General features: G+C 71.5%; 80 protein-coding genes, 1 tRNA gene and 2 pseudogenes. 44 read left to right on the top strand and 39 right to left on the bottom strand.

Annotation, left to right across the window (positions count from 1 at the left end; translation table 11 throughout):
* Nucleotides 1–147: 147 nt before the first annotated feature.
* Nucleotides 148–2,196, bottom strand: a complete 2,049-nt coding sequence (locus ALMP_RS03650; protein WP_264924578.1) for a bifunctional glycosyltransferase 87/phosphatase PAP2 family protein — start codon at nt 2,194–2,196, stop codon at nt 148–150.
* A gap of 410 nt (nt 2,197–2,606) precedes the next feature.
* Here ALMP_RS03650 and ALMP_RS03655 point away from each other — a divergent pair, with 410 nt between their 5' ends.
* Together ALMP_RS03655 and ALMP_RS03660 are read left to right on the top strand one after the other, a co-directional pair.
* Complete coding sequence (locus ALMP_RS03655) at nt 2,607–3,698, top strand: DUF2330 domain-containing protein (protein ID WP_264924674.1); 1,092 nt, start codon at nt 2,607–2,609, stop codon at nt 3,696–3,698.
* A gap of 160 nt (nt 3,699–3,858) precedes the next feature.
* Nucleotides 3,859–4,530: an O-methyltransferase gene (locus ALMP_RS03660; RefSeq protein ID WP_264924579.1), complete on the top strand. Its 672-nt coding sequence runs from the start codon at nt 3,859–3,861 to the stop codon at nt 4,528–4,530.
* Nucleotides 4,531–4,650: 120 nt separating this feature from the next.
* On the opposite strand, the gene ALMP_RS03665 is transcribed toward ALMP_RS03660, so the two are convergent.
* Nucleotides 4,651–5,043 carry a hypothetical protein gene (locus ALMP_RS03665; RefSeq protein WP_264924581.1) on the bottom strand — a complete coding sequence of 131 codons (393 nt, stop codon included), beginning with the start codon at nt 5,041–5,043 and terminating at the stop codon, nt 4,651–4,653.
* Between the two features lie 113 nt (nt 5,044–5,156).
* Here ALMP_RS03665 and ALMP_RS03670 point away from each other — a divergent pair, with 113 nt between their 5' ends.
* Complete coding sequence (locus tag ALMP_RS03670; protein ID WP_264924582.1) at nt 5,157–5,576, top strand: DUF1992 domain-containing protein; 420 nt, start codon at nt 5,157–5,159, stop codon at nt 5,574–5,576.
* Nucleotides 5,577–5,625: 49 nt separating this feature from the next.
* On the opposite strand, the gene ALMP_RS03675 is transcribed toward ALMP_RS03670, so the two are convergent.
* Entirely contained in the window at nt 5,626–6,153 is a 528-nt protein-coding gene (locus ALMP_RS03675; RefSeq protein ID WP_264924583.1) for a hypothetical protein, read from the bottom strand.
* Nucleotides 6,154–6,156: 3 nt separating this feature from the next.
* On the bottom strand, nt 6,157–6,873 hold the full coding sequence (locus tag ALMP_RS03680) for a hypothetical protein (RefSeq protein ID WP_264924584.1): 717 nt from the start codon (nt 6,871–6,873) through the stop codon (nt 6,157–6,159).
* A gap of 78 nt (nt 6,874–6,951) precedes the next feature.
* Here ALMP_RS03680 and ALMP_RS03685 point away from each other — a divergent pair.
* Nucleotides 6,952–7,250, top strand: a pseudogene (locus tag ALMP_RS03685) (GNAT family N-acetyltransferase); the annotation flags it as partial.
* A 126-nt stretch (nt 7,251–7,376) separates the two neighbouring features.
* On the opposite strand, the gene ALMP_RS03690 reads toward ALMP_RS03685, so the two are convergent.
* Nucleotides 7,377–9,425 carry an MFS transporter gene (locus tag ALMP_RS03690; RefSeq protein ID WP_264924585.1) on the bottom strand — a complete coding sequence of 683 codons (2,049 nt, stop codon included), beginning with the start codon at nt 9,423–9,425 and terminating at the stop codon, nt 7,377–7,379.
* Nucleotides 9,426–9,595: 170 nt separating this feature from the next.
* Between ALMP_RS03690 and ALMP_RS03695 the strand changes: the two genes are divergently transcribed.
* The gene (locus ALMP_RS03695; RefSeq protein ID WP_264924586.1) at nt 9,596–10,759 is read left to right on the top strand and encodes a peptidoglycan-binding protein; all 1,164 of its coding nucleotides are present in this window, start codon (nt 9,596–9,598) and stop codon (nt 10,757–10,759) included.
* A gap of 102 nt (nt 10,760–10,861) precedes the next feature.
* Here the strand turns inward: ALMP_RS03695 and ALMP_RS03700 are convergent, their stop codons facing one another.
* Entirely contained in the window at nt 10,862–11,527 is a 666-nt protein-coding gene (locus ALMP_RS03700) for an HAD family hydrolase (RefSeq protein WP_264924587.1), read from the bottom strand.
* 259 nt (nt 11,528–11,786) lie between these two features.
* Complete coding sequence (locus ALMP_RS03705) at nt 11,787–12,368, bottom strand: TMEM165/GDT1 family protein (protein WP_264924588.1); 582 nt, start codon at nt 12,366–12,368, stop codon at nt 11,787–11,789.
* A 414-nt stretch (nt 12,369–12,782) separates the two neighbouring features.
* Between ALMP_RS03705 and ALMP_RS03710 the strand changes: the two genes are divergently transcribed.
* The 5 genes from ALMP_RS03710 to ALMP_RS03730 all read left to right on the top strand — a co-directional run bounded on the left by ALMP_RS03710 (nt 12,783) and on the right by ALMP_RS03730 (nt 18,607).
* Nucleotides 12,783–13,436 (top strand): HNH endonuclease family protein, encoded by a 654-nt coding sequence (locus ALMP_RS03710; RefSeq protein WP_264924589.1) that lies wholly within the window; start codon nt 12,783–12,785, stop codon nt 13,434–13,436.
* 76 nt (nt 13,437–13,512) lie between these two features.
* Nucleotides 13,513–15,138, top strand: coding sequence for an alkaline phosphatase D family protein (locus ALMP_RS03715; protein WP_264924590.1), 1,626 nt, complete (start codon nt 13,513–13,515; stop codon nt 15,136–15,138).
* A gap of 128 nt (nt 15,139–15,266) precedes the next feature.
* Nucleotides 15,267–17,189 (top strand): FAD/NAD(P)-binding protein, encoded by a 1,923-nt coding sequence (locus tag ALMP_RS03720; protein WP_375803422.1) that lies wholly within the window; start codon nt 15,267–15,269, stop codon nt 17,187–17,189.
* A 98-nt stretch (nt 17,190–17,287) separates the two neighbouring features.
* Nucleotides 17,288–17,743 (top strand): DoxX family protein, encoded by a 456-nt coding sequence (locus ALMP_RS03725; RefSeq protein ID WP_264924591.1) that lies wholly within the window; start codon nt 17,288–17,290, stop codon nt 17,741–17,743.
* 261 nt (nt 17,744–18,004) lie between these two features.
* Nucleotides 18,005–18,607, top strand: a complete 603-nt coding sequence (locus ALMP_RS03730) for a DedA family protein (protein ID WP_375803425.1) — start codon at nt 18,005–18,007, stop codon at nt 18,605–18,607.
* 86 nt (nt 18,608–18,693) lie between these two features.
* Here the strand turns inward: ALMP_RS03730 and ALMP_RS03735 are convergent, their stop codons facing one another.
* The gene (locus ALMP_RS03735) at nt 18,694–18,921 is read right to left on the bottom strand and encodes a DUF2277 domain-containing protein (protein WP_264924593.1); all 228 of its coding nucleotides are present in this window, start codon (nt 18,919–18,921) and stop codon (nt 18,694–18,696) included.
* A gap of 123 nt (nt 18,922–19,044) precedes the next feature.
* Between ALMP_RS03735 and ALMP_RS03740 the strand changes: the two genes are divergently transcribed.
* Nucleotides 19,045–19,944, top strand: a complete 900-nt coding sequence (locus tag ALMP_RS03740; RefSeq protein WP_264924594.1) for a ketopantoate reductase family protein — start codon at nt 19,045–19,047, stop codon at nt 19,942–19,944.
* On the opposite strand, the gene ALMP_RS03745 is transcribed toward ALMP_RS03740, so the two are convergent.
* On the bottom strand, nt 19,934–20,455 hold the full coding sequence (locus ALMP_RS03745; protein WP_264924595.1) for a GNAT family N-acetyltransferase: 522 nt from the start codon (nt 20,453–20,455) through the stop codon (nt 19,934–19,936). The two genes, ALMP_RS03740 and ALMP_RS03745, sit on opposite strands and share 11 nt — an antisense overlap.
* Nucleotides 20,456–20,717: 262 nt before the next feature.
* Here ALMP_RS03745 and ALMP_RS03750 point away from each other — a divergent pair, with 262 nt between their 5' ends.
* The 3 genes from ALMP_RS03750 to ALMP_RS03760 all read left to right on the top strand — a co-directional run bounded on the left by ALMP_RS03750 (nt 20,718) and on the right by ALMP_RS03760 (nt 23,113).
* Complete coding sequence (locus ALMP_RS03750; protein WP_264924596.1) at nt 20,718–21,566, top strand: serine hydrolase; 849 nt, start codon at nt 20,718–20,720, stop codon at nt 21,564–21,566.
* 32 nt (nt 21,567–21,598) lie between these two features.
* Nucleotides 21,599–22,519 (top strand): ADP-ribosylglycohydrolase family protein, encoded by a 921-nt coding sequence (locus ALMP_RS03755; protein WP_264924597.1) that lies wholly within the window; start codon nt 21,599–21,601, stop codon nt 22,517–22,519.
* 249 nt (nt 22,520–22,768) lie between these two features.
* The gene (locus ALMP_RS03760) at nt 22,769–23,113 is read left to right on the top strand and encodes a hypothetical protein (RefSeq protein ID WP_264924598.1); all 345 of its coding nucleotides are present in this window, start codon (nt 22,769–22,771) and stop codon (nt 23,111–23,113) included.
* A 54-nt stretch (nt 23,114–23,167) separates the two neighbouring features.
* Here the strand turns inward: ALMP_RS03760 and ALMP_RS03765 are convergent.
* Nucleotides 23,168–23,242: transfer RNA gene (locus ALMP_RS03765), tRNA-Val, on the bottom strand.
* 173 nt (nt 23,243–23,415) lie between these two features.
* Between ALMP_RS03765 and ALMP_RS03770 the strand changes: the two genes are divergently transcribed.
* On the top strand, nt 23,416–24,792 hold the full coding sequence (locus ALMP_RS03770; protein ID WP_264924600.1) for a hypothetical protein: 1,377 nt from the start codon (nt 23,416–23,418) through the stop codon (nt 24,790–24,792).
* Between the two features lie 91 nt (nt 24,793–24,883).
* Nucleotides 24,884–25,435 (top strand): DUF4383 domain-containing protein, encoded by a 552-nt coding sequence (locus ALMP_RS03775; protein WP_264924601.1) that lies wholly within the window; start codon nt 24,884–24,886, stop codon nt 25,433–25,435.
* Here ALMP_RS03775 and ALMP_RS03780 read toward each other — a convergent pair whose 3' ends face one another.
* From ALMP_RS03780 to ALMP_RS03790, 3 genes are all read right to left on the bottom strand, one after another.
* Nucleotides 25,436–26,611, bottom strand: a complete 1,176-nt coding sequence (locus ALMP_RS03780; protein WP_264924603.1) for an amidase domain-containing protein — start codon at nt 26,609–26,611, stop codon at nt 25,436–25,438.
* Between the two features lie 114 nt (nt 26,612–26,725).
* Nucleotides 26,726–28,012: a hypothetical protein gene (locus tag ALMP_RS03785; RefSeq protein ID WP_264924604.1), complete on the bottom strand. Its 1,287-nt coding sequence runs from the start codon at nt 28,010–28,012 to the stop codon at nt 26,726–26,728.
* A gap of 48 nt (nt 28,013–28,060) precedes the next feature.
* Nucleotides 28,061–30,211, bottom strand: coding sequence for a transglycosylase domain-containing protein (locus tag ALMP_RS03790; RefSeq protein WP_264924678.1), 2,151 nt, complete (start codon nt 30,209–30,211; stop codon nt 28,061–28,063).
* 290 nt (nt 30,212–30,501) lie between these two features.
* Between ALMP_RS03790 and ALMP_RS03795 the strand changes: the two genes are divergently transcribed.
* The gene (locus ALMP_RS03795; protein ID WP_264924606.1) at nt 30,502–30,723 is read left to right on the top strand and encodes a zinc ribbon domain-containing protein; all 222 of its coding nucleotides are present in this window, start codon (nt 30,502–30,504) and stop codon (nt 30,721–30,723) included.
* A gap of 84 nt (nt 30,724–30,807) precedes the next feature.
* On the opposite strand, the gene ALMP_RS03800 is transcribed toward ALMP_RS03795, so the two are convergent.
* Genes ALMP_RS03800 through ALMP_RS03810 form a run of 3 tightly spaced genes read right to left on the bottom strand, consistent with a single transcriptional unit; the run spans nt 30,808 to nt 35,268 of the window.
* Nucleotides 30,808–31,617 (bottom strand): HAD family hydrolase, encoded by an 810-nt coding sequence (locus ALMP_RS03800; protein WP_264924607.1) that lies wholly within the window; start codon nt 31,615–31,617, stop codon nt 30,808–30,810.
* Nucleotides 31,617–34,064, bottom strand: a complete 2,448-nt coding sequence (locus ALMP_RS03805) for a phosphoribosyltransferase (protein ID WP_264924608.1) — start codon at nt 34,062–34,064, stop codon at nt 31,617–31,619. The genes ALMP_RS03800 and ALMP_RS03805 overlap by 1 nt, the downstream gene beginning before the upstream one ends.
* Nucleotides 34,065–34,101: 37 nt before the next feature.
* Nucleotides 34,102–35,268: an HpcH/HpaI aldolase/citrate lyase family protein gene (locus tag ALMP_RS03810; RefSeq protein ID WP_264924609.1), complete on the bottom strand. Its 1,167-nt coding sequence runs from the start codon at nt 35,266–35,268 to the stop codon at nt 34,102–34,104.
* Between the two features lie 182 nt (nt 35,269–35,450).
* Here ALMP_RS03810 and ALMP_RS03815 point away from each other — a divergent pair, with 182 nt between their 5' ends.
* On the top strand, nt 35,451–36,203 hold the full coding sequence (locus ALMP_RS03815; protein ID WP_264924610.1) for a TerD family protein: 753 nt from the start codon (nt 35,451–35,453) through the stop codon (nt 36,201–36,203).
* Nucleotides 36,204–36,263: 60 nt separating this feature from the next.
* On the opposite strand, the gene ALMP_RS03820 is transcribed toward ALMP_RS03815, so the two are convergent.
* The 6 genes from ALMP_RS03820 to ALMP_RS03845 form a co-directional block, all read right to left on the bottom strand.
* A complete protein-coding gene (locus ALMP_RS03820; RefSeq protein ID WP_264924679.1) occupies nt 36,264–36,998 on the bottom strand; it encodes a Tellurium resistance in 735 nt (244 codons plus the stop codon).
* Between the two features lie 38 nt (nt 36,999–37,036).
* The gene (locus tag ALMP_RS03825) at nt 37,037–38,185 is read right to left on the bottom strand and encodes a DUF475 domain-containing protein (protein ID WP_264924611.1); all 1,149 of its coding nucleotides are present in this window, start codon (nt 38,183–38,185) and stop codon (nt 37,037–37,039) included.
* A 49-nt stretch (nt 38,186–38,234) separates the two neighbouring features.
* On the bottom strand, nt 38,235–38,810 hold the full coding sequence (locus ALMP_RS03830; protein ID WP_264924612.1) for a TerD family protein: 576 nt from the start codon (nt 38,808–38,810) through the stop codon (nt 38,235–38,237).
* 95 nt (nt 38,811–38,905) lie between these two features.
* Nucleotides 38,906–39,481 carry a calcium homeostasis/redox stress adaptation protein gene (locus tag ALMP_RS03835; protein WP_264924613.1) on the bottom strand — a complete coding sequence of 192 codons (576 nt, stop codon included), beginning with the start codon at nt 39,479–39,481 and terminating at the stop codon, nt 38,906–38,908.
* 157 nt (nt 39,482–39,638) lie between these two features.
* Nucleotides 39,639–40,097 (bottom strand): peroxiredoxin, encoded by a 459-nt coding sequence (locus tag ALMP_RS03840; RefSeq protein WP_264924615.1) that lies wholly within the window; start codon nt 40,095–40,097, stop codon nt 39,639–39,641.
* A 138-nt stretch (nt 40,098–40,235) separates the two neighbouring features.
* A complete protein-coding gene (locus ALMP_RS03845; protein ID WP_264924616.1) occupies nt 40,236–40,673 on the bottom strand; it encodes a DUF3052 domain-containing protein in 438 nt (145 codons plus the stop codon).
* A gap of 362 nt (nt 40,674–41,035) precedes the next feature.
* Here ALMP_RS03845 and aceE point away from each other — a divergent pair, with 362 nt between their 5' ends.
* A complete protein-coding gene (gene aceE, locus ALMP_RS03850) occupies nt 41,036–43,783 on the top strand; it encodes a pyruvate dehydrogenase (acetyl-transferring), homodimeric type (protein WP_264924617.1) in 2,748 nt (915 codons plus the stop codon).
* A gap of 83 nt (nt 43,784–43,866) precedes the next feature.
* A complete protein-coding gene (locus ALMP_RS03855) occupies nt 43,867–44,658 on the top strand; it encodes a potassium channel family protein (RefSeq protein ID WP_264924618.1) in 792 nt (263 codons plus the stop codon).
* A gap of 558 nt (nt 44,659–45,216) precedes the next feature.
* Here the strand turns inward: ALMP_RS03855 and ALMP_RS03860 are convergent.
* On the bottom strand, nt 45,217–46,836 hold the full coding sequence (locus tag ALMP_RS03860; RefSeq protein ID WP_264924619.1) for an MFS transporter: 1,620 nt from the start codon (nt 46,834–46,836) through the stop codon (nt 45,217–45,219).
* A 123-nt stretch (nt 46,837–46,959) separates the two neighbouring features.
* On the opposite strand from ALMP_RS03860, the gene ALMP_RS03865 reads away from it, so the two are divergent.
* The 3 genes from ALMP_RS03865 (at nt 46,960) to ALMP_RS03875 (ending at nt 49,818) form a co-directional block, all read left to right on the top strand.
* Nucleotides 46,960–47,601, top strand: coding sequence for a TetR family transcriptional regulator (locus ALMP_RS03865; protein WP_264924621.1), 642 nt, complete (start codon nt 46,960–46,962; stop codon nt 47,599–47,601).
* 91 nt (nt 47,602–47,692) lie between these two features.
* Complete coding sequence (locus ALMP_RS03870) at nt 47,693–48,910, top strand: alpha/beta hydrolase family protein (RefSeq protein WP_264924622.1); 1,218 nt, start codon at nt 47,693–47,695, stop codon at nt 48,908–48,910.
* Nucleotides 48,911–48,975: 65 nt separating this feature from the next.
* Nucleotides 48,976–49,818, top strand: a complete 843-nt coding sequence (locus tag ALMP_RS03875) for a DUF4429 domain-containing protein (RefSeq protein WP_264924624.1) — start codon at nt 48,976–48,978, stop codon at nt 49,816–49,818.
* Here ALMP_RS03875 and ALMP_RS03880 read toward each other — a convergent pair whose 3' ends face one another.
* Together ALMP_RS03880 and ALMP_RS03885 are read right to left on the bottom strand one after the other, a co-directional pair.
* Nucleotides 49,819–50,835 (bottom strand): aldo/keto reductase, encoded by a 1,017-nt coding sequence (locus tag ALMP_RS03880; protein WP_264924626.1) that lies wholly within the window; start codon nt 50,833–50,835, stop codon nt 49,819–49,821. It abuts the gene before it with no gap.
* Nucleotides 50,832–51,290, bottom strand: coding sequence for a MerR family transcriptional regulator (locus tag ALMP_RS03885; protein ID WP_264924627.1), 459 nt, complete (start codon nt 51,288–51,290; stop codon nt 50,832–50,834). Before ALMP_RS03885 ends, ALMP_RS03880 begins: the two co-directional genes overlap by 4 nt.
* A gap of 75 nt (nt 51,291–51,365) precedes the next feature.
* On the opposite strand from ALMP_RS03885, the gene ALMP_RS03890 reads away from it, so the two are divergent.
* Together ALMP_RS03890 and ALMP_RS03895 are read left to right on the top strand one after the other, a co-directional pair.
* A complete protein-coding gene (locus tag ALMP_RS03890) occupies nt 51,366–52,202 on the top strand; it encodes a serine hydrolase (RefSeq protein WP_264924628.1) in 837 nt (278 codons plus the stop codon).
* Between the two features lie 55 nt (nt 52,203–52,257).
* Nucleotides 52,258–54,063 (top strand): serine/threonine-protein kinase, encoded by a 1,806-nt coding sequence (locus ALMP_RS03895; protein WP_264924630.1) that lies wholly within the window; start codon nt 52,258–52,260, stop codon nt 54,061–54,063.
* Nucleotides 54,064–54,070: 7 nt separating this feature from the next.
* Here the strand turns inward: ALMP_RS03895 and ALMP_RS03900 are convergent, their stop codons facing one another.
* The gene (locus ALMP_RS03900) at nt 54,071–54,727 is read right to left on the bottom strand and encodes a pirin family protein (RefSeq protein WP_264924681.1); all 657 of its coding nucleotides are present in this window, start codon (nt 54,725–54,727) and stop codon (nt 54,071–54,073) included.
* A 96-nt stretch (nt 54,728–54,823) separates the two neighbouring features.
* On the opposite strand from ALMP_RS03900, the gene fasR reads away from it, so the two are divergent.
* From fasR to fabF, 5 genes are all read left to right on the top strand, one after another.
* A complete protein-coding gene (gene fasR / locus ALMP_RS03905) occupies nt 54,824–56,029 on the top strand; it encodes a fatty acid biosynthesis transcriptional regulator FasR (RefSeq protein WP_264924631.1) in 1,206 nt (401 codons plus the stop codon).
* A gap of 89 nt (nt 56,030–56,118) precedes the next feature.
* Nucleotides 56,119–57,042, top strand: a complete 924-nt coding sequence (locus tag ALMP_RS03910) for an ACP S-malonyltransferase (RefSeq protein ID WP_264924632.1) — start codon at nt 56,119–56,121, stop codon at nt 57,040–57,042.
* A gap of 16 nt (nt 57,043–57,058) precedes the next feature.
* Nucleotides 57,059–58,060: a ketoacyl-ACP synthase III gene (locus tag ALMP_RS03915; protein WP_264924633.1), complete on the top strand. Its 1,002-nt coding sequence runs from the start codon at nt 57,059–57,061 to the stop codon at nt 58,058–58,060.
* A 116-nt stretch (nt 58,061–58,176) separates the two neighbouring features.
* Nucleotides 58,177–58,425 (top strand): acyl carrier protein, encoded by a 249-nt coding sequence (locus ALMP_RS03920; protein WP_015660680.1) that lies wholly within the window; start codon nt 58,177–58,179, stop codon nt 58,423–58,425.
* 83 nt (nt 58,426–58,508) lie between these two features.
* Nucleotides 58,509–59,780, top strand: coding sequence for a beta-ketoacyl-ACP synthase II (fabF, locus tag ALMP_RS03925; protein WP_264924640.1), 1,272 nt, complete (start codon nt 58,509–58,511; stop codon nt 59,778–59,780).
* An 85-nt stretch (nt 59,781–59,865) separates the two neighbouring features.
* Here fabF and ALMP_RS03930 read toward each other — a convergent pair whose 3' ends face one another.
* Complete coding sequence (locus ALMP_RS03930; protein ID WP_264924642.1) at nt 59,866–60,360, bottom strand: DUF3145 domain-containing protein; 495 nt, start codon at nt 60,358–60,360, stop codon at nt 59,866–59,868.
* A 277-nt stretch (nt 60,361–60,637) separates the two neighbouring features.
* On the opposite strand from ALMP_RS03930, the gene ALMP_RS03935 reads away from it, so the two are divergent.
* Nucleotides 60,638–61,531, top strand: coding sequence for an SGNH/GDSL hydrolase family protein (locus tag ALMP_RS03935; RefSeq protein ID WP_264924643.1), 894 nt, complete (start codon nt 60,638–60,640; stop codon nt 61,529–61,531).
* A gap of 15 nt (nt 61,532–61,546) precedes the next feature.
* A complete protein-coding gene (locus ALMP_RS03940) occupies nt 61,547–62,518 on the top strand; it encodes an aldose epimerase family protein (RefSeq protein ID WP_264924644.1) in 972 nt (323 codons plus the stop codon).
* A 153-nt stretch (nt 62,519–62,671) separates the two neighbouring features.
* Here ALMP_RS03940 and ALMP_RS03945 read toward each other — a convergent pair whose 3' ends face one another.
* Complete coding sequence (locus tag ALMP_RS03945; protein WP_264924645.1) at nt 62,672–63,079, bottom strand: RidA family protein; 408 nt, start codon at nt 63,077–63,079, stop codon at nt 62,672–62,674.
* 49 nt (nt 63,080–63,128) lie between these two features.
* On the opposite strand from ALMP_RS03945, the gene ALMP_RS03950 reads away from it, so the two are divergent.
* Both ALMP_RS03950 and ALMP_RS03955 read left to right on the top strand, forming a co-directional pair.
* A complete protein-coding gene (locus ALMP_RS03950) occupies nt 63,129–64,085 on the top strand; it encodes a LysR family transcriptional regulator (protein ID WP_375803423.1) in 957 nt (318 codons plus the stop codon).
* 89 nt (nt 64,086–64,174) lie between these two features.
* Nucleotides 64,175–65,407 (top strand): pyroglutamyl peptidase, encoded by a 1,233-nt coding sequence (locus tag ALMP_RS03955; protein WP_264924647.1) that lies wholly within the window; start codon nt 64,175–64,177, stop codon nt 65,405–65,407.
* On the opposite strand, the gene ALMP_RS03960 is transcribed toward ALMP_RS03955, so the two are convergent.
* From ALMP_RS03960 to ALMP_RS03970, 3 genes are all read right to left on the bottom strand, one after another.
* The gene (locus tag ALMP_RS03960) at nt 65,390–66,538 is read right to left on the bottom strand and encodes a winged helix DNA-binding domain-containing protein (RefSeq protein ID WP_264924648.1); all 1,149 of its coding nucleotides are present in this window, start codon (nt 66,536–66,538) and stop codon (nt 65,390–65,392) included. The two genes, ALMP_RS03955 and ALMP_RS03960, sit on opposite strands and share 18 nt — an antisense overlap.
* Before the next feature lie 73 nt (nt 66,539–66,611).
* Nucleotides 66,612–67,397 (bottom strand): EI24 domain-containing protein, encoded by a 786-nt coding sequence (locus ALMP_RS03965; protein WP_264924649.1) that lies wholly within the window; start codon nt 67,395–67,397, stop codon nt 66,612–66,614.
* 47 nt (nt 67,398–67,444) lie between these two features.
* Nucleotides 67,445–67,891 carry a MarR family winged helix-turn-helix transcriptional regulator gene (locus ALMP_RS03970; RefSeq protein WP_264924651.1) on the bottom strand — a complete coding sequence of 149 codons (447 nt, stop codon included), beginning with the start codon at nt 67,889–67,891 and terminating at the stop codon, nt 67,445–67,447.
* Nucleotides 67,892–68,014: 123 nt separating this feature from the next.
* On the opposite strand from ALMP_RS03970, the gene ALMP_RS03975 reads away from it, so the two are divergent.
* Complete coding sequence (locus tag ALMP_RS03975; RefSeq protein ID WP_264924652.1) at nt 68,015–69,013, top strand: NADP-dependent oxidoreductase; 999 nt, start codon at nt 68,015–68,017, stop codon at nt 69,011–69,013.
* A 95-nt stretch (nt 69,014–69,108) separates the two neighbouring features.
* Here the strand turns inward: ALMP_RS03975 and ALMP_RS03980 are convergent, their stop codons facing one another.
* The 8 genes and pseudogenes from ALMP_RS03980 to ALMP_RS44105 form a co-directional block, all read right to left on the bottom strand.
* Nucleotides 69,109–70,257 carry a serine hydrolase domain-containing protein gene (locus ALMP_RS03980; protein ID WP_264924653.1) on the bottom strand — a complete coding sequence of 383 codons (1,149 nt, stop codon included), beginning with the start codon at nt 70,255–70,257 and terminating at the stop codon, nt 69,109–69,111.
* Between the two features lie 10 nt (nt 70,258–70,267).
* A pseudogene (locus tag ALMP_RS03985) lies at nt 70,268–72,812 on the bottom strand (M14 family zinc carboxypeptidase).
* Nucleotides 72,813–72,986: 174 nt separating this feature from the next.
* Nucleotides 72,987–74,018 (bottom strand): galactofuranose ABC transporter, permease protein YjfF, encoded by a 1,032-nt coding sequence (gene yjfF / locus ALMP_RS03990; protein WP_264924654.1) that lies wholly within the window; start codon nt 74,016–74,018, stop codon nt 72,987–72,989.
* Nucleotides 74,018–75,112: an ABC transporter permease gene (locus ALMP_RS03995; protein WP_264924655.1), complete on the bottom strand. Its 1,095-nt coding sequence runs from the start codon at nt 75,110–75,112 to the stop codon at nt 74,018–74,020. Before ALMP_RS03995 ends, yjfF begins: the two co-directional genes overlap by 1 nt.
* The gene (locus tag ALMP_RS04000) at nt 75,109–76,647 is read right to left on the bottom strand and encodes a sugar ABC transporter ATP-binding protein (RefSeq protein ID WP_264924656.1); all 1,539 of its coding nucleotides are present in this window, start codon (nt 76,645–76,647) and stop codon (nt 75,109–75,111) included. The genes ALMP_RS03995 and ALMP_RS04000 overlap by 4 nt, the downstream gene beginning before the upstream one ends.
* Nucleotides 76,648–76,747: 100 nt before the next feature.
* Nucleotides 76,748–77,752 (bottom strand): ABC transporter substrate-binding protein, encoded by a 1,005-nt coding sequence (locus ALMP_RS04005; RefSeq protein ID WP_264924657.1) that lies wholly within the window; start codon nt 77,750–77,752, stop codon nt 76,748–76,750.
* Between the two features lie 134 nt (nt 77,753–77,886).
* Nucleotides 77,887–78,933 carry a LacI family DNA-binding transcriptional regulator gene (locus ALMP_RS04010; protein WP_264924658.1) on the bottom strand — a complete coding sequence of 349 codons (1,047 nt, stop codon included), beginning with the start codon at nt 78,931–78,933 and terminating at the stop codon, nt 77,887–77,889.
* Nucleotides 78,934–79,860: 927 nt separating this feature from the next.
* Entirely contained in the window at nt 79,861–80,316 is a 456-nt protein-coding gene (locus ALMP_RS44105) for a hypothetical protein (RefSeq protein ID WP_309299426.1), read from the bottom strand.
* 21 nt (nt 80,317–80,337) lie between these two features.
* Between ALMP_RS44105 and ALMP_RS44110 the strand changes: the two genes are divergently transcribed.
* The 9 genes from ALMP_RS44110 to ALMP_RS04055 all read left to right on the top strand — a co-directional run.
* Nucleotides 80,338–80,589 (top strand): hypothetical protein, encoded by a 252-nt coding sequence (locus tag ALMP_RS44110; protein WP_309299428.1) that lies wholly within the window; start codon nt 80,338–80,340, stop codon nt 80,587–80,589.
* Nucleotides 80,590–80,923: 334 nt separating this feature from the next.
* The gene (locus ALMP_RS04020; protein ID WP_264924660.1) at nt 80,924–82,084 is read left to right on the top strand and encodes a mandelate racemase/muconate lactonizing enzyme family protein; all 1,161 of its coding nucleotides are present in this window, start codon (nt 80,924–80,926) and stop codon (nt 82,082–82,084) included.
* Entirely contained in the window at nt 82,081–83,085 is a 1,005-nt protein-coding gene (locus ALMP_RS04025) for a zinc-binding dehydrogenase (protein ID WP_264924661.1), read from the top strand. Before ALMP_RS04020 ends, ALMP_RS04025 begins: the two co-directional genes overlap by 4 nt.
* 112 nt (nt 83,086–83,197) lie before the next feature.
* Nucleotides 83,198–84,169 (top strand): hypothetical protein, encoded by a 972-nt coding sequence (locus ALMP_RS04030; RefSeq protein ID WP_264924662.1) that lies wholly within the window; start codon nt 83,198–83,200, stop codon nt 84,167–84,169.
* 148 nt (nt 84,170–84,317) lie between these two features.
* Nucleotides 84,318–85,427, top strand: coding sequence for a multiple monosaccharide ABC transporter substrate-binding protein (chvE, locus tag ALMP_RS04035; RefSeq protein WP_375803424.1), 1,110 nt, complete (start codon nt 84,318–84,320; stop codon nt 85,425–85,427).
* A 32-nt stretch (nt 85,428–85,459) separates the two neighbouring features.
* A complete protein-coding gene (gene mmsA / locus ALMP_RS04040) occupies nt 85,460–87,010 on the top strand; it encodes a multiple monosaccharide ABC transporter ATP-binding protein (RefSeq protein WP_264924664.1) in 1,551 nt (516 codons plus the stop codon).
* Nucleotides 87,007–88,251, top strand: a complete 1,245-nt coding sequence (gene mmsB, locus ALMP_RS04045) for a multiple monosaccharide ABC transporter permease (protein ID WP_264924666.1) — start codon at nt 87,007–87,009, stop codon at nt 88,249–88,251. Before mmsA ends, mmsB begins: the two co-directional genes overlap by 4 nt.
* Nucleotides 88,252–88,317: 66 nt before the next feature.
* Nucleotides 88,318–89,364, top strand: coding sequence for an aldose epimerase family protein (locus tag ALMP_RS04050; RefSeq protein WP_264924667.1), 1,047 nt, complete (start codon nt 88,318–88,320; stop codon nt 89,362–89,364).
* Nucleotides 89,365–89,528: 164 nt separating this feature from the next.
* Nucleotides 89,529–91,008: histidinol-phosphate transaminase (locus ALMP_RS04055; protein WP_264924668.1), on the top strand; the 1,480-nt coding region annotated here is incomplete at its 3' end.

A 91,008-nucleotide genomic window follows, 5' to 3' on the forward strand; every position in this document is an offset into this window, starting at 1 on the left:
CGTAACAGCTCCATGCCGAGGAGGGCGCCCGGGTACGGTGACGCACTTCCTGGGGGACGCCCGTCGCCGTGATCTGCCGCGGGCGACGGGCCCCGTCCACCAGTTCCGGCGCATCCGCCTCCAGGAACGGCTGGCCGGGCCGAGTAGTCAGCCCGGCGTCGGGTTTTTCTCCGGTACGGCGGTCTCCACGGCCACCTTCCGCACCACCGCCGACCGGGCCCGCGGCCCCTGGAGCAGGTAGGTCAGGCCGAAGCCCGCCAGCACCACCGCGGCCCCGCCCACCGCGTCCAGGATCCAGTGGTTTCCGGTGGCGACGATCGCGGAGGCGGTGAAGAGGGGGTGGAGCAGGCCGAGGGCCTTCATCCACAGCTTGGGGGCGACGATCGCGATCACCATGCCGCACCACAGGGACCAGCCGAAGTGCAGCGACGGCATCGCCGCGTACTGGTTGGTCAGCGCCGTCAGCGTGCCGTAGTCGGGCTTGGAGAAGTCCTGCACGCCGTGCACCGTGTCGATGATGCCCAGGTTCGGCATCAGGCGCGGCGGGGCCAGCGGGTAGAGCCAGAAACCGACCAGGGCCAGGAGCGTCGCGAAGCCCAGGGAGGAGCGGGCCCAGCGGTAGTCCACCGGGCGGCGCCAGTACAGGAGCGCCAGCACGGACAGCGGCACCGCGAAGTGGAACGACTTGTAGTAGAAGTCGAAGAAGTCGCGCAGCCAGTCGACGCCGACCACCCAGTGGTTGACCGCGAGCTCGATGTCGATGCGCAGGGCGCGTTCGAGGTCGAGGATCTCCTGGCCGTGGTTTTCGGCGCGGGCCCGCCCGCCCGAGATGGTGCCGCCGGTGGCCGCGAGGCGGACCTGCTGGTAGGCCGCGTACGTCACGCGGATCAGCAGCAGCTCCAGCAGCAGGTTGGGGCGGGTCAGCACGCGGCGCAGGAACGGCAGCAGCGGCACCTGCTTCCACCGGGCCGGCACCGGTGCCGCGTACTCCGTCGGGACCGGTGTGCGGTAGTACTCCGAGGTGCGGGAGAGGAAGGGCACGACGGTCGCCGCGGCCACCGCCGCGAGCAGGACGACGTTGTCACGCAGCGGGTGCAGCACCGCCATGTCCGGCAGCATCATCTTCGCCGGGAGGGTCATCACCAGGACGACGGCCACCGGCCAGACCGGGCGGTCGGAGACGCGCCTGCCGACCCGTCCGACCACCGCAAGCAGGACCCACAGCAGCTGGTGCTGCCAGGTCGTCGGGGACACGGCGATCGCCGCGCAGCCGGTGATCGCGACCGCGAGCAGGAGCTGGCCGTCGCGGGCGTAGCGCACCGCCCGGCGGACGCCGAGCACCGCGACGACCGCGCCGAGGACGAGGAACACGGCGATCTCCAGCGGGCCGGAGAGGCCGAGGCGCAGCAGGGCGCCGTGCAGGGACTGGTTGGCGAGGGCGTCCGCCTTGCCGCCGAGGCCCACGCCCGCCATGTGGTGGACCCAGTAGGTGTACGAGTCGTGCGGCATCGCCGCCCAGGCGACCAGGGTCGAGCCGGCGAAGGTCGCGCCGGTGGCGAGGGCGGCGTTGCGCCGGCCCGTGAACCACAGCAGGGGGGTGAAGAGCAGCACCGTCGGCTGGAGGGCCGCCGCGAGGCCGATCAGGGCGCCGCCCGTCTTCTGCCCCCGCACGACGAAGCAGCCGAGCAGGACGAGCAGGACCGGGATGATGCTGGTCTGGCCGAGCCATAAGGCGTTGCGGACGGGGAGGGACAGCATCAGCAGGCTGATCGCCACCGGGGCGGCCAGCAGCGAGGTGCGTCTGCTCACCGGTTGCGGCAGGGCGCGGGCGGCCACCAGGCCCAGTGCCACGACCAGCAGCAGCGTGCCGAAGATCCAGCCCCAGCCGAGGGCCTGTTCGGCCGCCCGGGTGAGGGGCTTGAGGACGAGCCCGCCGAAGGGGGTGCCCGTGAAGCGTGTGGAGTCGTAGAGGGAACCGTTGACGTGCAGGACGCCGTTCGGTCCGACCCAGGTCTCCAGGTCGGTCAGGCGCTCACCGCGCGGGGTGGCGAGGACGACGGCCACCTGCCGGACCGCGAGGACCGCCGCGACCAGCCAGAGGCCGAGGCGGGCGGCTCTCAGGCGCGCTCTGGCCGTGCCGACCGCCGTCGCTCCGAAAGGTTCCGTGGGTCGCCCGCTGTGCTCCGCATTCGCCACGCCTCGTCGGCCTCCCGCCCCGTTCGCCCACGCGTACCGTGCGTAGGGGTTTCCTCGACGAACCCTGTTGAGGCTCGCACCGCCCCCGAGAGAGACGCAGGGCACCCCGACTTCACCTGACGTCCGCTCTCCTTTTGTCCAGAAGACGATAGTGCGCCGGGACCGGGGCTGCCTCCGCGGGACGCGACATGGATCACGTCAGGACCGGAACCGGACCGGCACCGGACCGGCACCGGACCGGAACCGTTGGACCGGAACCACTGCTTCCTCCGTGCCGTCGTAGCCTCCGCAAACGATGATCGACAACGGAGGGGCTGGGAGTCATGGTCGGTTTCCCGCGACAACGGCGGACAGGGTCGGCACGGCGGGGGCCACGGACAGGTCCGGCATGGCGGGGGCGGCTGCTGACCCTGTTGTTCGCGCTGCTCGCCACCCAGCTCGGTTCGCTCGTCGCGCCGGCCTACGCCTGCGGCTGCGGGGCGCTGCTGCCCGGTGACGAGCGGCGGGTGTCGGTCGGCCGTGAGGAGTCCGTGGTGCGCTGGGACGGCACGACGGAGCAGATCGTGATGAGCCTGACGGTGAGCGGCGACGCCGACCGGGCCGCCTGGATCATGCCGGTCCCGAGCCGGGCCACGGTGAAGCTGGGCGATCCGGAGGTCTTCGAGCAGCTCGCCGAGGCCACGGCGCCCGAACACCGCGACCGTCGCTACTTGTGGCCGCAGAACGGCGACTGGCCGCTGAACATCGGGGACGGCGACACGGTGGGGGCGATGCCCGAGGACGGGGCCGGCGCCGGGGTGGGCGTGGTCGGGCGGGAGCGGCTCGGGCCGTTCGACGTGGCCCGGCTGACGGCCACCGACCCGGCCGCGCTGGACGACTGGCTGGGCGACAACGGCTTCACCTTCCCGGACCGGCTGCGCACGGCGCTCCAGCCGTATGTGGACCAGCGCTGGGAGTACGTGGCGGTACGGCTCGCCCCGGAGAGCGCCGGCACCCCGCTGCGCGGTGACCTGGAACCGCTGCATCTCACCTTCGCCAGCGACACCCTCGTCTACCCGATGCGGCTGTCGCGCCTGGCGAGCACCCCGCAGTCGCTGGGTCTGTACGTCCTGGCCGGCCACCGCATGGAACCGGTGTCCCGGATCGGCGGCGAGCGGCCCCGGGTGACGTTCGCGGGGCGGGTCGACACGACGACGGGCCCGCTGGGCGAGCTGGCGGCGGGCACGCCGTTCCTGACGGCGGTGGCGCAGGAGTTCCCGGAGCCCTCGCGGATCTCGGGGGACCACGAGCTGCGCCGGACGGCGAAGGACACCGCGTTCCGGCGGGTGGTCTACGACGACCGGATGCTCACGGTGGGCGGGATCCCGGTCTGGCTGCTGACGGTCGGGGGCGTCCTCGCGGCGCTCGCGGCGGGGGCGATCGCACTCGGTGTGCGCCGGGGGCGTGCGCGCCGGTTCCCGCTGGACCCGTCGGCGGCGGCCACCCCTGGGCCGAACGGCTGAATTCCCCCGGTGGGCGACCCGTCAGGTGAGGCCGGAGGGGAATGCCGGTGCGGTGGGTGCCGTTGACGCGGAGCAGTCAGCGTGCCCCGACCAGGCGTTCCGGGTAGGGCCTGCTGTGTCGGGTACGGATGAGACTGATGAGATACGAGAGGCTGAGCGCATGAGCGAGTCGCAGGTCTGGGACGCCGTCGACGCCTACTTCACGGCCCACCTCGCCCCGGACGACGAGGTGACCGCGGCCGCGCTGCGCGACAGCGACGCCGCCGGGCTCCCCGGGATCAACGTCACCGCGAGCCAGGGGAAGCTGCTCCAGCTGCTGGCCGAGATCCAGGGCGCCCGCGCGATCCTGGAGATCGGCACGCTCGCCGGCTACAGCACGATCTGGCTGGGCCGCGCGCTGCCGCCGGACGGCCGGCTGATCTCGCTGGAGTACGACCCCCGGCACGCGGAGGTCGCCGTGCGCAACATCGCCCGCGCGGGGCTCGACAAGCAGGTCGAGGTGCGGGTGGGCGCGGCCCTGGACTCGCTGCCGCTGCTGGCGGACGAGAACCCGCCGCCGTTCGACCTGGTCTTCATCGACGCCGACAAGGCCAACAACGCTCACTATGTGGAGTGGGCGCTGCGGCTCACGCGCGCGGGCAGCCTGATCGTCCTCGACAACGTGGTGCGGGGCGGCCGGGTGGCCGACGCCGACAGCGAGTCGGACGATGTGCGCGGCACCCGCGCCGCGCTCGAACTGATCGGTTCGCACCCCAGGTTGACGGGCACGGCGATCCAGACGGTGGGCACGAAGGGCTACGACGGGTTCGCACTGGCGCGGGTCCTGGCGTAGCCCCCTGTAGTCCTCCATAGCCCCAGGGACCCGAGGTCACGTCGGACGCGCGGTGCGGCCCCGCCCGCCCGGATCGGGCAGCGCGGGGCGTGACCCTCAGGCCCGGCCCCGCCCGCCGGATCAGGCCTCGTGGTAGAAGCCGACGTTGACGCTGCGCGGCCCGGTGCGGTCCACGACGACGATCTCGCCGGCGCCGCCCCGCGGCAGCTGCACGGTCCCGCCGTAGGCGATGGCCTGGGCGTACTCGCCGATCACCAGCCGGACCTCGGAGGAGGGGTCCGGCTGGGAGCCGCGCAGCCAGGAGACCTGCCACACGCCCTCGGGGCCGCACAGGAACTCCAGGTGGACGCGGGAGACGAACAGCCAGTCCTCGGGGGTCACGAGGCGGCACACGGACTTGTCCCGGCCCACCCGCAGCACGGCGCCCGGATCGCTCGGCGCGTCGGCCATGAGCATGCCGGCCGTGGCACCCTCTTCCGTCCCGGAGACGGTGGCCATGGTGAGTTCGAGCACGTGCGCTCCTTGTGAGGTGTCCGACGGTGGCGAGGAAAACCGTGGGCAAGTGACCTTGCTCAGCCGCCGCATAGTAAATCGCCCGGGCCCGTCCCGTCCGGCACAATGGACGCATGACCGAGCGAAAGCCACCCGGCGTTCCGTTCGAGTCCTGGGTGGACAAGCAGATCCGCGACGCGCAGGCGCGCGGTGAGTTCGATCAACTCCCGGGTGCGGGAAAGCCGTTGGCCCCGGGCACCGACACCACGTACGACGAACTGTGGTGGGTGCGGCGCAAGATGGCGCGCGAGGGGCTCTCGGTGCTCCCGCCGGCGCTCGCGCTGCGCAAGGAGGCGGAGGACGCCCTCGCGGCGGCGTACGCGGCCCCCTCCGAGCGTCTCGTCCGGAAGATCATCACGGACGTCAACGTCAAGCTCCGCGACATGATGTTCAAGCCGCCGCCCGGCCCCCCGCTGGGCATGAAGCCGTACGACGTCGAGGCGGTCGTACGGCAGTGGCGGGAGCGCCGGGCGGCGGCCGGGGAACCGCGTTAGTCGTCCGTCCGCCTCGGCACGGACGCCCGCGGTCAAAGGAGCACGTGGGTCACACGTGCAGCAGCCGCTCGGTCAGTTCGCGGTAGTCCCGCAGGGCCAGGCGGAGCTGTTCGGTGTCGGCGGAGGTGGCGGTGTCGCTCTTCGCGCCGTCCGCGAGCTGCCAGGAGCCGCGCAGGGTGCGGCGGCGGCGGTTGACGGCGTCGGTGAAGCGCGAGGCCAGCTCCTCCAGGACGTGGTCGGCCTCCTCGACGGCGTCCCGGGGGTGGTCGACGAACTCGGTGACCGCGTGCCGCATGCGTGAGGAGAGCTGGTCGGACTCCTCGTGCGGGAGCAGCGGGGCGGGTCCCTGGAGGTCCCCGGCCCGACCGGTGCCCCCGGTCCCGGTCGTCGGGGCGCCCTCGCCGGCGGCCCTGGCACCCCTGGCGTCCCTGGTCTCCTCGGCGAAGGCGGCCCGCGTCTCCGCGGTCGTCGCCGGCGCCTGCTGATCGCCCGCGGCGATCACGGGGGTGGACCGCTCCGGGGACTGGCTGCCCCGCCGTTCCTTCCCGATGCCCCCGCTCGGTGTCACGTCCCGCATCCCTCACCCCTCCTTGGTCTGGTGCCGGTTGAAGCCCCACCCCGGCAGGTGATGGCCCTGACGGTGCTGGCCGTGGCCGTGGTGGCCCTGACGGCTGCCGGTGCGACGGCCGGCCGTCGATCCGGCGGGCGCGCGGTGGCGGCCGGACTCGTGCCGGTCCTGCTCCATCAGCTCGCCGAAGAGGGCCCGGGCCTCGACCATGGCGGACCGCAGGTCCTCGGTGCCGGGCGTCCGGCCGTCCCCGGCGCCGCCGCCGGCGCCCACGCGTGCCGCGTAATGCACGTGCCGGTAGCCGTTCACATGGTGCGCGTGGTGCACGGACAGCGCGGCGACCTGCTCGTCGTACTGGGTGCCGTCCGGGTAGCCCCGGGCGCCGGCCAGCTCCGCCACCAGCCGGTCGGCCTCGGCGACCGCCTCACGGGGCGAGTCGACGAAGCGCTCCTGCGCGGCCGTCCAGCGGGCCTCGAACCGCTCGCGTTCCGCGGGCTCCAGCGGCCGCTCGTGCAGGCCGCCGTGCCGCTCCACGAGGGCGCCGAGTTCCCGCTCGGCCGCCTCGACGTCCCCGTCGTGCCGGGCCACGGACCGGTCGTACTCGGGCCCGAAGCGGCTCTTCAGGCCGCGTCCCGTGCGCGACCCTCGGGCCCGCACGGCCAAGAATGCCGCGACGGCGACGATGGCCGCCACGATCACGATCAGAGCGATGATCACGCCTGTGGACATGGTTGCCTTCCGGTGTGTCGGCCCCACGGGCCGGTTCACGGTTCGGGTTGCCCGGACCGGGCCGGGCAAACGGCGGGCGCGGCCGACCCGGGGGACGCACTGGCGCCCCCGACGGGCCGGCTGCTCGTCGCGCGGTACGACGGCGAGCCGGCCGGCACGGCGGGCGTACGACTGCCGGACACGGCGACCGCCGAGCTGAAGCGGGCCTTCCCCGCTGCCCCGGGTACGGGGCAGGAGCGGCGCGGCACTGCTCGTCGGGGCCGCGCCGCCCCTGCGCCCTCGCGCCGAGCGGCTGATCCTCGACACCCGCACCGACCTGGTCGAGGCCCGCGCCCTGTACACACGCCGGCCACACCGAGACAAAGGCGCACAACGACCACGCTGCCGACGCACCACGCGCCGGCGCCCCGCGCCCGCGGGGACCCGGGGCGGCGCGGGGCGCCGGCGGGGCACGCCGCCCGGACGGGGCCGGGGCAGTGCGCCCGGCGAGGGGCGCCCGGCCTTCAGCCGAGCCGAGCCGTCGGCCGGTCCTCGTGCGGCTGTTCGCGGGAGGAGCCGCACAGTTCGGTGGTGAGGTCCCGCACCAGCTGTACGAGGTCGGTGGGCCGGTCGGGGTCCCACCAGTCGCCGAGCAGCTCGGCGAGGGACTCCTCGCGGGCGGCGGCGAGGCGTTCCGCCACCTCGCCGCCCCGCGCGGTCAGCACGAGGTCGAGGCCCTCGCGGACGGCGAGGTGGCGTTCCTCCAGCTGGCGGCCGGCCTCCAGGATCACCGGGAGCGGGACGGGGCTGCGCTCGGCGAGCACGCCCGGCTCGACGCTGCCGTAGCGCCGGATGCGCAGCAGCATCCAGCCGGCCGCCGGGAGGAGGTCGTAGCCGGCGCGGGCGATGATCCGGCGGTAGATCTCGCGGCGGCCTTCGCGGGTGCCGAGGACGGACAGCGCCCGACACACCTCGTCGTACGACGACCGCTCCACCGGGTTGCTGGCGAGGGTCTCGGTGACGTCCGGCGCGGTGACCGAGCCGCGCAGCCGGTCCTCCCGCAGGAACCAGGCGAGCACGAAGCCGAGGACGGCGACGGGCGCGGCGTACAGGAAGACGTCCGTGATGGAGGACGCGTACGCGTGCAGGACCGGTGGGCGCAGCGCGGGCGGCAGCTCGGAGATCACGCGCGGGTCGGCCTCCAGCGCGTCGACGGAGACGCCGGCCGGCAGGTCGACGCCCCGGAAGGCGTCCGCGAGCTTGTCGCCGAGGCGGTTGGCGAAGACCGTGCCGAAGATGGCGACGCCGAAGGAGGCGCCGATGGAGCGGAAGAAGGTCGCGCCGGAGGTGGCGACGCCGAGATCCTCGTAGGAGACGGCGTTCTGCACGATGAGGACCAGGACCTGCATCACCAGGCCGAGGCCCAGGCCGAAGACGAAGAAGAACGCGCTCATCTCGCCCGTGGGGCTGTTCTCGTCCAGCTGGTGGAGCAGGAGCAGGCCGACGGCGGTGACACCGGTTCCCGCGATCGGGAAGACCTTCCAGCGGCCGGTACGGCTGACGATCTGTCCGGACACGGTCGAGGAGAGCAGCATCCCGGCCACCATCGGCAGCATGTGCACGCCCGACATGGTCGGTGAGACTCCGTGCACGACCTGGAGGAAGGTCGGCAGGTAGGTCATCGCGCCGAACATCGCGAAGCCGACGATGAAGCTGATGACGGCCGACAGGGTGAAGGTGCGGATGCGGAACAGCTTCAGCGGGAGGACGGGTTCGGCGGCCCGCCGCTCCACCGCCACGAAGGCGACGGCCAGAACGACGCCCAGCACCGCCAGCCCGACGATCTGCGGCGAGGCCCAGGCCCAGGTGGTGCCACCGAGGGAGGCCACCAGCACCAGGCAGGTCGCGACGGAGGCGATGAGGAAGGTGCCGAGGTAGTCGATGACGTGCGGGGTCGCCCGGCGCGGGATGTGCAGGGCGGTCGCGATGACGGCGAGCGCGACGACCCCGACGGGCAGGTTGACGTAGAAGACCCAGCGCCAGCTGAGGTGCTCGGTGAACAGGCCGCCCAGCAGCGGGCCGAGGACGCTGGTGGCGCCGAAGACGGCCCCGAACAGCCCTTGGTAACGGCCGCGTTCGCGCGGGGGGACGATGTCGCCGACGATCGCCATCGACAGCACCATCAGCCCGCCGCCGCCCAGGCCCTGCACGGCCCGGAAGGCGATCAGCTGGGGCATGTTCTGCGCCATTCCGCACAGCGCCGAACCGACCAGGAAGATCACGATCGCGGTCTGGAACAGCCGCTTGCGCCCGTACTGGTCGCCCAGCTTCCCCCACAGCGGTGTGGCCGCCGTCGAGGCCAGCATGTACGCCGTGACCACCCAGGACAGGTGGTCCATGCCGCCGAGGTCGCTGACGATCGTGGGCAGCGCGGTGGAGACGATCGTCTGGTCGAGGGCCGCGAGCAGCATGCCGAGCAGCAGCGCGCCGATGGAGACGAGGACGTTGCCGGAAACATGCTCCTGGCGCGGATCGCGTGGATCCTCCGTCCGGGCGTGCGCGTCCAAGGCCATGGATGCCTCCTGAGGCTCTCGTGCACCTTCCATCGTGATCGGTGTGACCCGGTATGGCCTCTTGAGTCCTCCACCGCGTGATCGGAGGTCGGCATTCCGGGGGCGGCGGTCACGCGGTTGTGTGGAAGATCTGGATAGTCTCTGGAATTCGTATGGGGAGGGGCGAACAGGTGAACGGTCCGACGGGGTGGCAGGGGCGACCGGGGCAGCACGGGCTTCCGTGCCCGGAGTGCGGGGCGCTGCGCGCGGCGGACAACACCCCCTCGTGCGCCTGCGCCCAGCGGGCGTCGGAGGCCCTGCGCGACACACGCGAGGCGGAGGCGGCAGCGGCGGGCGACTTCGATCCCCTGCGGATACGCCCCTACGTCGAACTCGGGGAAGGCGACGGGACGGCCTCGGGCGCCGCCACCGGGGAGTCACCGGTCGGGGCGGCCTCGGGCGTCACCACCGGGGAGTCACCGACGGGCGAGGCGAGGGCGTCGGCGGGCGACATGAGGTCCTCGGCGGGTGACGTGACGATGCCGCTGCCCGCGGTGCCCTCCTCCGGCCCCTCCGGCCCGCGACCGGCCCCGGGCGGCGCGGACGACCGTACGGCCGTCCTGCCCGCCGTGACCGCCCCTTTCGCCCCGTCGGCCGCCGAGCCCAACACCGCGGACCTGCGCCGGTTCGAGGCGGGCGGCGGCGGCCGGCATCCGGACCTCGGGGACGAGGCGGAGCCGCGGGGCCGCCGCAGACGCACCCTGCTGCTCGCGGCGACCGGCGCCGTCGTCGCCGTGGTGGCCGCGGCCGGGTTCGCGAGCGGGCTGTTCTCCTACGAGAAGCCGACCCGGGACACGGCGGCCCCGGAGGACGTACGGGCGGCCGTGCCGGACACCTCGCCGAGCGCGTCGTCCGCGTCACCGTCGGCGAGCCGGTCCCCCTCTCCCGCGGAGCTCAGCGCCTCGCCGTCCCCGTCCGAGAGCGAGAGCGCGTCACCGTCACCGTCGCCGTCCAGCGCGGCCCCGTCACCCTCCCGGTCGGCGGAGCCCAGCCCGAGCGCGCCGACCCCGCGCGCCACCGGCTCCCTGTCCCCGGAGAACGGCGCCGACACGATCCTGCCGGGCCCGCAGGAGACGGTCCTGCGGCGCGGAGACCGGGGGTCGGAGGTGACCGAACTCCAGTTGCGGCTGAGCCAGCTGTTCCTCTACGACGACAAGGCGGACGGCGAGTTCACGGAGGAGCTCGAGAGCGCGCTGCGCAACTACCAGTGGTCGCGGGGGATCCAGGACGACGAGCCGGGCGTGTACGGGGCGGTCACACGGGAGCGCCTGGAGTCCGAGACGAAAGAGCCGTGACACCGGGCACGGGCACAGACACGAAGGAGCCGTGACACCGGGCACGGGCGAACGGGCCCGGCACCTCAGCCGACCTGAAGCCCTTCGGCCAGCGGAAGCCTGTCAGCCGATGTGGACCCGCACCCCGCCGCCGGGGACGACCTCCACCCGCACCCCCGTCAGGTCCCGCACCGCCACGTCCGGCTGATGTGCGGCGGCCCGGGGGCCGACGCCGACGACCCTCATGCCGGCGGAGCGCCCCGCCGCGATCCCCGCCCCGGAGTCCTCGAACACGACGCAGTCCGCCGGGTCCGTGCCCAGCTCCGCCGCGCCCTTCAGGAAGCCCTCGGGGTCCGGCTTGCTCGCCCCCACCGACTCGGCGGTCACCCGCACCTCCGGCAGCGGCAACCCCGCCGCCGCCATCCGGGCCGTGGAGAGCGGTGCGTCGGCCGAGGTCACCAGGGCGTGCGGGACGCCGCGCAGCGAGGCGAGGAACTCGGGGGCGCCGGGGACCGGGACGACGCCGTCCATGTCGGCGGTCTCCTCGGCCAGCATCCGCGCGTTGTCGGCGTGGTTCTGCTCCATCGGGCGGTCGGGCAGGAGCACGGCCATCGAGGCGTAGCCCTGGCGGCCGTGGACGACCTTCATGACCTCGTCACCGTCCAGCCCGTGCCGCTCGGCCCAGCGCCGCCAGACGCGTTCCACGACGGCGTCGGAGTTCACGAGGGTGCCGTCCATGTCGAGCAGGAGGGCGCGGGCGGTCAGGACGGTGGACACGGCGGCCGGCATCGGCGACTCCCAGCACGGACGCACACGTACGGGCACACGACGGGACGAACACGTACGAGCGCGCGGATTGACGAGCACGTGGAAAGAACAAGGCGGCCCCGCCCGCCGGTCAGGGAAAACGGGCGGGAGCCACTTTGTTCCTCCACGGTACAAAACAATGCGGGCCGCGCGCCACCCTTCCCGGAAAGCGTTCACCCGCCGTTCAGCTCACTCCGGCTCTCAACCCGCCTCCGGACCCCGGGTCGGGAGGTCCGCGCGGTCACCCGGAGACCGCCTCCCACAGGCTCCACACGCCGAGGGCCAGCATCAGCAGCGCCGCGATCTGCGTGATCAGCTTCAGCGGCACCTTCTTCATCAGCGCCTTTCCGCCGACGATGCCGAGGCCGGCCACCGCCCACAGCGCGAGCACCGCGCCGAGCCCGACGGAGAGCGGGTCGTCGTAGCGGGCGGCGAGGTTCGCGGTCATGATCTGGGTCAGATCGCCGAACTCGGCGACCAGGATGAGCATGAAGCCGGCGCCGGAGACCTTCCAGAAGGACTGGTTCTCGGGCTTGCGGATCTCCTCCTCGTCCTCACCCTTCCGCATCAGGAGCACGGCCGCCCCGCCCAGGAAGAGCACGCCGGTCAGCGCGTGCACGAGCTGCTGCGGGAGCAGCGTCAGCACGCTGCCGGCCGCGACGGCGAGCGCGACGTGCAGCGCGAAGGCGGCGGCGACGCCGGCGAAGACGTAGGAGGCGCGGTAGCGGGTGCCGAGGACGAGGCCGGCGAGGGCCGTCTTGTCCGGCAGCTCGGCGAGGAAGACGACGCCGAAGACGAGCGCGGTCACGGTAAGGCTGATCAAGGGTGTCTCAATCGGTCGGGGCCGCCCCACCGAGAGTGCTGCTTTCCTTCGCGCAGGACGCCTCGGCACGGCAGCACACGTCATCCGTGCCGTACGGCACGGATGTGCACTGCTTGCCGAAGGTCTCGCTGGCCGGCCCCTGAGCGGGCCTGCCTCCGGGCGCCGGCTCGGCTGTCGCGAGGACGGGCTGAGCAGTGTGTCGACGGTCCGGCGAAGAGCTACTCCCCTTCTGCGCCGTCCATGTTACGTGACGGTCACACCGGACCCGTGAGAACCGAAAGTCAGGCCTCGCGTCTTGTTGTGTCATGTACGCGCCATTAACTTCTTACCGCGCGCACACCTCCCCGCAACGCGGCACCGCGAGCATTCCCACGCTCGCCACCGCAACGCCCCACTTCCCCAAAGGGAGCTCGCATGTCCCACACGTCGAAGTTCTACGCGCGTCGACGGGTCAGCATACTCGCGGCGCTCACCGGGCTCATGGCCTCCGTGGCACTCTTCAACTCCCCGACCGCCTCGGCCGCCCTCCCCACCCCGGTCAGCGCCACCACCGCCCGCACCTACCTCGCCTCGCTCACCGTCGCGACCGAGGACCGCACCGGCTACAACCGCGATCTCTTCCCGCACTGGATCACCCAGTCCGGCACCTGCAACACCCGCGAGGTCGTCCTCGAGCGCGACGGCACGAACGTCGTCCAGGACTCCGCCTGCGCCGCCACCAGCGGCAGCTGGTACTCCCCCTACGACGGCGCCACCTGGACCGCCGCCTCCGACGTCGACATCGACCACCTGGTGCCGCTCGCCGAGGCCTGGGACTCCGGCGCCGACAGCTGGACCACCTCCCGCCGCCAGGCCTTCGCCAACGACCTGACCCGCCCGCAGCTCATCGCCGTCACCGACAACGTCAACCAGGCCAAGGGCGACCAGGACCCCGCCACCTGGATGCCGTCCCGCACCGCCTACCGCTGCACCTACGTCCGCGCCTGGGTGCAGGTGAAGTACTACTACGGCCTCTCGGTGGACTCCGCCGAGAAGAGCGCGCTCACCAGCTACCTCGCGAGCTGCTGAACCTGAATTCCGCGCGGAATCCCCCCGCCGGCCTCCGTCGTTCCGTACGGTACGGGGCGACGGAGGAGGCGATCACGTGGTCGGACTACGGCTGGGACCCCTGCTGAGATACGCCGACGGCTCGTCCGCGACCGTCTGGATGGAGACGAGCCGTCCGTGCGTCGCCGAGGTGCGCTGCGCGGACGGCTCCGGCGGCACCACCCGCACCTTCCAGGTGGCCGGCCACCACTACGCCCTGGTCCCGGTGACCGGCCTGACGCCGGGCACGGCGACGCCGTACGAGGTGTTCCTCGACAGCACGCGCGTGTGGCCGCTGCCCGACTCCCGTTTCCCGGCCTCGGTCATCCGCACCCCGGCCGACGGCGACGGCGTGCGGGTGGCCTTCGGCTCCTGCCGGTGGGCGGCTCCCCCGGCCGACGCGCGCGACCCGGTGGGCCCCGACGCCCTGGACAGCCTGGCCACGCGCGTGGCCGCCGACCCCCGCCGCGAGGGGCCCGACGTCCTGCTGCTGCTCGGCGACCAGGTCTACGCCGACGAGGTCTCCGACGCGACCCGCGACCGTCTCGCGGCCCGCCGCGACCTCGACGATCCGCCGGGCGCGGAGGTGGCCGACTACGAGGAGTACACCTGGCTCTACTACGAGTCCTGGCTCGACCCCGCGGTGCGCTGGCTGCTGTCCACCGTGCCCACCTGCATGATCTTCGACGACCACGACGTCATCGACGACTGGAACACCTCCGCCGCCTGGCTGGCGAAGATGCGGGCCACCGACTGGTGGCGCGAGCGGGTGCTGAGCGGGCTGATGTCGTACTGGGTCCACCAGCACCTGGGCAACCTCTCCCCCGCCGAACTGGCCGCCGACCCGCTCTACACCGCCGTGCGCGAGGCCACCGACGGCACCGACGCGCTGCGGGACTTCGCCTGCCGAGCCGACGCCGACCCCGCCTCCGTGCGCTGGAGCTACCGGCGCGACTTCGGGCGGGTACGGCTGCTGATGGTGGACTCCCGGGCCGCGCGGGTGCTCCAGGAGGACACGCGCTCGATGCTCGACCCGGGCGAGGCGCACTGGCTGCGGGAGCAGGCGCTGGACGGGCCCGGATCCTACGACCACCTTCTGGTCGGCACCTCCCTGCCCTGGCTGCTGCCGCACCTGGTGCACGACGTGGAGGCGTGGAGTTCCGCCGTGTGCCGGGGCGACCGGGGCACGCGCTGGGCGCGGTTCGGTGAGCGGCTGCGGCAGACGGCGGACCTGGAGCACTGGTCGGCGTTCCCCTCCTCCTTCGCGGCGCTGGCGGACCTGTTCGCCGAGGTGGGCTCGGGCCCCGAGGCGCCGGCGACGGTCCTCGTGCTCTCCGGGGACGTGCACCACGCGTACGTGGCCGAGTCCCACTGGCCCGACGGCGGCCCCGACGCGCGCGTGTTCCAGCTCACCTGCTCGCCCGTGCACAACTCCGTCCCGCTGTCGATCCGGGTGGGCTTCCGCTTCGGCTGGAGCGCGGTGGCCCGCGCGCTCGGCCGGCGGGTGGCCCGGCACGGAGGCTGCCCGCCGCCGCCCGTGCGCTGGCGCAAGGACGGCGGCCCCTGGTTCGGCAACCAGCTCATGACGCTGACGCTGCGCGGGCGTTCGGCCCGGCTGCGGCTGGAGAAGGCACGGGCGGGCGGCGGGCTGACAACCGTGGAGGAGTCCGACTTGGCCCCCTGATGCGGGACAACTGTGGCCAGTGGGGTCCGCGTTGGCTTCTGTGGTGCCCGGAGGCATGATGAGGCGGACCGTCCGCTTCCCGTGGGCGGTTCGCTCCATCGCGCCCCACACGCCCGGGAGTCACCCCCTTGTCCTCAGTGAATGCGGAATCGGCGTCGCCTTCGGAGAGCCCACGAACGGCACCGGCCGTCGCCGTAGCCGTCGTCGGCGCGGGACCGCGCGGCACCAGCGTCCTGGAACGCCTCTGCGCCTCCGCGCCGGAACTGCTGCCGCCGGGGGTGCGGCTGACGGTCCATGTGGTCGACCCGGATCCGCCGGGGCCGGGCCGGGTGTGGCGTACGCGGCAGTCGCCGGAGCTGCTGATGAACACGGTGGCCTCGCAGGTGACGCTGTTCACCGACGACAGCGTGGACTGCGCGGGCCCGATCCGGCCCGGCCCCAGCCTGCACGAGTGGGCGGGCGGTGAGCTGGGCCCGGACGAGTACCCGACCCGCGCCCACTACGGCCGTTATCTGGAGTGGGTGTTCGCGCGCACGGTGCGCGAGGCGCCGCCCTCGGTGCGGGTGCAGACGCACACGGCCCGCGCGGTCGGGCTCGACGACGGCGCCGACGGCCGCCAGGTGCTCACCCTGGACGACGGCCGGGTCCTGTCCGGGCTGGCCGCCGTGGTGCTCGCCCAGGGCCATCTGCCGGTGGTGGCCGACCCGGAGCAACGGCGCCACGCCGCCCACGCCGAGCGGTACGGCCTGCGCCATGTCCCGCCCGCCAACCCGGCCGACGTCGACCTCTCCGCCCTCGCCCCCGGCGAACCGGTTCTGCTGCGTGGCCTGGGCCTGAACTTCTTCGACCACATGGCCCTGCTGACGACCGGTCGCGGCGGCCGCTTCCTCCCCGCCGGCGCGGGCGGTCTGCGCTATGTGCCCTCCGGGTGCGAGCCGCGCCTGTACGCGGGCTCCCGGCGCGGTGTCCCGTACCAGGCGCGCGGCGACAACGCCAAGGGGCCCTACGGCCGGCACATCCCGCTGGTGCTCACCCCGGAGGTGGTCTCCGGCTTCCGCAAGCGCGCGGACTCCGGGGACGCGCCCGACTTCCTGGCGGAGATATGGCCGTTGGTGGCGAAGGAGGTGGAGACGGTGTACTACGCGGCCCTGGTACGGCGGCCGGAGTTCGCCGAGCACTTCCTCGCCGTCCCGCACGGCGATCCCGGGGAGGCGCGGGTCCTCGACGCGTTCGGGGTGCCCGAGGCCGACCGCTGGAGCTGGGCGCGGCTCTCCCGGCCGTACGAGGGACGGGAGTTCACCGGTCCGGGACAGTGGCGCCGGTGGCTGGTGGCGTATCTGCGGCGGGACGCCGAGGAGGCCGCCCGGGGCAATGTGCGCGGCCCCCTCAAGGCGGCCCTGGACGTGCTGCGGGACCTGCGCAACGAGCTGCGGCTGGTCGTCGACCACGGCGGCCTGCCCGGCGCCTCCCGCCGGGACCACCTCGACCGCTGGTACACCCCGCTCAACGCCTTCCTGTCGATCGGTCCGCCGCGCCGGCGCATCGAGGAGCTGGCCGCGCTGATGGAGGCGGGGGTGGTGGAGGTGCTCGGTCCCCGGCTGGAGGTGCGCGCGGAGGACGGGGCCTGGCGGGCGCACTCACCGGACGTCCCCGGGTCGGCGGTGCGAGTGACCACCCTCATAGAGGCCCGGCTCCCGGAACCGGACCTGCGCCGCACCGCCGACCCGCTGCTCGCCCGGCTTATGCGGTCCGGTCAGTGCCGGCCCCACACGGTCGACGGCTACGTCACCGGAGGACTGGACGTCACTCCACGGCCTTACTATCTGATAAACCGTCAAGGAGAGTCTCACATAAGGAGATTCGCCTTCGGAGTTCCGACGGAAGGCGTCCACTGGGTGACCGCGGCAGGAGCCCGTCCAGGGGTGGATTCGGTCACGCTCTCGGACGCGGACGCGGTGGCGCGAGCCGTTCTACGTGCAACAGTGACGGAAAGGGAGAGCCAAGCGGAGGCCAAGCAGTGGCCAAAAGTTGAACTTGTAAGCATCGATTAGGCACACCTAGCGTGGGTCGCTCACTCGGTACCGCCACTTCAGCGGCCGGCCCGTCCCCGGCCGGTCCTCCGACCGACACCGAAGGAGTCACCCCCCACATGTCCGCTCGTCTCGACACTGCCCAGCCCTACGCGATCGGCTTATACCGCATCGTCGTCGGCCTGCTCTTCGCCTGCCACGGAGCCGCCTCGCTCTTCGGCGTCCTCGGCGGCGCCGTCGGCACGAACGGCGGCACCGTCGACGCCGGGACCTGGCCGGGCTGGTACGCGGCCGTGATCCAGCTGGTCTGCGGCAGCCTGGTGCTGCTCGGCCTCGGCACCCGCGCCGCCGCGTTCCTCGCCTCGGGCTCCATGGCGTACGCGTACTTCAAGGTCCACCAGCCGGAGGCGCTGTGGCCCATGGAGAACGGCGGCGAGGCCTCCGCGATGTTCTGCTGGGCCTTCCTGCTGCTGATCTTCACCGGCTCCGGCGCCCTCGGCCTGGACCGGTTGGTCGCCAAGCGCGCCACGCGCGGGCGGGAGCCCGCGGCGCAGCAGGCGACGGTCACCGCCTGACGGCACGTCATCGACGTCGGGGCGTCCTTTCCACGCGGCGTGGGAAGGACGCCTCGGCGCTTGCCGGGCGGGCGCGGTGCTCGTGGGGGCGCTCCGGTGAACGTGCTGTGCCGAACACACGAGCCCCCAGTGAATCCGCTGTCACACCCTCGGCGTACGCTGTATGGCTGTCATTGGCCGCACCTGCCGCTCCCCCGCGACACGCGGCACGCGTACGGCCGCACGGGGGAGACGACGGGGAGTTCAGCGGTGTTCGAGAACATGGGGGCGTGGGCGCTGCTATTGGGCGCCCCGTGGATCTACGCCCTGATAGCCCTGTCGGTGCTGCTCGACGTGTTCCTGCCGGTGCTGCCGAGCGGTGTGCTCGTCATCACGGCGGCGACGGCGGCGGCCGCGGGCTCGGCGACCGGCCGGGTTCCGCACGACGTGCCGGACATCCTGGCCCTGATCCTGTCCGCCGCCACCGCCTCCGTGCTCGGCGACCTGGCGGCCTACCGGCTGGCCTGGCGCGGCGGGGAGCGCCTGGACCGCGCGATATCCCGCTCCCGCCGCCTCACCACCGCGCAGGAACGTCTCGGCGGTGCGCTCGCCCAGGGTGGCGGCGCGCTGGTCGTCCTGGCCCGCTTCGCCCCCGCCGGCCGCTCGGTGGTCTCCCTCATCGCCGGTGCCGCCCACCGCCGCGCCCGCGACTTCCTGCCCTGGTCCGCCCTGGCCGGCCTGTCCTGGGCCGCCTACAGCGTCGCCCTCGGCTACTTCGGCGCCCACTGGCTGGGCACCACCTGGCTGGCGACGGGCGTGTCGGTGCTGGCGCTGTTCGGCGCGGGCGCGGGCGCGGCGTACGTGATGCGCCGCCGGCCGGCCTGACCGGGCCTTCTCCCCGACGTCGACTCCGGGCACCGGGCCGAGTCGCTCTTCCAGGTCTTTCAGGCAGCGGCTGCGGGCGCCCCCCGTTAAGCGCTTCTCGCCGTCTGTCCTCGTACCTCCAGTCCGCCCAGCAGCTCCGCGGTCGCTTCCGTGATGGCGTCCACCGCGCGGTCGAAGACCTCCCGGTTGTGCGCGGCCGGGGCCCGGAATCCGGACACCTTCCGCACGTACTGAAGGGCCGCGGCCCGGATCTCCTCCTCCGTGGCCTCCTCGGCCAGCACGGGTGGACGCAAGGTCTTGATGCTCCGGCACATGCCCCCAGTCTCACCCCGTGAGTGCCTTCGCGTCGCCCCTTTCCCCCACCCCAACCCCCCTGTCATGATCATCTCCAGGCGGCCACCACCACGGGGCCGACCGACGAGAGGAACGTGACCACCATGGCGAACGAACTCAGCGTGGCCGTGCTGGGCCCCGGCGGGGTCGGCGGGCTGCTCGCCGCGCTGCTGTCCCGTGCCGGTCACCGGGTGACCTGCCTGGCCGGCGACGACACGGCGGCGACCCTGCGCACCCGGGGCATCGAGGTCCGCAGCGGGCACTTCGGCGACTTCACGGCCGAGGTCGACGCGGACACGACCCTGCGCACGCCCGTCGACGCCGTCCTGATCACCGTCAAGCACACGGCCCTCGACGCCGCGCTGTCCCGCCTGCCCGCCGAGTCCCTGGGCGACGCCCTGCTCGTGCCGTTCCTGAACGGCGTCGAGCACCCGGCGACCCTGCGCGCCGTCCATCGCCCGGACCGGATCGCTCCGGGCGTCATCCGCGTCGAGTCGACCCGCGTCGCCCCCGGAGTGATCGAACACGCCAGCCCCTTCGCGGAGATCGACCTCACCGGCGACCAGGTCCCCCGCCCCCGCCTCGACGCGCTCGCGCAGGCGCTGACGGCCGCCGGCCCCGCCACCCGCGTCCTGCCGGACGAGACGGCCGCGCTCTGGGCGAAGATGGCCTTCCTCGCCCCCTTCGCCCTCCTCACCACCCGCTACGCCCTCCCCCTGGGCGAGGTCCGCACCCGTCACCGCGACGAGCTGGCCGCGCTGGTGGCGGAGACGGCCGCCGTCAGCCAGGCCTGCGGCGCCCCCGCCGACCCGGCGCGGGCACTGGCCCGGTACGACGCCTTCCCGCCCGCCACCAAATCCTCCATGCAGCGTGACGCCGAGGCCGGCCGGCCCCTGGAACTCGACGCGATCGGCGGGGCGTTGCTGCGCGCGGCCGAACGGCACGGTGTCCCGGTGCCGGTGGCGGCGCGCGTGGTGCGGGAGCTGGCGGACGCTACGCGCTGACCGGGGCGCGCAGGTCGACGTACCAGTCGTTGGATCTGATCCAGTGGCCCTTCGGGTACTCGAAGTCGGCCTGTCCGAGCAGGGTGAACCCGGCCTTGCGGCACACCCCGTTGGACGCGGCATGGTCCACGCCGGGGAACGCGTGCAGGGCCGGGTGGCCGCCGGCGTGCCGTACCACCTCGACGAGCGCGCGGGCGGCCCGCACGGCGAGCCCCCGGCCCTGGAACTCGGGCAGGACACCCCAGCCGGTCTCCCACACCGTGTCGCCCCGCCACTCCCGCTCCCAGTAGCCGATCGACCCGACGGTCTCCCCGCCGTCCGCGAGCACCACCCGGTACATGCGTCCGTTCTCCGGTGTGACGTACCGCCGGTGCCGCTCGACGAGTTTCTCCTCGCTCTCCGGCCCGCCGAGGTGCTCGGTCATCTCAGGGCTGTTCGTCCGCCGCAGCAGCCAGAAGTCGCCCTCCGACCAGGGCACCAGCCGCACCTGCCGCACATCTGTGAGGTCCATGCCGCCACCGTAGGACACGGGTCTGACAACGCCCCGCGCCCACGGCCCCGACGCAGCGTCAGGCCCCGGCGCGGGGCCCGACACGAGTGCCCGGCACGCGCCGCACCCCCGCCACGACCCGCCAAAGTACGATCACCACGGCACCGGGGGGTGGCGCGGAACTCCGCAGCGGCTGCGGCCGGTTGGGCGCCCGCGCTCTCCTCGACGCCGATGTCGTCTCCGTCCCGCCCGCGTGGCGCCGCCTGTTGGAGCTGCTGACCGTATGACCGGATTCCTCACCCGTCGTGTCCCCGCCTGCGTCCTGAGCGACGCGGCCGCGCCCAGCGTGCGCGACGGACACGCCGTGGACCGGTTCGTCGAGATCGGCTCGCTCACCAAGGTCGTCACCGGCACGCTGCTGACCCGCCTGGCCGCGGCCGGGGCGCTGTCCCTCGACGACCCGCTCGAACGATGGCTGCCCGACGCCCCGCCCACCGGCATCACGCTGCTGCACCTGGCCCGCCACACCTCCGGGCTGCCCCGCCTGCCACCCGGCGTCGGGCACCGGGACCCGTACGCGGCGTTCGACCGGCCGGCGCTGCACGGGCTGCTGCCCCGGCTCGACACCCTCGCCACCCGCCCGCCCGGTCAGGAGGAGGAGTACTCCAACTTCGGCTACGCCCTGCTCGGGGAGGCCCTGACCGCCGCGGGCGGCGCCGGCTACGAGGAGCTGGCCGCCGAGCACGTCCTGCGCCCGCTGAACATCACGGAGGTCACCGCCCGCCCCGACCCGGAGCGGCGTCTGACGGCCCCCGGGCTCTTCGGCCGGACCCGCAGGCCGTGGACCATGGACGGCGCGATCCTCCCCGCGGGAGGCCTGTGGGCCACCCCGCGCGCGGCCGCCGACCTCGTCGTAAGGCTCCTGGTGGAGCGCCGTTTCGGGGACCCCGCGCCGAGCTGGCAGCGGTCGGGCGTCCTGCACTGGCACAACGGCGCCACCCGCGACGCCTCCCTCTTCGGCGGGGCGACGGACGACGGCCGCTGGGTCCTGATCCACCGCCTCAACGCGCGCCCGGCGGAGACGGACCGCGCGGGCGTCGACACCCTGAAGCGGAGCCGGACCGCCCCGTGACCCTTCGCCCGCCGCCTCCCGAGGAGCCCGCCATGGCCGGCCCGCCGCACGCCCGCGCCGCCCTGGAGGGTCTCGTGCTCGGGGACGCCTTCGGGGACAGCTGGTTCACCCGGTCCGACGAGGACGCCGAGGGGCTGTGGGCGGCACGGCGGCTTCGTCCCGGGCCGTGGCCCTGGACGGACGACTCGGCCATGGCGTGCGTGCTGTTCGCGCATCTGACGGCGCACGGCGAGGTCCGGCCCGATCTCCTGGCGGGCGAGTTCGCCGCCGAGTACGCACGTGACCCGGGCCGCCAGTACGGCCCGTCCATGCACCGCGTGCTGCGCCGCATCGGCGCCGGCGAGGACTGGCGGGCGGTGACGACGGGGCAGTTCGGCGGGCAGGGCTCGCACGGCAACGGCGCCGCGATGCGGGTCGCCCCGCTGGGCGCGTGGTTCCGGGACGACCTCGCGGCGGTCGTCGCGCAGGCGCGGCTGTCCGCGCTGACCACCCACGCCCACCCGGAGGCCGTCGCGGGGGCGGTGGCCGTGGCGGTGGCCGCCGCGCTGGCGGCCCGGGGCGCGGGCCGGGAGGCGCCCGGGCGGTCCGCGTTCCTGCGGGAGGTCGCCGCGCGTGTGCCGGACGGCGACGTCCGCTCACGGCTGCTGGTCGCCGCCGGTTTCCCCGAGCGCACCTCGGTGCGGCACGCGGCGTCCGTGCTGGGCTCGGGGACGCTGATCTCGGCCGTGGACACGGTGCCGTTCGCGCTGTGGTGCGCCGCCGGGCAGCCGGACGACCTGTGCGAGGCGCTGTGGTGGACCGTCGGCGGGTGGGGCGACCGGGACACCACCTGCGCCATCGCGGGAGGCGTCGTCGCGGCCCGCACGGGCACGTCGGGCGTCCCGGACGACTGGCGCCGGGCGTGCGAGCCCGTCCCCGCGTGGAGCCGCTGGACGGCCGGACCCCGCCCTTAGCCTCGTCCGGAGGCCTCGGACGGCTCGAACCGGTCGGTGGCGGCGGGCCGCACGCGCGCGGGAGCGACACGGAGGTCACGAGGTCCGCCTCAGCGGCGCCTGCCGTACGCGCGCGGGAGGCGGGTCGAACGCAAAGGTCACGACGGCGAGCGCCGGCGGGGCCACTCCCGCACAACACCCCCTCATCCGAACACATGAACCACCCGAGGCGACTCGCCACCTAAATTCGAACAGGCGTAGCATTGCGGCGTGGCTAAGACCTATGACTTTCCCAGCGACCTGCGCGCCGGTCAGGAGGAGCTGCATCAGGTCCGGGCCGAGCTGTCGGCCCTGCTGAAGCGGCTGCCCTGGTCGGTCGAGCCGCTGGACGGTTTCAGTGACGACGGCGGCTGGCGCAAGGTGGAGCGCCCCGCCTCCCCCGGCTGGACGGCGGACGAACAGGCCGAGGTGGAGAAGCTCCGGCGACGGGAGCACGAGCTCGCGGTGTTCGTCTCCTGCCACCGCTTCTGGACGGAGGTCGCGGCGGAGGACCGGGTCGAGGCCCGTATGCGCCTCAAGCACGCCCACGAGGACCCGCGGGGCGAGGAGGAGTGACCGGCACGAGCGGCGAGAGGCCCCCGGAACTCTCCGGGGGCCTCTCGCTCCTCCTGGTGGGCGCGGACGGTTTCGAACCGCCGACATCCTGCTTGTAAGGCAGGCGCTCTACCCCTGAGCTACGCACCCAGGACGAGTCGACAGCCTACCTTGCCCGGGGGACTGCCCCGCAAACCCGTCGGCCCGCGCGGACCGGCCGCGGCGAAGTCGCCGTCAGGAATGTGAACTGACCGGCCCGTGTGTTCGTCCTTAACCGGTGGGAGAATGAACCGGCAGGGCGGATCACAGCACGGGAGAGGGATGTGACGGCGACACCAGCGCAGCCGTATTCGCCGTTGGTGCCGCGCGCACGCCTGAGCGTGCTCGGCGACACCCTCACCCTCGTCGCCCTTCCCCTCGTCGCCGTGCTGGCGCTGCCCGCCGCGTTCGCCGGCGGCGGCACCCGGCGCTGGTTCGGGGGGCGGGCGGAGAGCCAGCGGGCCGAGGCACAGGCGGCGAAGGACGCGGCGGCGGCCGCCTTCTACGAACTGGACACCGCCCAGCGGGATCTGCGCATCTCCATCGAGACGATCACGGCGGTCGACGACACCCCGGCGGCCCGGCGCGCGGTCACCGACTTCGAGGCGATCGGCCGGCGCATCGACGAGGTCAGCCACCAGTACATCGACGCGGTCGACGCCCACGACCTCGACCGCGACGACCTGGAGGCCTCGGCCGCCACGCGGGCGCGTACGGAACTGACCCGCGCCAAGGACGAGCTGGTCCGCGTCAAGCAGGAGCTGGACCGCTTCGCGGACGGTCTCGGACCGCTGCTGGGGAAGGCCGAGACCCAGCTGGCGCGGCTCGCGCCCGCCGTGGAGCGGGCCCGGCAGGCACTGCTGGCCGCGTCGAACGCGCTGGACGCGGTGCGCGACACGGGCCTGCGGGCGGACGACCTCGCGGCCCGGCTGGCGGCGCTCGCGCCGGAGCTGACCAGACTCAACCAGGGCGCGGGGCAGCACGGCGTGCCGCAGACCCTGGAGCGTGCCGAGCGGGTCTCCCGGGAGGCCGAGGCGGTCCGGGCGGAGGCCGAGCGGCTGCCGGAGCGGGCCGCCGAGATCGACCACCGGCTGGTGTCGCTGCGCACCCGGGCGCAGGCGTTGACCACCCGGGCCGGTCAGGTCGAGCCGGTGCTGAGCGAACTGCGCCGGCGGTTCACGGTGGCCTGCTGGCAGGACCTCCAGCACGTCCCCGACCAGGCCGTGGAGCACATACGGCAGGCCGAGGCGAAGCTGGCCGAGGCGCGGGACGCGCGGGACGCCCAGCGCTGGCCGGACGCCACCGCGCTGCTGTCCACGGCACGGGCCCTGCTGAACACCACCGACGAGGCCGTCTCCGCCGCCGGTGACCGCCTGACCAGGCTGAACGCGGTGCAGAAGGACCCTGGGCAGGAGATCGAGCGGACCAGGTTCGCGATCCGGGACGCCCAGCGGCTGGCCATGGCCGGCCGCAACACCCCCGATCCCCGGGACGCCCGCCCGCTGGACGACTCGGTGGCCCGCCTGGAACGCGCGATCGCCACCCTGGAACACCGCCACCCCGACTACTGGCACTTCCTGACCGAGACGGAAGCCGTCCGCCACACGGTGGCCGAGGTCGTCGCGCGGATCCGCGAGGAGCGCGGCGCGGCGGCCCACTGACGGCGCTCCCCGTTGCCCCCGGCGCGCGGCGGGCGGATATTGAGAGGTACGTACGGCCTCCGCCGGCATGTCTCACCTCTGGGAGGCGGAGATGGCGACCCACTCAGTGCGGACCGAACACCGACGGCGGATCAGGATCGACGACCACCTTCCCGTCGACCACCGCCTGAACCTGGTCTACCGGATCGGCGCCGGCCTCATGGGCGTCGGACTGCTCGTCTTCGGGATCTTCGGTGTCATCGACAAGATCGGCTTCTTCGACACCGGCGGGGACCAGGTCTGGGGCCTCAACACCAACGGCGCGCTCAGCTGGCTGTCGATCGCCGTCGGCCTGCTGCTCTTCGTCGGCATGGTGATCGGCAGGAACTTCGCGTCCACCCTGAACATGATCTTCGGCGGCCTGTTCATCCTCAGCGGGTTCCTGAACATGGCCCTGTTGGAGACCGACTACAACTTCCTGGCCTTCGAGATCCAGAACTGCATGCTCAGCTTTGTGATCGGCATCCTGCTGATGGTCTTCGGGATGTACGGCAGGGTCGGTTCGGCCCTGCCGCACGACAACCCCTACTGGCGGGCCCGCCACCCGGACCTGGCCGAGGAGCGGGACCGCGATCGTGAGCGCCGGGAGGAACTCCCGGGCTGATCAGGTGCGGTAGGCGTAGTACAGCGCGTTCGGGTACGACGCGATGATGCTCGACACCGACCTGCTGTAGGTGTTGGTGGAGTGGTACGTCAGGTACGGCACGCCCCGGCTGCGGGACGTGACGATCATGGTGTGGTCCTTCGAGCCGTCCTTGTCGAAGTCCACCTGGAGCACGTCACCGACGTCCATCTGGTAGACGTTCGCGAGGCTGGTCGTCCGCTTGGAGTTCTGGGCGAACCAGGACCACTCGTTGACCCCGATGAACGAGTGCGACTGGATGTCGGCGTTGCCGAACCACTTCGTGTAGTCGTACACGTACCCGGGGACGTGCTTCCAGCCGCCCGCCTTCAGCGCCTGGCTGACGAAGTTGGTGCAGTCGCCGCCCGCGCCCTGCCCGTTGAAGTTCGGGTAGGCCGGGTTGTAGTTGGTCCAGTACTGCTTCGCGTACGTGGCCATCGCGTTGTAGTTCAGACCGCTGGCGGTGAAGTTCTTCGCGTTGGCCGGGCCCGGGAAGGTGGTCGACGCCTTGGGCGCCGAGGGCGTGGTGCTGGTGGTCTTCCCGACCATCGGCGTGACGGACGGCTTGGCCGTCTGGTTCACCGCGAGGCCCTCGTCGGTGTCGCGGATCCCGGTGAGCTGCCAGTCGCCCGTGCGGTCGGCGGTGAACGTCAGCTCGTGCCGGGCCTGGAAGCCGGTGGTCTTCGGCTGGTCGCCGCGGGCCTTGGCGTAGGTCAGGGTCGTGGTCTCGGTGACCGCGACGACCGCCTTGCGGCCCTTCACGCTGGTGGCGTTCAGGGTGACGGTGGTGCTGCCCTTGCTGTACTTCTCGCCGAGCTGCGCGAGCCGGTCCTTGCGCTGGTCCAGGGAGGACAGGGCGGCGTCCTCACTGCGGGCCTGCTTCGAGGACAGCCGGACGTCCCCGGCGAAGCCGTCGGTCAGCGGCTTCGCACGGTCGCCCTGCCCGCCCTCGACAAGAGCGGCCGTACGGTCGGTGAAGACCGCGTCCGCCAGCCGCTGGAAGGTGGCCTTGGTCTTGGCGTCCACCGTCGGGTCGTCGACGACCGCCGCGCCGGCGCTCCAGTTGGGCAGCAGCGCCACACCGGCGACGACCGAGGTGGCTGCCGCGCCGAGTATGGTGGCGCGACGCCGCGTACGGCTCAATTTCCTTGACTTCACTGATGTTTCCCCTCTTGCCCCGGCGGAGGGATGCCGGGGTAGCGCATCTTCGCATGCCATGTGTGGCTGTTGTGAAGGGGGATGCGTTCCTGCGCCGAGGCCGTTACGGGAACGTCATTGCACGACCGTCGACCAGTCCGGCGACTGCGCCGGGTCCAGGGTCCGCAACCGCTCCAGCGTCTCCGGCTTCTGCACATCCATCCAGTCCGCGAGCTCCCTGAAGGACACGCACTTGACGTCCTTCTTGGTGCAGACGTTCTCGATGACGTGGTCCACGGCGTTCATGTAGATGCCGCCGTTCCACTGCTCGAAGTGGTTGCCGATGAACAGCGGGGCACGGCTGCCGTAGTACACCCGGTTGAAGCCCGCCATGTAGGCGTCGATGGTCTCCTGCTGCCACTGCGGGTACTTGGCCGGATCGCCGTCGGTCTCGCCGCCGGTCTGGTTGTAGAGGAAGTTGAAGTCCATGGACAGGGCCTGGATGTCACCGCCGTCGTACGGCAGTCCCTGGAGCGGGAAGTCCCACAGGCCGTCCTTCTTCGCCGGCCAGACCTGGAAGGCGCCCGGGGAGGAGGCGTCGTAGCGCCAGCCGTAGCTCTTGGCCGCCTTGATCAGGTTCGGCTGGCCCTCCAGGCAGGGCGCCCGGCCGCCGGTGACCTCCTTCTTGAAGTCGAAGGGCAGCGGGTCCATGTCGGTGTAGCCGGTGTTGGTCTTCCAGTTCTCCGCGAAGGAGTAGAACTGGTCGATCTCGCTCTTCCACTCCTCGACGCTCCAGTCGCCGCCGCCCTTCTTGCCGCAGAAGTGGCCGTTGAAGTGGGTGCCGATCTCGTGGCCCTCCTCCCACGCCTTGCCGAGCTGCTCCAGCGTGGTGCGGATGTGCTCGTCGGTGGGGAAGCTGATCGCCGAGCTGCCCTTGGGGTGCTGGGGCGGGGAGTAGAGGTCCTTCTTGCTCTTGGGCAGCAGGTAGATGCCCGTGAGGAAGAAGGTCATGTGGGCGTTGTACTTCTTCGACATCTTCCGGTAGTGCGCGAAGAGTTCGTCGTCGCCGCTCAGCGCGCCGTCCCAGGAGAAGACGACGAACTGGGGCGGCTTCTCACCCGGCTTGAGCGGAACGGGCTTGAAGGTGCCCTTCTGCGGACCGGTGTACGAGGTGGAGCCGTCCCCCAGGACCTTGACCTCGCCGTCCCACTCCGGCTCCTGCGTCGCTCTCGCCCCCGCGGCCTTCTTGCCGTCCCCCGAGGACGCGGTCGGCTCGGTGTTGTCCGTGCGGCTCAGCACCAGGTACCCCGCCATCAGGGAGGCGACGACGAGGAACGCCGCCAGGGACAGGAACCCCGGATGTGCGGCGGCGGGACGGCGCGGCTCCCGGGCCTTGCGGCGGCGGCCCGACGGTGACTTCATGTATGGCTCATTCTCGAGGGGTTGGGGACATGCGATGCCGTTCGGTGGTCAGCCGAGCGGGCTCAGGGCGCCGGACCAGATGCCGTACGGGACGCTGTCGTCGGCGGTTCCGGCGACGCCGTTCAGCGGCAGTGGTTCGAGGCTCTTGGACAGATCCATGCGGTAGACGACGACCGCCGTGGACACCGACTTGTGCGTGCCGACGTACCAGGACGCGGTGTCGTCCTCGGTTGTTCCGGCCTTGCCGGCCACCTCCGCACCGGCCGGCGCGGCCGAGGGATGGGCGGTGCGGAAGGCGTCGGTGAGCGCGGAGGTGACCTCCTCGGCCACGTCGGCACCGACCGCGCGGCGCGGGGCGGGCAGGTCCAGGGCGACCTTGGAGCCGTTGTGGGTGATGCGGCGCACCGAGTACGGCTCGGTGTGCTTGCCGGCCGCCGCGAAGGTGGAGTAGCCGCTGGCCATGCGGATGGCGCTGGGCGTGGAGCTGCCCAGGGACAGCGCGGGCACCTGGGCGCCGATGCTGGAGGGCAGCAGGCCCGCCGCCACGGCGGTGGCGCGCACCTTGGCCAGGCCGGTGTCCATGCCGAGCTGCATGAACGGCGTGTTCACCGACAGCTCCATCGCCCGGTGCAGCGAGATCGGACCGTACGACCTGTCACCGTCGTTGCTGGCGGAGACCTTCTTGCCGCTGCGGTCCCAGTACGGCCCCTCCGGGGTGGTCACCGGCACATCGTCGTCGCCGTTGTAGAGGGACTCCCCGGTGACCGGGGCCGCCTCTCCGTCACGGGTCTTGTGCACGCCGTGCTCCAGACCGGCCGCGTACACGAACGGCATGAAGGCCGACCCGGCCGGGACGGTGGTGGCGTTGGACTCGTTGTAGCCCTGCGTACGGTGGTCGGGGCCGCCGTAGACGGCGAGGATCCGTCCGTCGGCGGCCACGGAGGCGGCGCCGTAGTGGGCGGCCTTCGCGTCCTTCGGGTCGTCCTTCAGGGCCTTCTGACGGGCTTTCGTGACGGCGTCGGTGAGCTGCTCCTCACGCTTCTTGTCGAAGGTCGTGTAGATCTGGTAGCCGCCGAGGTCGAAGTCCTTGTCGGAGATCTTCGCGGCCTTCTTCGCGTACTGGGAGGCCAGTTCGACCAGGTAGTCGCTCTGCTCACCGGTGTCGTACAGCGGGTTGCTCTTGAGCGGCTCCGGGAACGTCCTGTAGGTGGCCCGTTCGGCCTTGGACAGCTTGCCGATGTCGACCATCCGGTCGAGGGTCCAGGTCCAGCGTTCCACGGCCCGGGCGCGGTTGGCGCTGTTCAGGGTCGGGTCGTACAGGCCGGCGCCCTTGAGGAGGGCGGCGAGGAAGGCGGCCTCGCTGGCGTTGAGCCGGCTGACGTCCTTGCCGTAGTAGGCCTGGGCGGCGCGCTGGATGCCGTAGGTGCCGCGGCCGAACCAGCTGGTGTTCAGGTAGCCCTCGAGGATGTCGTCCTTGCTCATCTGGTTGTCGAGCTTGAGGGCGATCATCGCCTCGGTGAACTTGCGGCGCAGCGTCTGGTTCTGGTTCAGGTAGACGTTCTTGACGTACTGCTGGGTGATGGTGGAGCCGCCCTGGGTGTCGCCCTGGCCGACGGTGCGGAACAGGGCGCGGGTGATGCCCTTGAAGGAGACGCCGGGGTCGCTGTAGAAGCTGGCGTTCTCCGCGGCGAGCACCGCCCAGCGGACGTCCTCGGGGATGTCCTTCAGCGGCATCGCCTGCCGCTGTACCCAGCCGGTGCGGGCCATGGGCGTGCCGTCCGCCCAGAAGTACACGTTGTCCTGCTGGGTGGCGTAGGTGTTGAGGTTGTCCGGGACGTCGGTGGCCGCGTAGGCGACGACGAGGAACATGGTGCTCAGGCCGAGGCCCCCCAGGACGCCGCCCAGCCACTGCCGCCAGGAGGGCACCCAGCGCCGCCAGCCGGTACGGCCGGGGCGAGGGTACTGCGGGCGCATCCGGCGGACGTACGGCGTGAGGCGTGCGAGCAGCGGGGCGAGAAAGACGGCCAGGGGCGCGAGCCGGGCGCGGAGTGAGGGCCGGGGTGCTTTGCGTCGGTTTCCCGAGGTACGGGGCTTCTCGGATATTCGATGTTCTTCCGTGCCGTCGGGTATGCCCTGTTCGGGTATCCGCAGTTGCATGGTCTCGTCCGCCCGGAATGAGGCGGGGACCTTCAACTGCATGGTGGCGTCCGGCTCCTGGGGCTCCCCCCCCTGCCCCACCTGGGTCACGATGCGTCTCCCTCCGCTCTGATGTGGTGCTCGCGCAGGCAGACGTACAGACGTACGAGGGTCTGACATGGTTGCCGTCGAAGCGGCCGCAAACCCTGAATCCCCCCGACCTCGCGGTTCATCGCGGCACCCTCAAATTACCAGCGCCCTTCGCAATTTCTCCACATAAGAATTCGACAGATGCCAACACCATCGAAACAGTGGGAGTGCCCGGCAGCGCATATGCGGATTAACCTGTCGGCATGCCTCGTTACGAGTACCGCTGCCGGACCTGCGGCGACACCTTCGAACTGAGCCGCCCCATGGCGGAGTCCTCCGCCCCCGCCGACTGCCCCGCCGGCCATGACGACACGGTGAAACTGCTGTCCACCGTGGCTGTCGGCGGCACGGCGAACGCCCCCGCACCCGCGCCCAGGTCGGGCGGGGGCGGGGGCGGCTGCTGCGGCGGAGGGTGCTGCGGCTGACGGCTCATCAGGCCGGTGGGCGGCGTCACATCGGGCGCCGCTTCCCGGCAATGCGTCCGATGTCACATCGCGTCACGTCCGGCTCTACGGCTGGCGGACGCCCTTGAGGAACTCGCGCAGGATGCGCTCACCGGCCAGGACGCCCCGCTCGGGCAGGGCGGTGACCTGCGGCGCCGTCCACGCGGCCTCGGCCAGTTCGCCGTGCCCGGGACGCCAGCCCCGGTCGCCGGCCAGCAGCAGGTCGGCGTCCAGCAGGGAGTCACCGGCCGCCAGGGTCAGCTCGGCGCCGGTGCGGCGGGCCACCTCGCGCACGGCGGCGCTCTTGGTCAGCGGCTTGGGCACGGCGTAGATCTTGCGGCCCTGCAACGACACGGTCCAGCCGCGGTTCTCCGCCCAGACCGCCAGCTCCTTCACCCACTCCTCGGGCAGCAGCTCGCGCTCCACGACCAGGTAGGCGAACAGGTCCTCGGCGATGCGCTGCTTGCGCAGCCACAGCGGGTCGGCGTAGGCCGCCAGGTGGGCCTGCACCTCCGCGAGCGGCGCGCACTCGTCGGCCAGCCGCGCGGTCACGCCCGCGTGCCAGTCCGGGTCGGACACGCCGTCGACCAGCAGATGCCCGCCGTTCGCGGTGATGGCGTACGTCGGCGCCGGGCCCGGGAGATTGATCCGCAGGTACTGCTTGCGGGTGCGGGTGGTCGTCGGCACGAACACCGCCGCGTCCCCGAGGTCGGTCAGCAGCTGCGCCGCGGTCTCCGTCATGTACGACAGGGGCCGGCTCTCGTGCACCTCCACGCACAGCAGCCTCGGCGCCCGCGCGTCCGGCATGGTCAGCGCCAGGGCCGCCGCCGAGTAGATGAGCGTACGGTCCAGGTCGCTCGCCACCAGCACCGGCATCAGACCGCCACCGCCTTGCCGTCGGCGCCGGTCGCGCCGCGCGTGTACTGAGGGTGGATCAGCCCCACACAGGTGTACGGCAGATCGCCGACCTCCTCCACCGGTACCCCTCTCTGCCCGGCGAGCAGCCGGACGTGGTCCAGGTCGGCGCCCGCCCCGGCCCGCGCCAGGATCTTCCAGGGCACCCTGCGCAGCAGCACCCGGGTGGTCTCGCCGACGCCGGGCTTGACGAGGTTCACGTCATGGATGCCGTACTCCTCGCTGATGCGCTCCACCGCTGCCCATCCTTCCCAGGTCGGCGTGCGGTCACTCGCGAGCAGCTCCTTGACGGCCGCGTCCACCGCGTCCGTGACCTCCGGGAAGCGGGCCGAGACGGCGTCCAGGAACACGCCCGAGACGTCCGCGCCGGCGAGTTCCCGGTAGAACTTCGCCCCGTGGTAGTCGTCCGGGCCGACCAGGTCGGCGCGCAGGACGGTCCGTGAGATCAGGCCCGACACCGTGGAGTTGAGGCACGCGGAGGGGATGAGGAAGTCCTCGCGGGTGCCGTAGGTGCGCACGCAGGAGCCGGGGTCGGCGAGGACCGCGATCTCCGGGTCGAAGCCGGCCGCCCCGCCCGCCGCCTCGAACTCCTCGATCGCCACGGCCAGTTCCCGGGTGATCGCGCCCTTGCCGGTCCAGCCGTCGACGAAGACGACGTCCCGCGGGTCGTGGTGCTCGGCCAGCCAGCGCAGCGCGTTGGGGTCGATGCCGCGGCCGCGCACGATGGAGACGGCGTAGTGCGCCAGGTCGAGGCCGTGCCGGTGCTCGGCCCAGCGGCGCATGAGCACGCCGACCGGGGTGCCGGCGCGGGCCAGGGAGACCAGGACGGGCCGGGGCGACCGCTCGGCGATCACGGTCTCGGTCACCACGCCCACCGCCTGCGCCAGCCGCGCCGCGGAGGCCTCCAGAGCCGTGTGGAACAGCTCCTGGTACTGCTCGCTGGGCTGGTATTCCACCGGCAGCGACTCCGCGTAGTGCGCTCCGCCGCTCTGGATGGCCTCCTCGCGCTCCTCGGTCGGCGCCTCCAGCGTCACCTCCGAGAGGTCCTGGAGCAGCCAGCCGACCTCCTGCGGGGCGTACGAGGAGAAGGCGGGGCCTCGGAGGGGCTCGGGCAGCATGGAGGGCCTTTCGGGGACGTACGGCGGCTCGGGCACGTACGACGGGACGACCGCGAGGACGACCTGCGGGGTGTGCGCGGCGAGTTGGGCGAGCAGACCGTCGGGGGCGTGCAGGGCGGGCGTGTCGGCGGTGGAGTCGACGACGGCGACGACCGCGTCGAAGCCGGCGCCCGCGACGTTGTAGGCGTAGCGCTCGCCGGGGCCGTCGGCCGGGTCGTCGTGCGCCGGGAAAACGATTCGGCTGCGTATGGCGTACCCGGGGTCGTCGACCGCGAGGACGGGCGAGCGGGTGGTGGTGGAGAAGCGCACCTCGGCGTCCGGCGCCACCTGCTCCAGCTCACGGGCGAGCCGCAGCGGCGCGTACATCAGCTCCTCGCAGCCGAGCACGAGCACCCGCCGGGCGCCCTCGGGTATCGCCTCGGCGAGGCGGGCGGCCATCGCGGGCAGCGCGGCCTCCAGCCGGTCGCGGTGCGCGGGCGTGAAGCCGTGGCGGCCGCCGTCGGGCAGGCCGCGGGGCCAGCACAGGTCGACGCGGGTGAGACGGCCGTAAGGCGGCGGAACCGGGCCGGCCGCGGACTCGTGCCGCGCGACCAGCTCCTGCCCCTTCTCCAGCACCCCCTCCGGCAGGCGTACGGTGCCCGAGGCCGCCGCCACCAGGTCCACCTTGGCGTCGATCTCCCGCGCGAACCTCTCCAGCCGGCCGGCGTCCGCCGGGGAGCGCATGTCGACCAGGGCGACGACCACGTACCGTCGGCGCGGGTACCGCTCGTGCAGATCCCGGATCGTGTTCATGACCGTGTTGCCGGTGGAGAACTCGTCGTCGACGAGGACCAGCGGGCCGTCGCCGACCAGCAGCGCCGGGTCCTCCGGCAGCAGCAGATGGGACGTGGCGTGCGAGTGCGACTCCTCGAAGCCGCCCGCCGGGGCGACGCCGACCACCGGGCGGCGGGTGGAGTGCAGATAGGGCACCGGGCCGACGCCGTCCGCGACGGAGTGGCCGAGGCCGGTGGCGGTCTCCGCGTAGCCGAGGACGACCGCGTCGGCGGCCCGCTCGCCCAGCAGCTCGCGCACCCGGCGGCCGAGGGCGAAGCCGTGGCCGTACACCACGGACGGCGACTGCGGGACGTGCTTGCCCAGCACGTGGGAGACGAGCAGGTGCGCCCGCTTGGGGTTGCGGCGCAGCGCCAGCCCCAGCAGGTCCGTCAGCCTGTCGTCGCCCACGAGCCGGACCCCGAGCCGCTCGGCGACCCAGCTCCCGGACCAGACCCCGTTGTTCACTGCGTTGTTCATGCGTCCCTATGTCGTGAGGCGATGTCGTGAGGTGGGTTCAGCCGGGAATGCCCGCGGCCAGCAGGTCGACGAAACTGACGTCCTCGTGCGCCACGCCGAAGACCTCCGCGCGCAGCATGGTCCGCTCGGCCCAGGCGCGGTGCGGCTTCACCTCGTTCATCTTGTTCGTGTACGCCGACCTCAGCACTCCCCCGCCGCCGCGCTCCGGCCGCAGGATGTCCGCCGCGTCGCTGTACTCCTCGTGACTGACGACGGACAGCGCGTGCACCGCCGGAACGTGCGAGGGGTGGATGCAGGTCTTGCCCAGCAGGCCGTTGGCGTGGTCGAGGGAGATCTCGCGCAGCAGCCCGTCCATCGCGTGCTCAATCAGCTTCTCACGCAGCTCGACGGCCTGTCCCTCCAGGAAGGGGCTGTGCCGCAGCATCGGCTTGAACATGCGCTCGGGGACCCGGAAGTACTCCCACACCGGTCCCGTCACCGTGAAGCCGCTGCCGTCGGCGCGTCCCAGCATGTTCACCACGTCCGCGATGACGGAGGCGACGATCTGGACGTCGTAGGCGGTCATGTCGGGGGCCCGGCGCAGCCCGTAGGAGGAGCAGAAGTCGGTCACGCCCAGGCGCAGCGCGAGGACCCGGCTGCGGTACTTCTCCACGGCGCGGGCGATGCCCTCCAGGGCGTCCACCCGCGACTCCCGGTACATCAGCTCGGGCGTCTCCAGCACGGGCATGCCGAACAGCCGCCGCCCGCTGGCCGCCTCGGCGCCGGCCAGCGCCTCCAGGAAGGGGATGCCGCGCTCCTCGGTGAACTTCGGGAACACGAAGCCGCTGAGCAGCCGCGCCGCCGGGCCCAGCCGCCGGACCAGGTCGGGGATCTGCTCGGGGGTGCGGACCCGGATGAACAGCAGCGGCACGTCTGCGCCCGGGCGGCCGGCCAGGTCGGTGAACTGGCGGACCAGGTTCTCCTCGCCCTGCGCCACGTCCTCGTCACCGATGGAGTCCTCCAGGCAGAGCACCATCGACACCACGCCACGCCCGGCCTGCTTCAGCACGTCCTCCGCCAGCCGGGGCCGGGTGGCCGGGCTGTAGAGGGTGGCGCCCAGGGCCGCGGAGAGCAGCCGGGCGGGAGAGTCCGCGTCGAACACGCACGGCTCCCGGTGGAAGAGGCGCTGGCGCACCTCAGGGGCGAGGTGCCCGAAATGACGCATACATTCCCCCGTGGCACAAGTGATGGCTATGGATTCGGCAAGGTGGCCGGTAATAGTACGTAGAGACCGATGTCATGGGTGCCCACCGGGCATGAACTTCAGGTAACGCGGACCGGCACAACCGCGTCGGATCCCGTGTACCCGCGTTGTCGTGAGCAGAACGGAGAGGGCAGGATGAGCGCATGACGCACGCCATGCTGAAGGGGTCGAACGTCCCGCTGAAGGCCACCACGGTGCGCGCCGTGCTGCGCTGGACACCCGGGCAGGGGGTCCCGGACGTGGATGCCTCGGCGCTGCTCCTCGGCCCCGACGGTCGTGTGCGCTCCGACGAGGACTTCGTCTTCTACAACCAGCCCCGGCACCCCTCCGGGAAGGTCTGGCGGCTCGGCAAGAAACGGGGCGCCGATGGCCTCACCGATACGATCCAGACAGACCTCACCGGTGTCGAGTCCGACGTCAGCCAGATTCTTCTGGTCGCTTCGGCGGACGGCGTCACCTTCGACCGCGTACGGTCCCTCAGCATCCTGCTGTACGACGCGGCAGCCGCCGACGGCAAACCGCTGGCCACGTTCGACATCCGTCCGGAGACGGGTGAGGAGACGGCGCTGATCTGCGGCGAGCTGTACCGGCGCGGGGAGGGCTGGAAGTTCCGCGCGCTCGGCGAGGGCTACTCCAACGGCCTCAAGGGCCTGGCGACCGACTTCGGCATCTCGGTGGACGAGTCGGAGGAGACGTCCGACTCCACGCCCAGCCGCTCCCAGCCGCTGCCCCCGGAGCAGCCGACGGGGGCCGTGCCGCAGCAGGCCCCGCCGTCCTACGGCTACCCGGCGAACCTGCCGACGTACGGTTACGGCTACCCGGACGCCCAGACCGCCGGGGCGCCGCCCCAGGAGTTCCGTCTGCCGCCGCAGGGGCCGCAGTTCATCGGCCGGTGAGGAAGAGCACGCGGGGGGCGTGAGAGGGGGACCGGGCGAGGGGCGGCGCCCCGGCGGGCGCTACCGCTCCACCTTCGACTTGTATCCCCGGCCCCACTGAAGGCCCCACCCGTACAGGCGGTCCAGCTCGCCCTGGAATCCGTACACGAACCGGACCTCGCGCCGTACCAGGATCTCGTCCTTCACGTTCTCGATCATCACCACCGCGCAGGACCGGGCCTGGGGGTGCCGCTCGTCGAGGCCTATCTCGATGCGCGGCCCGTTGCTCGGGTACAGCGTGACGATGGCGTGGGTACGGTCGAACGCCGGCGTCTGGTCGTAGATGTAGACGAACACCAGCAGCCGTTTGATGGCGTCCCGGTGGTCGAGGTTGACGTACATCGTCTCGCCGGACCCCGACCCGAACCGGTCGTCCCCGGTGAGCTTCACGTACGGCGGGGCGTTGATGTCGCCGAGCAGCCCGCCCAGCGGCTGGACGACGCCCTTGGAGCCGTCGGCCAGTTCGTACAGGCAGCCCAGGTCGAGGTCGACGTTGACCATGCTCTGGCTGTGTCCTATGACCTCCGGGGGGCGCAGCGCCTTGAAGGGGTGGCGCAGCAGGCTCTCCCGCTGGCCGCCGCTGAAGTCGGAGGTGCGCATCCGCCAGGTCAGGTTGATCCGCAGGTGCCCGTTGGCGGCGTCCTGTTTGGTGAGGGAGACCTGGCTGTGCCGTTTGGTCAGTTCGATCGAGTTGGCCGCGTTGCCCGAGTCGAAGTCGGCGGCCCGGCCGGGCCTAAGTCCGTCGAAGAAGCCCATTCCCGCCCCGCACAGAGCGTTCCTCACCGGGAAGGTGATCACACCCCGGACGAGACCTCAGTCTTCTCGTCCGATCCCTCGCCCTTTCCCTCGGCCGCCGCCAGGGCCCTGTTGCGGCGGACGGAGGACCAGAAGGACCAGGCGATCAGGGCGACGCCGATGAGGCCGGTGATGACCTCGTGGATCTCGTACTGGATGGTGACGAGGAGAAGCACGGCGAGGGCGCCGATCGCGTAGTGCGCGCCGTGCTCCAGGTAGACGTAGTCGTCGAGGGTGCCCTGGCGGACCAGGTAGACGGTGAGCGACCGGACGTACATGGCGCCGATACCGAGGCCGAGGGCCATCAGGACGATGTCGTTGGTGATGGCGAAGGCGCCGATCACGCCGTCGAAGGAGAAGGACGCGTCCAGGACCTCCAGGTAGAGGAACATGAAGAACGCGGCCTTGCCGGCCAGGACGACCGCCGACTTGGGCTTGCCCTCGCGCTTGGCCTGCTCCTCGGCCTCGTGCTCGCGCTCCTCCTCCTCTTCGAGCTTGTCCTCGAAGAAGCCGGAGAGCCCGCCCACGATCATGTAGGTGATCAGACCCGCCACACCGGAGATCAGGACCGTCTCCGCCTTGTCGGCGTGGGTGCCGCCGTGCTGGTGCGCGTGCTTGGCGAAGGTCATCGCGGAGATCATCAGCACGATCAGGGCGATGCACACCGACAGCATGTCGATCTTGCCGAGCTTGGCCAGGGGCCGCTCCAGCCAGCCGAGCCACTTGATGTCCCGGTCCTCGAAGATGAAGTCGAGGAAGATCATCAGCAGGAACATGCCACCGAAGGCGGCGATCGACGGGTGGGCGTCCGTCACCAGCTGCTGGTAGCGGTCCTTGTCGGTGAGCGCGAGGTCGACGGCCTCGATCGGGCCCATCGAGGCGCTGACCGCGACGATGACGACGGGGAAGACCAGTCGCATACCGAAGACGGCGATGAGAATGCCGATCGTGAGGAAGATCTTCTGCCAGAAGGCATTCATCTTCTTCAGGATTCCGGCGTTGACGACTGCGTTGTCGAAGGACAGCGAGATCTCGAGGACGGAGAGGATCGCCACGACACCGAAAGCGGTCCACCCCCCGTAGAAGACCGCCGCGACGAGGCCGAGCGCGGTGACCGCGAACGACCAGCCGAAGGTTTTCAGAACCACTGGCTACCCAATCCTGTATGTACGGGTCTCCCCCGCGCCGTACTCGGCTTTACGAAACGTTGACTCCGAAGTCTAGGGCGATGCCCCGCAGACCGGACGCGTACCCCTGCCCTACCGCCCTGAACTTCCATTCCCCCTGGTAGCGATAGAGTTCACCGAAGATCATCGCAGTCTCGGTGGAGGCGTCCTCACTCAGGTCGTAGCGGGCGAGTTCCTGGCCGTCGGCCTGGTTGACGACACGGATGAAGGCGTTGCTGACCTGACCGAAGGTCTGTCCGCGCTCGTCGGCCATGTGGATGGAGACGGGGAAGACGATCTTGTCGCAGTGGGCGGGGACCTTGGAGAGGTCGACCAGGAGCGACTCGTCGTCGCCGTCGCCCTCGCCGGTGAGGTTGTCGCCGGTGTGCTCCACGGAGCCGTCGGGGCTCTTGAGCTGGTTGTAGAAGACGAACCATTCGTCCCCCAGCACCCGCCCGCCGTGGCACAGCAGCGCACTGGCGTCCAGGTCGAAGGGGGCTCCGGTGGTGGAGCGCGCGTCCCAGCCGAGGCCGACCATCACCTGAGTGAGGTTCGGCGCGACCTTGGACAGGGAGACGTTTCCTCCCTTGGCGAGTGTGACGCCCATGATGCTGTCCTCCCCTGGGTCCTGCTTCTTCGGTTGTCCTGCGCGTCCGGCGCCGCCCGTAAACGGTGCGGCGCCGGACGAAATGGTCACACCTCTCAGACGTTGACGCCGAAGTCCTGCGCGATACCGCGCAGGCCCGAGGCGTACCCCTGGCCGATGGCGCGGAACTTCCACTCCACGCCGTGCCGGTAGAGCTCGCCGAAGACCATCGCGGTCTCCGTCGAGGCGTCCTCGCTGAGGTCGTAGCGGGCGATCTCGGCGCCGCCGGCCTGGTTCACGACGCGGATGAACGCGTTGCGCACCTGGCCGAAGGACTGCTGGCGGTTCTCGGCGTCGTAGATCGAGACCGGGAAGACGATCTTCTCGACGTCGGCCGGGACGCCGGCCAGGTCGACCTTGATCTGCTCGTCGTCGCCCTCGCCCTCACCGGTGAGGTTGTCACCGGTGTGCTCGACGGAGCCGTCGGGGCTCTTGAGGTTGTTGAAGAAGACGAAGTGCGCGTCGCTGGCGACCTTGCCCGCGCCGTTCAGCAGCAGCGCGCTCGCGTCCAGGTCGAAGTCGGTGCCGGTCGTGGTGCGCACGTCCCACCCCAGACCGACGATGACCGCGGTCAGGCCCGGGGCCTCCTTGGTCAGTGAAACATTGCCGCCCTTGCTGAGGCTGACTCCCACGAGTCCTCCATTGGTGTCCCGGGGCGCGCGGCCCCGTGATGCGTCGGATATCGGATCAACGAGTCGATCCTAGTGACGGGTTCCCGCCCCCCGCAGGCCCTGGAGCCGAAGAATCACAGGGTGTCGGCATCGGCTCGCCCTCGGGGGCCGGCGGACATCAGAGGGCGTCGAGCGCCTTGACGTACTCGTTCAGGTCGCGGGCGTCCGGCAGGCCGTTGACGACGGTCCAGCGCACCACGCCCTCCTTGTCGATGACGAAGGTGCCGCGCACCGCGCAGCCCTTGTCCTCGGCGAAGACGCCGTAGGCGCGGGAGACCTCGCCGTGCGGCCAGAAGTCGCTCAGCAGCGGGTACTCCAGGCCCTCCTGCTCGGCGAAGACGCGCAGGGTGTGGATGGAGTCGTTGGAGACGGCGAGCAGCTGGGTGTCGCGGTCGGAGAACTGCGGCAGGTTGTCGCGCAGCTCGCACAGCTCGCCGGTGCACACGCCGGTGAAGGCGAAGGGGTAGAACAGCAGAACGACGTTCTTGCTGCCGCGGAAGTCGGACAGCTTGACGGTGGCGCCGTGGTTGTCCTTGAGCTCGAAGTCGGGGGCCTTGTCGCCGACCTGGATCGCCATCTCCTGGATGTCCCTTCGGTGAGGCTGTTCGGGTGGGACCCACCCTACGCAGCGATCACCGCCCGGCATCGGACGGGCTGGCGACGCCAGCCCGTCCGGCGTTCGAAGGGCCGGTGCGGGCGCTCCTTCGGTACGGGGCTACTTCTTGGCCTTGGCCGCCTTGGGGGTCACCAGCCGGCTGCCGCTCCAGTCCTTGCCCACGCTGACGCTCTTGCTGGCCGACAGACCCGCCGTCGTCGCGGCTTCCGAGATGTCGCTCGGCTCCACGTACCCCGCACGGCCGGTCTTCGGCGTGAGGAGGAGGATCGAGCCGCCTTCTTCGATGTACGTGGTGGCGTCCACCAGCGCATCCGTCAGGTCGCCGTCCTCGTCGCGGAACCACAGCACCACGGCGTCGGCCACGTCGTCGTAGTCCTCGTCCACCAGGTCGCTGCCGATGACTTCCTCGATGGACTCGCGGAGCTCCTGATCGACGTCGTCGTCGTAGCCGATCTCCTGGACCACCTGCTCGGGCTGGAACCCCAGCCTGACGGCAGGGCTCGTCCGCTCCTCCGCGTGGTCCGCGGTCGCGCTCACGGGTTGCCTCCTGATCGTTTTTCGGGAATAACTCAGCCACGCGCGTGCGCGAAGCATTGGCCGTAGTCCACACGGGCGGGACCGATCGCGCAAGTACCCGGCGGTTCAGACCGCCGAAACGGTGACGATCCCGGCGGTGTCGGCGCAACTCCTGACACGGTATCCCGTCCGGCAGTGACACACATCACGGCCATCTGCCGGGTTTGCGCGTTTGGGTGCGCGCCAGGGTAGGAGATCCCATGAGTCCCTCGGGTTACCTCTCGGTAGAGATGACGTTTGCCTCCCCGAGGTACACGATGGGGAACGGTGCAGGCATACCGCAGACCCTCGAAAATACGGCCCTCTGACAGGTAAGGAACAGCGTGGCTTCCGGATCCGATCGCAACCCGATCATCATTGGCGGCCTTCCGAGTCAGGTTCCTGACTTCGACCCCGAGGAAACCCAGGAGTGGCTCGACTCCCTCGACGCCGCGATCGACGAGCGCGGCCGGGAGCGGGCCCGCTATCTCATGCTGCGCCTGATCGAGCGGGCCCGCGAGAAGCGCGTGGCCGTGCCCGAGATGCGCAGCACGGACTACGTCAACACGATCCCCACCAAGAGCGAGCCGTTCTTCCCGGGCAACGAGGAGATCGAGCGGAAGATCCTGAACGCCACCCGCTGGAACGCGGCCGTGATGGTCTCGCGCGCCCAGCGCCCGGGCATCGGCGTCGGCGGTCACATCGCCACCTTCGCCTCCTCGGCGTCGCTGTACGACGTGGGCTTCAACCACTTCTTCCGCGGCAAGGACGAGGGCGACGGCGGCGACCAGGTCTTCTTCCAGGGGCACGCCTCGCCGGGCATCTACGCGCGCGCGTTCCTGCTCGACCGGCTCGGCGAGAACAACCTGGACGCGTTCCGCCAGGAGAAGTCGAAGGCGCCGTACGGGCTGTCGTCGTACCCGCATCCGCGGCTGATGCCGGACTTCTGGGAGTTCCCGACCGTGTCGATGGGCCTCGGGCCGATCGGCGCGATCTACCAGGCGCGGATGAACCGCTACATGCACGCGCGCGGGATCGCCGACACCTCCCGCTCGCACGTGTGGGCGTTCCTCGGGGACGGCGAGATGGACGAGCCGGAGTCGCTCGGCCAGCTCACCATCGCCGCCCGTGAGGGCCTGGACAACCTGACCTTCGTCGTCAACTGCAACCTCCAGCGCCTGGACGGCCCGGTGCGCGGCAACGGCAAGGTCATCCAGGAGCTGGAGTCGGTCTTCCGGGGCGCCGGCTGGAACGTGATCAAGCTGATCTGGGACCGCACCTGGGACCCGCTGCTCGCGCAGGACCGGGACGGGATCCTGGTCAACAAGATGAACATCACGCCGGACGGCCAGTTCCAGACGTATGCCACCGAGACCGGCTCCTACATCCGCGAGCATTTCTTCGGGGACGACCAGCGGCTGCGCGCGATGGTCGAGGGCATGACCGACGACCAGATCCTGCACCTGGGGCGCGGCGGTCACGACCACCGGAAGATCTACGCGGCGTACAAGGCGGCCAAGGAGCACCAGGGCCAGCCGACGGTCATCCTCGCCAAGACGATCAAGGGCTGGACCCTGGGGCCCAACTTCGAGGGCCGCAACGCCACGCACCAGATGAAGAAGCTGACGGTCGACGACCTGAAGCGGTTCCGCGACCGGCTGCACCTGCCGATCTCCGACAAGGAGCTGGAGAGCGGGCTCCCGCCGTACTACCACCCGGGGCGGGACTCCGAGGAGATCCAGTACATGCACGACCGGCGCAAGTCGCTCGGCGGGTACGTGCCGACCCGTGTGGTGCGCGCCAAGCCGCTGCCGCTGCCGGACGACAAGACGTACGCGACCGTGAAGAAGGGCTCCGGTCAGCAGTCGATCGCCACCACCATGGCGTTCGTGCGGCTGCTGAAGGACCTCATGCGGGACAAGGAACTCGGCAAGCGGTTCGTACTGATCGCGCCGGACGAGTACCGCACCTTCGGCATGGACTCGTTCTTCCCGAGCGCGAAGATCTACAACCCGCTCGGCCAGCAGTACGAGGCGGTCGACCGGGAGCTGCTGCTCGCGTACAAGGAGTCCCCGACCGGGCAGATGCTGCACGACGGCATCTCCGAGGCCGGCTGCACGGCCTCGCTGGTCGCGGCCGGCTCGGCGTACGCCACGCACGGCGAGCCGCTCGTCCCGGTCTACGTCTTCTACTCGATGTTCGGCTTCCAGCGCACCGGCGACCAGTTCTGGCAGATGGCCGACCAGCTGGCGCGCGGCTTCGTCCTGGGGGCGACCGCCGGCCGTACGACGCTGACCGGTGAGGGCCTCCAGCACGCGGACGGCCACTCGCAGCTGCTGGCGTCCACGAACCCGGGGTGCGTCGCCTACGACCCGGCGTTCGGCTACGAGATCGCGCACATCGTGCAGGACGGTCTGCGGCGGATGTACGGCGAGACCGCCGACGGCAGGCCGGGCGAGGACGTCTTCTACTACCTCACCGTCTACAACGAGCCCATCCAGCACCCGGCCGAGCCGGAGAACGTGGACGTCGAGGGCATCCTCAAGGGCGTCTACCGGTTCAGCGAGGGCACGGCCGGGGCGATCCCGGCGCAGATCATGGCCTCCGGTGTGGCGGTGCCGTGGGCCGTCGAGGCGCAGCGGATCCTCGCCGAGGAGTGGAACGTGAAGGCCGACGTGTGGTCGGCGACCTCCTGGAACGAGCTGCGGCGCGAGGCCGTGAGCTGCGAGGAGCACAACCTGCTGCACCCGGAGGAGGAGCAGCGGGTGCCGTACGTGACGCGGAAGCTGACCGGGGCGCAGGGGCCGTTCATCGCCGTCTCCGACTGGATGCGGTCGGTGCCGGACCAGATCGCGCGCTGGGTGCCGGGCACGTACCAGTCGCTGGGCGCGGACGGGTTCGGCTTCGCGGACACCCGCGGCGCGGCCCGCCGCTTCTTCCACATCGACGCGCAGTCGATCGTGGTGGCGGTGCTGACCGAGCTGGCCAAGGAGGGCAAGGTCGACCGGTCGGCGTTGAAGCAGGCCATCGACCGCTACCAGCTGCTGGACGTCTCGGCGGCGGACCCCGGGGCGGCGGGCGGCGACGCCTAGGCGGCGCGCGGCGGTTCACCGGGGGCGGTGAGGTTCGTACCTCACCGCCCCCGACTCTGCACGAATTCTTTACGATGCGGGGCATGCAGGAGCTATCGGCCCAGACCCGTTGGGAGCGACGGACGCAGCGGCCGCTGTTGGCGCTCGCCGCAGTGTTCGCCGTCGCCTACGCCCTTCCGATCGTCGACACATCGGCCGGACGGTCGCTGACGGCCGTGTGCACCGCGGTCGAATGGGCGGTGTGGGCGGCGTTCGCCGCGGACTACGCGGTGCGGCTGGTGCTGGCGGAGGACCGACGGGAGTTCGTCCGGACGCACTGGCTGGACCTGTGCGCGGTGGTGCTGCCGCTGATCCAGCCGTTGAAGCTGCTGCGGCTGGTGTCGACGCTGCTGCTGGTGGGGCAGCGGGCGCGGATGGCCTCGCAGGTGCGGGTGACGACGTATGTCGCGGGCTCGGTCGCGGGGCTGCTGGTGTTCGGCTCGCTGGCGGTGCTGTCGGTGGAGCGGGACTCGCCGGACGGGAACATCCGCACGCTGGGTGACGCGCTGTGGTGGTCCTTCACCACGATGACGACCGTCGGGTACGGGGATCACGCGCCGACCACCGGGATGGGGCGGGTGATCGCGGTGGGGCTGATGCTCTCGGGGATCGCGCTGCTGGGTGTGGTGACCGCGAACATCGCGGCGTGGTTCATCGAGCGGTTCGAGAAGGACGACGTCGGCGAGCAGGAGCGGACGGAGGCGATCCGGGCGCTGACGGAGGAGGTCCGGGCGCTGCGGGCGGAGGTGGCGGCGCTGCGGGAGCCTGCCGGCGGGGGCGGGGTTGGTGCGGGGGTGCTTGAACGGGGGGCCGGGGTTGGCGCTGAGGGCGCTTGAACGGGGGGCCGGGTTGGTGCTGGGGGGTGGGTCGCGCGGCCCGGCGCCGGCGGGGTGCCGCCCGCGCCCACCCGTGCCGCCCCAGACGGCACGACTGCCCGCGGACTGACGGGGGCGGGGCCCCGCGGCGCGCCCACCACCGCCGCCTGCGGGCCCGTCGTGGCTGATCGCGCAGTTCCCCGCGCCCCTGGGAGCCGACGGGCGCGTGCGCGGGACTGTCGGGGGCGTGCCCGGGACTGACGGGGGGCGTGCCCGGGGCCGACGGGTGCGAGCCCGGGGACTGACGGGTGTGCCCGCGGCCGACGGGGGCCAGCCCGAGGGCCGACGGACGCATGCCCGGGGACTGACGGGGCGTGCCCGGGGACCGGCGGGGGCGTGCCGCCCGCGGGCTGATGTGAGAGGTGGTCGGCGGCGCGCTGTCCCCCTCCGGCAGCGCGCCGCAGCCCCTGGCCGCCCTCCCCTCCGGAGGGCTTGACCCACTGTGACCTGTGACACGTGCCGGAGGCGAGGGACCTTTAGCGTTGTCACCCTGATAGGGGAAACTCCGCTGAAATCGCGTCAGATGTGGCCGACCCCGGCGCCCGCCTCCGCGTTCTGACCGCGCTTGGTGAGCAGGGCGACGAGGACCGCCACCGCCGCCACGCCGGCCGCGACCAGGGACGCCAGGCTCATCCCGGAGAGGAAGGTGTCATGGGCGACGTCGGTGATCTTCGCGGCGACGGCGTCCGGGGTGCCCGGCGCGATCGGTGCCACGCCGACCTGGACCGCCTCGGAGGCCTGGTGCTCCTGGGCCGCCGTCAGCGGCGGGAGCCCCGCGTCCGTCCAGTTGCCCGCGAGGTCGCTGTCGACCTTGGAGGCCATCACGGCGCCCAGGACGGCCGTACCGAGGCTGCCGCCGATCTGCATGGCCGCCTGCTGGAGGCCGCCGGCGACACCGGAGAGCTCCATGGGGGCGTTGCCCACGATGACCTCGGTGGCGCCGACCATGACCGGCGCGAGGCCGAGGCCGAGCAGGGCGAACCAGAGGGACATGACACCGCTGCCGGTGCCCGTGTCCAGCGTGGACATGCCATACATGGCGATCGCGGTGGCCGCCATGCCGCCGGCCAGCGGCACGCGCGGGCCGACCTTGGTGATCATCGCGCCCGCGAGCGGAGAGCCGACGATCATCATGCCGGTGAGCGGCAGCAGGTGCAGACCCGCGTCGATCGGGCTCATGCCGTGCACGTTCTGGAGGTAGAACGTCACGAAGAACAGGCCGCCCATGAACGCGATGGCCATCAGCACCATCAGCACCACACCGGCGGAGAGCGGGACGGAGCGGAACAGCCCCAGCGGTATCAGCGGCTCGCTCACCTTGGTCTCCCAGAGGGAGAACAGCGCGAACAGCAGCACGGACGCGCCGATGAACGCCCACGTCTTGCCGTCGCCCCAGCCCCACTCCGGAGCCTTGATCAGCGCCCACACCAGGCAGAACATCGCACCCGAGAGCAGGACGATGCCGAGGATGTCGAAGGAGCGCGGCGCGTTCTCGGCGCGGTGGTCGAGCAGCATCACGACGCCGAGGGCGACGGCGAGGATGCCGACCGGCACGTTGATGAAGAACACCGACTGCCAGTTGACGTGCTCGACGAGGACACCGCCGAGGATCGGGCCGCCGGCGGTGGAGGCGCCGATGACCATGCCCCAGATGCCGATGGCCATGTTGAGCTTCTCGGCCGGGAAGGTCGCCCGCAGCAGGCCGAGCGCGGCCGGCATCAGCAGCGCGCCGAACAGACCCTGGAGGACACGGAACGTCACGACGAACGCGATGCTGTCGGAGAGGCCGATCGCGCCGGACGCGGCGGCGAAGCCGACGACTCCGATCAGGAAGGTCTGCCGATGGCCGAAGCGGTCACCGAGCTTGCCCGCGGTGATCAGGGAGACCGCGAGGGCGAGGAAGTAGGCGTTGGTGATCCACTGCACCTCGGCGAAGGTGGCGCCGAGGTCCTTGGCGATGGCCGGGTTGGCGATGGCCACGATGGTGCCGTCGAGGGCCACCATCATGACGCCCACGGCGACGGTGATGAGCGTGAACCACGGGTGGCCGCGCAGCCCCGTGGCCGGTGGCTGGTCCGACGGACCGGAGGGTATGGCGTCCCCCGGGCCCGTCTTGTCGATGGTGGTCTGACTAGTCATACCGCGGAGGCTAATGACAGCCACTGACAGTTGACAAACCAATTCACTAGTCGGTAACTGTCACGTCACTCGCCCCTCGCCTGAGCTGGGCGAACGGCGAAAAAACAGGGAAAGAGACTCGCCATGGAAACGGCGCCACGCACGGGGCTGCGGGAACGCAAGAAACAGCGCACCCATGACGCGCTGGTGCGGGCCGCCCTGGAACTGTTCACCTCCCAGGGGTACGAGAGCACCACCGTCGACGAGATCGCCGAGGCGGTCGACGTCTCCCAGCGCACCTTCTTCCGCTACTTCGCCGGCAAGGAGGAGGTCGCGCTCGCCCTGGCCGACATGACCGTGACGCGCTTCGTGCAGGCGGTGCGCGAGCGACCGGCCCACGAGGCCCCGATGGAGGCGCTGCGCCAGGCCGTCCTGGAGAGCTGGAACTCGCTGCACGAGATCGTCGCCTCCGTCGTGCCGGTGGAGCTGCATCTGCGCATGTACCGGGTGATCGAGTCGACGCCCGTGCTGCTCGCGGCGTATCTGCGGCGCTCGGCGGAGGTCGAGGAGGCGATCGCCCGGGTGATCGCGGAGCGCGAGGGCGTGGACGTGGACGCCGACCCGCGGCCACGGCTGGCGGTGGCCGTGTTCGGTGGGGTGATGCGGGTGACGGAACGGCAGTGGAGCACGGGCGCCGACTTCAGCGTGGAGCGCGTCCGCGCGCTGACGGCCTCCTACCTGGACCAGGTGGGACCGGCCCTGCTGGGCGACTGGCGCACGACCTGACAGCTCTCATGACCATCACACGGTCATCGAAACGTGATCCCTGTCACTCAGGCCTCGCGAGACCTTCTCGTTCTCCTAGTGTGTCCTCCCAGTGACTTCCTTCGACACCTCCCCGCAACTCAATGTGTGGCGCGCGCTCCTCGCGCTGGCCGTGGTGTTCCTGATGCTCGCGACGACCGGCTGGACCGCCGTACGCCACAACAGGGAGACCACCGCGCTCCAGGCGTCGCTGTCGGCCTGGGAGCGCGCACGCGTCGACGGGCGCCGGCTGCCCGACCCGCACGCGGCGCCCGCCCACCTCGCCCGGTTCTTCGCCTCGCTCACCGCCGCGCAGCGCACCCGGCTCGCCCACCGCTACCCGCTCGCGGTCGGCAACATGAACGGCGCCCCGGTCGAGCTGCGCTACCGCGCCAACCGGGTCGCGCTGCTCCAGCAGGTGCTGGTCGAACGCGCCCGCATGCGCGACAGCCGGCTCACGCCCGCCGGACAGCACGAGGCCGGCCGGCGCATGCACCGCTTCGAGTCGCTGAGCGACACCACCCGGCAGATCCTCGCCTTCGACCCGGAGGGCTCCGGCCGCGCCGCCGAGGTCTTCGGCGACCTCGACCGGGCCGAGCGGATCTCCGTCGTGGTGCCCGGCGTCGACACCGCGCTGCTCACCTTCCAGCGCACGAACCGCAAGTACTCCGCGCCCGTCGGCATGGCCCAGGCCCTGTACGCGGCCGAGCGCGAGGTCAGCCCCACGACGCGGACGGCCGTGATCGCCTGGGCCGACTACACCTCCCCCGCCGGTCTCGGCATCGACTCGGCCACCGCGATGCGCGCCGAGTACGGCGCCGTCCGGCTGAACGCGCTGCTGCGCGCCCTGCCCGGCAGCGCGCCGGTCTCCCTGTTCTGCCACAGCTACGGCTCGGTGCTGTGCGGGGTCGCCGCGCACGCGATGCCGGCCCGGGTGACCGACATCGCCGTGGCCGGCAGCCCCGGCATGCGGGTGGAGAAGGCCGCCCAGCTGGGCACCTCCGCCCGGGTGTGGGCGATGCGGGACGCCGACGACTGGGTGCAGGACGTGCCCTACCTGGAGGTCGGCGGTCTCGGGCACGGCGAGGACCCGGTGTCGGCGGCGTTCGGCGCGCGTGTGCTGTCCGCGCGGGAGGCCCGGGGTCACGGCGGCTACTTCGAGCCCGGCACCGACAGCCTGCGCAACTTCGCCGGTATCGGCACCGGCGCGTACCGGTCGGTGCGGTGCGCGGGAGACGATGACGTCTGCCGGGAGGGTTTGTCCGACACGACGACGGCCCAACGCGCGTAGAGAAGCAGGAATTGCGGCGCGCCCGGGGAGGCGACGAAGGAGCTCTCCCGCTTACGATGAGCCGCATGGGTGACGTACTGGCCGGATTTCATGCCGCCTGGGAGTTCGAGTCCGACTCCGTCCTCATCCGCTACGAACGGGGGTTGCGCACACCCAAGCTGCTGGCGGCGCTCGGGGAGCGCCGCATCCCCCTGGCGGCGATCGCGGGGGTGACGCTCGAACCCGGCAAGCGCGGGACCGTCGTGCTGCGTGTGGAACCACGGGCGGGCGCCGATCCGCTGATCGAGGCGGCGGCGGGACAGCTGAAGGAGCCCGCCGATCCCTACCGGCTGGTGCTGCCGGCCGAGCGGGAGGTGCTCGCCGAGTACTACGCCGACGAGCTGCGCGCCCGGCTGACCGGGCCCGGGCCGGCGGAACGGTTCCTGGTGGCCGCGCCCCCGGTGCCGCTGTCGTTCAAGGCGTACGACGCGAAGGCGTCCTTCGACGGGCGGACCGTGCACTTCCGGTGGTTCTGGACGGGGGCGTCGTCGGCGAAGTGGAAGGCCGGCGACCAGAGCTTCGCGGTGTCCGAACTGAGCGGGGTGGAGTGGCGGTCGCCGGAGGTGTTCGAGGGGTATCTGCGGCTGCTGCGCGGCGAGAGCGCGCCGGCGCAGGCGGACCATGATCCGGCGGCCGTGGTATTCGGTCTGGGGTACGGGCCGGTGCACGAGTCGCTGCCGTTCGCGGCGGCGGTCCTGGCGGCGGTGCGCGTCCGGGGGCCGGTGGCAGCGGTCGCGGCCACCGGCGCCCGGCGTGACCCGGCGGACGTCGCCGAGCGGATCCGCCAACTCGGGGAGCTGCACCGGGCCGGGCTGGTCACCGACGAGGAGTTCTCCGTGAAGAAGGCGGAGCTGCTGGCGGAGCTGTGATCACTCCCGGCCGGCGGAGGTGAACGTCATGTCGGCGTAGCGGTCCCCCGCCACCTGGTCCGCGATCGGCTCCAGCAGGGACAGCTCCTCCCGCGTCAGCTCGACGGCCACCGCCGCCACGTTCTCCTCCACCCTGCCCGGCCTGCGGGTGCCCGGGATCGGGACGACCGGCAGGTCGTGGACGCGGGCCTGCTGCTGGACCCAGGCCAGGGCGATCTGGGCCGGCGAGACGTCGTGGGCCCGGGCGACCCGGCGGACCGGGTCGAGCAGGGCCGCGTTCGCCGCCGCGTTCTCACCGGTGAAGCGGGGCTGCTGCCGGCGGAAGTCGTCGGCGGTGAGGTCCCGGTCGGCGTCGGTGAAGGAGCCGGTGAGGAAGCCCCGGCCGAGCGGGGAGTACGGGACGAGGGTCACGCCGAGTTCCCGGCAGGCCGGTACCACCTGGTCCTCGATGTCCCGGCTGAACAGCGACCACTCCGACTGCACTGCCGCGATCGGATGCACCGCCTGTGCCGCGCGCAGCTCGGCGGCGGTGACCTCGCTCAGGCCCAGGTGCTTGACCTTGCCCTCGCGCACCAGCTCGGCCATCGCGCCGACGGTCTCCTCGATCGGTACGTTCACATCGCGCCGGTGCATGTAGTAGAGGTCGATGACGTCGACGTCCAGGCGCTTCAGGCTGTCCTCGACGGCCTGGCGGAGGTAGGGGCGGTCGTTGCGGATCACGCGCCGCGTGGGGTCGTCCGGCGGGATCGACAGGGCGAACTTGGTGGCGATCACCACCTCGTCGCGGTGGGCCTTGAAGAACGGGGCGAGGAAGCGCTCGTTGTCGCCGGCGCCGTAGGCGTCCGCCGTGTCGTAAAGAGTGACGCCCAGCTCCAAGGCGCGTTCCAGCGTGGCCCGGGACTCCCGCGCGTCGGAGGGGCCGTACGCGAAGCTCATGCCCATGCAGCCGAGGCCCTGGACGCCGACCTCGGGGCCGTCCTCGCCGAGCGGTGCCGTCGGGATCGTGCGGTCGGTCATCGGTTCCCCCCGGAGTAGAAAGTGATCTTGCGGTCGAGCACGGCGAGCGTGTCCTGGAGTTCCGCGATCCGCGCCCGGACGTCCCGGCGGGTCTCCTCCAGCAGCTCGCGCCGCTCGTCGTACGTGCCGTCGCCCTCACGGACCAGCTCGGCGTACCGGACCATGTCGGCGACCGGCATGCCGGTCAGCCGCAGCTTCCCGACGAGGTCGAGCCAGTCCAGGTCGCGGTTGCTGTAGCGGCGCTGGCCGGTGTGCGAGCGGTCGACGTGGGCCATCAGCCCGATCCGCTCGTACCAGCGCAGGGTGTGCGCCGTCAGGCCGGTGAAGGCGACCACCTCACTGATCGTGTAGCTGTCCTGCCCGTCAGGGCGGGGATGCCGCCGGGGCGGGGCGGAGCAGATGTCCGCGGGATGCGCTTGTTCGGTGGTCACGGGCGTGGTCTGCAACACCGTCATGGCCACCACGCTATGACCTTGGAGTGCGCTCCAAGCAAGCGAAACGGGTAAGAAGTCCGAAGGTAGGCTCGTGCCATGTCGCTGAAGAGCCTCACCCTGATCGAGAACTGGCCGGTCCCCTCCGCCGCGGCGGGTGTCGTACGGGCCGACGGTACGGTCCTGGGCACCCACGGCCCCGTCGGGCGGCGCTTCCCGCTGGCCTCGGTCACCAAGCCGCTCGCCGCGTACGCCGCGCTCGTCGCGTACGAGGAGGGGGCGATCGAGCTGGACGAGCCGGCCGGGCCGCCCGGGGCGACGGTCCGTCATCTGCTCGCCCACACCTCCGGGCTCGCCTTCGACGAGCACCGGGTGACGGCGGCGCCCGGTGAGCGGCGACTGTACTCCAACGCCGGGTTCGAACAGCTCGGCGACCACATCGCGAAGGCGACGGACATCCCCTTCGCCGAGTACCTGCGGCAGGCGGTGCTGGAGCCGCTGGGCATGACGGCGACCTCGCTGGAGGGCTCCCCCGCGAAGGACGGGGTGTCGACGGTCGAGGACCTGCTGCGGTTCGCGGCGGAGGTGCAGGCGCCCCGGCTGCTGGACGCGCGCACGGTGGCGGCGGCGATGACCGTGCAGTACCCGGGCACGAAGGGCGTGCTGCCGGGGTACGGCCACCAGAACCCCAACGACTGGGGGCTGGGCTTCGAGATCCGGGACTCCAAGTCCCCCCACTGGACGGGCAGCTGGTCCTCGCCGCGGACGTTCGGGCACTTCGGGCAGTCCGGTACGTTCCTGTGGATCGACCCGGACGCGGGCCTCGCGGGGATCGCGCTGACGGACCGCGCGTTCGGACCGTGGGCGGTCGAGGCGTGGCCCGGCTTCACGGACGCGGTCCTCGCGGAGGTCAAGGGCTCCGGTACGGCACGCTGATCCCCTCGGCTAACCTCCCTCTTCACAACACCTATGTGGATCTCGGGGGAGAGCGATGGCAGGGGCGCGACCGGGCGGTCAGTTCCGTCCGTTGGAGAGCGGCGACCCGACGACGGTGGCGGGCTACCGTCTCGCGGCACGGCTCGGCTCGGGCGGCATGGGCACGGTGTACCTGTCGTACACGCCCGGCGGTCATCCCATCGCCCTCAAGACCATCCGGCCGGAGCTGACCGAGGACCCCGAGTTCCGCCGCCGGTTCAAGCAGGAGGTGCAGGCCGCGCAGCGGGTGCAGGGCCTGTACACCGCGCCGGTCATCGACTACGACACCGAGGGCGCCCAGCCGTGGCTGGCCACCGCCTATGTGGCCGGCCCCTCGCTGGCCTCCGCCGTCGGCGAGCACGGGCCGCTGCCGGTGCCGTCGGTCCTGCTGCTGCTCGCGGGGATGGCGGAGGCGCTGTCGGTGATCCACGGGGCGGGCATCGTGCACCGCGACCTCAAGCCGTCCAACGTGCTGCTCGCCTCCGACGGCCCGCGCGTGATCGACTTCGGCATCGCCCGGGCCGCCGACGCGACGGCGCTGACCGGCACCGGCGTCTCCATCGGCACCCCCGCCTTCATGTCGCCCGAGCAGGCCGCCGGCAAGCCGATCACGCCCGCGTCGGACGTGTTCGCCCTCGGCCAGGTGGCCGCGTTCGCGGGGCGCGGCACGGGGGCGTACGGGGACGGCCCCTCGCACGCGGTGCTGTACCGGATCGTGCACGAGGAGCCCGACCTCCGCGGGCTCCCCGGACAACTCGCCTTCATCGCCCGCTGCCTGGCCAAGGAGCCGGCCGAGCGGCCCTCCCCCGCCGAGATCATCACCCTGTGCCAGGAGGCGTCGCCCACGCCGCTGCGCCAGTCCGGGTCGTGGCTGCCGGAGGCGATCACCGAGCAGATCACCCAGCGGGTGTCGGCGTCGGCCGCGCTGGCGGCGACCCCGACGGCGACGGCGGCCCCCGCGCCCACCGCCCCGGTCACCCAGCCGAACGCGGCCCCGGCGCCCACCGCCCCGGTCACCCAGCCGCACGCGGCCCCGGTGGCGCACACCCCCGCGACGCCCGTACCGCCCGCCGCGCCCCCGGCCGCGCCGATCCACGCGGCGCCCACGGCGGCGGCCCCCCATGTGCCGCCGGCGCCCGGCCCCGTCGGCTACGGGCCCGCCGTCCACCACCAGCCGTCGTACGGCCCGCCGGCCGCGCCCGCGCCGCCGGCGTTCGGCCGGCAGCCGGGCTGGCGGCCGCTCCCGGTGCCGCCCAAGCGGAACAACGTCGGCAAGTGGATCGGGATCGGCATAGCGGCGGTGATGGGCCTGTTCTGGCTCAGCAGCTGCGCCTCCGTCCTCAAGGGCCTGGGCGACTCCTCGGATGGCTCCTCGGGCAGCTCCGGGAGCGCGTCGGGCAGCGCGAGCGCCAAGCCGCTGCCCGACCCCAAGCCGGTCAGCTACCGGGGCATCAACATCCCCGACGGCTACTACGTGCAGTTCGCGGACTCGCCGCCCAGGCCGAAGGACGACGAGGGCAACTTCTACTCCAGCGACCTGTCCCACTACGACGACGAGCTGCGCAGCGGCAACGACAGGATCGTCCTGCTCAACAACGCCCAGCAGGGCTCGCTGAAGACCTGCCGCGAGGAGACCCGGTACGCCGAGAGCGTCTCGCTCTCCCAGCTCTCCAAGGGCTCGCAGTTCTGCGTGCACACCGGCTCCGGGCACATCGCCCTGGTCACCTACAGGGGCAGCGCGCCCGAGAGCGACCCGAGCGACTACGTCTCGCTGGACCTGACGATCTGGCGCAACGCCGAGGACCCCGACGCCGAGGGGTGAGCGCCGCTCACGCCGACATCTCCCACAGCAGCACCTCGGCCGGGCCCGCCGCCGCGAGGAGCTCCAGGTCCTTCTCCCCGGCGGCCCGCACGGCGTCCCCGGGCCCCAGCTCGTGCGGACCGATCCGTACGACACCGCGCACCACGTGCGCGTACATGTACGCCGCGTCCGGCACCGCCGTCCGCTCCCCCGTCGCGAGCCGCCGCACATGCAGCATCGCGCCCGCCCCGGGGACGGCGTACGGGGTGGAGTCGGCGATGCCGCGGACGATCTCGTAGGACGGGTCGCCGCCGGGCTCCAGCGGGCTCAGCCACATCTGCACGAAGGTCAGCGGCACCGGGCCGTCGTTGCGCTCGACGTGCCGCACCCCGCCCGCGGAGCTGAGCCGCTGCACGTCCCCAGGGCGCACCAGCGTCTCGTGTCCGGCCGAGTCGCGGTGGGTCAGCTCGCCCTCCACCACCCAGGTCACGATCTCGGTGTGGCTGTGCGGGTGCTCGTCGAAGCCGGCGCCGGGCGCGAGCCGCTCCTCGTTGCAGGCGATCAGCGCGCCGAAGCGGAGGTTGTCCGGGTCGTAGTGGGACCCGAAGGAGAAGGCGTGCCGCGTCCGGATGCCCGCGGCCGGGTCCCCGCCCGGATAGCGCCCGTCGGCGCGGCGTACGTCCATCACGGGACCACGGTAGACCCGTCCCCGCTGGTGCGGGCCCTCCACGGGCGACCCCGGCGGCACACGCTCACGTCCCGATAAGGCAGTCTTGTCCCCGTGCCCGAACCCGAAGCCAGCCACACCGAACCCGCAGCGCACGGCGTCCACCCGCACTCGGCGACGCTGAAGCGGCTGGAGAAGTCCTCCGGCAGTCTCGCCGCCCAGGCCATCGCGCGCATGGACGAGACCCTGCCGTGGTACCGGGCGATGCCCCCGGAGAACCGTTCCTGGATCGGACTGGTCGCCCAGGCTGGCATCGCGGCCTTCACGGAGTGGTTCCGGCGGCCGGACGCCCCGCAGGCCATCTCCACCGACGTCTTCGGGACCGCGCCGCGCGAGCTGACCCGGGCCATCACGCTGCGGCAGACCGTGGAGATGGTGCGCACCACCATCGAGGTCATGGAGTCCGCGATCGACGAGGCCGCGGCGCCGGGCGACGAGAGCGTGCTGCGCGAGGCGCTGCTCGTGTACGCGCGCGAGATCGCCTTCGCCACCGCGCAGGTGTACGCGCAGGCCGCCGAGGCGCGCGGTGCCTGGGACGCGCGGCTGGAGTCGCTGGTCGTCAACGCCGTGCTGAGCGGGGAGGCCGACGAGGGCGCCGTCAGCCGGGCCGCCGCGCTCGGCTGGAACTCGCCGGAGCATGTGTGCGTGGTGCTCGGCACCGCCCCCGACGGCGATTCCGAGCTGACCGTGGAGGCGATCCGGCGGGCCGCCCGGCACGCCAAGCTCCAGGTGCTCACCGGGGTGCTGGGGGCCCGGCTGGTGGTCATCGCGGGCGGCAGCGACAACCCGCTCGCCGTGGCCAAGTCGCTGATCGGGCCGTACGCCGCGGGCCCGGTCGTCGCGGGGCCCGTGGTGCCCGACCTGCTGGCCGCGACCCGGTCGGCGCAGGCGGCGGCGGCCGGGCTCAAGGCCTGTTCGGCGTGGCAGGACGCGCCACGGCCGGTCCTGGCGGACGATCTCCTTCCGGAACGTGCGATCGCCGGTGATCCCAGCGCGCGCGAACAGTTGGTGGAGGAGATCTACAGACCGCTGGAGGAGGCCGGCTCGGCGCTATTGGAGACACTCTCCGTCTACCTCGAACAGGCGTCCAGTCTGGAGGGTGCGGCGAGGATGCTGTTCGTCCATCCCAACACCGTGCGCTACCGGCTTCGACGTGTGACTGACGTCACCGGTTGGTCGCCTTCGGATGTACGCTCGGCGTTCACCTTGCGCATCGCGCTGATCCTGGGGCGTCTGATCGACGGAGATCCCCAGAGCTAGCGTTTTGTCGAGGACCCACAAAACCCCCTGCCGTTCTTCGTCCCTGTCCCCACGGGCGGCCGTGGCCGCCCTCAAGAGAGAGTGTGAGAGTGCTCGTACTCGTCGCTCCCGGCCAGGGCGCCCAGACGCCCGGCTTCCTGACCCCCTGGCTCGAACTGCCCGGTGCCACCGACCGCGTGGCCGCCTGGTCGGACGCCATCGGCCTGGACCTCGCCCACTACGGCACGCAGGCCGACGCGGACGCCATCCGCGACACCGCGGTGGCCCAGCCGCTGCTGGTCGCGGCCGGACTGCTGTCCGCCTCGGCACTCGGTGACATCGCGGACATCGCGCCCGGCGCCGTCGCGGGGCACAGCGTCGGTGAGATCACCGCCGCCGCCTTCGCGGGCGTCCTCGACGACACCGCGGCGCTGACCCTGGTCCGCACCCGGGGCCTGGCGATGGCCGAGGCCGCCGCGATCACCGAGACCGGCATGTCGGCGCTGCTCGGCGGCGACCCGGAGGTCTCCGTCGCGCACCTGGAGAAGCTGGGCCTGACCCCGGCGAACATCAACGGCGCGGGGCAGATCGTCGCCGCCGGCACGCTCGAACAGCTCACCGCGCTGAACGAGGACAAGCCCGAGGGCGTCCGCAAGGTCGTCGCGCTCAAGGTCGCCGGCGCCTTCCACACCCACCACATGGCCCCCGCGGTCGAGACGCTGGCCGGCGCCGCCAAGGAGCTCACGCCCGCCGACCCGGCCGTCACGTACGTCTCCAACAAGGACGGGCAGACCGTCGCCACCGGCTCCGAGGTGCTGGAGCGGCTCGTCGGGCAGGTCGCCAACCCGGTCCGCTGGGACCTGTGCATGGAGACCTTCAAGGAGCTCGGTGTCACCGCGCTGATCGAGGTGTGCCCCGGCGGCACGCTCACCGGTCTCGCCAAGCGCGCCCTGCCCGGCGTGAAGACGCTCGCGCTGAAGACCCCCGACGATCTCGACGCGGCCCGCGAGGTCATCGCCGAGCACACTGCCTGACAAGGAGCCGACGATCATGCCGAAGATCAAGCCCAGCAAGGGCGCCCCGTACGCGCGCATCCTCGGCGTGGGCGGCTACCGCCCCACCCGTGTGGTGCCCAACGAGGTGATCCTCGAGACGATCGACTCGTCCGACGAGTGGATCCGCTCGCGCTCCGGCATCGAGACGCGGCACTGGGCGAACGACGAGGAGACCGTCGCCGCCATGTCGATCGAGGCGGCGGGCAAGGCGATCGCGGACGCCGGGATCACCGCCGAGCAGGTCGGCGCGGTGGTCGTGTCGACCGTCTCGCACTTCAAGCAGACCCCGGCCGTCGCCACCGAGATCGCCGACAAGCTCGGCACGGCCAAGGCCGCCGCCTTCGACATCTCGGCCGGCTGCGCGGGCTTCGGCTACGGCCTGACCCTCGCCAAGGGCATGGTCGTGGAGGGATCCGCCGAGTACGTGCTGGTCATCGGCGTGGAGCGGCTGTCGGACCTGACCGACCTGGAGGACCGGGCGACGGCCTTCCTGTTCGGTGACGGCGCGGGCGCGGTCGTGGTCGGCCCGGCCAACGAGCCGGGGATCGGCCCGACGGTCTGGGGCTCCGAGGGCGACAAGTCGGAGACCATCAAGCAGACCGTGCCGTGGACGGACTACCGCGACGGCGACGTCGCCCGCTTCCCCGCCATCACGCAGGAGGGCCAGGCGGTCTTCCGCTGGGCCGTGTTCGAGATGGCGAAGGTCGCCAAGGAGGCGCTGGACGCGGCCGGCATCACCGCGGCCGACCTGGACGTCTTCATCCCGCACCAGGCCAACGAGCGGATCATCGACTCGATGGTGAAGACTCTCAAGCTGCCGGAGTCCGTCACGGTCGCCCGTGACGTACGCACCACCGGCAACACCTCGGCCGCCTCGATCCCGCTCGCGATGGAGCGGCTCCTGGCGACCGGCGAGGCGAAGAGCGGCGACACCGCGCTCGTCATCGGATTCGGGGCGGGTCTCGTGTACGCCGCGACGGTCGTTACCCTCCCCTAGGCACTCCGTGCCGGATCATGCGGTCGACGCGGGGTCCGACGCGGGAAACGCAGCACCACCTGCCGCTGACGCGGCGGGCGCCACACCCTCTGGAACGAAAACGAAGGAGCGCCAAGATGGCCGCCACTCAGGAAGAGATCGTCGCCGGTCTCGCCGACATCGTGAACGAGATCGCCGGCATCCCGGTTGAGGACGTCCAGCTGGACAAGTCCTTCACCGACGACCTGGACGTCGACTCGCTGTCCATGGTCGAGGTCGTCGTCGCCGCCGAGGAGCGCTTCGACGTCAAGATCCCCGACGAGGACGTCAAGAACCTCAAGACGGTCGGCGACGCGACCGACTACATCCTCAAGCACCAGGCCTGAGCCCCTGCTTGGGCCGGACGCTGACCGGCCCCGCCACCCGGCGGTGGCGCCGCTGAATCCCGATCGTTGGAGAAAGAATTCCCGTGAGCCCGACCAATCGCACCGTGGTCGTCACCGGTATCGGCGCAACCACACCGCTGGGTGGCGACGCAGCCTCTACCTGGGAGGGTCTGGTCGCCGGCAAGTCCGGTGTCAAGGCCCTGGAGCAGGAGTGGGCGGCCGAGCAGGCCGTCCGTATCGCGGCACCGGTGGCCGTGGAGCCGACCGAGGTCATCCCGCGGCCGCAGGCCCGCAAGCTGGACCGCTCGGCGCAGTTCGCGCTGATCGCGGCTCAGGAGGCGTGGAAGGACGCCGGTTTCGACGGCCGGGCCGGTGAGGACGGCAGCGTCGACCCGGACCGGCTCGGCGCGGTCATCGCCTCCGGCATCGGTGGTGTGACCACCCTTCTCGACCAGTACGACGTGCTGAAGGAGAAGGGCGTCCGCCGGGTCTCCCCGCACACCGTGCCCATGCTGATGCCGAACAGCCCCTCCGCCAACGTGGGTCTGCTCGTCGGTGCCCGCGCGGGCGTGCACACGCCGGTCTCGGCGTGCGCGTCGGGTGCCGAGGCCATCGGCTACGCCATCGAGATGATCCGTACCGGCCGCGCCGACGTGGTCGTCGCCGGTGGTACGGAGGCGGCGATCCACCCGCTGCCCATCGCCGCGTTCGGCAACATGATGGCGATGTCCAAGAACAACGACGACCCGCAGGGCGCCTCCCGTCCCTACGACACCGCCCGCGACGGCTTCGTCATGGGTGAGGGTGCCGGCGTGATCGTCCTGGAGTCCGCCGAGCACGCCGCCAAGCGCGGGGCCCGTGTCTACGCGGAGGCGGTCGGGCAGGGCATCTCCGCCGACGGCCACGACATCGTGCAGCCGGAGCCCGAGGGCCGTGGCATCTCGCACGCCCTGCAGAACCTGCTGGAGCGCACCGACCTGGACCCGGCGGAGATCGTGCACGTCAACGCGCACGCGACGTCGACGCCGGCCGGTGACGTGGCCGAGCTGAAGGCACTGCGCAAGGTCTTCGGCGACGACGCCGACCACATCGCGGTCTCGGCGACCAAGTCGATGACCGGTCACCTGCTCGGTGGCGCGGGCGGTGTCGAGACCGTCGCGACGGTGCTGGCGCTGTACCACCGGGTGGCTCCGCCGACCATCAACGTCGACAACCTCGACCCCGAGGCCGAGGCGAACGCGGACATCGTGCGGGGCGAGGCGCGCAAGCTGCCCGTCGAGGGCCGTATCGCCGCGCTCAACGACTCGTTCGGGTTCGGCGGTCACAACGTCGTGCTGGCGTTCCGGACGGTCTGACGGACGGCGAGAACGTGAAGGGCCCCCACCGCGAGGTGGGGGCCCTTTTCATGCCGCGGGGCCGGGCCATGTGCCGGACCACCTGTCAGACCACCTGGTGCAGCCAGCGCACCGGCGCGCCCTCGCCCGCGTACCGGAACGGCTCCAGTTCGTCGTCCCAGGGCTTGCCGAGGAGCTTGGACAGCTCGGCCTCCAGGTCGCTCTCGCCGCGCTGGCTGCGCAGCAGGGCCGCGCGCAGGCGGTCCTCGGGGATGAGGATGTCGCCGTGGATGCCGGTGACGGCGTGGAAGATGCCGAGGTCGGGGGTGCAGCTGTAGCGCTCGCCCTCGGCGGTGGCGCAGGGTTCGGCGGTGACCTCGAAGCGCAGCAGGTGCCAGCCGCGCAGGGCGGAGGCGAGTTTGGAGGCGGTGCCGGCCTGGCCCTGCCAGGAGAACTCCGAACGCCAGGTGCCGGGGGCGGCGGGCTGCCGGATCCAGTCGAGGTTGACGCGCGTGCCGAGCACCCCGGCGACGGCCCACTCGACGTGCGGGCACATCGCGCGCGGCGCGGAGTGCACGTACAGAACTCCACGTGTCGTCACCGGGACCTCCGGGCAGAGCGGGACAGGCTTGCAGGCTGGCATGGCGGCGGTGGCGGGGCAGCCGCGTTGATGGCGAGGCTACCGTGCGACGGCGCAAGGAGTGTGACGTACCGTCGGTCCCGGTGCCGCGAAACGCCCGCCATTCACCCGGCAGGACGCCTGTGCGGGCGCGTTCAGTTGCTTCTTGTGGGACTCGGGAACTCCCGCACGTTGTCATGGGTGGGCCGGCGACTCGTCCGGCCGGGGGCATGCCGGACGACCGAGGGGACACCAGGGGATGCGGAAGCGAAGCCACGGTTCGCGGGCGGTCGTCGCCGTGACGGCGGCCGCCGTGCTGGGCGCGGCCGGCTGTGACGTCCTGGGCGGGGAGGAACCGCAGTCGTCGGGCTCGCGGGCGCCGCGGCCGTCGCCGTCGCCGACCCCGGTGTGGGACAGCAGCCCGGCCTCCATCGCCGCGGTGGGCGACTCCATCACCCGCGGCTTCGACGCCTGCTCGATCCTGTCGGACTGCCCGGAGGTGTCCTGGGCGACCGGCGGCAGCGCCGAGGTGAAGAGTCTGGCGGTACGGCTGCTGGGCGCGTCGAAGGCGGCGACGCACAGCTGGAACCACGCGGTGACCGGTTCGCGGATGGCGGACCTGGCGGCGCAGATGACGCGGGCCGCGGCACACGGACCGGAGCTGGTGACGGTGATGGCGGGGGCCAATGACGCCTGCCGGGACTCCACCGACGCGATGACGTCGGTGGCGGACTTCCGCACGCAGTTCGAGGCGGCGATGCGCACGCTGCGCCGGGCCGCGCCGAAGACGCAGGTGTATGTGGCGAGCGTGCCGAACCTGAAGCGGCTGTGGTCGCAGGGGCGGACCAATGTGCTGGGCAAGCAGGTGTGGAAGCTGGGCATCTGCCCGTCGATGCTGGGCGACGCGGACGCGCTGGACCCGGCGGCGAACCTGCGGCGCGAGACGGTGCGCAAGCGGGTGGAGGACTACAACACCGTGTTGAAGGAGGTCTGCGCCAAGGACCTGCGGTGCCGTTTCGACGGCGGGGCGGTGTACCAGTACCGGTTCGGCACGGACCAGTTGAGCCAGTGGGACTGGTTCCACCCGAGCAAGGACGGGCAGGCCCGGCTGGCCGAGATCGCCTACCGGAAGATCACCGCCAGAACCGCGTGACTTAGGGTTCCGCTCATGGGCGAACACTTCGGCACACTTTCCGACGGCACCCCGGTGCACCGCTGGACCCTGGAGCGGGCGGGCGTACGGGTGCGGGTCCTGTCGTACGGCGGGATCGTGCAGTCGGTGGAGATCCCTGACCGTGACGGGGGCACGGCGGACGTGGTGCTGGGGTTCGCGGATCTGGACGGCTATGTCGGGCATCCGGAGCCCTACGTCGGGGCGCTGATCGGCCGCTACGCCAACCGGATCGCCCACGCCCGTTTCGACCTGGACGGGGTGACCCGCCCGCTCGCGCCGAACAACGCGCCCAACTCGCTGCACGGCGGCGAGCGGGGCTTCGACAAGCGGGTGTGGGACGTGGAGCCGGTCGCGCACGGGCTGCGGCTGAGCCGGGTCAGTCCGGACGGCGAGGAGGGCTTCCCGGGCCGGCTGGAGGTCTCGGCGACCTACACGCTGGAGGAGTCGGGTGCGCTGCGGATCGCCTACGAGGCGGTGACGGACGCGCCGACGGTGGTGAACCTGACGAACCACACGTACTGGAACCTCGCGGGCTCGGGCGGCGCGGGCGGTCACGAGCTGCGGCTGGCCGCCTCCCGGTACACGCCGGTCGACGCCGACCTGATCCCGACCGGTGAGCTCGCGCCGGTCGCCGGCACCCGCTTCGACTTCCGCACGGCCCGCGCGGTCGGCGCGGGCTACGACCACAACTTCGTGCTCGACAAGGGCGTCACGGACGCGCCCGTGGAGGTCGCGGAGCTGCACGACCCGGTCTCCGGGCGGGTGCTGACGGTGGCGACGACCGAGCCGGGCGTCCAGGTGTACACCGCCGACCACCTGGGTGAGCCCTTCGGTCCCGGGGCCGGCGTCGCGCTGGAGACCCAGCACTTCCCGGACTCCCCGAACCGCCCGGACTTCCCGGGCACCGTGCTCAGGCCGGGCGCGGTGTACCGGTCGGAGACGGTGTACGGCTTCTCGGCGCGGTAGGGGCGCGGCGCGCGGGAACGCACGAGCCCCGGTCCAGGGGTCAGGTCCCGGACCGGGGCTGGTCCTGGCGAGGAGTGCCGTCTTCGACGTTAATCGTCGCGGCCGTCCTGCGGTCCGGGATCGTCCTACCCACTTGGATTTCGTACGAACCCTTCACAAAGAACCGCAGGCCGCCGGGCGGGGGCCGACCGCCGCGACGACCTCCACCTCCACCAGGGCCTCCGGCCGGAACAGTCGTGGGACCTCGAAGGTCATGCTGGTGGGCGGGGTGCCGGTGAGGAACCGCCGGCGTACGGTGCCGTACTCCTCGAGGGCCGTGATGTCGGTCAGGTAGGTCCGGATGTTGATCACGTCCGCGAGGGTCGCCCCATGGGCCCGCAGGAGGGCGTCGATGGTCTCGAAGACGCCCTGGGTCTGCTCGGCGAGGCCGGCGCCCTCCGCGATCTGACCGGAGAGGAACAACAGGGCGCTGCCGTCGGCGTGTTCGACGCGGGCGACCTGGGAGTAGTAGGGGCTGAGCGGCTGGGGCGCGGAGGCGGGGCTGTCGACCGTGATCTGCATGGCGTCGACGCTAGGACGGGCACTCCGGTGCGACAAGCGAATGTCTAGCATGGCCGCCATGCATGATCCGCATACCGCGCCCGATGTCTCCTCGGTCTGGCTGCGCGCCTTCCTGGAGGTGGCCCGCCACGGTTCGTTCACGGTCGCCGCGCGGACCCTGGGCTGGACGCAGTCGGCGGTGTCCCGTCAGATCGCCTCGCTGGAGGCGGCGTTCGGCGGGGACCCGCTGTTCGACCGGTTGCCCCGCGGGGTGCGGCTGACGGAGGCGGGCCGGGTGCTGGTGCCGTACGCGGAGTCGGTCGCGCAGGCGCTGGGCGGGGCTCGGCGGGAGCTGGCCGCGCTGCGCGAGGGGACGGGCGGCCGGCTGCGGTTCGGAGCGTTCGCCACGGCGGACGCGGCGCTGGTGCCGCGGGCGCTGGCCGCCTTCCGGGCCCGCCGTCCCGGGGTCCGCGTCACCCGCGAGGAGGGGCTGACCCCCGCCCTGCTGGACCGGCTGGCCGACGGCCACCTCGATGTGGCGGTGGTATCGACGACGGGCCGCGCCCCGCTGGACTCGTTCGCCCTGCACCACCTGCTCGACGAGTCGCTGTACGTCGCCGTTCCGGCCGGCCATCCCCTCGCCGGTCTGGCCGGGCCGGTGCGGCTCGGGCGATTCGCCGACGCCGACTGGGTCTCCGGCGGTCCCCGCCCCGAGGGCACCCTGCTCGACGCGGCGCTGCGCGCGGGCTTCCGGCCGCGGGTGGCGCACGTCGTCGCGGAGTGGACCGCCAAGCAGGGGTACGTGGCCGCCGGCCTCGGCGTCGCCCTGGTCCCGGCCCTCGCCGCCGCCTCCGTACGCCCGGACGTGGCGCTGCTCCCGGTACGGGACGAGGGGGCACCGGCACGGGCGGTGTACGCGGCGACGGTCCGGGACCGCCCGCCGCCCCCGGCGGTGGAGACGTTCGTGACCGCCCTGAGGGAGGCGGCGACCACCATCCCGCCCTCCGGGGCGGGTGGCATGGCGTAAGTCGCTCGCGGCACGGGATACTTCCCGGCGTCCCGTACCACGCTTCCCCCACGCTCCAGCGACGGAAGGACACAATCCCCTTGCCCTCCATGAGAGTTCGCGTCGGTGTCGTCGGGCTGGCCGTGCTGGCCGGCTTCTCCTGCCCCGTCGGCACCGCGTCCGCCGCTTCCGCGGCCGCGCCCACCGTCGAGGAGCAGCGGCTGGAGCGGGCCGTGCCGCGGGAGATCCTCGCCCGGTCCGGGTTCGACGGGGTCGCCCCGCGCTTCGCCCGGCTGCTGACGGCCGCGCGCTCCTACGAGCAGGCCCGCCGGGTGGTGGTCCGGGAAGGGTCGGCGCTGTGGCGGCGGGCCGTGGACCGGGCGCAGGGGCGGGGCCCGGCCGGTGGTGACCTCAGCCGGGACGACGACCGGCCGCTGTACTGGGCGCGGCTCGGCATGACGCGTGAAGTGCGCGCCTGGCAGCCCGAGTTCGCGCTCGGCGACCGGGAGCGGGCCGCGCTGCTCGACTCCCTGGAGCGCGCCTCGCGCGGCCAGGACGACATCCGGTATCCGCACGCCAAAGGGCTGAAGCGGGTGCTGGTCACCGGCTTCGACCCGTTCACCCTGGACAGCGACATCCGTATCTCCAACCCCTCGGGGGCGACGGCGCTCGCTCTCGACGGCACGGTGATCGAGACGGCGGACGGGCCGGCGCGGGTGGAGACGGCCGTGTTCCCGGTGCGGTGGCGGGACTTCGCGGAGGGGACGGTGGAGCGTACCCTGCGGCCGCACCTGGGGCACCTCGACCTGTTCGCGACGGTCAGTCAGGGCCGCGTCGGGCGGTTCGACGTGGAGCGGACCAACGGGGCCTGGCGGGGCGGCTTCCCGGACAACGACAACGTGAGCCGGACGGAGACGATCCCGGTCTGCGGTCCGGCCGCGCAGCCGCAGTGGACGACGACGACCCTGCCGTACGCGCGGATCGTGGCGGCGCGGACCGGCCGGTTCCCGGTGTACGACAACACGAGCGTGACCGAGATCCCGGCGGGAGGCACGGGGGCCGTCGTACGGCCGGACGGGCCGACGCCCGGGTCGGTGGCGCGGGCCGGGGGCGGCGGGGACTACCTCTCCAACGAGATCGCCTACCGGGCGACGCTGCTGCGCGACCGGCTCGGGCTGGGCGCCGGTCTGCCGGGCGGTCATGTGCACACGCCGGTGCTCCAGTTCGGGGCGGGCAACACCACCGAGGTGACCGATCCGGAGTTCGTGCGCAACCGGCTGGACATCGTCGCCCAGGTGCGGGCGATCCTGGCGGTGGCCGTCGGCTCAGGCGGGGCCCAGTAGGCGCACCTCGGCGGCGGGCGGCAGCTTGGCCCACCAGTGGTTGTGGCGGCCGTGAACGGCGGGGCCGCGGTCGGCGAGCAGGGCGGTCAGGGAGCGGGCCTCGGCCGCCAGGCCCTGCCACGCCTCGGGGGCGAGCGGACGGAAGGCCCGTGCCTCGATGCCGCCGTCCACCGGGCGCCACACGCCCGCCACCCGGCCGTCGACGAGGAGCGTCGGCAGGACGTCCCCGTTGACGCGGGTGACCAGCTTGCGGTACTCGGGCGGAATCACCCGGGACCGGTCGGCGTAGGCCAGCAGGACGCTGTCCCACATCGGCAGCAGGCGTGGCGGGGCAGGGGTGTCGGCGGGTGGGCGCGGGGCGCCCGGCAGATCGTGCAGCGGGGTCCCGTCGGCGGTCGCCAGGCGTTCCAGCGTGCCGTCCAGGGCGCGCAGGGCCTCGCGGATCGGACCCCGGTGGATCAGGGCGAACTGGGCGATGTCGGCCTCCGTCGCCGGTCCGAACCCGGCGAGGTAGCGCAGGATCAGGGTGCGCAGGCCCTGCGGATCCACGTCCTTTCCGGTCGGCGGCGGGCCGGTGGGGGCCGCGACGAACGACGGACGGGTGCCGAAGGACCAGGGGCCGCCGGTGGGGGCGTGCAGGAGCGGGGCGTATCCGCGCAGGCCCCACCATGCGCCGGCCTTCTTCTCCGGGCCGAGCCGGTTCTCCAGCCAGGTGTCGATCTCGGCGGTGGTGCGCTGCCGCGCGGTGAACTCCAGCAGCCGCGGGACCAGTTCCTCCGCGTCGGCGGGGGTGAGTCCGGCCGCGGCGAAGCGGTGGCCGAGGCGGGAGGCGTACAGCGTGCGCTGCATCGCGCCGCGCAAGGGGCGGTGGTCGTCGGCGTGGACGGCGTGCAGGGTGATCCTCATCAGGGTCGCCTTGACCACCGTACGGGCGGTGAACGCCTCGTCCAGGTCGGCCGGCCGGAAGCCGTCGATCCGGTTCCACAGGGCGAGGTACGGCGACGCGGGGTCCTGCGCCTGGAGGGCGACGACCCGGCGGACCGCCTCCGTGACCTCCAGGGGTTCCCGCCGCAGCAGGAGCTGGCGGGCCAGGGTGGCCCGGTTGAGTCCGTCGGCGGTGACGACGTCCATGGCGGTCACCGCGCCGGCGCGAGGGCCGGGCCGGTACCCGGGCCCGGCGGGACCGGGCGGTTGGACCGCTCGGTCACGCGGCGACCTGCTTGACGTCGGCGTTGTCCTCCCGGGTCTCCTCGCCGAGCAGGTCGCGGGCCATGAGGGTGGCGCCCGCGACCGCGCCCGGCATCAGGAACACGGCGACGAACGGCACCAGGAAGGCCAGACCCAGGGGCGTGCCGAAGCCCCAGACCAGCGTCCTGCGGGAGCGCAGCAGGGCGAGCCGGGCGCGCAGGTCGACGCCCCGGCGCTGGAGGGCGACGGAGGTCAGCTCCTCGGTGAGGAAGAAGCCGGTGACGAAGAAGCCGATCACCGGGACGACCGTCTGTCCGAGGAAGGGGATGAACCCGAGGGCGAACAGCAGCACCGCCCAGCACAGCGCCCTGCCCAGGACGCGCAGGCTGTCGCGGGCCGAGATCCACAGCTCGCGCCAGAGCGGCAGCTGCGACTCGGGCGCCGTGCCGTCGGGCGAGACGTCCCGGTCGACGGTCTCGGAGAGGCTCTCGTAGAAGGGCTGGCCGATGAGCAGTGTGACGGCGGTGAAGGTCAGCACGGCCAGGAGCAGGGCGAGCGCGAACAGCACCACCGTCAGCAGCCCGCGGAACAGGCCGAGCCAGGGGCTCGACCAGTCGTCGGCGAACGGTGTCGCCCAGGCCACGAAGTCCCCGCCCCACACCGCGAGCGACACCAGCGCCGCCAGGTAGAGCACGAGGGTGATCAGGCCGGGCACCAGCCCGAAACCGTACTGCTTGCCGTGCCGGGCCACCCATCGCTGGCCCCTCATCAGGTACTTGAAACCCACCCCGAGATCGCGCATGGCCGAACTCTATCGGTCGTGTGCATTTCATCCGCAGTCGCGGAGGGTCAGGCGTCCTCCGCCTCCAGCATCCTCCGCAGCAGCCCCCGCAACACCACCCGCTCCTCCTCGGCCAGCCCCGCCAGCGGCTCGCGGGCGAACCGCAGGGACTCGCGCAGGCCCTTGGCGACACGGCGGCCCTCGTCGGTGGCCGCGGCCAGTTTCACGCGGCGGTCGGCGGGGTCGGGGCGGCGCTCGACCAGGCCGCGGGCCTCCAGGCGGTCGACGATGCCGGTGACGTTGGACGGCTCGCATCTCAGGCGGACCGCGAGCTTGCGCATCGGCAGTGGTTCCAGCGAGAGCAGGCCGAGGAGGCGGGCCTGGGCGCCGGTGAGGTGGTGGGCGGTGGCGGCGGTCTCGTAGTCCTCGTGGTAGCGGGCCACGACCTCGCCGATCAGCTCGACGACTTCCATGGTCAGGGGGTCGGGGCGGGGGGACTTCTGTGATGCGGCCATGGATTCAGGGTACCCGTTTACTTGACATCCTGAAATATTCAGGAGCATGGTTGTTTCAGGTACTGAAACAAACGGGTACTGAAGCAAGCCGGGTACGGAAGTAGACCAGGAAAGGCACCCCCCATGATCAACCGCGAATGGCACCTGCTCAGCCGCCCCGAGGGCTGGCCCAAGCCCGAGGACTTCGCCCTGGTCGAGGCGGAGGTCCCGACCCCCGGTGAGGGCCAGGTGCTCGTACGGAACAAGTACCTCTCGGTCGACCCGTACATGCGCGGCCGGATGAGCGCCGCCAAGTCGTACGTCGCCCCGTTCGAGCTGGGCAAGGTCATGCAGGGCGGCGCGGTCGGCGAGGTCGTCGCCTCCGAGGCCGAGGGCATCGCCGTCGGCGACCACGTCCTGCACTTCTTCGGCTGGCGCGAGTACGCCGCCGTGGACGCGAAGAACGCCGTCAAGGTCGACGCCGACGCCGCGCCGCTGTCGACGTACCTCGGTGTGCTCGGCATGACCGGTCTCACCGCCTACGCCGGCCTGCTGCGCACCGCCGCCTTCAAGGAGGGCGACTCGGTGTTCGTCTCGGGCGCGGCGGGTGCCGTCGGCAGCCAGGTCGGTCAGATCGCCCGGCTGAAGGGCGCCTCCCGGGTCATCGGCTCGGCCGGTTCCGACGAGAAGGTCAAGCTCCTCGTCGAGGAGTACGGCTTCGACGCCGCCTTCAACTACAAGAACGGTCCCGTGAGCGAACAGCTGCGCGAGGCCGCCCCCGACGGCGTGGACGTCTACTTCGACAACGTCGGCGGCGACCACCTGGAGGCCGCCATAGGCTCCCTCAACCGGGACGGCCGGATCGCCGTCTGCGGCATGATCTCCGTCTACAACAACACCGAGCCCGCCCCCGGCCCGAAGAACCTCGCCCGTCTCATCCAGACGCGCGGCCGCATCGAGGGCTTCCTGGTCGGCGACCACTACGACCTCCAGCCGCAGTTCGTCCAGGAGGTCGGCCCGTGGGTCGCCTCGGGTGAGCTGAAGTACCGCGAGACGGTCGTCGAGGGCATCGAGAACAACCTGGAGGCGTTCCTCGGCGTCCTGCGCGGCGACAACACCGGGAAGATGATCGTCAAGCTCTGACTCCCGCCGGACCGTGACGCAGGTCCGAGGCGGTCGTTGCGTACGACGAAGGCCGCACCCTTGGACGTGGGGTGCGGCCTTCACCCTGCCGCCGGTCAGACGGCCGACGCCGCCCGGTGCACCGCGGCCACCAGCCGTTCGTTCTCCGGTGCCGCCCCGCCCGGGAAGGCGAACCGGCGCCGGGCGTACCCGTAGGCCAGCCCGCTGCGCGGGTCCGCGAAGGCCTGGCAGCCGCCCGCCCCGCTGTGCCCGAACGCCCCCGCCCCGAGGAACGGGTACCAGGTGTCCGCAGGCGCCTGGAAACCCAGCCCGTACGACCTGTGGGCGCGCGTCACCAGGTCGTAGCCCACGGAGTGGAACTGGGCGAACTCCGCCGCCGTGTCCTCCTTCAGCAGCGGCGCCTTCCCGTCGACCTCGCTGATCGCCGCCGCGTACAGCCCGGCCAGCCCGCGCGCCGAGGCCACCCCGCCCACCGACGCCGGGCCCTTGGCGCGGATCAGCGGATCGTTCGGCAGCAGCTCCAGGTCGGTCGGCTCGGCGGCGTGCCGGTTGAAGGCGATGGCCGCCAGTGACCCCGGCCCGTCGGGCAGCGAGTCCAGCAGCACCCGCTGCTCGGCGGTCGGCGCCATCGGCTGCGCGGAGCGGAAGCGCGGCTCGTGCGCGCGCGGCAGCCCGAGGAAGAAGTCCAGCCCGTACGAGGCGCGCACCCGCTCCTCGTACACCTCCTGGAGCGTACGGCCCGTGGCCCGCCGTACGACCTCGCCGGTGAGGGCGCCCAGGACCAGCGCGTGGTAGCCGAAGGCGGTGCCCGGACGCCAGAACGGCCGCTGGTCGGCGAGGCGTTCGGCGATCAGCCGGTCGTCGGCCAGCTCCTGCGGTGAGAACCCGCCGTCGGTGCCCACCACCCCGGCCCGGTGCGCGATCAGCTCGCGCAGGGTCAGCGCGCCCTTGCCCTCGGCGGCGAACTCCGGCCAGTAGTAGGTGACCTTGCGGTCCAGCTCCAGGGTGCCCTCCTGGACGAGGAGCGCGACCACCAGGTGCGCGGCGCCCTTGGTGGACGAGAACACGCCGTAGAGGGAGTCGGCGGCGCCGTCCCCGGCCCACAGGTCGACGACCCGGCGGCCGTGCACGTACGCGCACAGCTGCCCCTCGTAGTCGGGGCGCTCCTGCGCCACGAACGCGGTGAACTCCTCGCGCACCGCTTCGAAACCGTCCGCGACGCTGCCCTGGATCTGCTGTGTCATCCGCTCTCCTCTACTGACCGCTGCTTGCGTGTGCCATGGTGATCAAAGCCTGCGCGACCTGCGGAAACGACCCTTTGGGATGGTCCCGGAAAAGGGGTTCCGTGCCGAACAGGACAGCGTGCGGCCCGCTGACGACCGCCGGCTGCCCGGCCGCGGCGGCCGGACCGCCCGAGCCGTCGGCCAGGGCCCGCCAGTGGCCCGAGACGAGCGGGTTCCCCGAGGCGTACGACTGCTCGACGCGTACCCCGGGCCCGAGAGCGGTGAACCAGACCGGCGCGTAGACGAACCCGTGGTCCGGGGCGCCGGCCGTCACCGGGCCCGTGTTGACCACGCGCACCACGCCGTTGGCGTTCGCGTCGCCCTGCACGACCCGGACGTCCAGCAGCCCGGCTCCGGTGGCGACCGCGGCGCCGCCGGCGCCCCGCCCGACCAGACCGTGCCCGGCGAGGAAGGCGTCCAGCGCGGTCCGGGCGGACTCGGTCAGGGCGGCCCGGTTCAGCCCGGTCGACACGAACAGCACATCCACCGACGACCAGTCGAAACCGGCGTCGAGGACGGCCGTCGAGACCGGTGTGACGTCGAAGTCCATCTCCCGCAGCGCGAACAGCTCACCGGGCGTGACGGCGGCGGCGACCCGGACCCGGTGCAGCGGGGTGGTGCCGGTGAGGGAGGTCGCGGTGAAGGCCACGCCGTACGTCCGGGCGAGCGCCACCGCCCGGGACCGTGCCGACGCGGGCACGATCACGCTGCCGTCGGCGGCCCGCCGTACCGCGACCCCCTGCCGCAGCAGCGAGTTGAGCGCGGCGACCGCGTTCGGGTCGTCCAGGCGCAGCCGCAGGTCGCCGCGCGGGGCGACCGTGCCGGCCGGGGCGGCCTCGGTCACCGGCCGCAGGGGCGCCCCCGCCAGGGAGCCGCCGGGCACGGCGACCACGTCCGCCCCCCCACAGCCGGCCCAGGCTCCAGCCCGAGATGTCGTACATCACCGACACCTTGTCGCTGATGTCCCGCCCGTCGGCGAGCAGCACGTTCGCCAGGCCCCGCTTGGGCTGGCGCATGTCGACGACGTAGGAGCCCTTGGGGTACGTCCGTCCGCCGAGCCGGAAGGGCAGCGCGGCGCGGGTGACGCGGACGTCGTTGGCGAGCAGGTGGCCGACGAGGCGGGCGGTAGCGGTGGCGGTCCTGCCCGCCGGAAGGACGTACGCGCGGGGGAAGGTGGTCGTGTAGACGTCCTCCGGGCCGATGCCCGGGACCCCGGGGACGGTCCGCGGCGAGACCGGGACCTGCGCGGCGCCGGCGGCCCCGCGCCGGAACACCTCGATCTGGTCGGCGACGAGCGCGGACCCCTTGGCCCGGACGTAGTCGAGGGTGGCGCGCAGGGCGGCGCCCGCGACGGCCACGTTGACTGCGGAGCGGCGCCGCAGTTCGCTCTGCGGCAGTGTGGTGTAGGCCGCGTTGTTCACCTGGAGCGGGATCTCGACGGTGTGCGCGGCGACCGTGCCGTGGAAGGCCGCGTACTGCGGGGTGAAGATGGGGGGCCAGTCGTCCCAGCCCTCCTCCTGGTCCCGGAACGGGATCTGCGCGGGCTCCACACCGTCCTTCGCGGGGGTGTAGCCGAGGTCGTTGACGGCGGACTCCATGCGGAGGGCGTTGGCGTAGGTGTGCTTCAGGAAGAGGTCGTACTCGTAGTTCTCGCCGTGCGGCGGGGTCGTGGGCTCGATGAGAGTGCCGTTGACGTAGCCGTGCAGGTCGAGCATGACGGCCGGCTGCTTGTCGATCTGGATCTGCCGCATCACGCGTGCCTCGGGCTGCGAGGCGGTGACGAAGTCCCGGTTGAGGTCGAAGCCGCCCGCGTTGGCGCGGGTCCCGGCGATCCGGCCGTCCGGGTTGGCGGTGATGTTGAAGTACAGCCGGCTGCGGGCGAGGAGGTCCTTCGTCCTCGCGTCGTGCGCGGTGGCGAGCCGCTCGATGAGCTTCAGGGAGGCGTCGGTGCCCTCCCACTCGTTGCCGTGGATGTTGTTGTTGAAGAAGACGGGCGTCTTGTAGGCCGACTTCAGGGAGGGGTCCGCGGCGGCGACGGCGGGCGCGTTCTCGATCAGCTTGCGCATCCGCTCCTGGGCGGCGTCCTGACGGACCGTCTCCGGTGCCGTGACGGTGACCAGATACAGCCGGTGGCCGCCCGCCGACCGGCCCACGACCTCCACGCTGACCCGGTCGCCCAGGGCCTGAAGGGCGTTCAGCTTGGGGGCGATGCCGTGGTAGGGGACGAGGCCCAGCTTGAGGGACTTGTCGGCGGGGTTCTCCGGGTCGGGGGCGAGAACCTGCTGCCGGGGGTAGCCGCGCGGGGCGGTGAGGACGGGGGCGGGGGCGGTGAGGGCCCGGCGGGCGGTGGCCAGCGGGGACCGGGCGGGGGCGGACGCGGCCTCGCGGTCGCGGGTGGGCGGGCCCGGTTCGGCGCCCGTGGCGAGCTGGGGGCTGAGCAGAAGAGAGCCCGTCGCGGTGAGGGCGAGGGCGGCGATCAGGACAGGCGGTGCCGGGGTGGTTCTCGTGGTGCGCACGCATACCTCCTCTGACTTCCTGCGATCGGTGCTGCCGGAGATCGGTACGGCGAGGTGTACCTGTTCGACTCAACTGCAACAAGAGGGGGTTGGTGTCACCGATAGCCCGGATGGCCTACGGAGGCCGTCGACAGCGCCCGGAGAACGCAGAGCGGCCCGGAATCCGCCGTCGGGTCAGGTCTGCTTACGGGTCGTCATGAAACGCTGGATCAGGATGAACGCGCACAGCAGCACACCGGTGGCGATCTTCGTCCACCAGGAGCTGAGCGTGCCCTCGAACTGGATGATGCTCTTGATCAGGCCCAGGACGAGGACGCCGAACAGCGTGCCCAGGACATAGCCGGAGCCACCCGTCAGCAGGGTGCCGCCGATGACCACCGCGGCGATCGCGTCGAGTTCCATGCCCACCGCGTGCAGCGGGTCGCCGGACTGGATGTAGAGCATGAAGAGCAGGCCGGCGAGCGCGGAGCAGAAGCCGCTCATCGTGTAGACCGCGATCTTCGTACCGCCCAGCGGGAGACCCATGAGGAGGGCCGACTGCTCGTTGCCGCCGACGGCGTAGATGCGGCGGCCGAAGCGGGTGTAGTGGAGGACGTAGAAGGCCGCGGCCAGGACGACCAGGGACACCAGGGCGCCGATCGACAGCTCGCCCACCCCCACCGGAACCCGCGTCAGGGCCAGGCTGCTCACGGCGGAGTCGTCGATCGCGATCGACTCCTTGCTGATGACCAGGCACAGGCCCCGGAAGAGGAAGAGGCCGGCGAGGGTCACGATGAACGGCTGGATCTCGAAGTTGTGGATCACATAGCCCATGAGGAAGCCGCCGAACGCCCCCACACCGAGGGATATGGGGACGACGAGCACGAGCGGCAGGCCCACGTCCTGTACCAGCCACGCCGTCAACATCGTCGTGAAGCCGATCACCGAGCCCACGGACAGGTCGATGCCGCCGGACAGGATGACGACGGTGGCGCCGACGGCGGCGACCAGCAGATAGCCGTTGTCGATGAACAGGTTGAGGAACACCTGCGGTTCGCCGAAGCCGTAGTTCTGGTAGCGGCTGAGGCCGCCGATGTACATCGCGAGGAACAGGCCGGCCGTGACCAGGACGGGCAGCCGGCGGTCGCCCAGCAGGCGGGCGCCCCCGGAAGGTGTACGGCCTTCCGGCTTCTGCGGTGTCGTGGGGGGCTGGGTGGTCGCACTCATCACGACACCTCCATCTTGGGGGCGGGCTCGGCGGGGGCCACGGACGGCACCGCCGGGGCCGTGGTCTTCCCACGGGAGCCGAGGACCTTGGCGCGGAACTTCGGGGACTGGAGCAGACAGACGACGATGACCACGGCGGCCTTGAAGACCAGGTTCGTCTGGGTGGGAACGCCGATGGTGTAGATCGTGGTGGTGAGGGTCTGGATGACCAGGGCGCCCACCACCGTGCCGCCGATGGAGAAGCGGCCGCCGAGCAGCGAGGTGCCGCCGATCACCACGGCGAGGATGGCGTCGAGTTCGATCCACAGGCCGGCGTTGTTGCCGTCCGCCGCAGAGGTGTTGGAACTGATCATCAGGCCCGCGATGCCCGCGCACAGGGCGCAGAAGACGTACACCATGATCTTGATACGGCGGGATCGGATGCCGACCAGGCGGCTGGCCTCGGCGTTGCCGCCGACCGACTCGACCAGCAGGCCGAGGGCCGTGCGGCGGGTCAGCGCCACCGTGACGGCGACGACCGCGGCCACCACGAAGATGGAGAACGGCAGGGTCAGCCAGTAGCCGCCGCCGATCAGCTTGTAGGGCTCGCTGTTGATGGTGATGATCTGGCCGTCGGCGATCAGCTGGGCGACACCGCGTCCGGCGACCATGATGATGAGGGTCGCGATGATGGGCTGGATGCCCATCCGGGCGACCAGGAAGCCGTTCCACAGGCCGCAGACGACGGCCGCCACCAGGCCGATGCCCATGGCGAGGAAGACCCCCGCCAGCGCGTTCTGGTCGGCCTGGTCGCTGATGTACGAGCAGGTCAGGGCGCCGGTGATGGCGACCACGGCGCCGACGGAGAGGTCGATGCCGCCGGTGGCGATGACCAGGGTCATGCCGACCGCCACCAGGATCAGCGGCGAGGCGAACAGCACGATCGAGACGAGGCTGCCGTAGAGGTGGCCGTCGGTCATCCGGATCGCGAAGAAGTCGGGGGTGAAGGGGACGTTGACGAGCAGCAGAACGACCAGGACCGCGACCGGCCAGAACAGGTGGTGGTGCGTCAGTGCTCGCCAGCGGGAGGGGGTGGTCACTGCCGGGGTACTCACTGGTGCTCTCCGCTCGCGATGGTCTCCAGGATCTTGCTGGTGGTGATCTCCGGCCCGTTGGTCAGCTGCGCCACGAGCTTGCGGTCGCGCAGCACTCCGATGGTGTGGCTGAGCCGGAGCACCTCCTCCAGTTCGGCCGCGATGTACAGCACGGACATGCCGTCCTCGGACAGGGAGACGACGAGCTTCTGGATCTCGGCCTTGGCGCCGACGTCGATGCCGCGCGTGGGCTCGTCGAGGATCAGCAGCTTCGGCTGGGTGATCAGCCAGCGGGCGAGCAGCACCTTCTGCTGGTTGCCGCCGCTCAGCTGGCCGACGCGGGCCTCGGGGTTGGCGGGGCGGATGTCGAGGGCCTTGATGTACTTGGCGACGAGTTCGTCGCGCTGGGAGGCCGGGATGGGCCGGGTCCAGCCGCGGGATGCCTGGAGGGCGAGGATGATGTTCTCGCGCACCGTGAGGTCGGGGACGAGGCCCTCGGTCTTGCGGTTCTCCGAGCAGAACGCGACACCTGCGCCGATGGCGTCGTTGGGGGCGCTCATCGAGACCTGCTTGCCGGCGACGGTCACCTTGCCGCTGTCGGGCTGGTCGGCGCCGAACAGCAGCCGGGCCAGTTCGGTGCGGCCCGAGCCGAGCAGTCCGGCGAGGCCGAGCACCTCGCCCTTCTTGATCTCCAGGTCGAAGGGGGCGATACCGCCGGTGCGGCCGAGGCCCTCGGCCTTGACGAGCGTCTCACCGACGTCGGAGCGCAGCTGGTGCTCGTGCAGCTCCTCCAGCTGGTCCAGGGCCTTGCCGATCATCAGCTCGATCAGCCCGACCTGGTCGAGGTCGGCGACCATGTGCTCGCCGACCAGGGTGCCGTTGCGCAGCACGGTCATCCGGTCGCAGATCTCGTAGATCTGGTCGAGGAAGTGCGACACGAAGAGGATCGCGACGCCCTCGTCCCGCAGGCGCCGCATCAGGCGGAACAGTTCGAGGACCTCGTCGCGGTCGAGGCTGGAGGTGGGCTCGTCCAGGACGAGCACCTTGGTGCCGGAGCCCTGGCCGTCGCTGTCGCCGTGGCCCACCGACCGTACGATCGCGACCAGTTGCTGCACGGCCAGCGGGTACGCGGACAGCGGTGCCGTCACGTCGATGTCGAGGCCGAGCCGGTCGACCATCTCCGCGGCCTGCTTGCGTATCTGCTTCCACTGGATGCGGCCCGCGCGGGTGGGTTCACGGCCGATGAAGATGTTCTCCGCCACCGAGAGGTTGGGGCAGAGGTTGACCTCCTGGTAGACCGTGCTGATGCCGGCGTGCTGTGCCTCCAGCGGGCTGCCGATCCGCACGGCCTTGCCGTCGAGGGTGATGGTGCCGCCGTCCAGGGAGTAGACCCCGGTCAGCACCTTGATGAGGGTGGACTTCCCGGCTCCGTTCTCGCCCATGAGGGCGTGGATCTCACCGGGGAAGAGCCGGAAGTCGACGCCCGACAGAGCCCGTACCCCCGGAAACTCTTTGACTATGCCCGTCATCTCCAGGACGGGCTGCGGCTCTGCCATGGCAGCGCTCCTCATGAAATGGGTTCAGGCCCGCAGGGAGCCTCCCGGGACCGGATGGTCGCCGGCCGGCCGGAGGCTCCCTGCCGGTGGGTGCGGTCGGTCAGTACTTACGGGTGGGGAGCGCGTCCTTGGCCTGGTCCTGCATGAAGTCGCTCTCCTTGGTCTTGATCCAGCGCTCGACCTTCTCGCCGGCGTGGACCTTCTTCACGACGTCCATCAGCTGCGGGCCGAGCAGCGGGTTGCACTCGACGATCGCGTTGATCTTGCCTTCGGACATGGCGATGAAGCCGTCCTTCACGCCGTCGACCGTGACGATGAGGATGTCCTTGCCGGGCTTCTTGCCGACCGCCTCGATGGCCTGGATGGCGCCGAGACCCATGTCGTCGTTGTGCGCGAACAGCACGTCGATGTCCGGGTTGGACTGCAGGAAGGCCGCCATGACCTGCTTGCCGCCGGCGCGGGTGAAGTCACCGCTCTGGCTGGCGACGATCTCCCAGTCGTCCTTGTGCTCGGCGTCCATGACCTCCTTGAAGCCCTTGGCGCGCTCGATCGCGGGGGCGGCACCGGTGGTGCCCTCCAGCTGGGCGATCTTCACCTTGCCCTTGTGGCCGGCCTTCTGCAGAACCTTCTCCAGGATCTTGGCGGCGCGGCGGCCCTCGTCGGTGAAGTCGGAGCCGACCAGGGTGAGGAACAGGGACTCGTCGCTCTCGACGGACCGGTCGGTCAGGACGACCGGGATCTTCGCCGCCTGGGCCTCCTTGAGCACGGCGTCCCAGCCCTTGACGACCACCGGCGAGAAGGCGATGACGTCCACCTTCTGCGCGATGAAGCTGCGGATCGCGGAGATCTGGTTCTCCGGCTTCTGCTGCGCGTCGGAGAACTGCAGCTTGATGCCCGCGTCCTTGGCGGCCGACTTCACCGACTCGGTGTTGGCGGTGCGCCAGCCGCTCTCGGAGCCGACCTGGGCGAAGCCGAGGGTGATCGTCTTGCTGCCGCCACCGGAGGAGGAGCTGTCGCCGCCCTCGTCCTTCTTGGCGCAGGCCGCGAGGCCGCCCGCCGCCGCCACGCCGACCGCCGCAGTGAGGAAGTTCCGTCTGTTGAGCATGTTCTTCTCCTTTGAAGAGCCGGCCCGGGGATGGACCGCTGGTACTCGATGGGACCGGCCGCACTGCGTCCAGCCTGTCGATCATTGTTCGGTATGTCGGCCACACGGAAGGGAGGGTGTGGCTGGTCGGTAGATCAGAGGGGTCCGCCGTCCGGCTGGGCGGTGTAGGGGAAAGTACTGGCGCGCACGACCAGTTGGGGTTCGATCGCGATCCGGGGCGTGGTGGCTGGTGGCCGGCCCTCGATCAGCTCCAGGAGCAACGCGATGCCTTGTTTGCCCACCGCCGCGAAGTCCTGCCGGACGGTGGTGAGCGGTGGGGCGAAGAACTCCGACTCCGGGATGTCGTCGAAGCCGACCACCGCGACGTCCTGGGGGGTTCGGACCCCCGCCTCCCGCAGGGCCCTCAACACCCCCAGTGCCATCTGGTCGTTGGCGACGAAGACGGCGGTCAGTCCCCGGCCCACCCAGCCGGCCAGTTCCTGGCCCGCACGATAACCCGAGAGCGGGCTCCAGTCACCGCGCAGCAGCATCGGTGGCTCGACACCCGCCGCTTCGAGGGTCGTCCGCCAGCCGGCGGCCCGGTCGGCGGCCTCCTGCCAGTCCTCCGGCCCCGCGAGGTGCCAGACCTTGCGGTGGCCGGCGGCCAGCAGATGACCGGTGGCGAGCCGGGCTCCGAGCTGCTGGTCGACGCTGACACTGGAGATGTCCACATCGGTCCCGCCGCCCACGACCACCACCGGGAACGGGTGGCGGAGTTCGGCAAGCGCCTCCACCGCCGACCGCTGCGGGGCGATGGCGACGACCCCCTCGACCCCGCCGTCACTGAGGTGGTCAAGGGCCTCGGAGAGCGTCTCCACCGTCAGTTTGCGCAGACTGACCGTCGAGACGAGGTATCCCTCTGCGCGTGCCGCCTCTTCGAGCGCGAACAAGGTACTGGCCGGTCCGAAGAGGGTGGTGTCGGAGGCGACCACGCCCAGGGTGCGGGTGCGACGCGTTGCCAGGGCACGTGCGGAGGAGTTGCGACGGTAACCCATCTCCTCGATCGCGCGCAGCACCTTGGCCCGGGTCTCTTGCCGCACATTGGGGTGGTCCCCCAGCACCCGGGAAACGGTCTGGTGGGACACGCCGGCCATGCGGGCCACGTCGGCCATGGTGGGTGGCCGCAGCTGAGCGTGAGTCACGGCCGCACCTCCTTGGCGGTCGTCTGCCGATAACGCCTGCGATGTGGGCGGAAGGCTCCGCGCCGTCGGCTTCACGCCGGATGGACAGGTGGGGACTCTGTGGGCATGACGCTCATACCTCCCGTGTTGTCGTCGGACGCTGACCGGTGAATGCGGAGGTCATTGTGAGCGCTAACAATTCATGGCGGTCAAGGGGTCTGCGCCGGAACGTCGTCACGGTTGAATAACGCGCCCCTCAACGGTGGTTGAGACCACCACCGCCCACAAGGCCCCATCCGCCCCGCCCCGACGACCCCGATCCGCCCGGATCGACGGCCCGATCCGCCCCGCGCCGACGGCCCGATCCGCCTGGACCCACGGCCCCGATCCGCCCGAGTACGACGGCACACTCCGCGGCAGATGGAGGCGCTCACACGGCCGCACACGGCACCGTTCGACGGCACGACGGCATGGCACGACGCGCCCGCGAGGCACCGCCCGACGGCACGTCCCGCCGATCGGGAACGCACCACACCGCCCCACTCGGCGGCGCGCCGGTCGGGGGTACGGCGACGCGCTTTCCGGCGGGTGGAGGTGCACGCGTCCGACCGCTCGACGGATACGGCGACGCGCCTCCCGGCGGGTCCAGGCGCCCGCGTCCGACCGCTCGGCGGCATGGCCCACCCCGGCACCGGCGGAGCGCGACAGCGCGTCCACGTCTCCGGCGGTGACGGCTCAAGCCGCCCGGGGCGCGGCCGGCGGCAGGCCGACCCGGCCGGGGACGGCGGCGCGCCTGCGGGCAGGGCAACGGCCCGCTCGGCGGCGCGCCGGTCGGCGGGTACGGCGGCGTGATTCCCGGCGGGTCCGGGCGCCCGCGCCCGACCGCTCGGCGGCGGGTCGGCGGCCGTTGCGCTCGGGACGGGGGGTGTCGTTCGGCCTGGTGGGGGCCTACGCGCACCACCACAGGAAGCGGGTGCAGGTCTCCGACGGGGAGGGCTGCGGCTGGGAGGGCTCGTCCGTCGGGGTCGGGGCGGCGGTCGGGGTGGAGTCGGAGTCCGGCGGGGTGGAACCCGCGGAGCCGGGGCGGGTGGCCGACTGGGCTTCCCGCTCGGGGGTCTGGGTGGCTTCCTCGTCGCCCGGGGACTTCGACGCCGACGCCGACGGAGAGGCGGAGGCGCTGGCGGAGGCGTCGGGGGACGGCGAGGTCTTGTCCCCGCCCGTGTCCGTCCGGTCGTCCAGGGGCCGCCCGGAGGCGCTCGGCTCCGCCGACGAGCCGTCCAGCTCGGACGACTCGCCCCCGGCCGCCGCCGGGTTCGACGAGGAGGGGAACCCGGGCGCGTCCACGCCGAGCTCGGCCAGGCTCAGGCCGCCCGCCGCCAGGACGAAGCCGGCGGTGATGAGCACCGTACGCCTGCGGCGCCGGCGGTGGACCGCGGCCTTGCGGTCGCGACGGCTCGCCTCCGGCGCGTCGGACGCGGCCGCCGAACCCCGCCGGCCGCCCCGGCCCCGCTCACGGCGGCGGGCCGGGCGGCCCTGCTGCTCGGCCTCAGCGCCCTGATCGCCCCGATCGCCCTGATCATCCCGGTCGCCGTCATCGCCGTGTTCGACCGGAGCGTGGGAGTCGTCGGCGTCGCCGTACGGCTGCGGCTCGGGCGCGTCCTGCGGATACGCGCGTAGCTCTGCGGCAGGTGCGCCGCACCCCGGGCAGGCGAGGGCGCCGTTGAGGTGCCGTCGGCACGGGTGGCAGTAGTCCATGACGCGGGAAGACTAGGTGCCGGAGTGGTCGCCTTCCTAGGCTCACCTGGTGAAAGTTGTGTGGGAACCGGCCATACCGGTGCGCCGACTTGCGTGACCTGGCACACATCCCCATACATCGATTTCCTCAAGGGGCGGCGAAACTGCCGAAACCGTTACCTGTTCGACCCATTGACACTCCCCGCGGGGCATCCTTACTGTCTGCCCAGCATTTCGAACATGTGACGAAATCTCGAACGGCCGAAAGGTAACTTCCGTGCGCATCACCGGAATCAGCACTCATGTGGTCGGGACGCCCTGGCGCAACCTGACCTACGTCCTGGTGCACACCGACGAGGGCATCACGGGCGTCGGCGAGACCCGCATGCTGGGCCACACCGACGCACTGATCGGCTACCTGCGAGAGGCCGAGGCCAATCACATTCTCGGATCCGACCCGTTCGCTGTCGAGGACCTCACGCGCCGTATGAAGTACGGCGACTACGGCCGCGCCGGCGAGATCGTGATGTCCGGCATCGCGGTCGTGGAGATGGCCTGCTGGGACATCAAGGGCAAGGCCCTCGGCGTGCCGGTCTGGCAGCTGCTCGGCGGGAAGGTGACCGACAAGGTAAAGGCCTACGCCAACGGCTGGTACACCACCGAACGGACGCCGGAGGCCTACCACAAGGCCGCCCAGGGGGTCATGGAGCGCGGGTACAAGGCGCTCAAGATCGACCCCTTCGGCACCGGCCACTTCGAGCTGGACCACGAGCAGACCCTGTACGCCGTCTCCCTCATCGAGGCCGTGCGCGACGCCATCGGGCCGGACGCCGAGCTGATGCTGGAGATGCACGGCCGGTTCTCGCCCGCGACCGCCGTCCGCCTCGCCAAGGAGCTGGCACCGTTCAAGCCCGCCTGGCTGGAGGAGCCCTGCCCGCCGGAGAACCTGAAGGCGCTGGAGAAGGTCGCCGCCAAGGTCGACATCCCGGTCGCCACCGGTGAGCGCATCCACGACCGGATCGAGTTCCGCGAGCTCTTCGAGAGCCAGGCCGTGGACATCATCCAGCCGGACGTCGGTCACATCGGCGGCATCTGGGAGACCCGGAAGCTCGCCGCGACCGCCGAGACCCACTACATGCTGGTCGCGCCGCACAACGTCGGCGGGTCCGTGCTCACGGCGGCCTCTCTCCAGGTCGGCTTCACCTCCCCCAACTTCAAGATCCTCGAGCACTTCAACGACTTCGCGGACGCGGAGATCAAGAAGGTGGTCAAGGGAGCGCCGGAGGTCGTGGACGGGTACTTCCACCTCTCCGACGCGCCCGGTCTCGGTGTCGAGCTGGACGTCGACGCGGCCGCCGAGTTCCCGCAGCAGCAGGCCCGCTTCGACCTGTGGGCCGAGGGCTGGGAGCAGCGCAAGCCGAAGGGCACCAAGAAGTGAGCACCGCCGTCGTGATCGAGGCGCCCGGCGAGCACCGGCTCACCGAGCACACGCCTCGGCAGCCCGGGCCCGGCGAGGCACTCGTGCGGGTGCACGCCGTGGGCATCTGCGGCAGCGACCGTGAGGTGTACCAGGGCAACCGGCCCGAGGGCTACGTCCGCTATCCGCTCGTCCCCGGCCACGAGTGGTCGGGGTCGGTGGAGGCGGTGGGCGCCGGGGTGCCGGAGTCCCTCGTGGGCCGCAAGGTCGTCGGTGAGGGCTTCCGCAACTGCCAGGTGTGCGACCGCTGCCACGCGGGTGAGACGACGCTGTGCAGTGACGGGTACGAGGAGACCGGGTTCACCCAGCCGGGTGCGATGGCCGCCACGCTGACCCTTCCGGCCCGGCTGCTGCACGTCCTGCCCGAGGACGCCGATCTGACGGCGGCGGCCCTGCTGGAGCCGGCCGCCTGCATCGCGGCCGCCGCGATCAAGGCGCACGCCCTGCCGGGCGAACGGGTCGCGGTCGTGGGGACCGGGACGCTGGGCATGTTCGCCGTCCAGTTCCTGAAGGCGGGCTCGCCGAGCGAGCTGCTGGTCGTGGGCACGCGCAACGACCGGGAGGCGCTCTCCCGGCGGTTCGGGGCCACCGACTTCCGCACCCGGGACCAGGAGCTGCCCGACGACTTCGACGTGGTGATCGAGACCGCCGGGTCGGCGTCCGCCGCCCAGACCGCCGCCTCCCTGCTCCGGCGTGGCGGCCGGCTCGTGCTGACGGGCATCCCGGCGCCGGGCGCCGACGGGCTCGACCCCACGGACCTGGTCGTACGGCAGCTGGAGGTGCACACCGTCTTCGGGGCGCCGCCGGACGCCTGGTCGCACACGGTACGGGTGTTCGGCGCCGGGTTGCTCGACCCGCTGCCGCTGGTCACCCATGAGCTGCCGCTCGCCGATTTCTCCGAGGCGATCGAGTTGGTGGGATCCGGCGATCCGAAGGTGGGCAAGGTACTGCTCCGTCCCTAGACGTACGCCGGTGCGGGGGCGACCTGACGGTCTCCGCACCGGCGTACCACCAGGCCCTCCCACGCCTTGCCCTTCGAATATTGTCCGAAATACCGAACACAAAGGACAGCTTGTGACGACCGACGCTTCCGCCACGGACGCCCGTCGACCCGGTGAGCAGGTGCTCACCTCGCTCGGCCTGGGCGCGCCCGCCCTCGACCCCGCCGACGCCTCCCCCCACACCTTCCCGGGCGGGGGCCGCTGGCGCACCGAGATCCCCTCGTGCGAGGGTCCCGAAGCGCTGGCCGTCGTCCTGAAGGAGGCCGCACGGCTCGACGTGCCGATCCACCGGATCAGCCAGGGCAGCGGCGTGTGGATGCTGACCGACGCCGAGATCACCGAGATGGTCGAGGCCACCGCCGAGCGTGACATCGAGCTGTGCCTGTTCACCGGGCCGCGCGGCACCTGGGACATCGGCGGCTCCACCCGCACCGACTCGCGCGGCGCGGGCCTGAGAGCCCGCGGCCACGACGCGGTGGCCGGATGCGTGGAGGACGCCGTCCGCGCCACGGAGCTGGGCGTGAAGTGCCTGCTGGTGGCCGACGAGGGCGTGCTGTGGACGCTGCACCGGGCGCGCGTGGCCGGCATCCTCCCGGCCGACACCACGTTCAAGGTGTCGGCCCTGATCGGTCCCGTCAACCCTGCCGCCTACGCGGTGTACGAGCAGCTGGGCGGCGACTCGATCAACGTGCCCAGCGATCTGACGCTCGATCACCTCACCGAGATCCGCAGGGTTTCGGCCGCTCCGATGGACATGTACATCGAGGCTCCCGACGATCTGGGCGGGTACGTCCGGATGTACGAGGTCGCCGAGCTGATCCGACGCGGCGCGCCCCTGTACCTTAAGTTCGGGCTGTCCAAGGCTCCCGGCATCTACCCGTACGGTCACCACATGCGGGACCTGACGCTGTCCACCGCCAAGGAGCGGGTGCGGCGCGGCCGGCTGGCCCTGGACCTGCTCGCGCGGCACGGAGCCGACGGCGACATGGCTCCTCTGGGGTCCCGGCTGCCCGGCGATCTGAACCGGTTCGAAACTTCCGCATAACGGTCCGGACAATCCCCCTTCACAAAACGCGACGCAGCCGAACACAATCCCACACGCGCATTTTTTTCTCGGTCCTTCCGCCACCGCCCTGAGCGGCTTCACCTCTCGGACCGAGGCCTTCCCTTCACCACAGCAAGGACTGATGACCATGCGTACTCGCAGAGCCGCAATCGCCGCCGTCGCCGGCGCCGCCTCCCTCGCCCTGACCCTGTCCGCCTGTGGCCAGAGCGGTGAGGGCGGCAGCGAGGAGAAGGCGGGCGGCAGCACGAAGGGCGCCACGATCGGCATCGCGATGCCCACCAAGTCCTCCGAGCGCTGGATCTCCGACGGCAAGAACGTCGTCGCGGACCTGGAGGCCAAGGGCTACAAGACCAAGCTGGTCTACGGCGAGGACAAGCCCGAGCAGCAGGTCTCGCAGATCGAGAACCTGATCGCCCAGGATGTCAAGGCGCTGATCATCGCCGCGATCGACAACAAGTCGCTCGACAACGTGCTCCAGCAGGCCAAGGACGCGAACATCCCGGTCATCTCCTACGACCGCCTGATCCTCAACAGCCCGAACGTCGACTACTACGCCTCCTTCGACAACTCCAAGGTGGGCGAGCTCCAGGCCAACTACATCGTCGAGAAGCTCGGTCTGAAGAGCGGCAAGGGCCCCTTCAACATCGAGCTGTTCGCCGGCTCCAACGACGACAACAACACGAAGTACTTCTTCAACGGCGCGATGAGCGTCCTGCAGCCGTACATCGACAGCAAGAAGCTCGTCGTCCAGTCCGGCCAGACCGCGATCACGCAGGTCACCACGCTGCGCTGGGACGGCGCCACCGCCCAGCGCCGCATGGACGACATCCTCAGCAAGACGTACACGAACAAGAAGGTCGACGCGGTCCTCTCCCCGTACGACGGCATCTCCATCGGCATCCTGTCGGCGCTGAAGTCCGACGGTTACGGCACCAAGAGCAAGCCGCTGCCGGTCCTCACCGGCCAGGACGCCGAGCTGGCCTCGGTGAAGTCGATCATCGCGGGCGAGCAGACGCAGACGGTCTACAAGGACCTGCGTGAGCTGGCCAAGGTCGCCTCGAACATGGTGGACGCGGTCCTGAACGACAAGAAGCCCGAGGTCAACGACACCAAGTCGTACGACAACGGCAACAAGGTCGTCCCCTCGTACCTGCTGCAGCCGGTGAGCGTGGACAAGGCCAACTACGAAGAGGTCCTCGTCAAGGGCGGCTACTACACCGCGGACCAGCTCAAGTAAGCGTCGACCCTTACGGATTGGAAGGCACGACCATGGCGGGACCCGTCCTGGAAATGCGCTCGATCGTCAAGACCTTTCCCGGTGTGAAAGCGCTGTCGGACGTCTCACTGACCGTCCGCCAGGGCGAGGTCCACGCCATCTGCGGTGAGAACGGCGCCGGGAAGTCCACCTTGATGAAGGTGCTCTCCGGCGTCCATCCGCACGGCAGCTACGAGGGCGACATCCTCTTCGAGGGAGAGGTCTGCGAGTTCAAGGACATCCGGGCGAGCGAGCAGCACGGCATCGTCATCATCCACCAGGAGCTGGCGCTTGTGCCGTTCCTGTCCCTCGCGGAGAACATCTTCCTCGGCAACGAGCACGCCTCGCGCGGGATCATCAACTGGAACGACACCCTTAGGCACGCCACCGAGCTGCTGCGCCGGGTCGGTCTCGACGACCACCCGGAGACCCGCGTCGCCGACATCGGCGTGGGCAAGCAGCAGCTCGTGGAGATCGCGAAGGCGCTGTCGAAGAAGGTGAAGCTGCTCATCCTCGACGAGCCGACCGCGGCTCTGAACGACGAGGACAGCGGCAAACTCCTCGATCTCATCCTGGAGCTGAAGAACCAGGGCATCACCTCGATCATCATCTCCCACAAGCTCAACGAGATCCGCCGGGTCGCCGACTCGGTGACGATCATCCGCGACGGGAAGTCCATCGAGACCCTCGATGTGAAGGCCGAGGAGACCACCGAGGACCGGATCATCTCCGGCATGGTGGGCCGCGACCTCGACCACCGCTTCCCCGAGCGCACCCCGCACGAGCCCGAGGCGGGCGCGGCGCCGGCCCTGGAGATCCGCAACTGGACCGTGCACCACCCGATCGACCAGCAGCGCAAGGTCGTCGACGACGTGTCGATCAACGTGCGGCGCGGGGAGATCGTCGGTATCGCGGGCCTGATGGGCGCCGGCCGTACCGAACTCGCGATGAGCGTCTTCGGACGGACGTACGGCCGGCACGCGGGCGGCACGGTCCTCAAGGACGGCAAGGAGATCCGTACCAAGACCGTCGCGGAGGCGATCGGACACGGCATCGCGTACGTCACCGAGGACCGCAAGCACTACGGCCTCAACCTCATCGACACCATCAACCGGAACATCTCGCTGACCGCCCTGAGCAAGGTCGCCAAGCGGGGTGTGGTCGACGAGCACGAGGAGCGGCAGGTCGCCGAGCGCTACCGCAAGTCCATGAACATCAAGGCGCCGACCGTCTTCGAGCCGGTGGGCAAGCTGTCCGGCGGCAACCAGCAGAAGGTCGTCCTCAGCAAGTGGATCTTCGCGGGTCCGGACGTGCTGATCCTGGACGAGCCGACGCGCGGTATCGACGTCGGCGCCAAGTACGAGATCTACACGGTCATCGACAAGTTGGCCGCCGAGGGCAAGGCGGTCGTCTTCATCTCCTCCGAGCTGCCGGAGCTGCTCGGGATGTGCGACCGCATCTACACGATGGCCGCAGGGCGGCTGACAGGTGAGTTCCCGCGTGCCGAGGCCACGCAGGAATCGCTGATGCGTCAGATGACGAAGGACAAAGAGGTAACCCGATGAGCACGGAAGTGACCGCCAAGAGCCCGGCCCCCGCGCCGCCCGGCAAGAGCGGAGGCGCGGCAGGCGGGAACCTGCTCCAGCTGATGCTGGACGGCATGCGCCGCAACATGCGTCAGTACGGCATGCTGATCGCGCTCGGCCTGATCGTGGTGCTGTTCGCCGTGTGGACCGACGGCGGCCTGCTGACGCCACACAACATCTCCAACCTGGTGCTGCAGAACAGCTATGTCCTGATCCTCGCGATCGGCATGATGCTGGTGATCATCGCGGGCCACATCGACCTGTCGGTCGGTTCGCTGACGGCCTTCGTGGGCGCGTTCGCGGCCGTGCTGACCGTGCAGAACGACGTGCCGTGGCCCGTCGCCGTCGCGCTCTGCCTGTTGGCGGGCGCCGTGGCGGGCGCGGTGCAAGGCTTCTTCATCGCCTACCTCGGCATACCCTCGTTCATCGTCACCCTCGCCGGCATGCTCACCTTCCGCGGTGTGACGGAGATCCTGCTGGAGGGCCAGACCCTCGGTCCCTTCCCGCTGGGGCTGCAGAAGATCGGCAACGGCTTCCTGCCGGAGACCGGCCCGGAGACCAACTACCACAACCTCACGCTGCTCCTCGGCCTCGTCCTGATCGCCTCCGTGGTCCTTCAGGAGGTCCGGGACAGGAAGCGTCAGCAGGAGTTCTCGCTCGACGTGCTGCCGACCAACGTCTTCCTGCTCAAGCTCGTCGCGCTCTCCGCCGCCCTGCTCACCGTCACCCTGCTGCTCGCCAGCTGGAAGGGCGCGCCGATCATCCTGCTGATCCTGGGCGCGCTGGTGGTGGGCTACGGCTACGTCATGCGCAACACCGTCTTCGGCCGTCACATCTACGCGATCGGCGGCAACCTGCCGGCGGCGAAGCTGTCCGGCGTCAAGGACAAGAAGGTCACCTTCTACATCTTCCTGAACATGGGCGTGCTCGCGGCCCTGGCAGGTCTGGCGATCGCCGCGCGCCTCAACGCGGCCTCGCCGAAGGCGGGCCTGAACTACGAACTCGAGGCGATCGCCTCCGCGTTCATCGGTGGCGCGTCCATGAGCGGCGGTGTCGGCACCGTGCTCGGCGCGATCATCGGCGGTGTCGTTCTCGGCGTGCTGAACAACGGTATGAACCTCCTCAGCGTCGGCACCGACTGGCAGCAGGTCATCAAGGGCCTGGCCCTGCTGGCCGCGGTCGGGTTCGACGTCTGGAACAAGCGCAAGTCCGGTTCGTAAGTCGGCGATCGGGCCCCGCCGGAGCAGTCCGGCGGGGCCCACGCGTGTCTCGGGAGGCACAACACCGTGAAGAACCTGTTCGGCAAGCTCGCCGACGGCACGGAGATCCACAGCTGGTCCCTGGAGAACGGCGGGACCCGCCTGACGGTCCTCTCCTACGGCGGCATCGTCCAGTCGCTGGAGATCCCCGACCGCGAAGGCCGCCGCAAGAACGTCTCCCTGGGCTTCGGCACCATCGAGGAGTACGTCGCCGGGAGCCCGTACTTCGGTGCCCTGATCGGCCGCTACGGCAACCGTGTCGGCGAGGGCCGGTTCACCCTCGACGACCAGACCCACCAGCTGTCCGTGAACGACGGCGCGAACAGCCTGCACGGCGGCGCCCGGGGCTTCGACCAGCGGGTGTGGGACGTCGAGCCGTTCACCCGGGGCTCCGACGTCGGCCTGTACCTGTCCCGCACGAGCCCCGACGGCGAGCAGGGCTACCCGGGCACGCTGAGGGTGAGGGTCACCTACACCCTGACCCGGGACGGCGACTGGCGCGTCGACTACGAGGCCACCACCGACGCGGCCACCGTCGTCAACCTCACCAGCCACGTCTACTGGAACCTGGCCGGCGAGGACAGCGGCTCGGTCCTCGACCACGAGCTGGAGCTCGCCGCCTCCCGCTACACGCCCGTCGACGCGGGTCTGATCCCCACGGGGGAGCTGGCGGAGGTCGCCGGCACTCCCTTCGACTTCCGCCGGGCCAAGACCGTCGGCGAGGACATCCGCGTCGCCGACCAGCAGCTGCTGCACGCCAAGGGGTTCGACCACAACTGGGTGCTCGACAAGGGCGTCACCGCGCGGCCCGAGCACGTCGCGACGCTGCGCGACCCCGCCTCCGGCCGCACGCTGAGGATCGCGACCACCGAGCCCGGTCTCCAGTTCTACTCGGGCAACTTCCTCGACGGCACCCTCGTCGGCGGCGGTGGCACGGTCTACCGCCAGGGCGACGCGCTGTGCCTGGAGACGCAGCACTTCCCCGACTCGCCGAACCAGCCGTCGTTCCCCTCGACCGTGCTGCGGCCGGGCGGGACGTACCGGTCGACGACGGTCCACTCGTTCGGCACCTGACGCTCCTTCACAGGCGGCGCACAAGTTCTCACCGGATCCTCAGCGGTTGAACAGCGCCGCCCCAGCCTCCGTATCTAGGGGCGGCCCCAGGCTTCCCGCCGCGGGCCGCCCACATGACGACGGGCCCGGACGTCCCCACCGGGCCCGCCCCATACGGAGGTTCCATGGCCGACAACGTCACCTCGCTGTTCCGCAGCACCGCGGCGCACAGCCCGTCGATGGCGGCGCTGACCCGCGAGGGCGGGGACGGCAACGGCCCGGTGGACTTCTGTATCCCCTGCAATCCCTACTTCCCCACACCGCAGATGTTCGACGAGATGTCGGCCCGGCTGCGGGACATCATCACGTACTACCCGAGCAGCGCCGACACGATCACCGCCGAGCTGTGCAGTCTCCTCCAGCTGCCGCCGCAGGCGGTGGCGATGGGCAACGGCTCCACGGAGCTGATCACCTGGATCGACCACCTGCTGGTGCGCGAGTCGCTCGCCGTTCCGGTCCCGACCTTCGGCCGCTGGACCGACCAGCCGATGGAGACGGGCAAGCGGGTCGACATGTTCCCGCTCCAGGAGTCCAGCGGGTTCGCCCTGGACCTGGCGCAGTACGCGGAGTTCATCCGTGCCCGCGGCACCCGGGTCGCCGTGATCTGCAACCCGAACAACCCGGACGGCGGGTTCCTGCACAAGCACGCGATCACACAGTTCATGGACGCGATGGCCGACCTGGACCTGGTCGTCATCGACGAGTCGTTCCTGGAGTTCGCGGACGCCGAGGCCGAGCCGTCCGTGGTCCAGGAGGCGATGCTGCGGCCGAACGTGATCGTGCTGCGCAGCCTCGGCAAGAACTTCGGTCTGCACGGCATCCGCTTCGGCTACCTGGTGGCGAACCCGGCGCTGGCCGGCCGGGTGCGTTCCATGCTGCCCAAGTGGAACCTCAACTCCTTCGCCGAGCACGTGGTGTTCATGCTGAAGGAGCACGGCCCCGAGTACGCGCAGAGCCTGATGCAGGTGCGCCGGGACCGTCTGGAGATGGCGAGCCAGCTCTCCGCCCTGCCGGGTCTGACCGTCTATCCGTCGCAGGGGAACTTCCTCTTCGTGCGCCTTCCCGTGGGTGCCGAGGGAACCGTGGTCCGCGACCGGCTGCTCACCGAGCACCGGATCCTGGTCCGCGAGTGCGGCAACAAGATCGGCTCCTCCAGCCGCTTCCTGCGGCTCGTGGTGCGCCCCCAGGTGGACGTGCGTCGCCTGGTGTCCGGCCTGGAACAGGTGCTCTACGGGGCCAGGAGGGGAGCCGCCGTGCCCGAGCTGGGGGCTGGGACCAGCTACAGCTCGGGTACGGCGGCGGTGGACCGGCTGGTGGGTGCCACCAACGGGGCCGGCATACAAGGCCTTGCCGCTCAGGCCGTCGGCGCCGGAATGCCGGGGCTCGTCGCGGCTCCGGCCGCCGCCGTCGGCATGCAGGTGCCGGCGGCGGCGCAGACCAACGCGTCCAACGGCGCGGGGATGCCGCTGCCGGCGGCGGCCCAGGTCTTCCCGCAGCAGGCCCCCGCGCCGACGGCGCCGGCCGCGATGACCCCGGTCCCGGCGGCGGCACCCGCCCCGGCCCCGGCCCCGGCCCCGGCTCCCGCTCCGGCGGCTCCCGCGGCGG

Origin of the sequence: Streptomyces sp. A012304, from assembly GCF_026008495.1 — a bacterium.
Lineage (GTDB): Bacteria > Actinomycetota > Actinomycetes > Streptomycetales > Streptomycetaceae > Streptomyces.

Coding starts and splice junctions, on each gene's coding strand:
- ALMP_RS03660 (WP_264924579.1), top strand. CDS start 3,859: ATGAGCGAGTCGCAGGTCTGGGACGCCGTCGACGCCTACTTCACGGCC.
- ALMP_RS03670 (WP_264924582.1), top strand. CDS start 5,157: ATGACCGAGCGAAAGCCACCCGGCGTTCCGTTCGAGTCCTGGGTGGAC.
- ALMP_RS03675 (WP_264924583.1), bottom strand. CDS start 6,153: ATGCGGGACGTGACACCGAGCGGGGGCATCGGGAAGGAACGGCGGGGC.
- ALMP_RS03680 (WP_264924584.1), bottom strand. CDS start 6,873: ATGTCCACAGGCGTGATCATCGCTCTGATCGTGATCGTGGCGGCCATC.
- ALMP_RS03690 (WP_264924585.1), bottom strand. CDS start 9,425: ATGGCCTTGGACGCGCACGCCCGGACGGAGGATCCACGCGATCCGCGC.
- ALMP_RS03700 (WP_264924587.1), bottom strand. CDS start 11,527: ATGCCGGCCGCCGTGTCCACCGTCCTGACCGCCCGCGCCCTCCTGCTC.
- ALMP_RS03710 (WP_264924589.1), top strand. CDS start 12,783: ATGTCCCACACGTCGAAGTTCTACGCGCGTCGACGGGTCAGCATACTC.
- ALMP_RS03725 (WP_264924591.1), top strand. CDS start 17,288: ATGTCCGCTCGTCTCGACACTGCCCAGCCCTACGCGATCGGCTTATAC.
- ALMP_RS03730 (WP_375803425.1), top strand. CDS start 18,005: ATGGGGGCGTGGGCGCTGCTATTGGGCGCCCCGTGGATCTACGCCCTG.
- ALMP_RS03735 (WP_264924593.1), bottom strand. CDS start 18,921: ATGTGCCGGAGCATCAAGACCTTGCGTCCACCCGTGCTGGCCGAGGAG.
- ALMP_RS03740 (WP_264924594.1), top strand. CDS start 19,045: ATGGCGAACGAACTCAGCGTGGCCGTGCTGGGCCCCGGCGGGGTCGGC.
- ALMP_RS03745 (WP_264924595.1), bottom strand. CDS start 20,455: ATGGACCTCACAGATGTGCGGCAGGTGCGGCTGGTGCCCTGGTCGGAG.
- ALMP_RS03750 (WP_264924596.1), top strand. CDS start 20,718: ATGACCGGATTCCTCACCCGTCGTGTCCCCGCCTGCGTCCTGAGCGAC.
- ALMP_RS03755 (WP_264924597.1), top strand. CDS start 21,599: ATGGCCGGCCCGCCGCACGCCCGCGCCGCCCTGGAGGGTCTCGTGCTC.
- ALMP_RS03775 (WP_264924601.1), top strand. CDS start 24,884: ATGGCGACCCACTCAGTGCGGACCGAACACCGACGGCGGATCAGGATC.
- ALMP_RS03785 (WP_264924604.1), bottom strand. CDS start 28,012: ATGAAGTCACCGTCGGGCCGCCGCCGCAAGGCCCGGGAGCCGCGCCGT.
- ALMP_RS03790 (WP_264924678.1), bottom strand. CDS start 30,211: ATGCAGTTGAAGGTCCCCGCCTCATTCCGGGCGGACGAGACCATGCAA.
- ALMP_RS03795 (WP_264924606.1), top strand. CDS start 30,502: ATGCCTCGTTACGAGTACCGCTGCCGGACCTGCGGCGACACCTTCGAA.
- ALMP_RS03800 (WP_264924607.1), bottom strand. CDS start 31,617: ATGCCGGTGCTGGTGGCGAGCGACCTGGACCGTACGCTCATCTACTCG.
- ALMP_RS03805 (WP_264924608.1), bottom strand. CDS start 34,064: ATGAACAACGCAGTGAACAACGGGGTCTGGTCCGGGAGCTGGGTCGCC.
- ALMP_RS03810 (WP_264924609.1), bottom strand. CDS start 35,268: ATGCGTCATTTCGGGCACCTCGCCCCTGAGGTGCGCCAGCGCCTCTTC.
- ALMP_RS03815 (WP_264924610.1), top strand. CDS start 35,451: ATGACGCACGCCATGCTGAAGGGGTCGAACGTCCCGCTGAAGGCCACC.
- ALMP_RS03820 (WP_264924679.1), bottom strand. CDS start 36,998: ATGGGCTTCTTCGACGGACTTAGGCCCGGCCGGGCCGCCGACTTCGAC.
- ALMP_RS03830 (WP_264924612.1), bottom strand. CDS start 38,810: ATGGGCGTCACACTCGCCAAGGGAGGAAACGTCTCCCTGTCCAAGGTC.
- ALMP_RS03840 (WP_264924615.1), bottom strand. CDS start 40,097: ATGGCGATCCAGGTCGGCGACAAGGCCCCCGACTTCGAGCTCAAGGAC.
- ALMP_RS03855 (WP_264924618.1), top strand. CDS start 43,867: ATGCAGGAGCTATCGGCCCAGACCCGTTGGGAGCGACGGACGCAGCGG.
- ALMP_RS03860 (WP_264924619.1), bottom strand. CDS start 46,836: ATGACTAGTCAGACCACCATCGACAAGACGGGCCCGGGGGACGCCATA.
- ALMP_RS03865 (WP_264924621.1), top strand. CDS start 46,960: ATGGAAACGGCGCCACGCACGGGGCTGCGGGAACGCAAGAAACAGCGC.
- ALMP_RS03875 (WP_264924624.1), top strand. CDS start 48,976: ATGGGTGACGTACTGGCCGGATTTCATGCCGCCTGGGAGTTCGAGTCC.
- ALMP_RS03880 (WP_264924626.1), bottom strand. CDS start 50,835: ATGACCGACCGCACGATCCCGACGGCACCGCTCGGCGAGGACGGCCCC.
- ALMP_RS03885 (WP_264924627.1), bottom strand. CDS start 51,290: ATGACGGTGTTGCAGACCACGCCCGTGACCACCGAACAAGCGCATCCC.
- ALMP_RS03890 (WP_264924628.1), top strand. CDS start 51,366: ATGTCGCTGAAGAGCCTCACCCTGATCGAGAACTGGCCGGTCCCCTCC.
- ALMP_RS03895 (WP_264924630.1), top strand. CDS start 52,258: ATGGCAGGGGCGCGACCGGGCGGTCAGTTCCGTCCGTTGGAGAGCGGC.
- ALMP_RS03900 (WP_264924681.1), bottom strand. CDS start 54,727: ATGGACGTACGCCGCGCCGACGGGCGCTATCCGGGCGGGGACCCGGCC.
- ALMP_RS03915 (WP_264924633.1), top strand. CDS start 57,059: ATGCCGAAGATCAAGCCCAGCAAGGGCGCCCCGTACGCGCGCATCCTC.
- ALMP_RS03920 (WP_015660680.1), top strand. CDS start 58,177: ATGGCCGCCACTCAGGAAGAGATCGTCGCCGGTCTCGCCGACATCGTG.
- ALMP_RS03935 (WP_264924643.1), top strand. CDS start 60,638: ATGCGGAAGCGAAGCCACGGTTCGCGGGCGGTCGTCGCCGTGACGGCG.
- ALMP_RS03940 (WP_264924644.1), top strand. CDS start 61,547: ATGGGCGAACACTTCGGCACACTTTCCGACGGCACCCCGGTGCACCGC.
- ALMP_RS03945 (WP_264924645.1), bottom strand. CDS start 63,079: ATGCAGATCACGGTCGACAGCCCCGCCTCCGCGCCCCAGCCGCTCAGC.
- ALMP_RS03950 (WP_375803423.1), top strand. CDS start 63,129: ATGGCCGCCATGCATGATCCGCATACCGCGCCCGATGTCTCCTCGGTC.
- ALMP_RS03955 (WP_264924647.1), top strand. CDS start 64,175: ATGAGAGTTCGCGTCGGTGTCGTCGGGCTGGCCGTGCTGGCCGGCTTC.
- ALMP_RS03960 (WP_264924648.1), bottom strand. CDS start 66,538: ATGGACGTCGTCACCGCCGACGGACTCAACCGGGCCACCCTGGCCCGC.
- ALMP_RS03965 (WP_264924649.1), bottom strand. CDS start 67,397: ATGCGCGATCTCGGGGTGGGTTTCAAGTACCTGATGAGGGGCCAGCGA.
- ALMP_RS03970 (WP_264924651.1), bottom strand. CDS start 67,891: ATGGCCGCATCACAGAAGTCCCCCCGCCCCGACCCCCTGACCATGGAA.
- ALMP_RS03975 (WP_264924652.1), top strand. CDS start 68,015: ATGATCAACCGCGAATGGCACCTGCTCAGCCGCCCCGAGGGCTGGCCC.
- ALMP_RS03980 (WP_264924653.1), bottom strand. CDS start 70,257: ATGACACAGCAGATCCAGGGCAGCGTCGCGGACGGTTTCGAAGCGGTG.
- yjfF (WP_264924654.1), bottom strand. CDS start 74,018: ATGAGTGCGACCACCCAGCCCCCCACGACACCGCAGAAGCCGGAAGGC.
- ALMP_RS04000 (WP_264924656.1), bottom strand. CDS start 76,647: ATGGCAGAGCCGCAGCCCGTCCTGGAGATGACGGGCATAGTCAAAGAG.
- ALMP_RS04005 (WP_264924657.1), bottom strand. CDS start 77,752: ATGCTCAACAGACGGAACTTCCTCACTGCGGCGGTCGGCGTGGCGGCG.
- chvE (WP_375803424.1), top strand. CDS start 84,318: ATGCGTACTCGCAGAGCCGCAATCGCCGCCGTCGCCGGCGCCGCCTCC.
- mmsA (WP_264924664.1), top strand. CDS start 85,460: ATGGCGGGACCCGTCCTGGAAATGCGCTCGATCGTCAAGACCTTTCCC.
- mmsB (WP_264924666.1), top strand. CDS start 87,007: ATGAGCACGGAAGTGACCGCCAAGAGCCCGGCCCCCGCGCCGCCCGGC.